General features: G+C 71.5%; 92 protein-coding genes, 1 pseudogene and 1 riboswitch (1 of these 94 running past the window's edge). Of the genes and pseudogenes, 28 read left to right on the top strand and 65 right to left on the bottom strand.

Translation table 11 applies throughout. From position 1 onward, the window contains the following. Positions 1-789: the 3' portion of a septation protein SepH gene (gene sepH / locus ACFVWY_RS12855; protein WP_389870569.1), read on the top strand. It extends 261 nt beyond the left edge of the window; 789 of the gene's 1050 nt are visible here — the last part of the coding sequence; its start codon lies off the left edge, out of view; its stop codon occupies positions 787-789. 67 nt (positions 790-856) lie between these two features. Here sepH and ACFVWY_RS12850 read toward each other — a convergent pair whose 3' ends face one another. Next, entirely contained in the window at positions 857-1684 is an 828-nt protein-coding gene (locus tag ACFVWY_RS12850) for a sulfurtransferase (RefSeq protein WP_389870566.1), read from the bottom strand. Positions 1685-1916: 232 nt separating this feature from the next. Between ACFVWY_RS12850 and ACFVWY_RS12845 the strand changes: the two genes are divergently transcribed. Further along, the gene (locus ACFVWY_RS12845; protein ID WP_389870564.1) at positions 1917-2693 is read left to right on the top strand and encodes a VOC family protein; all 777 of its coding nucleotides are present in this window, start codon (positions 1917-1919) and stop codon (positions 2691-2693) included. 18 nt (positions 2694-2711) lie between these two features. Here ACFVWY_RS12845 and ACFVWY_RS12840 read toward each other — a convergent pair whose 3' ends face one another. From ACFVWY_RS12840 to ACFVWY_RS12820, 5 genes are all read right to left on the bottom strand, one after another. Continuing rightward, complete coding sequence (locus ACFVWY_RS12840; RefSeq protein ID WP_389870923.1) at positions 2712-3578, bottom strand: PaaX family transcriptional regulator C-terminal domain-containing protein; 867 nt, start codon at positions 3576-3578, stop codon at positions 2712-2714. A gap of 48 nt (positions 3579-3626) precedes the next feature. Further along, entirely contained in the window at positions 3627-4277 is a 651-nt protein-coding gene (locus tag ACFVWY_RS12835) for a thymidine kinase (protein WP_389870562.1), read from the bottom strand. 51 nt (positions 4278-4328) lie between these two features. Then, positions 4329-5516 carry an alkaline phosphatase family protein gene (locus ACFVWY_RS12830; RefSeq protein WP_389870560.1) on the bottom strand — a complete coding sequence of 396 codons (1188 nt, stop codon included), beginning with the start codon at positions 5514-5516 and terminating at the stop codon, positions 4329-4331. Beyond that, positions 5516-6112 (bottom strand): DUF5998 family protein, encoded by a 597-nt coding sequence (locus ACFVWY_RS12825; RefSeq protein WP_352273245.1) that lies wholly within the window; start codon positions 6110-6112, stop codon positions 5516-5518. The genes ACFVWY_RS12830 and ACFVWY_RS12825 overlap by 1 nt, the downstream gene beginning before the upstream one ends. Positions 6113-6183: 71 nt before the next feature. Further along, positions 6184-9063 (bottom strand): GNAT family N-acetyltransferase, encoded by a 2880-nt coding sequence (locus ACFVWY_RS12820; RefSeq protein WP_389870557.1) that lies wholly within the window; start codon positions 9061-9063, stop codon positions 6184-6186. Between the two features lie 173 nt (positions 9064-9236). Here ACFVWY_RS12820 and ACFVWY_RS12815 point away from each other — a divergent pair, with 173 nt between their 5' ends. Continuing rightward, positions 9237-9518 carry an HPr family phosphocarrier protein gene (locus ACFVWY_RS12815; protein WP_389870555.1) on the top strand — a complete coding sequence of 94 codons (282 nt, stop codon included), beginning with the start codon at positions 9237-9239 and terminating at the stop codon, positions 9516-9518. Between the two features lie 147 nt (positions 9519-9665). On the opposite strand, the pseudogene ACFVWY_RS12810 reads toward ACFVWY_RS12815, so the two are convergent. From ACFVWY_RS12810 to ACFVWY_RS12795, 4 genes and pseudogenes are all read right to left on the bottom strand, one after another. Beyond that, positions 9666-10357: pseudogene (locus ACFVWY_RS12810) on the bottom strand (GntR family transcriptional regulator). Between the two features lie 225 nt (positions 10358-10582). After that, positions 10583-11407, bottom strand: coding sequence for a M23 family metallopeptidase (locus tag ACFVWY_RS12805; RefSeq protein WP_389870552.1), 825 nt, complete (start codon positions 11405-11407; stop codon positions 10583-10585). Positions 11408-11420: 13 nt separating this feature from the next. After that, a riboswitch (cyclic di-AMP (ydaO/yuaA leader) is annotated at positions 11421-11586 on the bottom strand. Positions 11587-11823: 237 nt separating this feature from the next. Next, positions 11824-13206 carry a M16 family metallopeptidase gene (locus tag ACFVWY_RS12800; protein WP_389870921.1) on the bottom strand — a complete coding sequence of 461 codons (1383 nt, stop codon included), beginning with the start codon at positions 13204-13206 and terminating at the stop codon, positions 11824-11826. A 23-nt stretch (positions 13207-13229) separates the two neighbouring features. Next, positions 13230-14594: a M16 family metallopeptidase gene (locus ACFVWY_RS12795; RefSeq protein WP_389870551.1), complete on the bottom strand. Its 1365-nt coding sequence runs from the start codon at positions 14592-14594 to the stop codon at positions 13230-13232. Positions 14595-14864: 270 nt separating this feature from the next. On the opposite strand from ACFVWY_RS12795, the gene ACFVWY_RS12790 reads away from it, so the two are divergent. Beyond that, entirely contained in the window at positions 14865-17315 is a 2451-nt protein-coding gene (locus ACFVWY_RS12790; RefSeq protein WP_389870549.1) for a DNA topoisomerase (ATP-hydrolyzing) subunit A, read from the top strand. A 39-nt stretch (positions 17316-17354) separates the two neighbouring features. On the opposite strand, the gene ACFVWY_RS12785 is transcribed toward ACFVWY_RS12790, so the two are convergent. Together ACFVWY_RS12785 and ACFVWY_RS12780 are read right to left on the bottom strand one after the other, a co-directional pair. Continuing rightward, positions 17355-18467 (bottom strand): CobW family GTP-binding protein, encoded by a 1113-nt coding sequence (locus tag ACFVWY_RS12785; RefSeq protein WP_389870547.1) that lies wholly within the window; start codon positions 18465-18467, stop codon positions 17355-17357. Between the two features lie 21 nt (positions 18468-18488). Further along, positions 18489-19649, bottom strand: a complete 1161-nt coding sequence (locus tag ACFVWY_RS12780; RefSeq protein WP_389870544.1) for a citrate/2-methylcitrate synthase — start codon at positions 19647-19649, stop codon at positions 18489-18491. A gap of 111 nt (positions 19650-19760) precedes the next feature. Between ACFVWY_RS12780 and ACFVWY_RS12775 the strand changes: the two genes are divergently transcribed. Continuing rightward, positions 19761-21083 carry a citrate/2-methylcitrate synthase gene (locus ACFVWY_RS12775; protein ID WP_389870542.1) on the top strand — a complete coding sequence of 441 codons (1323 nt, stop codon included), beginning with the start codon at positions 19761-19763 and terminating at the stop codon, positions 21081-21083. 54 nt (positions 21084-21137) lie between these two features. On the opposite strand, the gene ACFVWY_RS12770 is transcribed toward ACFVWY_RS12775, so the two are convergent. The 5 genes from ACFVWY_RS12770 to ACFVWY_RS12750 form a co-directional block, all read right to left on the bottom strand. Further along, entirely contained in the window at positions 21138-22730 is a 1593-nt protein-coding gene (locus tag ACFVWY_RS12770; protein ID WP_389870539.1) for a cation acetate symporter, read from the bottom strand. Continuing rightward, positions 22727-23170 carry a DUF485 domain-containing protein gene (locus ACFVWY_RS12765; RefSeq protein WP_389870919.1) on the bottom strand — a complete coding sequence of 148 codons (444 nt, stop codon included), beginning with the start codon at positions 23168-23170 and terminating at the stop codon, positions 22727-22729. The genes ACFVWY_RS12770 and ACFVWY_RS12765 overlap by 4 nt, the downstream gene beginning before the upstream one ends. Positions 23171-23301: 131 nt before the next feature. Further along, positions 23302-23979: a response regulator gene (locus ACFVWY_RS12760; RefSeq protein ID WP_389870537.1), complete on the bottom strand. Its 678-nt coding sequence runs from the start codon at positions 23977-23979 to the stop codon at positions 23302-23304. After that, positions 23976-25139, bottom strand: coding sequence for a sensor histidine kinase (locus tag ACFVWY_RS12755; RefSeq protein WP_389870535.1), 1164 nt, complete (start codon positions 25137-25139; stop codon positions 23976-23978). Before ACFVWY_RS12755 ends, ACFVWY_RS12760 begins: the two co-directional genes overlap by 4 nt. Before the next feature lie 227 nt (positions 25140-25366). Then, entirely contained in the window at positions 25367-27487 is a 2121-nt protein-coding gene (locus ACFVWY_RS12750) for a type IIA DNA topoisomerase subunit B (RefSeq protein ID WP_389870532.1), read from the bottom strand. Positions 27488-27923: 436 nt separating this feature from the next. Between ACFVWY_RS12750 and ACFVWY_RS12745 the strand changes: the two genes are divergently transcribed. Continuing rightward, a complete protein-coding gene (locus ACFVWY_RS12745) occupies positions 27924-28157 on the top strand; it encodes a hypothetical protein (RefSeq protein WP_366296780.1) in 234 nt (77 codons plus the stop codon). 103 nt (positions 28158-28260) lie between these two features. Here ACFVWY_RS12745 and ACFVWY_RS12740 read toward each other — a convergent pair whose 3' ends face one another. The 7 genes from ACFVWY_RS12740 to ACFVWY_RS12710 all read right to left on the bottom strand — a co-directional run bounded on the left by ACFVWY_RS12740 (position 28261) and on the right by ACFVWY_RS12710 (position 38505). Further along, the gene (locus ACFVWY_RS12740) at positions 28261-29091 is read right to left on the bottom strand and encodes a S1 family peptidase (protein ID WP_389870529.1); all 831 of its coding nucleotides are present in this window, start codon (positions 29089-29091) and stop codon (positions 28261-28263) included. A 132-nt stretch (positions 29092-29223) separates the two neighbouring features. Then, complete coding sequence (locus ACFVWY_RS12735) at positions 29224-30771, bottom strand: RNA polymerase sigma factor (protein ID WP_389870526.1); 1548 nt, start codon at positions 30769-30771, stop codon at positions 29224-29226. A 323-nt stretch (positions 30772-31094) separates the two neighbouring features. Continuing rightward, a complete protein-coding gene (locus tag ACFVWY_RS12730; RefSeq protein WP_389870917.1) occupies positions 31095-31961 on the bottom strand; it encodes a FadR/GntR family transcriptional regulator in 867 nt (288 codons plus the stop codon). Between the two features lie 146 nt (positions 31962-32107). Beyond that, positions 32108-33892, bottom strand: coding sequence for an ATP-binding cassette domain-containing protein (locus ACFVWY_RS12725; protein ID WP_389870523.1), 1785 nt, complete (start codon positions 33890-33892; stop codon positions 32108-32110). A 109-nt stretch (positions 33893-34001) separates the two neighbouring features. Beyond that, positions 34002-34766 carry an NUDIX domain-containing protein gene (locus ACFVWY_RS12720; protein ID WP_389870520.1) on the bottom strand — a complete coding sequence of 255 codons (765 nt, stop codon included), beginning with the start codon at positions 34764-34766 and terminating at the stop codon, positions 34002-34004. A 103-nt stretch (positions 34767-34869) separates the two neighbouring features. Beyond that, a complete protein-coding gene (locus tag ACFVWY_RS12715) occupies positions 34870-36168 on the bottom strand; it encodes a DUF4192 domain-containing protein (protein ID WP_389870518.1) in 1299 nt (432 codons plus the stop codon). Positions 36169-36345: 177 nt separating this feature from the next. Next, on the bottom strand, positions 36346-38505 hold the full coding sequence (locus ACFVWY_RS12710; RefSeq protein ID WP_389870516.1) for a RecQ family ATP-dependent DNA helicase: 2160 nt from the start codon (positions 38503-38505) through the stop codon (positions 36346-36348). A gap of 366 nt (positions 38506-38871) precedes the next feature. On the opposite strand from ACFVWY_RS12710, the gene ACFVWY_RS12705 reads away from it, so the two are divergent. Continuing rightward, a complete protein-coding gene (locus ACFVWY_RS12705) occupies positions 38872-39501 on the top strand; it encodes a hypothetical protein (protein WP_389870514.1) in 630 nt (209 codons plus the stop codon). Between the two features lie 76 nt (positions 39502-39577). Here ACFVWY_RS12705 and ACFVWY_RS12700 read toward each other — a convergent pair whose 3' ends face one another. From ACFVWY_RS12700 to ACFVWY_RS12675, 6 genes are all read right to left on the bottom strand, one after another. Further along, positions 39578-40186 (bottom strand): hypothetical protein, encoded by a 609-nt coding sequence (locus ACFVWY_RS12700; protein WP_389870511.1) that lies wholly within the window; start codon positions 40184-40186, stop codon positions 39578-39580. 60 nt (positions 40187-40246) lie between these two features. After that, on the bottom strand, positions 40247-40957 hold the full coding sequence (locus ACFVWY_RS12695; protein ID WP_389870509.1) for a ribonuclease HII: 711 nt from the start codon (positions 40955-40957) through the stop codon (positions 40247-40249). 50 nt (positions 40958-41007) lie between these two features. Then, complete coding sequence (locus ACFVWY_RS12690; protein WP_389870507.1) at positions 41008-42786, bottom strand: DUF4153 domain-containing protein; 1779 nt, start codon at positions 42784-42786, stop codon at positions 41008-41010. A gap of 207 nt (positions 42787-42993) precedes the next feature. After that, a complete protein-coding gene (locus ACFVWY_RS12685) occupies positions 42994-43896 on the bottom strand; it encodes an ADP-ribosylglycohydrolase family protein (protein WP_389870506.1) in 903 nt (300 codons plus the stop codon). 12 nt (positions 43897-43908) lie between these two features. Further along, complete coding sequence (locus tag ACFVWY_RS12680; protein ID WP_389870504.1) at positions 43909-44568, bottom strand: histidine phosphatase family protein; 660 nt, start codon at positions 44566-44568, stop codon at positions 43909-43911. A 48-nt stretch (positions 44569-44616) separates the two neighbouring features. Next, positions 44617-46227, bottom strand: coding sequence for an ABC-F family ATP-binding cassette domain-containing protein (locus ACFVWY_RS12675; protein WP_389870502.1), 1611 nt, complete (start codon positions 46225-46227; stop codon positions 44617-44619). Positions 46228-46310: 83 nt separating this feature from the next. Here ACFVWY_RS12675 and ACFVWY_RS12670 point away from each other — a divergent pair, with 83 nt between their 5' ends. Then, entirely contained in the window at positions 46311-47024 is a 714-nt protein-coding gene (locus ACFVWY_RS12670; protein WP_389870500.1) for a TetR/AcrR family transcriptional regulator, read from the top strand. Between the two features lie 61 nt (positions 47025-47085). On the opposite strand, the gene ACFVWY_RS12665 is transcribed toward ACFVWY_RS12670, so the two are convergent. Beyond that, positions 47086-47721, bottom strand: a complete 636-nt coding sequence (locus ACFVWY_RS12665; protein ID WP_389870497.1) for a YdbC family protein — start codon at positions 47719-47721, stop codon at positions 47086-47088. A 59-nt stretch (positions 47722-47780) separates the two neighbouring features. Here ACFVWY_RS12665 and ACFVWY_RS12660 point away from each other — a divergent pair, with 59 nt between their 5' ends. Then, a complete protein-coding gene (locus ACFVWY_RS12660; RefSeq protein ID WP_389870495.1) occupies positions 47781-48737 on the top strand; it encodes a DUF1152 domain-containing protein in 957 nt (318 codons plus the stop codon). A 158-nt stretch (positions 48738-48895) separates the two neighbouring features. Then, a complete protein-coding gene (locus ACFVWY_RS12655; protein ID WP_389870493.1) occupies positions 48896-49432 on the top strand; it encodes a TerD family protein in 537 nt (178 codons plus the stop codon). Positions 49433-49572: 140 nt separating this feature from the next. On the opposite strand, the gene ACFVWY_RS12650 is transcribed toward ACFVWY_RS12655, so the two are convergent. From ACFVWY_RS12650 to nrdR, 4 genes are all read right to left on the bottom strand, one after another. Continuing rightward, entirely contained in the window at positions 49573-51963 is a 2391-nt protein-coding gene (locus tag ACFVWY_RS12650; protein ID WP_389870491.1) for an ATP-binding cassette domain-containing protein, read from the bottom strand. 85 nt (positions 51964-52048) lie between these two features. Then, on the bottom strand, positions 52049-52492 hold the full coding sequence (locus ACFVWY_RS12645) for a helix-turn-helix transcriptional regulator (RefSeq protein WP_389870489.1): 444 nt from the start codon (positions 52490-52492) through the stop codon (positions 52049-52051). 146 nt (positions 52493-52638) lie between these two features. Continuing rightward, on the bottom strand, positions 52639-55533 hold the full coding sequence (locus ACFVWY_RS12640) for a vitamin B12-dependent ribonucleotide reductase (protein ID WP_389870487.1): 2895 nt from the start codon (positions 55531-55533) through the stop codon (positions 52639-52641). 159 nt (positions 55534-55692) lie between these two features. Then, the gene (nrdR, locus tag ACFVWY_RS12635; protein WP_389870486.1) at positions 55693-56199 is read right to left on the bottom strand and encodes a transcriptional regulator NrdR; all 507 of its coding nucleotides are present in this window, start codon (positions 56197-56199) and stop codon (positions 55693-55695) included. Positions 56200-56688: 489 nt separating this feature from the next. Here nrdR and lexA point away from each other — a divergent pair, with 489 nt between their 5' ends. Further along, entirely contained in the window at positions 56689-57483 is a 795-nt protein-coding gene (lexA, locus tag ACFVWY_RS12630) for a transcriptional repressor LexA (RefSeq protein WP_376685044.1), read from the top strand. A gap of 106 nt (positions 57484-57589) precedes the next feature. Here lexA and ACFVWY_RS12625 read toward each other — a convergent pair whose 3' ends face one another. Genes ACFVWY_RS12625 through ACFVWY_RS12605 form a run of 5 tightly spaced genes read right to left on the bottom strand, consistent with a single transcriptional unit; the run spans position 57590 to position 65643 of the window. After that, entirely contained in the window at positions 57590-59560 is a 1971-nt protein-coding gene (locus tag ACFVWY_RS12625; protein WP_389870483.1) for an ATP-dependent DNA helicase, read from the bottom strand. A gap of 38 nt (positions 59561-59598) precedes the next feature. Beyond that, complete coding sequence (locus tag ACFVWY_RS12620; RefSeq protein WP_389870481.1) at positions 59599-61473, bottom strand: IucA/IucC family protein; 1875 nt, start codon at positions 61471-61473, stop codon at positions 59599-59601. A 60-nt stretch (positions 61474-61533) separates the two neighbouring features. Next, complete coding sequence (locus ACFVWY_RS12615; RefSeq protein WP_389870479.1) at positions 61534-62289, bottom strand: GNAT family N-acetyltransferase; 756 nt, start codon at positions 62287-62289, stop codon at positions 61534-61536. 43 nt (positions 62290-62332) lie between these two features. Then, the gene (locus ACFVWY_RS12610; protein WP_389870476.1) at positions 62333-64234 is read right to left on the bottom strand and encodes an IucA/IucC family protein; all 1902 of its coding nucleotides are present in this window, start codon (positions 64232-64234) and stop codon (positions 62333-62335) included. A 29-nt stretch (positions 64235-64263) separates the two neighbouring features. Beyond that, positions 64264-65643: a diaminobutyrate--2-oxoglutarate transaminase family protein gene (locus tag ACFVWY_RS12605; protein ID WP_389870474.1), complete on the bottom strand. Its 1380-nt coding sequence runs from the start codon at positions 65641-65643 to the stop codon at positions 64264-64266. 329 nt (positions 65644-65972) lie between these two features. Between ACFVWY_RS12605 and ACFVWY_RS12600 the strand changes: the two genes are divergently transcribed. Beyond that, entirely contained in the window at positions 65973-67187 is a 1215-nt protein-coding gene (locus ACFVWY_RS12600) for a trypsin-like serine peptidase (RefSeq protein WP_389870472.1), read from the top strand. A 229-nt stretch (positions 67188-67416) separates the two neighbouring features. Beyond that, positions 67417-68586, top strand: a complete 1170-nt coding sequence (locus tag ACFVWY_RS12595; protein ID WP_389870469.1) for a trypsin-like serine peptidase — start codon at positions 67417-67419, stop codon at positions 68584-68586. An 81-nt stretch (positions 68587-68667) separates the two neighbouring features. Here the strand turns inward: ACFVWY_RS12595 and hflX are convergent, their stop codons facing one another. The 6 genes from hflX to miaA form a co-directional block, all read right to left on the bottom strand. Continuing rightward, positions 68668-70188 carry a GTPase HflX gene (hflX, locus tag ACFVWY_RS12590; protein ID WP_389870467.1) on the bottom strand — a complete coding sequence of 507 codons (1521 nt, stop codon included), beginning with the start codon at positions 70186-70188 and terminating at the stop codon, positions 68668-68670. 141 nt (positions 70189-70329) lie between these two features. Further along, entirely contained in the window at positions 70330-71784 is a 1455-nt protein-coding gene (locus ACFVWY_RS12585) for a M1 family metallopeptidase (protein ID WP_389870465.1), read from the bottom strand. Positions 71785-71883: 99 nt separating this feature from the next. Next, entirely contained in the window at positions 71884-74025 is a 2142-nt protein-coding gene (locus ACFVWY_RS12580) for a RelA/SpoT family protein (protein ID WP_389870463.1), read from the bottom strand. 189 nt (positions 74026-74214) lie between these two features. Continuing rightward, the gene (gene dapF / locus ACFVWY_RS12575; RefSeq protein WP_389870460.1) at positions 74215-75087 is read right to left on the bottom strand and encodes a diaminopimelate epimerase; all 873 of its coding nucleotides are present in this window, start codon (positions 75085-75087) and stop codon (positions 74215-74217) included. 76 nt (positions 75088-75163) lie between these two features. Continuing rightward, positions 75164-75601, bottom strand: a complete 438-nt coding sequence (locus ACFVWY_RS12570; protein ID WP_389870914.1) for a hypothetical protein — start codon at positions 75599-75601, stop codon at positions 75164-75166. A 107-nt stretch (positions 75602-75708) separates the two neighbouring features. Next, on the bottom strand, positions 75709-76647 hold the full coding sequence (gene miaA / locus ACFVWY_RS12565; RefSeq protein ID WP_389870457.1) for a tRNA (adenosine(37)-N6)-dimethylallyltransferase MiaA: 939 nt from the start codon (positions 76645-76647) through the stop codon (positions 75709-75711). A gap of 182 nt (positions 76648-76829) precedes the next feature. On the opposite strand from miaA, the gene ACFVWY_RS12560 reads away from it, so the two are divergent. Then, positions 76830-77066 carry an antitoxin gene (locus tag ACFVWY_RS12560; protein ID WP_389870454.1) on the top strand — a complete coding sequence of 79 codons (237 nt, stop codon included), beginning with the start codon at positions 76830-76832 and terminating at the stop codon, positions 77064-77066. 81 nt (positions 77067-77147) lie between these two features. Here the strand turns inward: ACFVWY_RS12560 and ACFVWY_RS12555 are convergent, their stop codons facing one another. Continuing rightward, positions 77148-77891, bottom strand: coding sequence for a class III extradiol dioxygenase subunit B-like domain-containing protein (locus tag ACFVWY_RS12555; RefSeq protein ID WP_389870452.1), 744 nt, complete (start codon positions 77889-77891; stop codon positions 77148-77150). 52 nt (positions 77892-77943) lie between these two features. After that, positions 77944-79437 carry a tRNA (N6-isopentenyl adenosine(37)-C2)-methylthiotransferase MiaB gene (gene miaB, locus ACFVWY_RS12550; RefSeq protein WP_389870912.1) on the bottom strand — a complete coding sequence of 498 codons (1494 nt, stop codon included), beginning with the start codon at positions 79435-79437 and terminating at the stop codon, positions 77944-77946. A gap of 130 nt (positions 79438-79567) precedes the next feature. Between miaB and ACFVWY_RS12545 the strand changes: the two genes are divergently transcribed. Next, positions 79568-80566 carry a TAXI family TRAP transporter solute-binding subunit gene (locus ACFVWY_RS12545; protein ID WP_389870909.1) on the top strand — a complete coding sequence of 333 codons (999 nt, stop codon included), beginning with the start codon at positions 79568-79570 and terminating at the stop codon, positions 80564-80566. A gap of 6 nt (positions 80567-80572) precedes the next feature. Here ACFVWY_RS12545 and ACFVWY_RS12540 read toward each other — a convergent pair whose 3' ends face one another. Then, positions 80573-81967, bottom strand: a complete 1395-nt coding sequence (locus tag ACFVWY_RS12540) for an ATP-binding protein (RefSeq protein WP_389870450.1) — start codon at positions 81965-81967, stop codon at positions 80573-80575. Positions 81968-81982: 15 nt separating this feature from the next. Next, on the bottom strand, positions 81983-82675 hold the full coding sequence (locus ACFVWY_RS12535; RefSeq protein WP_389870449.1) for a response regulator transcription factor: 693 nt from the start codon (positions 82673-82675) through the stop codon (positions 81983-81985). 359 nt (positions 82676-83034) lie between these two features. Here ACFVWY_RS12535 and ACFVWY_RS12530 point away from each other — a divergent pair, with 359 nt between their 5' ends. The 9 genes from ACFVWY_RS12530 to ACFVWY_RS12490 all read left to right on the top strand — a co-directional run bounded on the left by ACFVWY_RS12530 (position 83035) and on the right by ACFVWY_RS12490 (position 90462). Further along, on the top strand, positions 83035-83820 hold the full coding sequence (locus ACFVWY_RS12530) for an amino acid ABC transporter ATP-binding protein (RefSeq protein ID WP_376685062.1): 786 nt from the start codon (positions 83035-83037) through the stop codon (positions 83818-83820). 69 nt (positions 83821-83889) lie between these two features. After that, entirely contained in the window at positions 83890-84723 is an 834-nt protein-coding gene (locus ACFVWY_RS12525; protein WP_389870448.1) for a glutamate ABC transporter substrate-binding protein, read from the top strand. A gap of 75 nt (positions 84724-84798) precedes the next feature. Beyond that, positions 84799-85464, top strand: a complete 666-nt coding sequence (locus tag ACFVWY_RS12520; protein WP_389870446.1) for an amino acid ABC transporter permease — start codon at positions 84799-84801, stop codon at positions 85462-85464. Next, positions 85461-86360, top strand: coding sequence for an amino acid ABC transporter permease (locus tag ACFVWY_RS12515; RefSeq protein WP_389870444.1), 900 nt, complete (start codon positions 85461-85463; stop codon positions 86358-86360). Before ACFVWY_RS12520 ends, ACFVWY_RS12515 begins: the two co-directional genes overlap by 4 nt. Before the next feature lie 227 nt (positions 86361-86587). Continuing rightward, positions 86588-88201: an FAD-dependent monooxygenase gene (locus ACFVWY_RS12510; protein WP_389870442.1), complete on the top strand. Its 1614-nt coding sequence runs from the start codon at positions 86588-86590 to the stop codon at positions 88199-88201. Positions 88202-88233: 32 nt separating this feature from the next. Beyond that, the gene (locus ACFVWY_RS12505; protein ID WP_311605579.1) at positions 88234-88320 is read left to right on the top strand and encodes a putative leader peptide; all 87 of its coding nucleotides are present in this window, start codon (positions 88234-88236) and stop codon (positions 88318-88320) included. Between the two features lie 102 nt (positions 88321-88422). Then, on the top strand, positions 88423-89055 hold the full coding sequence (locus ACFVWY_RS12500; protein ID WP_389870441.1) for a cysteine dioxygenase: 633 nt from the start codon (positions 88423-88425) through the stop codon (positions 89053-89055). Then, the gene (locus ACFVWY_RS12495) at positions 89052-89465 is read left to right on the top strand and encodes a rhodanese-like domain-containing protein (RefSeq protein WP_389870439.1); all 414 of its coding nucleotides are present in this window, start codon (positions 89052-89054) and stop codon (positions 89463-89465) included. The genes ACFVWY_RS12500 and ACFVWY_RS12495 overlap by 4 nt, the downstream gene beginning before the upstream one ends. Before the next feature lie 337 nt (positions 89466-89802). Then, positions 89803-90462 (top strand): hypothetical protein, encoded by a 660-nt coding sequence (locus tag ACFVWY_RS12490; RefSeq protein ID WP_389870438.1) that lies wholly within the window; start codon positions 89803-89805, stop codon positions 90460-90462. Between the two features lie 94 nt (positions 90463-90556). Here the strand turns inward: ACFVWY_RS12490 and recX are convergent, their stop codons facing one another. The 4 genes from recX to ACFVWY_RS12470 all read right to left on the bottom strand — a co-directional run bounded on the left by recX (position 90557) and on the right by ACFVWY_RS12470 (position 94169). Next, positions 90557-91276: a recombination regulator RecX gene (gene recX / locus ACFVWY_RS12485; RefSeq protein WP_389870436.1), complete on the bottom strand. Its 720-nt coding sequence runs from the start codon at positions 91274-91276 to the stop codon at positions 90557-90559. Positions 91277-91286: 10 nt separating this feature from the next. Further along, complete coding sequence (gene recA / locus ACFVWY_RS12480; protein WP_389870434.1) at positions 91287-92408, bottom strand: recombinase RecA; 1122 nt, start codon at positions 92406-92408, stop codon at positions 91287-91289. A 198-nt stretch (positions 92409-92606) separates the two neighbouring features. Continuing rightward, positions 92607-93791, bottom strand: coding sequence for an AI-2E family transporter (locus ACFVWY_RS12475; protein ID WP_389870432.1), 1185 nt, complete (start codon positions 93789-93791; stop codon positions 92607-92609). 183 nt (positions 93792-93974) lie between these two features. Continuing rightward, the gene (locus tag ACFVWY_RS12470) at positions 93975-94169 is read right to left on the bottom strand and encodes a DUF3046 domain-containing protein (RefSeq protein WP_389870430.1); all 195 of its coding nucleotides are present in this window, start codon (positions 94167-94169) and stop codon (positions 93975-93977) included. A 79-nt stretch (positions 94170-94248) separates the two neighbouring features. Here ACFVWY_RS12470 and ACFVWY_RS12465 point away from each other — a divergent pair, with 79 nt between their 5' ends. Continuing rightward, positions 94249-95163, top strand: coding sequence for a hypothetical protein (locus ACFVWY_RS12465; protein ID WP_389870427.1), 915 nt, complete (start codon positions 94249-94251; stop codon positions 95161-95163). 40 nt (positions 95164-95203) lie between these two features. Here the strand turns inward: ACFVWY_RS12465 and ACFVWY_RS12460 are convergent, their stop codons facing one another. Beyond that, positions 95204-95515 (bottom strand): AzlD domain-containing protein, encoded by a 312-nt coding sequence (locus ACFVWY_RS12460; RefSeq protein WP_389870425.1) that lies wholly within the window; start codon positions 95513-95515, stop codon positions 95204-95206. Next, positions 95512-96315, bottom strand: a complete 804-nt coding sequence (locus tag ACFVWY_RS12455) for an AzlC family ABC transporter permease (RefSeq protein ID WP_389870422.1) — start codon at positions 96313-96315, stop codon at positions 95512-95514. Before ACFVWY_RS12455 ends, ACFVWY_RS12460 begins: the two co-directional genes overlap by 4 nt. An 86-nt stretch (positions 96316-96401) precedes the next feature. Here ACFVWY_RS12455 and ACFVWY_RS12450 point away from each other — a divergent pair, with 86 nt between their 5' ends. The 3 genes from ACFVWY_RS12450 to ACFVWY_RS12440 all read left to right on the top strand — a co-directional run bounded on the left by ACFVWY_RS12450 (position 96402) and on the right by ACFVWY_RS12440 (position 102866). After that, positions 96402-101063 carry a DEAD/DEAH box helicase gene (locus tag ACFVWY_RS12450; protein WP_389870420.1) on the top strand — a complete coding sequence of 1554 codons (4662 nt, stop codon included), beginning with the start codon at positions 96402-96404 and terminating at the stop codon, positions 101061-101063. A gap of 106 nt (positions 101064-101169) precedes the next feature. After that, positions 101170-101976, top strand: coding sequence for a DNA-formamidopyrimidine glycosylase family protein (locus tag ACFVWY_RS12445; RefSeq protein WP_389870417.1), 807 nt, complete (start codon positions 101170-101172; stop codon positions 101974-101976). Between the two features lie 11 nt (positions 101977-101987). Further along, positions 101988-102866 carry an SDR family NAD(P)-dependent oxidoreductase gene (locus ACFVWY_RS12440; RefSeq protein WP_389870414.1) on the top strand — a complete coding sequence of 293 codons (879 nt, stop codon included), beginning with the start codon at positions 101988-101990 and terminating at the stop codon, positions 102864-102866. Here the strand turns inward: ACFVWY_RS12440 and ACFVWY_RS12435 are convergent. The 9 genes from ACFVWY_RS12435 to ACFVWY_RS12395 form a co-directional block, all read right to left on the bottom strand. Next, entirely contained in the window at positions 102814-103101 is a 288-nt protein-coding gene (locus ACFVWY_RS12435; protein WP_389870411.1) for a hypothetical protein, read from the bottom strand. The two genes, ACFVWY_RS12440 and ACFVWY_RS12435, sit on opposite strands and share 53 nt — an antisense overlap. A 341-nt stretch (positions 103102-103442) precedes the next feature. Continuing rightward, positions 103443-103826, bottom strand: a complete 384-nt coding sequence (locus ACFVWY_RS12430; RefSeq protein WP_389870409.1) for a helix-turn-helix domain-containing protein — start codon at positions 103824-103826, stop codon at positions 103443-103445. A 109-nt stretch (positions 103827-103935) separates the two neighbouring features. Next, positions 103936-104445, bottom strand: coding sequence for a CinA family protein (locus ACFVWY_RS12425; protein ID WP_389870407.1), 510 nt, complete (start codon positions 104443-104445; stop codon positions 103936-103938). After that, positions 104442-105134, bottom strand: coding sequence for a CDP-diacylglycerol--glycerol-3-phosphate 3-phosphatidyltransferase (gene pgsA, locus ACFVWY_RS12420; RefSeq protein ID WP_389870404.1), 693 nt, complete (start codon positions 105132-105134; stop codon positions 104442-104444). The genes ACFVWY_RS12425 and pgsA overlap by 4 nt, the downstream gene beginning before the upstream one ends. Beyond that, positions 105131-106600 (bottom strand): 30S ribosomal protein S12 methylthiotransferase RimO, encoded by a 1470-nt coding sequence (gene rimO, locus ACFVWY_RS12415; protein WP_389870401.1) that lies wholly within the window; start codon positions 106598-106600, stop codon positions 105131-105133. Before rimO ends, pgsA begins: the two co-directional genes overlap by 4 nt. Before the next feature lie 147 nt (positions 106601-106747). Further along, positions 106748-107548 (bottom strand): helix-turn-helix domain-containing protein, encoded by an 801-nt coding sequence (locus tag ACFVWY_RS12410; protein WP_389870398.1) that lies wholly within the window; start codon positions 107546-107548, stop codon positions 106748-106750. A gap of 203 nt (positions 107549-107751) precedes the next feature. Next, the gene (locus tag ACFVWY_RS12405) at positions 107752-110523 is read right to left on the bottom strand and encodes a DNA translocase FtsK (RefSeq protein ID WP_389870395.1); all 2772 of its coding nucleotides are present in this window, start codon (positions 110521-110523) and stop codon (positions 107752-107754) included. A gap of 228 nt (positions 110524-110751) precedes the next feature. Beyond that, positions 110752-111426 (bottom strand): two-component system response regulator, encoded by a 675-nt coding sequence (locus ACFVWY_RS12400; RefSeq protein WP_389870393.1) that lies wholly within the window; start codon positions 111424-111426, stop codon positions 110752-110754. 244 nt (positions 111427-111670) lie between these two features. Next, the coding region (locus ACFVWY_RS12395) for a HAMP domain-containing protein (RefSeq protein WP_389870390.1) at positions 111671-115049 on the bottom strand (3379 nt) is incomplete at its 5' end.

Raw genomic sequence — 115049 nt, 5'->3', positions numbered from 1 at the left:
TTCGAGGGCCCCGTGCTCGCGGAGCGCGCCTTCATGGCCGAGCGGGCCCGCAAGACCCCCGTACGCCGCCCCGGCGAGAACACCGGCCCCCAGCTCGGCGAGGCCGTGCAGGAGCGGCTGCTGCTGCGCGGCGCCGACAAGGAGACCGTCCAGTGGGACTCCTGGCGCAGGGACGACGGCACCTGGGAGGTCCTCCTGGTCTACCGGGTCGCGGGCGAGCCGCACTCGGCCAGCTGGACGTACGACGCGCCGCGCCGCCTGGTGCAGGCCGTGGACGACGAGGCGCGTTCACTGATCGGCGAGACCGACGACGTCGCCGCGCCCGAGCCCAGCTTCCCGTTCGTGCCCCGGATCGCCCGGCTGCCGCGCGACCGGCCGCTGGACCGTGCCCTCGACCGCCAGATCGAACGCCCCATGGTTCCTCCGCCGGAGCCGGAGGACCACATCTCGGCCAGTGAGCGAGATTCCCTGACCAGCCTGCTGGAAGCGGTGCCGAGCTTCCGCGGCGACATGGTGGTGCCGGAGCGTCCGTCGCCGCCGGAGCCGCCCGCCCTGGAGCCCGCCGCGCAGGAGCCGGAGGCGGACGAGCCGCCCGCCGCGGCCTCCGCGGGTGCCGGTTCCGCCTACGCCGACGTGCTGATGCCGAGGGCGGTGGCCGGTCACCGCGACCGTCTGACCGGGACGACGGACCGTCAGGCCGAGGCGGACGGCGTCCGGCCCGGCCGCCGGGCCGCCGTTCCGACCTGGGACGAGATCGTCTTCGGTACCCGCCGCAAGAAGCAGGACTGAGCGGGTTCACCCCGGCATGAGGAAGGCCCGTACGCCTCTGCGCACGGGCCTTCCTGCCGGTTCGCCGTTACTGGGGCTCGGGGCCCGTGGCGACCGGGCGGGACGCGTCGCCGGACCACTCGGACCAGGAGCCCGCGTACAGCGCGGCGGGCAGGCCCGCGACGGCCAGGGCCAGCACCTCGTGGGCGCCGGAGACCCCGGAGCCGCAGTAGACGCCGATCTCTCCCGCCCGGTCGGCGCCCAGCGCCCGGAAGCGCTCCGCCAGTTCCCCGGGAGCCAGGAAGCGGCCGTCGGCCCCGGTGTTCTCGGAGGTCGGAGCCGATACGGCGCCGGGGATGTGGCCGCCCACCCGGTCGACCGGCTCCACATCACCCCGGTAGCGCTCGGCGGCCCGCGCGTCGAGCAGCAGGCCAGAACGGGCGAGCGCGGCGGCCCCGTCCGCGTCGAGCAGCGGCAGCGCTCCGGGGGCCGGGCGGAAGTCACCCCCGGCCGGGGCCGGGGTCTCCTTCTGGAGCTCGCCCGGCCAGGCGGCGAGGCCGCCGTCCAGGACCCGGACGTTCTGATGACCCGTCCAGCGCAGCAGCCACCAGGCGCGCGCCGCCGCCCAGCCCTGGCCTCCGTCGTACACGACCACCGGGGTGTCCCGGGAGACGCCCGCCCGGCGCATAACGGCCCCGAACTCCTCCGGGTCGGGCAGCGGGTGGCGGCCTCCTCGCCCGGCCGGCCCCGCGAGCTCCGCGTCCAGGTCGACGAAGACCGCGCCGGGGATGTGCCCGGCCTCGTAGTCGGGCCGGCCATGTGGGCCGCCCAGCTGCCAACGTACGTCCAGGAGCACCGGCGGACGTGGCCCCGCCGACTCGCTCACGTATTCGGATGCGGTGATGATGGGCTTCATGAGTGCCATCCTCGCGCAGGCGCCGCCCCGCCCGTGACACCTTCGAAACGGGCGCACCGCGGCAATCCGGTCTCTCTGCGTCGAGATCCGGAACAACGCGGCGCGGCCGGGACGCTTCGTGCGCCGGGGGGTGCCACCATCTGCACGGGGCGCACACATCCCGTACCGCGTGGCGGCACACCGGCCCCGTTACCCCGTACGGCCACCCTGATGGTCCGAGGAGAGAGTGACGATGACCGAGGCTGCCGCTCCGCGTACGCCCGGAAGCCCGTGCTGGGTGAGCCTGCTCGTGCACGGCATGGGCACCACCCAGAATTTCTACGCCGAGCTGTTCGGCTGGGAGTTCGTGCCGGGTCCGGAGCAACTGGGCCCGTACGTCCGTGCGCTGATCGGCGGAAAGGTGGTGGCCGGGATCGGGCAGCTGCCGCCCGACCGGCATCTGCCGGTCGCCTGGACGACCTACCTGGCCACCGATGACGCGGACCTCACCGCGGAGGCCGTGCGCTCCTGCGGGGGCACGGTGGCCGTGGGGCCGCTCGACGCCGGCGAGGCGGGCCGGATGGCCATCGCCTCCGATCCGGGCGGCGCGGTCTTCGGGATCTGGCAGGCCGCCGAGCACCTCGGCACGGCGCTCGCCGGAGCCCCGGGCACGCCGGTCTGGAACGAGCTGGTGACCCGGGAGACCTCGACGGTCTGCAAGTTCTACCAGACGGTCTTCGGCTACGAGGCCGAGGCCGAGGTCTCCGCCGACTTCGATTACCAGACGCTGCGTCTGGACGGCCGCCCGGTGGCCTCGCTGCACGGGGTCGGCCACGCCCTGCCACGCGACCGGGGCCCGCACTGGATGACCTATTTCGAGGTCGCCGACACCGACGAGGCCGCGCGGCGCGTGGTGGAGCTCGGCGGCCATGTGCTGCATCCGCCCCGGGAGGGGGCGAGCGGCCGGGTGGCGACGGTGGCGGACCCGGAGGGCGCGGCGTTCACGATCGTGCGCTCGGTGGCCGGCTGAGCCTGCCGACGGGGCCGTTCAGCGTGCCCGGACCCGTTCCACATGGCGGTGGGCGGGACCTGCCAGCCGGGCGTGCAGCTCGTCGAAGAGTTCGGAGGCATGCGTTCCGCTCCACTCGCCGGGCAGCAGCTCCCGGGCGATGCCGGGGTCGAGATAGACGAGTCTGCGCCAGTCGGTGAGGAGCCCGATGTACGTCACGAAGGCCTGGCGGTCCGTCACCGGGGCACCGCTCGCGATCCGTTCGGCCACCGGGCGGTGCGTGGCCAGGAAGTCGACGTACAGCCGTTGCAGGCGGGCGGTGTCCCACCAGGAGCGGACCTTCCCGGCGAGGTCATCGGCGTCGCCCCCGGCCGCCGAGAGGTAGTCGGCCCGGAAGAGGTCGGTGTAGGCGCGCAGTCCGTGCCTGGCCAGCATGGATTCCGCTTCGCCGTGCACATGGCCCGGGGCGATCCACACCCCGGCGGACACGGAGCCGAAGCCGAGCCGGGTGAGCTGGGTGCGCAGGGTGTGCCGTCTGGCCCGCTCGGACTCGGGCACCGAGAAGACGACCAGCACCCAGCCCTCCTCGGCAGTGGCCCGGCGGGCGGCGAAGATGCGCGGGTCGCCGTCGCGCAGGATGCGTTCGGTCTCGGGCGAGATCCGGTATCCGGCCGCCCCGGAGACCGACTGGGCTTCGAGCAGTCCGGCCCGCTTCAGCCGCGAGACGCTGGAGCGTACGGTCGGCGCCTCGACGTCGAGGTCGGCGAGCAGCTGGATCAGAGAGGCCACCGACATCCAGCCGCCGGTGTCGCGGGCGTACAGCCCGTAGACGGTCACGATCAGCTGCCGGGGCTGCACCCTGGCCAGCGGGCCCGGTCCGGACCTGGCCGCTTCTCCGCTCGCCATGTTCACGCCGCCATCCTAAGCAGCCCCACGAGACCGTGGCGGAGCGGCTCAGGCGGAGCCGACCGGCAGCACGTCCGGGGAGAGCGCGGCGGCGCGGGCGGTCACGCTGGTGGTCCGGCGCTGGTGGTGGCGTCGGCACAGCACCTCGTAACCAATCTCGCCAGCCTGCTGGTTGACGTCTCCCACGACCACCTGGGCGCCTTCGACGACCATCTCGCCGCCGACCGTCCGGGCGTTGTGCGTGGCACGGGCGCCGCACCAGCAGAGCGCCTCGACCTGGAGCGTCTCGACCCGGTCGGCGAGCTCGATCAGCCGCTGCGAACCGGGGAAGAGCTTGGTCCGGAAGTCGGTGGTGATGCCGAACGCGAAGACGTCCATGCCGAGATCGTCGACGATGCGCGCCAGCTGGTCGATCTGGACGGGGGCCAGGAACTGCGCCTCGTCCACGATCACGTAGTCCGCCCGGCCGCCCCGGCTTATCCGGTCGACGAGATGGGCGAACAGATCCATGGCCTCGTCGGCCTCGATGGCCTCGGTGACCAGTCCCAGCCGTGAGGAGAGCTTGCCCTCCCCCGCCCGGTCGTCACGGGTGAAGATCACGCCCTGCAGACCGCGTGCCGAACGGTTGTGGCCGATCTGAAGGGCCAGCGTGCTCTTTCCGCAGTCCATCGTTCCGGAGAAGAACACAAGCTCGGACATGAGAGGTCCAGCACCTTTCGGGTGGGGAGGGGACGGGTGGGAGGAAGAAGGTTACGAGCGTACTTCGAGGAGCGGGACGAGCTGCTCGACGGGGGTCATCGAACCGTGCACGCCGACCATCGCGGACTCGTTCGGCTCATGGACGGAGGCGGTGATGATCACGTCGTCGTGGGCCGCCGCGACGACATCGCCGATCCTGCCGTGGACCCGCTCGTCGATCCTCGGCCCGAACCAGCCGGCCGCGATCGCCTCCTCCCGGCTCGCCACCCAGAACTGCTCGCCGAGCACATCCCGCCAGACGGCGAGCACATCGCTCTCGGCTCCCGGGACGGCGTACACGTGGCGGGCCCGGCCCTCGCCCGCGAGGAGGGCGACCCCCGCGCGCAGCTCCCAGTCCTCGTCGAAGTCGATCCGGGACTGCTCGTCGAACGGGATGTCGATCATGCCGTGGTCGGCGGTGACGTACAGCGCCGAGCGGGGCGGGAGCTGCTCGGCCAGGCGACGGGCCAGCCCGTCCACGTACATCAGCTGGCCGCGCCAGGCGTCGGAGTCGACGCCGAAGCGGTGGCCCTTGCCGTCGACCTCGCTGTAGTAGGTGTAGACGAGGGTCCGGTCGGCGGCGGCGAGCTGTGCGGCGGCGGTGTCCATCCGCTCCTCGCCGGAGAGCCGTCCCAGGAAGGAGCCGCCGCTGAGCGCGACCTCGGTGAGCGGGGTCCGCTCGAAGTCGGGCGCGGAGACCTGGGCGGTGCGCACGCCCGCGGCGTCCGCGAGCCGGAAGACCGTGGGGTAGGGCTGCCAGGCCGCCGGGGAGACCCAGGGGCGCCAGCGGAGCTGGTTCATCAGCTCGCCGGTCTCCGGGTTGCGGGCGGAGTAGCCGGGCAGGCCGTGCTCCCCGGGCGGCAGCCCCGTCCCCACGGAGGCCAGCGAGGTGGCGGTGGTGGCGGGGAAGCCCGCGGTGATCGGGCGGCCGGTGCCGCCGCGCGAGGTGGGGAGCAGGGAGTGCAGGAAAGGCGCCTCGTCGGGGTGGGCCTTGATCTGCTCCCAGCCCAGGCCGTCGATCAGGAAGACGCAGTTCCGGTCGGCGGGGGTGAGTTCGGGGATCGCGGCGGTGAAGCCGGGTACGCCCTGTCCGGCGACGAGCGTGGGCAGCAGATCGGCGAGCGACCCGCTGCCGTACTCCGGGACCGGGGCGCTCCCCACCGTGAGCGGATCGGGCTCCTGCCAGGCCGGCTGTGCCATCAGCGGCCGGTCGCCGCGGTCGCGGCCGTGGCCTCGGAGAGCGACTGGGCGAAGGCGAGGGTCTGGCGCACGGTGTCGGGGCCGTCGCCGGCCTCGCTGACCCGCAGGCTCAGGTCATCGGCGGTGGTGTTGCCGGTGTAGCCGTGGTCGGCCTCGCAGTTGGGGTCGCCGCAGGCGGCCGGCTCCAGGTCGATCCGGGAGACCGCGCCCCAGCCGATGGTGAGGACGACCTCGCGGGGCAGCGTGCCCGGCACGTACTTCTCCGGGTTGGCCACGACACGGCTGACCACGACCGACGAGATCCGGTCGAGCTTGACCGACTCGGTGGAGGTGGTGGCGTACGGCGTCGGGGAGCTGGTGTCCGCGTTCTGCTCGTCGGTGTGGCTGACGATGAAACGGTTGTCCGTGAGGACCAGGACGGTGACGTGGCGGCGCACTTCGTTGGAGTCGAACGTGGTCTCCTGGTGCACCAGGTACGAGGCAACCGGCTCACCGCCCACGGCGGCCTCCACCGCCTCGGCCACGAGGGCCGGGTAGTAGCCACTGCGCTCGATCGCCGCGCGCAGCCCCTGGGTCGTCGTACCGGTCTTTGCCATGGGCACCATCCTACGGGGGCCCGATGACTGCCGGGGACGTTGCGCGACGGGGCGGCCGGCGGCCGCTCCGGTCAGTAGTTGGGCAGGCGGCGGGGGCCGAGATCGGTACGGGCCGGGGGCGGCGAGAGGCGGACGCTCGCGCCGAGGACGGTCAGTCCCCGGGTCGCGACCACCACGGGCTCCAGGGCGACGGAGACCACCTCGGGGTGGTCGTCGACCAGCCGGGAGACCCGGAGCAGCAGCTCTTCGAGTGCCGCGGTGTCCACCGGGGCGGCTCCGCGCCAGCCGAAGAGCACCGGCGCGGCCCGGATGGACCGGATCAGCTCCGCGGCGTCGCGGTCGGTGGCCGGGACGAGGCGGTGGGCGGTGTCGCCGAGCAGCTCGGAGGGGGCTCCGGCGAGGCCGAAGGAGAGGACGGCGCCCGCGGCCGGGTCGATCGTGGCCCGTATGACGGTGTCGACGCCGCGCGGTGCCATGGACTGGACGACGGGCTGGAGTTCGGCGGGGCCGCCCAGCAGCTCGGTCAGTTCGCCGTAGGCCCGGCGCAGCGCGTCCTCGTCCGCCAGGTCGAGCCGGACGCCGCCGAGGTCGGCGCGGTGACGCAGGTGGGGTGCGGTGGTCTTGAGCGCCACGGGATAGCCGAGCCGGGCGGCGGCGACGACGGCGGCGTCCGGGTCGGGGGCCGGGAGCGTCGGCCGTACGGTGATGCCGTAGCGGGCCAGGAGTCCACGGGCCTCGTCCGTGCCGAGCTGTCGGCCCCGGAGGTCGGGGTCGGGGCCGAGGAGGGTGTCGATGAGGTGGGCGGCGCCCGGCTCGTCGATGGTGTCGTCGAGGAATTCGGGCACCTTGCCGGGGATGGCGGCCTGCCGCCGCCACTGGGCGTACCGCACCGCTTCGGCCAGGGCGCGGACCGCCCGTTCGGCGGCGGGGTAGGCGGGGATGCGGCCGGGGGCCTCCGCTTCCGGCGGAGGTTGCGGGGCCTCGGGCGCTCGCACGGACTCCGGGGCTCGGGGGCCCTGCTGGGTCTGCGGGGTCTGCGGGCCCTGCGGGGCTTCCCCGCCCGCCGAGGGGCGGGCAACCGTGCCGGTGGCCGCGGCCAGGGCCTCCGCGAGCCCGCCGATCTCGACGTGTACGACTGCCACCGGCTTGGCCGGGCCCGCGGCGGCGGCCGAGCGCAGCGCCTCCGCGAGCACTTCGCCGTCGCCCGCTTCCGCCTGGCCGTCCTCGCCGACCCAGGGGATCGCCGTCACGATCACCGCGTCGCAGCCCTCGTCGGCCAGCGCCTTCGCCAGGGCGTCCCTGAAGTCCTGCGGGGTGGCGGCGGTGGTGAGGTCCAGCGGCAGCCGCGGGCGCAGCCCCTCGGCGAGGCAGGCGTCGTACGTGAGCAGGCCGAGCGATTCGGAGTTGCCGAGGATCATGACCCGGGGGCCCGCGGGCAGCGGCTGGTCGGCGAGGAGAAGACCCGCGTCGACCATCTCCGTGACCGTGTCCACCCGGATCACGCCCGCCTGCCGCATGAGCGCCGAGACCGTGGCGTCCGGAATGCGCCGGGTCGGCACCGCGTGGCCGGGCGGGGTGGAGCCGCTGTGCCGGGCCCCCTTCACCACGACCACCGGCTTGACGGCCGCGGTCCGGCGCGCGAGGCGGGTGAACTTGCGGGGGTTGCCGATCGACTCCAGGTACAGCAGGGCGACGTCGGTATCGGGGTCCTCGTACCAGTACTGGAGGAAGTCGTTGCCGGAGATGTCGGCGCGGTTGCCCGCGGAGATGAAGGTCGACAGGCCCGCGCCGCGCCGGTAGAGGCCGGAGAGCAGGGCGATGCCGATCGCTCCGGACTGGGTGAAGAGGCCGATCCGGCCCCGGGCGGGCGGCTCGGGGGCGAGCGAGGCGTTCAGCCGTACCGCGTCCGAGGTGTTGATGAGGCCGAAGGCGTTCGGGCCGATGATCCGCATGCCGTACGAACGGGCCTGCCGGACCAGCTCGCGCTGCCGGTCCCTGCCCTCGGCACCCCATTCGGCGTACCCGGCGGAGAGGACGACCAGGCCCTGCACCCCGTGCTCGCCGCAGTCCGCGACGGCTTCCGGAACGCGGTCGGCGGGGACGGCGACGACCGCGAGGTCGACCGGTTCGCCTATCTCACCGAGGGAGCGGCGGGCGGGGACGCCGTCGATCGTGTCCTGTCCGGCGGTGAAGGCGCTGTTGACGGCGTACGTGCGGCCGGTGAACCCGGCGCCGAGGACGTTGCGCAGGACGGTGCGGCCGACACCTCCGGGGGTCCGGCCGACGCCGATGACGGCCACGGAGCCGGGGGCCAGCAGGCGTTGCACGGAGCGGGCCTCGGCCCGGTGCTCGCGGCCGCGCTGGACGGCGAGGGACTCGGCGGTCGGTTCGAGGTCCAGGGTGAGGTGGACGGAGCCGTCCTCGAAGCTGCGCTGCTGGGTGTACCCGGCGTCCCGGAACACTTTGATCATCTTGGTGTTGGCGGGCAGCACCTCGGCGGCGAAGCGGCGGATGCCGCGCTCGCGGGCGACGGCCGCGATGTGTTCGAGGAGCGCCGAGGCCACGCCGCGGCCCTGGTGCGCGTCCTGGACCAGGAACGCGACCTCGGCCTCGTCGGCGGGCGCGGAGGCGGGCCTGCCCCGCTCGTCGATCCGGTCGTAGCGGACGGTCGCGATGAACTCGCCGCCGACCGTGACGGCGAGCCCCACCCGGTCGACGTAGTCGTGATGGGTGAAGCGGTGCACGTCCCGGTCGGACAGCCGGGGATACGGGGCGAAGAACCGGTAGTACTTCGACTCGTCGGAGACCTGCTCGTAGAAGCTGACCAGTCGCTCGGCGTCGTCGGTGGTGATGGGCCTGATGCGCGCGGTGCCGCCGTCGCGGAGGACGACGTCCGCTTCCCAGTGGTCGGGGTAGACATGATGGGGACTCTGCTCCGGGGCGGGCTCCATGGGCAAAGCCTACGGCTCTGTCAGCGGTCGCGTACGTACCGGGGCCGGGGCAGTCTGGGAGGGCCGATCAAGGGATGTCCCGCACGTCACGGACGTCCGGCGGCTCGGCCGGAACACCGCGCACCGCATGCGAGAATGGTCTAGACAACTGTTGATTCGTGAAGGGCAGAACCATGGCTGAGCGCCGCGTCAACGTCGGTTGGGCCGAGGGCCTGCACGCCCGCCCCGCTTCCATCTTCGTCCGTGCCGCCACGGCTTCCGGCGTCCCCGTGACGATCGCCAGGTCCGAGGGCACCCCGGTGAACGCCGCGTCCATGCTCGCGGTCCTCGGCCTCGGCGCACAGGGGGGCGAGGAGATCGTGCTCGCTTCCGAGGCGGACGACGCCGAAGCCGCTCTGGACCGTCTGGCGAAGCTGGTCGCCGAGGGACTCGAAGAGCTTCCGGAGACCGTCTGAAGCGTTTTCACCGAAAGAGCCGCGGCACCACCGAACAGGGCCGCGGCTTTTTCACGTTCCGGGACATTCAACCGGGAAAGAAATGCGGTACGGGAAATCCAGAAGGCCGGCCGCACGGAACCTCATCCCTTTTATACGGCGTCCTCGTTAACAACGGATGCCCGCGGTGTTTTCGGAATGTTGCGGGGGCCTCACCCGGGCATCGGCGCGGGAAGCCGGGAGCGCAGCCGGTGCCCGGCCGCCGCTCGCTCCGCGTGGTGGACGGCCAGCGCCCTGGCCCGGTCGGCGTCACCGCGCGCCACCGCGTCCACGATGGCCCCGCGCTCGGCCCAGGCGTCCGCCGGCCGGGCCGGCTGCTCGACCACGTACATCCAGGCGATCTTGTGCCGCAGCTGGCCGAGCAGGGCGATCAGGCCAGGGCTGCCGGAGGCCTGTGCCAGCGTCTCGTGGAACCAGCCGCCCAGCGCGCGCAGATCCTCGCCCTCGCCCCGCCGCACCCGGTCGTGACCGAGGCGCACGAGGCCGCACAGCACCTTGAGGTGGGCCTCGGTGCGGCGCTGCGCGGCGCGGGCGGCACCCAGCGGCTCCAGCAGCATCCGGACCTCCAGGAGGTCGGCCGCCTCCAGGTCGGTGGGCTCGGCGACACAGGCACCCGCGTGTCTGCGGGTGACCACGAAGCCCTCGGACTCCAGGGTGCGCAGCGCTTCGCGGACCGGGACGCGGGAGACCCCGTACCGCCGGGCCAGCACCTCCTCCCTGAGACGGCTGCCGCGCCCGAAGACACCGGAGACGATGTCGTCACGGATCGCCGTACTTACCGAATGCGCGGGAATGCGCATGCCCGAACCTCCGTCTCCATGCCCGCTAAAAGCGGCTGCCCGACGCCTGTTCCGTGACTCTATGGCAATGCGGCACCATTTCCGATGCCGGGTGGAAATTCATGAATACCTTCCGGCCGCGCGAAGGTCCGGCGCCGGGCGGTCGCCCGTACCGCACGGCGGGCACGCCGAAGGCCCCGGACGCGGAGCCCGGGGCCTTCGGCGGAAGCTGTGGCGGTGCGCCGGTCAGAGGGCGGCGCCATGGGCGCGCAGGTACGCGACCGGGTCCACGTCGGAGCCGTACGACGGCGTCGTCCGGGCCTCGAAGTGAAGGTGCGGCCCGGTGGAGTTCCCGGTCGAACCGGAGAGGCCGATCTGCTGGCCCGCGGCGACGCCCTGACCGACCGCGACACCGATCGAGGAGAGGTGGCCGTACTGCGTGTACGTGCCGTCCGCCATCCGGAGCACGATGTTGTTGCCGTACGCGCCGCCCCAGCCGGCCTCGACGACCGTACCGGCGCCGACGGCGACGACGGAGCTGCCGGACGCGGCGTGGAAGTCGACGCCCGAGTGACTGCCGGAGGACCAGAGCGAGCCGCCGGACTTGTAGCTGGTGGAGACGTACGAACCGGCGACCGGAAGGTGGAAGGCGCCCAGCGCGGTGCGCTCGGCGGACCGGGCGACACGGGTCGCCGTCCCGGCGCGGGACTCGGCCGCGCGCTCCGCAGCCGCCTTGGCCTCGGCCTTCTTCTTGGCCGCTGCCTTCTTCCGCGCCTCGGCCTTCGCCTTCGCCTTGGCCTCGGCCTCGGCCTTCGCCGCGGCGTCGGCCTGGTGCCGCTGCGCGTCGGCCTGGGCTCCGATCCGCTCGGCGAGGGTCTCGTCGATGGTGAGGACCTGGGTCAGGCCGGTGTCCTCGACGGCGGCGGACTCGGCGTCCGCGGCGACGGCCGGGGCGGCCAGACCGCCGATGACGCCGGTGGTGGCCAGGGCCGCGACGCCGACGGCCTTCGCGCCCTTGCGCTTCAGTCGGCCCGGGGCACGATGCTTCCCGGTGGCACGGGTGAACGCCATGGAGTGGCTGATCCTTTCCTTCCTTCTCGCCTACCGGGTTAGCTGACGGGTTCGGAGCAGGAAGGTCTCCTACGGGCGCCCCGGCCCCTTGGGGCTCAGGCGTCCGATTCACCCCAGGGACTGCGTGGGTCCCCGGCTCCCCGGGCTCGCGCCGGACGGGGACTCGGCGATGACTGTCCGGTACGTCGCGGATGCGGCATACGAGTGGCGAACAGTCGTGCCGACGCTAAACGGGGCGACTTTCATCCGCCAAACGGACAGGGCGTTTTGTAGCGCATCCCACAGGGCAGACAGGCAACCCTTGCAACAGAACGGACAAAAGGGGCGACTCTCGCGAGATCTCGCTCGCGAGGGTCGCCCCTTTGCCCCACTGCGTACCGATCGGTGCGGCCAGAGGCCGACCGATGACCAGCCGGTCAGCCGGTGACCACCGTCACCTCTCCGATGCCCAGGGTCCGGACGGGCTCCTCGATCCGGGCCGCGTCGCCGACCAGGATCGTGACCAGCCGGTCGACCGGGAAGGCGTTGACGACCGCCGCGGTCGCCTCGACCGTGCCGGTCTCCGCGAGGCGGGCGTACAGCTGCGCCTGGTAGTCGTCCGGCAGATGCTGCTCGACCTGGTCGGCGAGGGTTCCCGCGACGGAGGCCGCCGTCTCGAACTTCAGGGGCGCCACGCCCACCAGGTTCTGCACCGCCGTCTCGCGCTCCTCGTCGGTGAGGCCCCCGGCCGCCAGCGTCCGCAGGACCGTCCACAGGTCCTTCAGCGCCGGTTCGGTGGACTCCGTGTCCACCGAACCGCTGATGGCCAGCATCGAGGCACCGGTGGCGCCCGAGGCGGAGCCCGGGGCCGTCGAGCGCAGCACCTGGGCGAAGGCCCGCACGCCGTACGTGTAGCCCTTCTCCTCGCGCAGCACCCGGTCGAGGCGGGAGGTGAGCGTGCCGCCCAGGCAGTAGGTGCCGAGCACCTGGGCCGGCCACACACGGTCGTGGCGGTCGGCGCCGACCCTGCCGATCAGCAGCTGGGTCTGGACCGCGCCGGGACGGTCGACGATCACCACGCGGCCGGTGTCGTCGGCGGTGATCGGAGGCACCGGGCGGGACTCGGCGGCCTCGCCCGACCAGTCGCCCAGGGTGTCGGCGAGCAGGGCGTCCAGATCGATGCCGGTGAGGTCACCGACGACCACGGCGGTCGCGGCGGACGGCCGGACGTGGGCCTCGAAGAAGGCGCGCACGGCCGCCGCGTCGATCCGCTCCACCGTCTCCTCGGTGCCCTGGCGCGGACGCGACATGCGCGCCTGTGCCGGGAAGAGCTCCTTGGAGAGCTGCTTGGCGGCGCGCCGGGCCGGGTTGGCCTGCTCGTGCGGGATCTCGTCGAGCCGGTTGCGCACCAGCCGCTCGATCTCGCTGTCGGAGAAGGCGGGCGCCCGCAGCGCCTCGGCGACCAGTCCGAGCGCCTTGGCCAGCCGGGAGGCCGGAACCTCAAGGGAGACCCGGACGCCGGGGTGGTCCGCGTGCGCGTCGAGCGTGGCACCGCAGCGCTCCAGCTCGGCGGCGAACTCCTCCGCGGTGCGCTTGTCGGTGCCCTCGGACAGGGCCCGCGACATGATCGTGGCCACGCCGTCGAGGCCCTCGGGCTCGGCGTCCAGCGGGGCGTCGAGGAAGATCTCGACCGCCACGACCTGCTGGCCGGGGCGGTGGCAGCGGAGCACCGTGAGGCCGTTGGGCAGGGAGCCGCGCTCCGGGGCGGGGAAGGCCCAGGGACGGGCGACGCCGGGGACCGGCTGCGGGTGGTACTGCATCGAAACTCCAGTCGCGGCGTCGGTCACTTGCCCGCTCCTTCCTGCGCGTCGGTGTCGTCAGCGTCGGCGTCCGCGGACTCGGCCGCCTCGACCGGCTCGTAGACCAGCACCGCCCGGTTGTCGGGGCGCAGCCGGGCCTTGGCGACCGCCTGGACCTCCTCCGCGGTGACGTCGAGCACCCGGTGCACGGCGGTCAGGGCGAGCTGCGGGTCACCGAAGAGCACCGCGAACCGGCAGAGTTCGTCGGCGCGCCCGGCGACCGTACCGAGGCGGTCCAGCCACTCGCGTTCCAACTGGGCCTGTGCGCGCTCCATTTCCTCGGGCGTGGGGCCCTCGGCGGCGAACCTGGCGAGCTCCTCGTCGACCGCGGCCTCGATCTCCGGCACCTCCACGCCGCCGGACGTCTTCACGTCCAGCCAGCCGAGCGAGGGCGCCCCGGCCAGCCGCAGCAGCCCGAACCCGGCCGCCACCGCCGTACGGTCACGGCGGACCAGACGGTTGTGGAGCCGCGAGGACTCACCGCCGCCGAGCACGGTCAGCGCGAGGTCCGCCGCGTCACACTCGCGGGTGCCGTCGTGCGGCAGCCGGTAGGCGGCCATCAGGGCCCGCGCCGGGACCTCCTCGCGCACCTCCTCGCGCAGCTGCTCGCCGATGGTCTCCGGGAGCGCCCCGTCGCGCGGCGGCTGCTTGCCGTCGTGGGACGGGATGGAACCGAAGTACTTCTCGATCCAGGCGAGGGTCTGCTCGGGGTCGATGTCGCCGACCACCGAGAGCACCGCGTTGTTGGGCGCGTAGTAGGTGCGGAAGAAGGCGCGCGCGTCCTCCAGGGTCGCGGCGTCCAGATCGGCCATCGAGCCGATCGGGGTGTGGTGGTACGGGTGGCCCTCGGGGTAGGACAGCGCCGTCAGCTTCTCGAACGCCGTGCCGTAGGGGACGTTGTCGTAGCGCTGGCGGCGCTCGTTCTTGACGACGTCGCGCTGGTTCTCCATGGACTCTTCGTCGAGCGCGGCGAGCAGCGAGCCCATGCGGTCCGCCTCCAGCCACAGAGCCAGCTCCAGCTGATGCGTGGGCATCGTCTCGAAGTAGTTCGTGCGCTCGAAGCTGGTGGTGCCGTTGAGCGAGCCGCCGGCGCTCTGCACCAGCTCGAAGTGGCCGTTCCCCTTGACCTGGCCGGAGCCCTGGAACATCAGGTGCTCGAAGAGGTGCGCCAGGCCGGTGCGCCCCTTGACCTCGTGGCGCGAGCCGACGTCGTACCAGAGACAGACCGCGGCGACCGGGGTCAGATGGTCCTCGGAGAGCACCACGCGCAGGCCGTTGGCCAGGCGGTGCTCGGTCGCTGTCAAGCCGCCGGAGCCGGCCTGAGCGGTGGCCGTGTGACCCATGGGCATGTACGTCCCTTCGATCGCGATACTGGATTTCCTGCGAGACCTGCCACTTTAAGCAAGCGGACGGACACTTGGCGAAGTTCCCGTTCCGGGGAAGTTCGCGTGAAAGAGGGGCGCATCCCCCGCGTGCCGGGGCAGAAAACCGTCCCGGCGCGGGTCACGGACGCGCTTTGGGACGGGTCGAGGTCGGGGTTGTCAGTGCGGCGGTCCACAATGGTCCGCGTCAGAACCTGAGGTTGCCCGAACAGAATCCGTGAAGGAGTCGCAGCAGCGATGGCCCGCCGCAGCACGAAGACCCCGCCGCCGGACGACTTCGAGGAGAAGATCCTCGACATCGACGTCGTCGACGAAATGCAGGGCTCCTTCCTTGAGTACGCGTACTCCGTGATCTACTCGCGGGCCCTGCCCGACGCCCGCGACGGCATGAAGCCGGTGCACCGCCGCATCGTGTACCAGATGAACGAGATGGGCCTGCGCCCCGACCGCGGCTTCGTGAAGTGCGCCCGTGTCGTCGGCGAGGTCATGGGCAAGCTGCACCCGCACGGCGACGCGTCGATCTACGACGCGCTGGTCCGTCTCGCGCAGCCGTTCTCGATGCGGCTCCCCCTGGTCGACGGCCACGGGAACTTCGGCTCGCTCGGCAACGACGACCCGCCGGCCGCCATGCGGTACACCGAGTGCCGGATGGCCGACGCGACGTCCTTGATGACGGAGTCGATCGACGAGGACACCGTCACTTTCCAGTCGAATTACGACGGCCAGGAGAGGGAGCCCACCGTGCTCCCCGCCGCATACCCGAACCTCCTGGTCAACGGCTCGTCCGGGATCGCGGTCGGTATGGCGACCAACATGCCGCCGCACAACCTGGGCGAGGTCATCGCCGCCGCCCGTCACCTGATCAAGCACCCGGCCGCCGACCTGGACACCCTGATGCGGTTCGTGCCGGGGCCCGACCTGCCCACCGGTGGCCGGATCGTGGGTCTGGGCGGCATCAAGGACGCGTACGCCCGCGGGCGCGGCACGTTCAAGATCCGCGCCACCGTCTCCGTGGAGAACGTGACGGCCCGCCGCAAGGGCCTGGTCGTCACGGAACTGCCCTTCGCGGTCGGTCCGGAGAAGGTGATCGCCAAGATCAAGGACCTGGTCTCGGCGAAGAAGCTCCAGGGCATCGCGGACGTCAAGGACCTCACCGACCGCGAGCACGGCCTGCGCCTGGTCATCGAGGTGAAGAACGGTTTCGTGCCGGAAGCCGTCCTGGAGCAGCTCTACCGGCTCACGCCGATGGAGGAGTCCTTCGGCATCAACAACGTGGCGCTGGTCGACGGGCAGCCGCTCACGCTGGGGCTCAAGGAGCTTCTGGAGGTCTATCTCGACCACCGCTTCGACGTGGTGCGCCGGCGCAGTGAGTTCCGCCGGAGCAAGCGCCGCGACCGGCTGCATCTGGTCGAGGGGCTGCTCGTCGCGCTGATCGACATCGACGAGGTCATCCGGATCATCCGGTCCAGCGACAATTCGGCGCAGGCCAAGGAGCGGCTCGTCGCGCACTTCTCGCTGAGCGAGACGCAGACGCAGTACATCCTGGACACCCCGCTGCGCCGGCTGACCAAGTTCGACCGGATCGAGCTGGAGAGCGAGCGGGACCGGCTCAGCAGCGAGATCGACGAGCTGACCACGATCCTCGAATCGGACAACGCGCTGCGCAAGCTCGTCTCCACCGAACTGGCGGCGGTCGCCAAGAAGTTCGGCACCGAGCGGCGTACGGTGCTGCTGGAGTCGGCCGGTGCGCAGGTCGCCTCGGTTCCGCTGGAGGTCGCGGACGACCCGTGCCGGGTGCTGCTGTCCTCGACCGGCCTGCTGGCCCGTACGGCCAACGACGAGCCGGTGGTGCTCGCCGAGGACGCCAGGCGCGCCAAGCACGATGTGATCGTGTCGGCCGTACCGGCGACGGCCCGCGGGGACGTGGGCGTCGTGACGTCCGCGGGCCGGCTGCTGCGGCTCGCGGTGATCGATCTTCCCCAGCTGCCGGACACCCACGCGGCGCCCAATCTGTCGGGCGGCGCGATGGTCGCCGAGTTCCTCACGCTGGAGAGCGACGAGTCGGTCGTCTGCCTCACCACGCTCGACGAGTCTTCCCCCGGACTGGCGATCGGCACCCTTCAGGGCGTCGTCAAGCGGGTGGTGCCGGACTACCCGGCCAACAAGGACGAGCTGGAGGTCATCGGGCTCAAGGAGGGGGACCGGATCGTCGGCGCGGCCGAGCTGCGCACCGGCGAGGAGGACCTGGTCTTCATTACCTCCGACGCCCAGCTGCTGCGCTATCCGGCGGCGCAGGTGCGGCCGCAGGGCAGGCCCGCGGGAGGTATGGCGGGGGTCAAGCTCACCGCGGGCGCGGAGGTGCTCTCGTTCACCGCGGTGGACCCTGCGGTGGACGCGGTGGTGTTCACCGTCGCCGGCTCGCACGGCCTGCTGGACGACTCGATGCTGAGCTGCAAGCTCACCCCGTTCGACCAGTACCCGCGCAAGGGCCGGGCCACCGGCGGGGTGCGCTGTCAGCGGTTCCTCAAGGGCGAGGACAGTCTGGTGTTCGCCTGGGCGGGCGCCACACCGGCCCGCGCCGCGCAGCAGAACGGCGCGCCGAGCGAGCTGCCCGTGCCCGACCCCCGGCGCGACGGTTCGGGTACGCCGCTGGCCAAGCCGGTCGCGGTGGTCGCCGGACCGGTGTAGCCGTCCGGTCCCCGGCGACGGGGCGTGGCCCGCAAGGCCCTACGCGTCGTCGCCGGGCTGCCGTACGTACCGCAGGACGCCCCACATGCTTCGCTCATGCGCGGCGTCCTGCGCCGGGTCCGGGGCCGGACCGCCGCTCTCCCGGCAGTCGGCCAGCTCCTTGCCCAGGGCCTCGGCGGCGATACCGGAGCCGATCAGCACCAGCTGGGTGGCGCGCGGCTCGCCGCGCTTCCAGGGCTGCGGCTCGAACCGCAGGAACCTGCCGACCGCGTGCACGGCGTACTTGTTGGCCCGGTCACCGCTGCCGAAGTCGACGAAGCCCTTGATCCGGTAGAGGCCCCGCGGCCGTGAGTCGAGGAACCCCATCAGGCGGCGCGGGTTCATCGGCACGTCCGCGGTGAAGGACACGCTGTCGTACGCGGCGTGGAGATGGTGCGTGTGCCCGTCGCCGTCCTGCTCCTCCCGTTCCGCCAGGAGCAGGTCCTCGAAGCTGAGCTGACGCTCCTTCTCCTCGCTGTCCGGCCGTAGCGCCGGGTCGAAGAGCAGCTCGGGGTCGATCCGGCCGTACGTCGCGCAGACGACGGCCGCGGCGCCGCCCGCGCGGGCACTGGCCGCGGCGACGGTGTCCTGGAGGCGGGCCTGTTCCTCGCGCCCGACCCGGTCGGTCTTGTTGAGCACGACGAGATCGGCGACGGCCAGGTGGCGGTCGAGTTCCGGATGGCGGGCCCGGGTGGCGCCGAATTCCGCGGCGTCGACGACCTCCACCAGTCCCCCGTACACGATGTTCGGATTGTCGCTGGCCAGGAGCATCCGTACGAGTTCCTGCGGCTCGGCCAGCCCGCTGGCCTCGATGACGATCACATCGAGCCGGGCCGCGGGCCCGGTCAGCGTCTCCAGGAAGCCGTCGAGCTCGCTCGCGTCGACCGCGCAGCACAGGCAGCCGTTGCCCAGCGAGACCGTGGAACCGACCTGCCCGGAGACCGTCATGGCGTCGATGTCGATGGCGCCGAAGTCGTTGACGATCACGCCGATCCGGTTGCCGGAGCGGTTGCGGAGCAGGTGGTTGAGCAGCGTCGTCTTGCCCGATCCCAGGAACCCCGCGAGGACGACGACCGGGATCTGCTGTGCGCGGGGCGGGAACGACGGGTTCAACGGGGACCTCTCTCAGGCGCCTCAGAGTGCGGGGACCGGCTGCGGCGGACGCGTGCCGACGTAGCGGGCCGCCGGGCGGATGATCTTGGAGTCCTCCGCCTGTTCCAGGATATTGGCGCTCCAGCCGACCGCCCTCGCCACGCAGAACGTCGGGGTGAACATCTCGCGCGGCAGCCCGCAGAGCTCCATGACGACTCCGGCGTAGAACTCGACGTTGGTGTGCAGCTCCCTGCCGGGCTTGAGCTCCGCGAGGATCGTCTCGACCCGGGACTCGACCTCGACGGCGAAGTCGACGAGCGGACCGCCGAAGCCCTGGGCGATGTCCCGCAGCATGCGTGAGCGGGGGTCCTCAGTGCGGTAGACGGGATGCCCGAAGCCCATGATCCGGTCGCCCGCGAGCACGCGTTCGCGAATCCAGCCATCGATCCGGTCGGGGGTTTTGATGGCGTCCAGGGTGTCGAGCGCCCGGCTCGGCGCCCCGCCGTGCAGCGGTCCGGAGAGCGCGCCGACGGCCGCCACCAGACAGGCGGCCACATCAGCCCCGGTGGAGGCGACGACCCGGCCGGTGAACGTCGAGGCGTTGAAGCCGTGGTCGACGGTGGAGATCAGGTACTGCTCCACGGCCCTGGCGCGGTCCTCGTCCGGTACGGAACCGGTGAGCATGTACAGATAGTTGGCCGCGTGCGGCAGATCGTCGCGCGGCTCCACCGGTTCGAGGCCCCGGCCGATCCGGTACAGGGCGGTGAGCACGGTGGGTACGGCGGCGCAGAGCGCCAGCGCGTCGGCCCGGCGCTGTTCGGCGTCGATGTCGTACACGGGCCGGAATCCGGCCGAGGCGCCGAGCAGCGAGAGGGCGGTGCGCAGGCCGGCCAGCGGCCCGCTGGCGGCTCCGGCGCGCGCCAGGGCGGGCAGCATCCCGGCCACCTCGGCGGGCAGTCGGCGCAACGCGGCGGTGCGGGCGGCGAAAGCGGAGCGCGCCTCGGCGCCGGGCAGTGTGCCCTCGGACATCAGGTACCAGACGTCCTCGAAACCGCGCGTCCGCGCCAGTTCGATCGCGGAGTACTGCCGGTAGTGGTAGAAGCCCTCGCGCCCCCGGACATCCCCGAGGGCGGTCTCGGTGACGACGACCCCCGCGAGTCCACGGGGTACATCGAGCGGGCTTCCGCTGGTCGTGGTCGACATCTTTTCCTCCATGCGTGCCCCAGCAGGGCGTTTAGAGATTGATTTCGACCATCCATGATTGACTTCAATCCTGTCAATATTGATTGAATCAATGTAGATAAGGTTGATGGCATGAAGGATCAAGTGGCACCTGACGAAGGCCGGAAGGAGGCTGCCGGGCAGCGCCTCAGCACCCGGGAGGCTGCCGAGCGGCTCGGAGTCAAGCCGGAGACGCTGTACGCGTACGTCAGCCGGGGACAGCTGAGCAGCAGACGCGCTCCGGGCGGGCGCGGCAGCACGTTCGACGCCGCCGAGATCGACGCGCTGGCCCGGCGTACGAACCGCAGGCCCCCCGTCTCCCCCGCCACCGCCGAACCGGCCTTCCGCACCGGCGTCACGCTGATCGAGAACGACCACTACTACTTCCGGGGCGTCGACGCGACCGAGCTGGCCCGGCGCTACGCCTACGAAGAGGTCGCCGAGTGGCTCTGGACCGGCGAACTGCGGCCCGGCATCCGCTTCACGGCCCCGGCCGAGGCGCTGGCCGCGGCGCGCCGGGCGGTCGAGGCGCTGCCCGCGCACAGCGGTTCGACGGACCGGCTGCGGGTGGCCGTGGTCGCGGCGGCGACCACCGATCCGCTCCGCTTCGACCTCTCACAGGAATCGGTGCTCGCCGCCGCGCGAAGTCTCGTCCCGACCCTGGTCGACGTGCTGCCCGTGGTTCCGGGCGCGCCGCAGGGCAGCGAGACAGCCGGAGAACCGGCGACGGACGCGGGCGGTGCCGGGCTGGCCCGGCGGATATGGCCGAAACTCACTGCCCGGCCCGCTGACGAACCTGCGATCGCCGCACTGGACGCCGCGCTGGCTCTGCTGATCGACCACGACCTCGCAGCGTCGACGCTGGCCGCCAGGGTCGCGGCATCCGCCCATGCCCATCCGTACGCGGTGGTCTCCGCGGGCCTCGGAGTCCTTGAGGGTCCGCTGCACGGCGCGGCCAGCGGACTGGCGCACCGGATGCTGGCCGAGGTCCTGGAGCGGGGCTCGGCGGCCCCGGTGGTCGCGGACCATCTCCGTACCGGACGCCAGGTGCCCGGACTCGGCCACCGTCTCTACGCCGCCGAGGACCCGCGGGCGCGGGTGCTGTTCGCTTTGCTGGCCCGTGTTCCGCAGGCCGCCGCAGTGCTCGCGGCGGCGCGTGACGTGGTCACCACGACCGCGGGCCACACCCCCCTGCACGCCAATGTCGATCTGGCGCTCGCCGTGCTCTCGGTCTCCTGCGGCATGTCCGTGGAGGCCGGAGAGACCATATTCGCGGTGTCCCGCACGGCCGGCTGGATCGCCCACGCCCTGGAGGAGTACGGGGAACGGCCGCTGCGGATCCGCCCCAGCGGGCAGTACAACGGCCCCCGCCCTCCGCAGCCACTGCCCGCCGCGGCAGACGGGACGCCGCGCTGAGCGGCGGGTGGTGACGGACGAACGGGGGCCTTCGGGGACCGGCGGGGCGCGGGGCTACACCGCGCCCGCCCCGGTCAGCGCACGGACCTCGGTCTCCGCGTGCTTGGCTTCGTCGGGCGGATCGGCGGAGGTGACCGTTCCGGCCCAGCCCGCCAGGAAGCCCAGCGGAATGGAGACCAGCCCGGGGTTCTCCAGCGGGAAGAGCTGGAAGTCGGCTCCCGGGAAGAGCGAGGCGGGACTCCCGGACACCACGGGGGAGAACACCACGAGCACAACGGCCGGAATCAGCCCGCCGTAGACGGACCAGACCGCTCCCCGGGTGGTGAAGCTCCGCCAGAACAGGGAGTACAGCAGCACCGGAAGGTTGGCCGAGGCGGCGACGGCGAAGGCCAGACCCACCAGGAACGCCACGTTCAGATCCTGGGCGAGCAGGCCCAGGGCGATGGCGACCACCCCGATACCGGCCGCGGCCACCCGGGCCACGACGACCTCGCTGTGCTGCTTGGCGCCCGGGCGCCGGAACGAGGCGTAGAGGTCGTGGGCCACCGAGGCGGACGAGGCGAGGGTGATCCCCGCGACGACCGCGAGGATGGTCGCGAAGGCGACCGCGGCGACCACGGCGAACAGGATCGCGCCCCCGGTGGACCCCTCGCCGCCCCCGAGCTCCAGGGCCAGCAGCGGAACGGCCGTGTTGCCCGCGGCATTGGATGCCCGGACGTCGGCGGAACCCACCAGGGCAGCCGCCCCGAACCCGAGCGCGATCGTCATCAGGTAGAAGCTGCCGATGAGCCCGATCGACCAGACGACCGAGCGGCGCGCCGCACTGGCGGTGGGCACGGTGTAGAAGCGCGAGAGGATGTGCGGCAGCCCCGCCGTACCGAGCACCAGCGCCAGCCCGAGGCTGATGAAGTCGATGCGCGCGGTCCACGTGCCGCCGTACAGGAGCCCCGGCGAGAGGAACCGGCTTCCGTGCCCGCTCCGTCCGGCGGCGGATTCGAGTACGGCGTTGAAGTCGCCGTGGAAGCGGACCAGGACGAGAACGGTCAGCACGACCGCCCCCACCATCAGCAGCACAGCCTTGACGATCTGGATCCAGGTCGTGGCGCGCATGCCGCCGAAGGACACGTAGATCACCATGAGCGCGCCGACCCCGATGACGGTCCAGGAGCGGGCGACACCGCTCGTCCCGCCGAGGAGCAGCGCCACGAGACTGCCCGCGCCCACCATCTGCGCCACGAGATAGAGCACCGAGACGGTGACGGAGGACGTCCCCACCGCGATCCGGACCGGGCGCTCCGCCATCCGTGCCGCCACCACGTCGGCGAGCGTGAACCGGCCGCAGTTGCGCACGAGTTCGGCGACCAGCAGCAACACCACGAGCCAGGCGACGAAGAAGCCGACCGAGTACAGCATGCCGTCATAGCCGAAGAGCGCGATCAGACCGGAGATGCCGAGGAACGAGGCGGCCGACATGTAGTCGCCCGCGATGGCGAATCCGTTCTCCATCGGGGAGAACAGCCGTCCGCCCGCGTAGAACTCCTCCGCCGAACCGTGACGGTTGCGGCTCACCCAGGTGGTGATCCCGAGCGTCACCGCGATGAAGACGCTGAACAGGACGAGCGCCAGCGTCTGGTGATCGGCGTTCACCGTTCGGCTCCTCGCGTCATCTCCTGCGTCTGCCAGCGCAGTTCCAGTGCCGCCCGGTCCCTGCGCAGCCGCGCGTGACGCGCGTACGCCCAGGTGAGCAGGAAGGTCGTGAGGAACTGCCCGATCCCCGCAAGCATCGCGACGTTGACCGCGCCAGCCACCGGACGGTCCATCAGCCCCGGCACCGCGACAGCGGCGACGACGTAGGCGAGATACCAGAGGAAGAAGGCGAGGGTGGCCGGAACGACGAACCGCCGGTACCGGCGGCGCACTTCCTGGAACGCCTCGCTGCGCTGCACCTCCAGATAGATCTCGGCCGCGCTGAGTCCGCGGCACGGGTCCGCGGGCCCGGACGCCCCGGCAGGAGCGAGACCCCCCGTACCGTCCGGCTCACCCCATCCGGAGGCCAACGCGTCGTACCACGGGTCGTCGAGACGCATCGCTGCGGTCTCACGCCCTGCTTCCTTCTCCACGGAACAACTCCCCTAGTCCACGGACCACTTCGGCCGTGTACCCAAGAATGTGCAGATCGGGAAGGACGTGGACGCGTCATTTGCCGGACTTCACCACTTCAGGTGATAACTGACCCGGGCGGCTGTGCGAGGCCCCGAACGTACGCGTAACGAACGGCTTTCGCCCGGTCACGCACTCCGGTCTTGGCGAAGAGATTGTTGATGTGGCTCTTCACCGTGGCCTGCGAGATGCTCAGTCTGCGGGCGATCTCCGGGTTGGACAGGCCTTCCGCGATCAGTGCCAGCACTTCCGCTTCGCGCGGCGTCAGCCCGTCGGGCAGTTGCTGCTCGGGCACCGGCGGAGGCGGGAGCGGAGCCTCGGTCACTCGCTCCAGCAGGCGGCGCTGCACGCTGGGCGAGAGCCCGGCCTCACCGGACAGCACGGCCTGGACGGCCCGTACGATCTCCTCGCCGCCGGCGTCCTTGGTCAGGTAGCCACGGGCCCCGGCCCGCAACGCGGGGAAGAGCGAATCGTCGTCCTCGAAGGTGGTGAGCACCACCACCTGCGTACCCGGGTAGTCCCTGCGGATCCGCCGCGTCGCCTCCGCCCCGTCGCACCGGGGCATCCGCAGGTCCATCAGCACGACGTCCGGCGACAGCTCCGCCACGAGCGACACGGCCTCCTCCCCGTCCCTGGCCGCCCCCACCACCTCGATCCCGGGCAGCAGTCCCAGCAGCATCACGATCCCTTCGCGTACCACCGACTGATCGTCGGCGACCACGACCCGCGCGTTCACGCGGGCACCCGCAGACACACCACGAAACCCTCCTCACCCGGACCGGCCTCCAGCGTCCCGCCCATCAGCTCGGCCCGTTCCCTCATCCCCAGCAGACCGTATCCGGAGCCGCTGACGGACAGCTCGCTCTCCGGTCTCTTTCCACCCGAATCCCTGATTTCCAGGGCGACTTCACCCGGAAGGTACTCCAGCTGTATGCGCACCTCGGCCCCCGGCGCGTGCTTGCGCACATTGGTCATGGCCTCCTGCGCCACTCTCCGGACCGTCTGCGAGGTCCCGGCAGTCAGTGTCCGCCGCTCGCCCTCCACGCTGACCCGAGCCGGCTCGACGGCCACCAGCTGCCGCAGGAAGTCCTCCACCGGGGAGACCTCCCCCCGGAGCGCGGAGAGCGCCTGACGGGTCTCCGCGAGCCCCTCGCGGGCCATGGCGCGCGCGGCCACGACCCGGTCCAGCACCTGGTCCCGGAACTCCCCCGCCGGCTCCCGCTCGATCAGCAGCCGGGCCGCCTCCAGATGCACCAGCTGGGCGGAGAGGCTGTGGGCGAGCACATCGTGGATCTCCCGCGCGATCCTGGCCCGTTCGTCCAGCGCGGCTCTCCCGGCCTCCGCCTCGCGGGCCGCGCGTTCCTGCGCGAGAAGTCTCTGCGCGTTCCCCCGGGCCTCCGCGTCGAGCCGGAGCACGTAGCCCGCCAGCGAGAGCCCCGCAGTGGACATGGCGGTGGCAAGCCAGCCGTCGGTGCTCATGAGGGCGTACCCGCCGAGCGCCACAGCCATCGCCGGAAGACCCGCCGTGAGCGGCAGCCGCTCCAGCGCGGCTACGGCGCAGCCGCACCAGAGAATCAGCGCGGGCAGGTCCGCACCGGCCCGTTGCGCACCGAAGGCAGCCAGCAGCAGCAGGGCCAGCAGACCGAGCGACGGCCACAGCCGGTGCTCAAGGCTGGTACGGAAGTACGCCCACGCGACGAACGCGCATCCCGCCACGCCCACCAGCCCGAGCACCACTTCCCAGGGCCCGAACCGCCCGCCGCTGAACGTGCCCCAGAGCATGGCGGTGCCCAGCGCCGCCCGGACCGACCAGGTGATCGCCCTGCGCGGCAGGGCGTGGCTCGTCCCCGACAGGGCTTCCCGGGTCGGCCAGCCGGTCCAGGCCGCGGGCGTCACGCGCGGTCCTTCCCCGCCCGGGCAGGGCATCGCCCCGCCCGGTGAACCGGCGTACGCCGCGGCGCGGCGCCGACGAGCCCTGACATGGTGGCCTCCGAGGTGCGGGAAGGTGGGACGCCTTCGACGCTACGGAAACGGCCGGGCCGGGGCATCGGCCCACGGGTTGATCACGGGTGGAGAAGCCGTCTCCACCCGCGGGTGGAGACGGCTTCGTCCGGACGCCTGGCTCAGACGTCGATGCGCGAGCGGTCCAGGGTGGCGGCGGAGCTGGTGATGAACTCCTTGCGGGGGGCCACCTCATTGCCCATCAGCAGATCGAAGACCTGCTCGGCCGCGTCCAGGTCACCGATGTTGATCCTCCGCAGGGTGCGGTGGCGTGGGTCCATCGTGGTCTCCGCCAGCTGGTCGGCGTCCATCTCGCCCAGACCCTTGTAGCGCTGGATCGAGTCCTTGTACCGGACGTTCTTCCGCTGGAGCTCCAGCAGCCGCTGGCGCAGCTCGTTGTCCGAGTACGTGTAGATGTACTTGTCCTGGCCCTTCTTCGGCTGGACGAGCTCGATCCGGTGGAGCGGAGGCACCGCGGCGAAGACCCGCCCCGCCTCGACCATGGGCCGCATGTACCGCTGGAACAGCGTCAGCAGCAGGACCCGGATGTGCGCGCCGTCGACGTCGGCGTCCACCAGCAGGACGATCTTCCCGTACCGGGCGGCGTCGATGTCGAAGGTCCGGCCCGACCCGGCTCCTATGACCTGGATGATCGCACCGCACTCGGCGTTCTTCAGCATGTCCGAGACGGAGGCCTTCTGAACGTTGAGGATCTTGCCCCGGATCGGCAGCAGCGCCTGGAACTCACTGTTCCGGGCGAGCTTCGCCGTACCGAGCGCGGAGTCTCCCTCGACGATGAAGAGCTCGCTGCGGTCCACGTCGTCGCTGCGGCAGTCGGCGAGCTTGGCCGGCAGCGAGGAGGACTCCAGCGCGGTCTTGCGACGCTGCGCGTCCTTGTGCTGACGGGCCGCGATGCGGGTCCGCGCGGCCGCGACCGCCTTGTCCAGAACCGCCCTCGCCTGGGCCTTCGCGTCACGCTTCGTCGAGGTCAGGAACGCCTTGAGCTCCTTGGACACGACATTGGCGACGATACGGTTGGCGGCCGAGGTGCCGAGCACCTCCTTGGTCTGGCCCTCGAACTGAGGTTCGGCCAGCCGCACGGTGACCACCGCGGTGAGGCCCTCCAGCGCGTCGTCCTTGACGATGTCGTCCTCGGCGACGCGGAGCAGCTTGGCGGAGCGCAGCGCCTCGTTGACCGTCTTGGTGACAGAGCGCTCGAATCCGGTCACGTGCGTGCCACCCTTGGGAGTGGCGATGATGTTGACGAAGGACTTGACGTTGGTGTCGTACCCGGTGCCCCAGCGCAGCGCGATATCCACGGCGAGTTCGCGCGTGACCTCGGTGGCCGTCATGTGGCCGCGTTCGTCGAGCACCGGCACGGTCTCCTTGAACGTGCCCTGCCCGCTCAGCCGCAGGACGTCGCAGACCGCCTTGTCCTGGGCCAGGTACTCACAGAACTCGCTGATCCCGCCGTCGAACCGGAAGGTCTCCTCGGTCCGCCCCTCGCCGTCCAGGCCGCGTTCGTCGCGGACGATGATCGTCAGCCCGGGGACGAGGAAGGCCGTCTGCCGGGCGCGCTGGTAGAGCGTCTCCAGGCCGAGCTTGGCGTCCTTGAGGAAGATCTGCCGGTCCGCCCAGTAGCGCACCCGGGTGCCGGTGCGCGTCTTCGGCACCCGCTTGCCCTTGAGAAGGCCGTTGGCCGGGTCGAACGGGCTGTCCGGCCCCGATTCGGTGAAGATCCCCGGGACACCGCGCCGGAAGCTGATCGAGTGCGTCGCGCTGTTGCGGTCGACCTCGACATCGAGCCGGGCGGAGAGCGCGTTGACGACGGAGGCGCCGACACCGTGCAGACCGCCCGAAGCGGCGTACGAGCCACCGCCGAACTTCCCGCCGGCGTGCAGCTTGGTCATCACGACCTCGACACCGGACAGGCCCGTCTTGGGCTCGACGTCGACCGGGATGCCCCGCCCGTTGTCGCGGACCTCCACGGAACTGTCCTCGTGGAGGATGACCTCGATGCGGTCGCAGTAGCCGCCCAGGGCTTCGTCGACGGAGTTGTCGATGATCTCCCAGAGGCAGTGCATGAGACCACGGCTGTCGGTGGACCCGATGTACATCCCGGGGCGCTTGCGAACCGCTTCGAGCCCCTCGAGTACGAGCAGATGCCGCGCGGTGTAGTTGGAGCCGTCTCGGTCTGCTCCAGTCAGCAGCGCAGTGGACGGCACGGACGTATCGGCGGTCACGCGGTTCGCTCCTCGCTGAATTTCAAATGGGGCCCAGTGGGTAACGGGCTCGGCTTCGGTCGCCGCTGAGAGGGTACCGAGGCCTGGTAGAGCGGTTGTAACGCCACCCTTCATCGCCCCTCACACTAGTCCAGCCTCGCATACACGTTCGATCCCTCGCAGGAGTGACGCGAACATCACGTTCCCTTCGACGCATGAACCATTTAGGCTCCGGGCACGTCCTCATGAACGAACCGGCAAGCCAGCCGGGAGGGCACCACCAAGACAAGCAACGCGAAACCCGTAGCGCTACGCAATACGGCACATTCGCCGCCAACCGGCAACAGACAGCCATCCCGAGAAGAAGTTTCGAAGAAAAGCCACGAGCGGGAACGTTTTCGGCCTGGTTGGATGTTGACCCTGGTACGACAGCTCGTCGAGCTAGAGAAGAGGCGACGTGACTACTGTTCTGACCCCCGCGAGCCCGCTGACCGCAGCAGACCGCTGTGACCGTTGCGGCGCCCAGGCATATCTGCGCGTCGTCCTGATCAGCGGCGGTGAACTGCTCTTCTGCGCCCATCACGGTCGCAAGTTCGAGCCGGAACTCAAGAAGATCGCCGCGGAAATACAGGATGAGACGGACCGGCTCACGGCCGTGCAGGCCCAGGCCGCCGAAGAGGAACGGCACTAGACACCTCGCATCCACGACGAGCGCGGGCCAGGTCCCGGACCGGCCGACGGGCGGCACCCCCGATGGGGTGCCGCCCGTTCTCGTGCCCGCGCGAAGAAGTCGGTCAGCCGGTTTTCGGCATCCAGCCGATGGCGGCGGAGATCCGTGTGTACACCCCGGGGTAGCCCACGCGCGCGCAGCCGTTCCCCCAGGAGACCAGCCCGATGAGCCGCCCACGGGCCACCAGCGGCCCGCCGCTGTCGCCCTGGCACGCGTCGTACCCGCCCAGAAGTTCGCCCGCGCACAGCATCGAAGAGGCGTCGTACGCGCCGTTCCCGCCGCCCGGGTAGGCCTGCTCACATGTCGCGTCCGACAGCACATGCACCTTCGCGGACCGCAGCGACGACGCGTAGTCACCGTTTCCCGTCGTGTCACCCCACCCGTAGACCAGCGCGTCCGTACCCGGGGCGTACGCCGCGTCACCGGATTCGGCCATCGGGATCACACTCTTCGCGGGAAGCGCGTCGGCAAGGGTGAGCACGGCCAGGTCGCCCGCGTTCGTGGTGGGGTCGAAGCCCGGGTTCGTCCACGTCTCCCGCACCGCCGTCTCCTGCCCCCCGGTTCCGCGCAGGGCGTCGCGGCCCGAGATGACCCGCAGATCACGCACACTGCCGATGTCGACGCCGAGCGCCTCCCTGCTGAGGCAGTGCGCGGCGGTCAGCACCTTCGTCGGCGCCACCACGACACCGCCGCAGAACTGCCCGGCGCGCGTGTCACCGAAGCGGTCGCGGCTGGACAGTGCCACCGCCCACGGACTGTCCTTGACGTGCGCCGGCTGACCGCCGACGACTATGCCGTCCTCGGCAGCCCTCGCGGGCGAACCGAGGGATATCAGGACCGTGGCAGCGGCCAGGGCGAGCACCCCGGGCAGAGGACGGAAGACGGTACGAGACATGCGTACTCCTGACTCTGTGGTGAACTGTTCCCACTCAGAGTCGTCCCGCCCGGCGCCGACCGCATGCGCTGATAGGCCGAGGGCCCGGCTCCCCCATGGGGTTCCGGGCCCTCGGTCCGTAGTCTCCGCGACCTAGTCGAGGTAGTCGCGCAGCACCTGCGAACGCGACGGGTGACGCAGCTTCGACATGGTCTTCGACTCGATCTGGCGGATGCGCTCACGCGTCACCCCGTAGACCTTGCCGATCTCGTCCAGGGTCTTCGGCTGGCCATCGGTGAGACCGAAGCGCATCGAGACCACGCCCGCCTCACGCTCGGAGAGCGTGTCGAGCACCGAGTGCAGTTGCTCCTGGAGGAGCGTGAAGCTGACCGCGTCGGCCGGTACGACCGCCTCGGAGTCCTCGATCAGGTCACCGAACTCACTGTCTCCGTCCTCACCCAGCGGAGTGTGGAGGGAGATCGGCTCGCGACCGTACTTCTGGACCTCGATGACCTTCTCGGGGGTCATGTCGAGTTCCTTGGCCAGCTCCTCCGGCGTGGGCTCACGGCCCAGGTCCTGGAGCATCTGGCGCTGCACACGGGCGAGCTTGTTGATGACCTCGACCATGTGCACCGGGATACGGATGGTGCGGGCCTGGTCGGCCATGGCGCGGGTGATCGCCTGACGGATCCACCAGGTGGCGTACGTGGAGAACTTGTAGCCCTTGGTGTAGTCGAACTTCTCGACCGCGCGGATCAGACCGAGGTTGCCCTCCTGGATGAGGTCCAGGAAGAGCATGCCGCGGCCGGTGTAGCGCTTGGCCAGCGAGACCACGAGACGGAGGTTGGCCTCCAGCAGGTGGTTCTTCGCGCGGCGGCCGTCCTCGGCGATGATCTCCAGCTCGCGCTTGAGCTTCGGGGCAAGCTTGTCGCTGTTCGCCAGCTTGTCCTCGGCGAAGAGCCCCGCCTCGATGCGCTTGGCGAGCTCGACCTCCTGCTCGGCGTTGAGGAGGGGGACCTTGCCGATCTGCTTGAGGTAGTCCTTGACCGGGTCGGCGGTGGCACCGGCGACGGCGACCTGCTGCGCGGGCGCGTCATCCTCGTCGTCGTCGGAGAGGACGAAGCCCTTGTTCTCGCCCTCGCCCTCCTCTTCCTCGCCCTTGCCGGCCTTTACTTCCTCGATCGCCTCGTCGCCGTCGAGGAGCTCGTCGTCCTGCTTTCCGGACTTCTTCGCTGCTGTCTTCTTGGCCGCCGTCTTCTTCGCGGCGGTCTTCTTGGCAGCCGTCTTCTTGGCTGCCGTCTTCTTCGCAGGGCCGGTCGTGGCAGCGTCGTCCGCCACCGCGTTCACGGTCTCTGCCGACGAGGCGGCAGTAGCCGCAACAGTCCTGGTCACGGTGGTTTTGGCCGCGACAGTCTTCGTGGCGGTGCGCTTGACCGGGCTCTTCGCTGCGACGCTCTTGCGGGCACGTTTGGACGGCTCCGCGGCACTGACCATCAGCGTCACACCCTCTTCCTCGAGGATCTGATTGAGGCTGCGCAGAACATTCTTCCACTGGGTTGGCGGAATCTGGTCAGCCTCGAAGGCCCGACGCACGTCATCGCCGGCGATCTGCCCATCAGCCTTTCCCCGCTCGATGAGCGCCATCACAGACTCAGACTCGGCGATCTCCGGCGGGAGCGTACGGGATGTGCTGGCCGACACGAACAACCTCTCGGAACGATGGAAACGGCTTCCGGCCCGGCCCCGAAAAGGGCTTGAGCCGACGACCGCCGGGCTGGGAATGTACCGGCGGCGCGGGTTTGGCCTCAGAACTCCACAGCGCACTGAATGGCTGCTGTATTCCTTCCGCGGCGGTCACCTCTTAAGTCATCGCACTGCTTCGAGGAGTGTTACGCCCAATCCGCGTGGCCCGAGTCACACCTCATTTGCGACGAACGTGACCAAGGGAGCAAAGCACCACGACTGTGTCGCCGGACCGTGGCGGCCCGGCGACACTCGGCTCGCACACCCCGGCCGTGCGATGTTCAGTGCTCGCGGGGCGCGGGCACCACACGCTCCACCTCAGGGTGGACGACGAGCAGTTGACGCATGGCTGATTCGGCACCCGCGGCGTCACCGGACGTGAGCGCCTCGACGATCCTGGTGTGGTGGCCGAGGGACGCCTCACCGGGGCGGTCACAGCCCGTGACCGGGCCGCCGGACACCTGCAGCGCGGCGGCGACGATGCCGGACAGGTGCTCCAGCATGCGATTGCCCGCGGCCTGGATGAGCAGGGCATGGAACTCGGCGTCGGCCCGCGAGCAGGTGATCATGTCACCCTGTGCGACCGCGTGCCCCATGATCTCCACCATGTCGGTGAGACGCTGCCGGATGTCCTCGCAGCCGTGCTCCGCGGCGAGACGGGCGGCCAGGGGTTCGATCGTCCACCGGAGCTCGCCGAGCTCGCGCCGCTGGTCCTCGCGCTGAGGGCCGAAGGCGCGCCATTCGATGATGTCGGGGTCCAGCAGGTTCCAGTCGCTGACGGGGCGGACCCGGGTGCCCACGTTGGGCCTGGCGCTGACCAGGCCCTTGGCCTCAAGGACGCGCAGCGATTCGCGTACGACGGTGCGGGAGACCTCGAAGCGCTGGCCGATCTCCTCCGGCACGAGAGGCCGGTCGGCACCCAGGTCGCCCGAAACGATCATCTGTCCCAGCTGCTGAACGAGTTGCCCGTGGAGGCCCCGGCCCCGGCTGGCGGAGCCCCGGCGGCCCACCCGGCCGAGGTCGGCTTCGGGGCCGTCCCAGGAACGGGCGGCGGCACGCTCGCCGGCCGGCGCCTCCGCGTACGGGTAGCGGTCGAGTTCACCCGGGCCGGCGAGGCCGGAATCGGCGGAGCGGGCGGCGGTCATCATGGTGTGCGCAAGGGTACTCACGCATCCTTTGTCGGCGCAGCTCACTCGGCTCTTGAGGTCTTTGGTGAAAAGCACACGAAAGGGTGATCGCCGCGATACCCTCAATTGACGTTTTACCCGCATAAATCGGGCGCGATGATGGGCGGTTACCAAGGACGGCCAGACCCGGCAACCCTCTGGGACCGCCAACGGCCCCTTCCCTGAAGGCCGGTGAGGAGATACGCGAGAGCCAGGACCGACAACGACAACGCCAGCGCCACCCCCACCGGGTGCCCCGCCACCCCCAGGGCGGCCGCCACCCACCGGTCCGTCTCGTGCGGCCAGCGCGGCCACATCAGTTCGCGCAGTCCGGCCGGAAGCCCGGAGGCGGGGCGGGCGCCCGGCGCCATCAGCAGGTGCCGGACGAGCGGGGCGACGAGTACCGGTACGGCAAGTACCGCGGCGACACCGGCCGTTGCCACGCGGAAGACTCCGGTGGACAGCAGCCCCGCCCAGGCGCAGCCGATGACCAGGGCCACCCAACTCACGCCCAGTCCCGTCCCGTTGGGCGGAACACGCATCCACTCATGGCCATACACGAGGCGGACGGCTTCACCGGAGAGCAGCACGACCGTCACGGCCAGTACCGCGGCAGCACCCGCGGTGACCGCCAGCTTCGCCAGCAGCAGCCCCAGACGGCGCGGGACGGTGCCACGGCCCGCGGCGAGCGCGGGGTAGCGGAACTCGTCGCCGTACGAGAGGGCGCCGAGCAGTCCGGCGCCGACCGCGGCGGGCGGCAGCGGCAGCAGCGACGGCCAGGCGGCCAGCACCTTCGGCAGCGGAACGTGGCCGGTGCGGGCGAGAAGCACCGAGAGCGCGACGGAGGCGACCAGAACGGCGCCCGCGATCAGGGCCGTCGTCCTGACCCCGAACAGGCGGCGCAGCTCGTAACGGAGCGGGTACAGCGGGCCGAAGGCCGGGCCGCGGGAGCCGGTCGGTGGCTCCGGTGCCGTCGGCCGTACATCCGGCGGCATACCGCGCGGTCCTGCGCCACCGGCGGCCCCGGTGACACGCGCGGGGGCTTGCGGAGCAGCCGGATCCCGTGGTCCCGCGCCGTCGCCGGGCGCCCTGGGACCGGCGTCGCCCACTTCGTCGGCCAGCCGGTGCACCGGGAGCCCGTGCCGGAACGCGATGTCGCCGATCTCCGCGCAGCTGGAACCGTACACCGCGAGGTGCCCGCCGTCCTCGGTCACCACCTCGACCGAACGCCGGGCCGCTCGGGCCTCACGGCTGACGACCGCCGCGAGACGGGCCGCGTGCGGGCTGCGGACCGCGACCCTGGGACGGAGCCTGGTCCGGGAGAAGTCGGCGGCCCGTGCCGCTTCCCTCGGGTCCGCGGTGGTGTACAGCACGGTTGCGCCCCGTATCGCTTGGGCCCGCAGGAATCCGTGCAGCCAGCGGCCCTCGCGCGGGTCGAGGCCCTCCGCCGGATCATCGAGGAGCAGGGTGTGGGGGTCACCGAGCAACGCCGAGGCGAGGGCGAGCCGGCGGTCCATGCCGAGCGAGAGCGTACCGATGCGCCGCTCCCCGAGCCCGGTGAGGCCGACACGTTCGAGCAGTTCGTCGGCCTTGGCCGCGGGCACTCCCGCGGCGGCGGCCAGCATCCGCAGCTGCCCGCGAGCGGTACGGGCGGGGTGGCCCGGTACGTCCCCGAGCAGCACCCCCACCTCGCGCGCCGGGTGCGGGATCCGGTGCAGCGGCCTGCCCCGGAAATAGGTGACTCCCCGCCCCGGGTCGAGTTCGAGCATGAGGCGCAGAGCCGTGGTCTTGCCGGAACCGGGCGCACCCAGCAGTGCGGTGACTCGGCCCGGCCGGGCTTCGAAGGTGAGGTCGTCCACAGCGGCCGGAAGACCGCGGCGTGGGGCGCTGGTGATTCCGATGGCCTGGAGCATCGCTTCTCTCGCGGTAGGTGAGACCGCTCGGCGGCAAAGGGTACCGCAGAAAGATAACGCGACATATCCGACTTTTCGTGCAGCACGGGTACGGCGGTGTCCCGCGCGGTCAGACCTCCGGCCTCAGCATCGGAGGGTTGAGCACGGTGGCCGCACCGGCCCGGAAGAGCTGGGCCGGCCGTCCGCCCTGACGCGTGGTCGTCCCACCGGCGGGCACCAGGAAGCCGGGGGTGCCGGTGACCTTGCGGTGAAAGTTGCGCGGGTCGAGGACCACACCCCACACCGCTTCGTACACCCTCCGCAGCTCGCCGACCGTGAACTCCGGAGGGCAGAAGGCGGTGGCCAGCGAGGAGTACTCGATCTTGGAGCGGGCGCGCTCGACCCCGTCGGCGAGAATCCGCGCGTGATCGAAGGCCAGTGGGGCCTGGCCCACGTCATCGTGGCCGAAACTTCCCTCCGCCCCGAGCAGATCGTCGACCAGCGACCACCGCGCGCTGTGCGCGTCGCCGCCCGCCCGCGGAGCGGGCAGATCGGGCGCCAGGGCGAGATGGGCGACGCTGACGACCCGCATGCGCGGATCACGGCCGGGATCGCCGTAGGTGGCGAGCTGTTCGAGGTGGGCGCCGTTCCCGACCGCGGGGGCTACCGGGTCCTGGGCGCACAGGCCGGTCTCCTCGACGAGCTCGCGCGCCGCCGCGGCACCGAGATCCTCATCGGCTCTGACGAATCCGCCGGGCAGCGCCCATCGGCCCTGGAACGGTGACTCACCACGGCGCACCACGAGCGCGCAGAGCGCGTGACGGCGCACCGTGAGCACGACCAGGTCGACGGTGACAGCGAAGGGCGGGAAAGTCGACGGGTCGTAGCGCGGCATGCGGTGATCATAGTCGTCTTCCTGACGATAAGCACTCCCTTCGCCATTCTCTTCAAGGAACTCTTCGCCGACGGCACCCCGCTGGGACGGACCGGCTCGCCGGTCATCCTTCCTCGCCGGACGCGAGCGGTCCGGGGACGGCCCTTCCGGACCGGCGCCGGGCGGCCGCCGCTCCGGGACGGGCGGAGACGGACGGGTCCTTCTTCCGGCGCGCGGCCGTCGGCCTCGCCGCGCGGAACCGCGTGCCCCGCTCCGGCCGGTGTCCGCGCCGCCGCGTACGCGCCTTGCGCTCTCCGCGCAGGCAGCGGCGCAGCGTCTCCGGGTCGAGCCCCTGGTTGCACGCCTCATGCAGAAGCTGGGCGAAGGTGTACTCGGGGTCCACCCGCAGGGCGAGCCCCAACGCGACCCGTGCGGCCGGTTCGTCGCCCGTCGACCACGAGACCCAGCCGGCCAGGGTCAGCGGCGCCGCGGCATGCTCCTCGTACGGCGTCACGCAACGGCGGGACAGCGCGCGCCACAGCCGTAACGCCGCGTCGGCCTTCGGGCCCTCCATCCACTCCGCGACCCGGTCGCGGGTCTCCCGGTCCTGCAGGCCCAGGATCATGGCGGCGGCCTCGTCGGAGCTGATCAGCCGGTCGTCGTTGAGGTCAGAGAGGGAAGGCGTCGCGGCCGGGGCCCCGCCAAGGCGCTCGACGAGCCGCCGGGCAAGGTCCAGGGTGTCCCGGGCCACTCCCCCGCGCTCCTCCTCGTCGAGGAGCCTGGGCAGCAGCTCGGCTCCCGCCACGTCGAGTGCCTGCTGCTGGCCAGGCACGGCGGACGTCGTCAGCGGTGCGAACCGCGCCTCCATCTCCCGCAGCGATCCACGCACTTGGATACCCGCGTACGTCGCGGCGGCCGCCATCACCGAGGTACCGGGCATGGCCAGGTGGCTGCCCTCCGCCGGACAGCAGCGCTCGTCCGGGCAGCAGTAGGACCAGTAGCGGCCGTCGGAGATGCAGAGCGCTTCGAGCACCGGCACGTCCAGCGCGCCGCAGGCCCTGCGCAGATGCTGGGCGAGAGGCCGCAGCCGCTCCATGAGCCGACCGCCGGACTCGCCCTCGGCGGGATCCTGGCAGAGGAAGACGACGATCGCGTCCGGACGCTCCCCGCGCCGCTCGCTGCCCTTGATCAAGCACTCGGCCAGCTGCTCGGAGACGGGCTCCCACTCCTGGGGCGACCGCGGAATGCCGAGCCGGAGACGACCGCCGAAGCGGCCCCGGCCGCCGTGCAGGGCGACCATGACCACGCTGTCGTCGGGGTGGAACCCCATGAGGTAGGGAAGGGCGTCGGCAAGCTCGGCGGGGCCGCGCAGGGTGATCTGCTGCGCGGCGGCCGGGCCGGTGGATTCGTGGTGCTGGTTCATGGCACGACCGTCCCGCGTGCGGCCGAATTCCGCGACCCCTGTGGATAACTTTGTCCACAGGGGTCGCGGAGGTGTTCGCCAGGTGCCGTGCCCTTCGGGTTCCATGGGAGCGGCAGGGGTCGTCGGCACGCGCCGGGCCTCGGCCGGGAGGCCGTGCGCGCCGTTTCACGAGCGGGATCAGCCCGCCGCGGCGAGGACCAGCGGAAGAACCCGCTCGCTGCCCGCCCGCCTGAGCAGCCGGGCCGCGACGGCGAGGGTCCAGCCGGAGTCGGTGGCGTCGTCCACGAGCAGTACGGGGCCGGGGGTGCGTGCCAGGGAACCGGCCAGTTCCTGCGGGACGGCGAAGGCGTTGGAGAGCCCCTTGAGGCGTTGGGCGGAGTTGCTGCGCCGTGCCGCGTGCGCGCCGTCGGGGCCGGTGTACGCCAGGGTGCCCAGGAAGGGGAGGCGCCCGACGGTGGCGATCCCCTGCGCGAGGGAACCGACCAGTTGAGGGCGGGTCAGGGAGGGTACGGCGACCACTCCCACCGGCCGGGCGGCGGCGTCCGGGGCGCCCGGCGCCCAGCCGCCCGGGGAGCGGGCCCAGTCGGCGAGAACCGCCACCGCGGCCCGCAGGACGTCGTCCGGCACCGGCCCGTCCGGCGTGTTCTCGGCCAGCAGCGGGCGGAGCCGGTTGCCCCAGCCGATGTCGGAGAGACGCCCCAGGGCACGCCCGGAGGAACACTGCTCCTGGGCCGGGATACGGCCCTTCAGTTCGATGCCCAGCGCGGGCATCCCCGTCGGCCACATGCGGCGCGGCTCGATCTCCACCCCGGGACGGTCCAGCTCCTTCGTCGCACCGGTCAGCGCCTCGGTCGACACGGTGGTGTCGGTCCAGGCACCCGCGCAGTTGTCGCAGCGGCCGCACGGGACCGCCCCCTCGTCATCCAGCTGGCGGCGCAGATACTCCATCCGGCATCCGGACGTGTTCGCGTAGTCGCGCATGGCCTGCTGCTCGGCCGTCCGCTGCCGCGCCACCCAGGCGTAGCGCTCGGCGTCGTACACCCAGTCGGCTCCGGTGGCTGTCCAGCCGCCCTTGACGCGCTTGACCGCGCCGTCGACATCCAGCACCTTCAGCATCGACTCCAGTCGGGTGCGCCGGAGGTCCACCACGGCCTCCAGGGCCGGCACGGACAGTGGACGGCCCGCCCCGGCCAGGGCCGAAAGGGTCTGGCGGACCTGTGCCTCCGGCGGGAAGGCCGTGTCGGCGAAGTAACGCCAGATGGCCTCGTCCTCCTTGCCCGGCAGCAGCAGCACGTCGGCGTGCGCCACCCCGCGCCCGGCCCGGCCCACCTGCTGGTAGTAGGCGATCGGCGAGGACGGCGAGCCGAGGTGGACCACGAAGCCGAGGTCCGGCTTGTCGAAGCCCATGCCCAGGGCCGAGGTCGCGACCAGCGCCTTGACCCGGTTCTCCTGCAGGTCCGTCTCCGCCTGGAGCCGGTCGGCGTTCTCCGTCCTCCCGGTGTACGAAGCGACGTCGAAGCCCCGCTGCCGCAGGTAGGCGGTGGCCTCTTCGGCGGCGGCGACGGTGAGTGCGTAGATGATCCCGGAGCCCGGCAGCTCGTCCAGGTGCTCGGCGAGCCAGGCCAGCCGGTGCGGGGCATCCGGCAGCCGGACGACGCCCAGCCGCAGGCTCTCCCGGTCGAGCGGTCCCCGCAGCACCAGGGCTTCCCCGGCACCCGTGCCCAGCTGTTCGGCCACGTCTGCGGTGACCCGTGCGTTCGCGGTCGCGGTGGTGGCCAGTACCGGGACGCCGGGTGCGAGCTCGGCAAGCATCGCCCGCAGGCGACGGTAGTCGGGGCGGAAGTCGTGTCCCCAGTCGGAGATGCAGTGCGCCTCGTCCACCACCAGGAGGCCGGTGGTGGCCGCGAGCCTGGGCAGCACCTGGTCCCGGAAGTCCACGGAGTTGAGGCGCTCCGGGCTCACGAGCAGGACGTCGGTCTCACCGCGGTCGACCTCCTGGTAGATGGTGTCCCACTCCTCCGGGTTGGCCGAATTGATGGTGCGCGCCTGGATACCGGCGCGCGCCGCCGACTCGACCTGGTTGCGCATCAGCGCCAGCAGCGGCGAGACGATCACGGTGGGGCCGGAGCCGCGTCGGCGCAGCAGTGCGGTGGCGACGAAGTACACCGCCGATTTGCCCCAGCCCGTGCGCTGCACGACCAGCGCCCGGCGGCGCTCCTCCACCAGGGCCGACACCGCCTGCCACTGGTCCTCCCGCAACCGCGCCGAGCCTCCCGGGTCGCCGACGAGCTCGGCGAGGATGGCATCGGCTTCGGCGCGGAGCTCCAGGTTGTCCATGCCTCCATGCAACCCGATGGCTCGGGCAATCGGCGAATCCGCTCCGTACCGCGGGCCCGGTTCGCCCGCGCGGTCGGCGTGACGGCGGGATGCCCCGGCTGTCCGGGGCGGATGAGATGTTTCCGCTGGTCCCCGGCGTTCGGGCGGGGCACGCGGCATCGGACGGGCCTGATGTGGGCAGGGATATCAGAGTCATTCCGGCGCATTCCCGTCAGCCACGCCACTTGCTCGTTGCCGCCCGCCAGTACGCCAGGAAGAATTGGAATCGCTCCCCGCACCGTCCCTTCCGCGGCCCGGAAGGGCTGTGCCGTGGTGCGCCTCACTCGACCCGCCCCGCACCGTGGGCGCGTATGCGAAGGGAGGATCGTGACCTTCGGATTCGCTCCGTCCGCCGCCACCTCGATATCGGCGTCCGCCGCCCCGGCCAACCGCCTCGCCAGGACGCTCGAACCGGCCGAGTGGGCCGAAGCGGGCATACCGCTGCTGCGCAGACCCCGCGAGGTCGTCACCGGCCTGCACGCCCGGCACGGCCCGGACCCGGCGACCGCCGTGGTGGCCGTACTGGACCACGAGGAACGCGTTACCGCCAGTGCTTCGTTCGTCCGCCGGGCCACGGCGGCGGACGGCTGGGAGTTCCGCAACGCGCTGCTGGCGCATCTGCGCCGGGTCATCCCGCACGACCTCCGCCTCCGTGCCCCCGTCCGGACGGCGGTGCTCCTCTACTGCCGCGAGGGGGACGAGCGCTGGACGGAGGAGGACGGGGCGTGGATGTGGGGGCTGCGGGACGCCTGCACCCTGCACGGGCTGCGGTGCGGGGCGTACATCACACTGACCCGGGGCGGCTGGCAGGTGCTCGGCGAGGGCCGGGGCGGGCGACGCCCCAACGCCCTGTCCCGGCCCGCCGCCCTCGGCGACACCTCGCTCGGCCAGGAGACGGCTCCGCTGCGTACCGGCGGCGGTGCGGCGCACGCGCTGCGCCGCACCGCGGCCCGCTGACCCGTGGCCGCGCGCCCGGCCTCCCTCTCGGAGTTCCGGACCGCCACGGCCCCGGGTACCTCGCGGACCGGCGGGGTCAGACTCCGGCGCCGAGCACCGCGTTGACCCGCTGCGGATCACCGCAGACGATCAGCAGCGCTCCGGCGCGCTCCCGCGCACCGGTCAGCACATCGGCGATGTCGTCCTCGCCGTTGACCGCGACGATCACCACCGGGCGGGTCCTGAGCCGGTCCACAACCGCGGCACCGGCGAAGAACACGTCGTCACCGGCCTCGTGGTGCGCCCAGTAGGCGCCCTCTCCGAAGGAGAGTTCGTGCGTGGCCCACGGGTGCTGCTCGCCGGTGGTGAGCAGCAGGACATCGCCCGGCGCACGGCCGGAGTCGAGCAGCAGGTCCAGCGCTTCGTCGGCGGCGTCGAGCGCGCTGGCCGCCGAAGCGGGGATCAGCTGGATCTGCGGTGCGGAACGATTCTCCGGCCGGTCCGTCACAGGACGGTCGGAGGTCGTCCGCGGGCGCTGCGCCGGGGGCGCGGGCTTCGCGGGCCCGGGGCGGCCGGGACGCGGCGTGGCCGCGGAACGCGGGCCGGGTACGGGACGGGGGGTCGACGCGGTGCGGCCGGTGGCCGGGGTGGCGCGAGGACCCTGGGCGCTCTCGTGAATCTGAGGCTCCTCGGGGATGAGAGGCATGGGTAGTTGTCTGTCAGGCGCCGACGCGGCGGGCATCGGCGGCTGGGTACATGTGCGCGATCAGAAGTCGAAGCCGAGCTGGCCCCCGCTTTCCAGTGCGGCCGCCTCAGCGGAGAAGCGGACCTTCTTGAGGTGCTGCCACCTGGGCAGCGCGTCGAGATAGGACCACGAAAGCCGGTGGTGGGGTGTCGGCCCCTGCTCCTCCAGCGCGGCCCGGTGCACGGGCGACGGGTAACCGGCGTTCGCCCCGAAGGCGAAATCCGCGTACTCGCCGGACTCCGCGCCCAGTTCGGCCATCATCGTGTCCCGGTGGACCTTCGCGATCACCGAGGCGGCCGCGACCGCGATACAGGACTGATCGCCCTTGATCACGGTGCGGACCTTCCACGGCTGTCCCAGGTAGTCGTGCTTGCCGTCGAGGATCACCGCGTCCGGCCGCACCGGCAGGGCCTCCAGGGCGCGTACGGCGGCCAGCCGCAGCGCGGCGGTCATTCCGAGCTCGTCGATCTCCTGCGCGGTGGCGTCGCCGAGGCCGAACGCGGTGACCCAGCTCTCCAGCACCGGCGCCAGCTCAGCGCGGCGCTTCGGGCTGATCAGCTTGGAGTCGGTGAGTCCGGCGGGAGGTCGGCGCAGGCCGGTGACGGCCGCGCACACGGTGACCGGTCCCGCCCATGCTCCGCGTCCGACCTCATCGACACCGGCGACGGTCTTGGCACCGGTGGTGGCGCGCAGTGAGCGCTCGACGGTATGCGTAGGTGGTTCGTACGGCATGGCGCCTGTCAGCGTACGCCGACGGGGATCTGGGCGACACCCCGGGGCGGTCAGTACGGGTCGTACGGATCGCTCTCGTCGCCGCCTCGCCCGCCGCCCCCGACACCGGTGCGCGACGGATCGCAGGCCTCCGCGGTCGCGTGGGGGCTCCGCTCGCGCAGGATGTCGCGGGCCCGCGCCTCGCCCCAGCTGGTGGCGTACCAGGCGGTGTCGTTCTCGTTCAGCGACTGCTCGATGTCCCGGAGCGCGCAGGAACGCAGTGGCTCGGGCAGGGCGTCCAGGGCCGGTACGGCGTCCGCCGAGAGACCGCGGAGGTAGTCGATGTCGATCGAGTGGTCGGCGCGGTACCGCTGGACGTTCTGCTCCGCGATCAGCCCGTCGGGCGAGACCAGACCGAACGCGAGGACGCCGATGGCCGCGCTCGCGGCGACGGCGCGCGGCAGCAGACGGGCCCCGAAGAAACCGGCGGCCACGATCAGGAGGATCACCACGCCCAGCCAGAGTTCCACCGCGGCCACCGAGATCCGCAGCCGGGTCAGGCCGTAGGCATCGACGTAGAGGTCCATCCGGCGCAGCGCGGAGGCCACGACGGTCAGGGTGAGCAGGCACAGCGCGCCGAGCACGGCCCGGACGAGCGTGCGGTCACCGCTGCGCCCGCGCGGGGCCCAGCGCAGCGCGAGCGCGATCACCAGCAGGGTGAGCACGGTGGCCCAGAGGAGCTGCCAGAACCCCTGGCGGGCGTACGCGGAGTAGCTGAGGTCGGTCTCGGCCATCACCTTGTCGTATCCGCCGAGCAGCACGGTGAGCTGGACGGCCACGAAGACGGCGAACAGCAGGTTCAGCACGATGAGCGGCAGCGCCCATTCCAGCCGTCCGCGGGCCTTGCCCGGCCGGACGGTGATGCCATCCCAGCGCACCGGCGCCGCCGCGGCGTACCCGGCGGCGAGTGCGCCGATCAGGCCGGTCATGAAGAGGAGCAGCCGCCAGGGGCTGTCGCTGACCGACACGTCGGGCATCAGGCTGCCGAGCACATCGGCGAAGGCGGCATCGGCGCTCGCGAACAGCGCGCCGAACACGACGAGCAGGACGACGGCCACCCCGGCGCTGCGGACTACGCCGCCCAGTCGCTTCTGGGAGCCGTCCATCCGGGCCCGCACGCCCCGCCCGCCCCAGGCCAGCCCGTCGGCGATGGCGCAGAGCAGCCCCAGCGACCCGAGGAAGACGCCAAGCCAGCTGCGGCTTCCGTGCAGGGCGAGGGAACCGAGGGCGATGGCCGACACCACGGCAAGGAAGACCGGCCAGCCCGCGTCGCGAAGCGCCGGGACGGCGAGCAGCGCCAGTCCGCCCAGCGCCCAGAAGGCCGTCCACGGACGGAGGCGGCGCCTGGCCGTACGCGCGGCGAAGAACGCCCCGAGCGCTGCGGGGACCGCGACGATCAGCGCGTTCACGCCGAGACCGTCACCCAGGAGCAGGGCGCTGAGCACCGCCGTGGCGGCCACGCAGCAGAGCGTCGCGGCGCTGATGACGGCGGGCCCGGCCGGGCGCAGCTTCGACAGTGCGGAGGGCTGGGGCCGCGGGCCGGGCCGCTGCCAGGGGTCGGCCGGGTACTGCGGCCCGCCCGCCTGGGCGTACGCCGGGATCTTCGGCGGCCCGGCGATGGCGCCGGGCCGCGCGGTGCCGGTGCCGGTGCCGGGTGACGCGGCACTGGTGCCGGCGGATCCGGACGGTGCCTTCGCCAGCATGTCCCGCTCGGGTGCTCCGCCGCGTTCCGGCGGGCCGGACGGCTCGGGGCCGTCGGACGCCCCGGGTGGTGGTGTGTGATCGGACATGGAACCCCTCCCCTACCGGGAGGTCCGCGCACATCGTCCGCAGGGCAGCGGCTCGGGCACCCCGGCGTATCTCTTCGGCACGCGCCCGCCTGGATGATCATCGGCGGCGGCGTGGCCGAAAGATTAGCCTCCCCCCGCCGCTCCGGACCGGGCGAGGGGGAGCTGTGGCCGTACCGTGACAGTCCCCGGCAGGCTGGTGATCACGCGCTACCGCGGGAGCCAGTCGGGCAGTTCCTCGGTCCGTGCCGTCCACTCGGCGGGGGGTGCGCCCGCCTTGCCCGCCGCGACGATCCCGCCGACGATCGCGCAGGTCGTGTCGACGTCTCCGCCGGCCTGCGCGGTCGTCCAGAAGGCCCGCTCGAAGTCACCGAGGCTCCGTGCCGCCGACCAGAGGGCGAACGGAACGGTGTCGTGCGCGCTGGTACGCCGGCCGTTGCCGAGCACCGCCGCCACCGTCCCGGTGTCGTCGTAGTCGAGCATGTCGCGGGCGCGGCGCAGCCCGGCGCCGACGGCGCTGCGCGGTACGAGCGCGATGACGCCGTCGAGCAGCTCCCCGGGGGCGGGTGGTCCGGCCGGTGAGGCGGCCAGTGAGGCCGCCGCGGCCACGGCCATCGCTCCCACCACCGCTTCGCGGTGCTGGTGCGTGGGGTACGAGGAGATCTCGGCCTGGTGCGTGGCCTGCTCGGGGTCGTCGGCGTACCAGGCGCCGAGGGGGGCGATACGCATCGCCGAGCCGTTGCCCCAGGAGCCCTGGCCGTTGAACAGCGCGGATGCCAGTTCCCGCCAGTCGTCGCCCTCCCGCACCAGTCTGAGCAGGCGGTTCACGGCCGGGCCGTATCCGCGGTCGAAGTCGTGGTGGCCGGCGAAGGAGCGGGCGAGCGCGTCCTGGTCGATCCGCTCGTGCCGCACCAGCACGGCCAGCACCGAGCACGCCATCTCGGTGTCGTCCGTCCACGGCCAGGGAGCGGGCGGCAGGGCGCGCTGCTTGAGCAGCGGATAGTTGGCGGGCACGAAGAACTGGGAGCCCAGGGCGTCTCCCACGGAGAGCCCGCGCAGACTGGCAAGGGCCCGTTCGAAACGTAGGCCGGAGGCCGATTCAGCGGTTGTCATCGCCCTTCCACTCTATCCGGTGATGCCGTACGGCTCAGGGGTTCTCCAGCGCTCGAACGGCCGGTCCAGGGTGTAGCGCCCGTCGGCGCCGAGGGTCAGCGTGCGGATCTCCCCGTTGCCCGGATTGGACAGCGATTCGAACTCGGCGACCGACCAGTGGAACCAGCGCATGCAGAACAGACGCATGGTCAGCCCGTGTGTGACCAGCAGGACGTTCTGCGGGTGGTCGGGGTCCTCGAAGCTCCGGTACAGGCTTTCCAGGAAGGCCCCGACCCGGTCGTACACATCGGCCCCGGACTCTCCCTGGGCGAAGCGGTAGAAGAAGTGGCCGTACGCGTCGCGGTAGGCCTTCTGCAGGCGTACGTCGTCGCGGTCCTGCCAGTTGCCCCAGTCCTGCTCGCGCAGGCGCGGCTCCTCACGCACCCGTACCCGCCCCAGGTCCAGATCGAGGGCCCGGAAGGTCTCGTGGGTGCGGCGGTAGGGCGAGACGTAGACACTGACCCGCTCGCCGGCGAACAGCTCGCGCAGTCCGGCGCCCGCCTCCCTGGCCTGCCTGCGCCCGGTCGGCGTGAGCCTCAGCGCATGGTCGGGCTCGCGCTCGTACACCGTGTCGTCGGCGTTGCCCTCGGACTCCCCGTGCCGGACGAGGACAATGCGTTGCGGTCGTGCCATGTACCCGACCCTAGGGGGTGCCGCCCCCGGCGGACGGGCGGGGACGGTTCATCCGAGCAGCCGCCCGGCGTCCATCTGGCGGATGTCCCCGGTGAAGCGGCGGCGCAGCTGCCGGTCGTGCGAGACCACGACGAGCGCGCCCGGCCAGCGGGCGAGGGCCTCCTCCAGTTCCTCCACGAGCGCGAGGGCCAGGTGGTTCGCCGGTTCGTCGAGCAGCAGCAGATCCGCGGGCCGGGCCAGGAGACGGGCGAGGGCCAGTCGTCTGCGCTGGCCCGCCGAAAGCGAGCCGACCGGCACCCGGAGGTCGCGGGAGCGGAACAGCCCGTACGAGAGGAGCAGGTCCGCCCGCTCGTCCCCGGCGAGCGGCAGACCCCGGCCGAACGCCGTGAGCACGGACTCCGCCGGCTGGTGCACCGGTATCTCCTGGGCGAGGTAGCCGATCGCGCCCCGACGGGTCACTCGGCCCGCGTCCGGTCGGAGCACCCCTGCCATGATCCGCAGCAGCGTGGACTTTCCCGCGCCGTTACCGCCGTGGATCAGGATCCGGTCGCTCGCTGTCACGGAGAGCTGGTCGACCGCGAGCCTGCCGCCCACCCGGACGTCCGTCAGGGAGACCAGCTCGCCTCCGGCCGCACCGGCCACGGGCAGGGCGGCGAAGCGCAGGGGTTCGGGCGGCCTGGGGACCGGGTGCGCCCTCAGCCGTTCCAGTCTCTTGTGCGCGTTGCGGACCCGGCCGGAGACCGAGGCCTGGACCCGGCCCGCGGCGCGGTCGTACGCCATTTTGTTGTTGTCCCTGATGACGCGGCCCGCGGCGACGGCGCGGGCGGTCGTCGCCGTGTACTCCTCCAGCTGCCCGGTCTCCTCGCACCACTGGGCGTAGGACTGCTCCCAGCGCTGCCGCGCGGCCCGCTGCCCGGCGCGGAATCCCGCGTAGCCGCCGCCGTAGCGCACGACCGTCCGCCGGTCGGCGTCGACCTCCAGCACCGAGGTCGCGACCCGCTCCAGGAAGATCCGGTCGTGGGACACGGCGACCACCGTGCCGGGGTGGGCGCACAGCTCGCCCTCCAGCCAGTCGAGCGCGGATTCGTCCAGGTGGTTGGTGGGTTCGTCGAGCAGCATCAGCTCGGGGCGGGCGGCGATCAGACAGGCCAGGCCCAGCCGCGCCTGCTCGCCGCCGGAGAGGCTGCCGAGCTCCCTGGAAGGTGTGATGTGCGCGAGGCCCAGGCCGTGCATCGCCTTGTCGACGCGGGCGTCGGCCTCGTATCCCCCGCGCAGCTCGAACGCGGTGAGCAGGTCCCCGTACGCGGCGAGCGCGGTGTCGTCGGCCGTACCGAGCGCCGCCTCCGCGGCCCTCAGCTCCCTTTCCAACGTGCGCAGTTCCGCGAGCGCGTCATCGACGGCGTCGCGCACCGTGCACCTGGGCGGCAGCCGCGGGGTCTGGGACAGCAGGCCGACACCGCGGTCAGCGGCCGTGAACACGGTCCCGGAAGCAGGGGGTTCGAGCCCCGCCAGAAGCCGGAGCAGGGTCGTCTTCCCCGCGCCGTTCTCCCCCACGACGCCGATCCGCTCCCCCGGGCGCACGACCAACGACACATCGTCGAGCAGCAGCCTGTCACCGCGGGACACGGTCACCCCGCGCAGAACGATCTGGCTGGACAAGACCCCCTCCGATCTCATGCAATCGTTGTTGCATTAAGGCGAGTGTGGCACACTGGAAGCGACTAACGCAACAGGAGTAGCAATTGACTCGGCGACGCACCACACCGGAGACCGAACCGCCCGCGACCGGAGCCGAGCCGTCCGGCCCAGGGGCCGAGCCGCCCGCGCCCTCACCCGCCGACGGCGCCGCGCCCGGCACCCGCCGCCCCGGCGGCAGGACCGCCCGTACCCGGACGGCGGTGCGCGACGCCGTCCTCACCGGCCTGGCGGAGCACGGCTATCCGGGCCTCACCGTCGAGTACGTCGCGGAGCGTTCCGGCGTCCACAAGACGACCCTCTACCGCCGCTGGGGAAACCTCGAAGGGCTCGTCGCGGACGCCCTGGACCTGGCAGGCGAGGACAGCTGGATCCCACCCGACACCGGAAGCCTGGCAGGAGACCTGCGGGCCCTGGCGCGGACGACGGCCGCCTCCTTCACGGACCCGGCCGCGGCGGCCGCGCCCACCGCGTTCATCGCCGCGGCCTTCCAGTCCGAGCGCGCCGCCGAGGCGCTGCACGCCTTCTACGCCGAGCGGTTCACCCGCTGCGAGGCGGTCGTCGCGCGCGCCGTCGCCCGGCAGGAGCTGGACCGGCACACGGACGCGGGGGCACTGGTCAGAGCCGTGGTCTCGCCCCTGTTCCTCGGGCTGTTCATCACCCGTGAGCCGGTCGGGAGCGAGCTGGCCGACCGGTCAGCGGCGGCGGCACTGGCGGCAGCCCACGCCGGAGTCTTCAACTCCCCGGCGGAATCCGCCTGATGGGGCCTGCGGCGACCCGTCCCGCCTCATCGGCCGCGGCCGGCCACCGCCGCCGGGCCGGTCACACCGTCCATGACGGTTCCAGCCGCACGACGTCGCCCGTCAGCTCCATCACGTCGTCCTCGGTCTGCGCCCGCTGTGCCAGCCGGTCGACACTCCCGGCCCGGTACTTGCCGCGTTCGGCGCTCGACTGCCACATCGACAGCACGAGGAACTCCTGCCCCGGCGCTTCTCCGAAGACCCCGCGCAGCATGCCCGGCGATCCGGCCATCGCTGGATTCCACACCCGCTCCTGCATCAGAGCGAAGTGCTCCACCCGGTCCTCACGCACCCTGCTGTGCGCCACCCGGACCACGTCCGCGTCGGTGAACCGCGGTTCGAACCCGGTCTTCACATCGAAGCGGTACTGGAAGAGCTTGACCTGAGCGGTGCTGTACGTACCGGACTGCTCGGCGGCCAGGGCGTCGTGCGCGCGCGCCATGAACGAGTCGTAGAAGACACGGTTGTCCCAGAAGGCGAAGACATGGGCCACGTCCGGGTGGCGTCGGCTCCAACCGCCGCCCTGCCCCCGGAATCCGGGCTCGCCGAGCAGCCCCGCCCACTTCTGCTGCCCCCGCTCGAAGCCTCGACGGTCCACCACGGTGCAACGCATCCACTTCACCAGCACCGCGCCATCGTACGGGGCCGGGCGTGTCATGGGTCACGCCCGGACGCGGAAGCCCCGAACCGGCCTTCGCGGGCCGCAGAATGACCGCCATGGTCCCGCTGCACACCCACCCGCTGTTCCACCGGCTCGAATCCGCGGAGCGCGTCCTCGTCGCGGGGGCGGGCGGCGGCTTCGACATCTACGCGGGGCTGCCCCTCGCGCTCTCCCTGCTTCACCAGGGCAAGCACGTACAACTCGCCAATCTGTCGTTCAGCGCGCTCGAAGGGCTCCCCACCGACTCCTGGCTCGCCCCCGACGTCGCCGCCATCACCCCCGAAACATCCCCGCACCAGGCGTACTTCCCCGAGCGGACGCTCGCCCAATGGCTGAGACTGCATGGCTATCCCTGCACGGTCCACGCCCTCTCCCGGGTCGGCGTGCAACCACTGCGCGCCGCCTACCGGGCGCTGATCGAGCGGTACGGCATCGACGCGGTCGTCCTGGTCGACGGCGGTACGGACATCCTGATGCGCGGCGACGAATCCGGACTCGGCACCCCCGAGGAGGATCTGGCCAGCGTCGCCGCGCTCGCCGCGATCGACGTGCCGGAGCGCCTCGTGGTGTCCATAGGCTTCGGCATCGACGCGTACCACGGGGTGAGCCACGGGCTCGTTCTGGAGAACATCGCCGCACTCGAACGGGACGGCGCCTTCCTCGGCGCGTTCTCCGTCTCCCGTACGACACGCGAGGGCGCGCTCTTCCTCGATGCCGTGGCCCACGCCCAGCACCACACGCCCGACCACCCCAGCATCGTGAACGGTTCGATCGCCGCCGCCGTCCAAGGCTCTTTCGGAAACGTCCAGTTCACCTCACGCACCCGCGGCAGCGAGCTGTTCATCAATCCGCTGATGACACTCTGCTTCGCCTTCGAGCTGGAGGGGGTGGCCCGCAACTGCCGCTATCTCGACCGGATCGAGCACACCCATCTGATCCGTCAGGTCAGCAGCGCCATCGAGGCGTTCCGCGACGAGGTCGCGCAGCGGCCGCCGCGCCGCATCCCGCACTGACCTCACCGGCCACGACCGGGCCCACCGCGGTGGCGCCGGGCCGGTGGCCCGATTCGGTCCTCCTGCGCCGATTCGGTTGGCTCCACGGCCGGTTGGGGACATGATCGGGTGATGTCAGCGGCCCGACGGCCCAGCGGAAAGCCAGGGAGGCAAGTCCGATGAGCACCCCCAATAAGGACCTCGACAAGGTCGACGTCAGGATCAAATGGGATCCCAGTCCCTCGGGAGCCCCGGCCCACGACCTCGACATCATCGCCGCGACCTACCTCGCCGAAGCGCCGTACGGCAGCCCGGCGTACCTCGTGCACTTCGACAGCCGCTCGCCGGACGGCACCATCACCCTCAACCGCGACAGCCGGACCGGCCAGGGCCTCGGCTTCGACGAGGAGATGACGCTGGAGCTGGACCGCCTGTCGAGCGCGTACTCCCGGGTGCTCGTCGGCGTCGCCATCCAGCAGCGCGACGGTCGCCTGACGTTCGCCGGGATAGCGAACACAGGTGTCCAGGTACGGGAGGGCTACTCGGTCCTGGCGGAGGACGACTTCTCCTCGGTCGGCACGGCCACCGCGGCCGTCGTGGCCGAATTCGCCCGCAGCGCCTCCGGGGCCTGGGAGTTCCACCGCGGCGTCCGGGGCTTCGACGGCGACCCGGACTCGTTCACCACGACCATGGGAAACCGTACGTCCGGGGCGTGAGGCGGCAGGGCCGCGCCCGCGCGGAGTGCCGGCACGTCCGGCGGAGGCACCGCCGGGTCCGGTTGCCGCGTCCGCGCGGTGCCGACGGAGCCCTGACCGGGGCGCGAGGTCCCGGACAGGGCTCCGCGCCCGGTCGGGCGTCAGGCTCCGACGTACTGCGCCAGGTGCTCACCCGTGAGGGTGGAGCGGGCGGCCACGAGCTCGGCCGGGGTGCCCTCGAAGACGATCCTGCCGCCGTCGTGACCGGCACCGGGCCCCAGATCGATGATCCAGTCCGCGTGTGCCATCACCGCCTGGTGGTGCTCGACCACGATGACCGACTTCCCCGAGTCGACGAGCCGGTCCAGCAGGCCGAGCAGCTGTTCCACGTCGGCGAGGTGGAGACCGGTGGTCGGCTCGTCGAGGACGTACACACCGCCCTTGTCCGCCATGTGCGTCGCCAGCCTGAGCCGCTGCCGCTCGCCGCCGGAGAGCGTGGTGAGCGGCTGGCCGAGGCTGAGATAGCCGAGTCCGACGTCCGTGAGCCGCCGCAGGATGCGGTGCGCGGCCGGGTTGCGCGCCTCCCCGGCTCCGAAGAACTCCTCGGCCTGGGCCACCGGCATCGCGAGTACCTCGCTGATGTCGCGGCCGCCGAAGAGGTGGTCGAGCACCGAGGACTGGAACCGCTTCCCCTCGCACTCCTCGCAGGGTGTGGCGACCCCCGCCATCATCGCCAGGTCGGTGTAGATCACGCCCGCCCCGTTGCAGGCCGGGCAGGCGCCCTCGGAGTTGGGGCTGAACAGCGCCGGCTTCACACCGTTGGCCTTCGCGAACGCCTTGCGGATCGGGTCGAGCAGTCCGGTGTACGTCGCCGGGTTACTCCGCCGCGAGCCGCGGATGGCGCTCTGGTCGACCGACACCACCTCCGTGCCCACGGGCATCGACCCGTGCACGAGCGAGCTCTTGCCGGACCCCGCGACGCCGGTGACGACGGTGAGCACGCCGAGCGGGATGTCGACATCGACGCCCTGGAGGTTGTGCGTGCTCGCGCCCCGGACCTTCAGCGCCCCGGTGGGCTCGCGCACCGTGCCCTTGAGCGCCGCACGGTCGTCGAGATGGCGGCCGGTGACCGTGTCGCCGGACCGCAGCTCCTCGACGGTGCCCTCGAAGCAGACCGTGCCGCCCGCCGGACCGGCGCCGGGACCGAGGTCCACGACATGATCGGCGACGGCGATCGTCTGCGGCTTGTGCTCCACGACGAGCACCGTGTTGCCCTTGTCCCGCAGCCTCAGCAGCAGGCCGTTCATCCGCTGGATGTCGTGCGGGTGCAGGCCGATGGTGGGCTCGTCGAAGACGTAGGTGACATCGGTGAGCGAGGAGCCGAGATGGCGGATCATCTTGACGCGCTGCGCCTCGCCGCCGGACAGGGTGCCCGAGGGCCGGTCGAGCGAGAGGTAGCCGAGCCCGATCTCCACGAACGAGTCCAGGGTCTGCCCCAGCGCGGCGAGCAACGGGGCCACCGAGGCGTCGTCGAGGCCGCGCACCCACCCGGCCAGGTCGCTGATCTGCATCGCGCAGGCGTCGGCGATGCCCAGCTTCCCGATCTTCGAGGAGCGGGCCTCCTCGCTGAGACGGCTGCCCTCGCACGCGGGGCAGGTGGTGAAGGCGACCGCCCGCTCCACGAACTCCCGGATGTGCGGCTGCAACGCTTCCTTGTCCTTGGAGAGGAAGGACTTCTGGATCTTGGGGATCAGGCCCTCGTAGGTGAGGTTGACGCCCTCGACCTTCACCTTGGTCGGCTCCCGGTAGAGGAAGTCCTGCATCTCCCTCCTGCTGAACTCCCGGATCGGCTTGTCCGGGTCGAGGAGGCCGGACTCGGCGTAGACCCGTACGGTCCAGAAACTGTCCGACTTCCAGCCGGGGATGGTGAACGCGCCCTCGGAGAGCGACTTGGTGTCGTCGTACAGCTGGCTCAGGTCGATGTCCGAGACCCTGCCCCGGCCTTCGCAGTGGGTGCACATGCCGCCGGTGCGGGTGAAGGTCCGCTTGACGGTCTTGGTGCGGTCCGCGCCCCGGTCGACCTTGAACGCGCCGCTGGCCTGGACCGACGCGACGTTGAAGGAGAAGGCCTGGGGCGAGCCGATGTACGGCTTGCCCAGCCGGCTGAAGAGGATGCGCAGCATCGCGTTGGCGTCGGTGGCGGTGCCGACCGTGGAGCGCGGGTCGGCGCCGAGTCGCTGCTGGTCGACCGTGATCACGGTCGTCAGCCCGTCGAGCACATCGACCTCGGGCCGCGCCAGGCTCGGCATGAAGCCCTGCACGAAGGCGCTGTACGTCTCGTTGATCAGTCGCTGCGACTCGGCGGCGATGGTGCCGAACACCAGCGAGCTCTTGCCCGAACCGGAGACTCCGGTGAAGACCGTCAGACGGCGCTTCGGGATCTCGATGCTGACGTCCTTGAGGTTGTTCACGCGCGCGCCGTACACGCGGATCATGTCGTGGCTGTCGGCAGCGTGCCGCTCGGGCGACGACGTGTCCGTCCTCTTGGCCATGCTTGTCGTGTCTCCATCTGTCGGGCGGGGCCTCCCGTGTGCGGCGGGAAGCTCACGTGCGTCGTGGATGCCCATGCACGGCACGCTAGTCGCGGCCCTGTGACCGCGCTTCTCGATTCCTGATCGGTCGGGTGACCTGCTTCGCCACACACGAGGGCATCCCCTCCGTGGCACGCGCGGCCTCCCGCCGGTACGTACTGGGCGGCATGCCCACCAGCTCGGTGAAACGCGTACTGAAGGTGCCCAGCGACGAGCAGCCGACCATGAAGCAGACCTCGGTGACGCTGAGGTCACCGCGCCGCAGCAGTGCCATCGCCCGCTCGATGCGCCGCGTCATCAGATACCCGTACGGAGACTCCCCGTACGCCTGCCGGAACGCGCGGCTCAGATGCCCGGCCGACATGTGGGCGCCGCGGGCCAGGGCCTCGACGTCCAGTGGCTGCGCGAAATCCCGGTCGATCCGGTCACGGACACGGCGCAGCCGCGCGAGATCACGCAGCCGTTGTGTCTCATCGGGTCTGCTGGTCATCTGCGAGATCGTGCCACACCGCTCGGACAGCCGCCCCCGCGAGCGGCACCGGCCCGGTACGCCGGAGGGCGCCGACCACTGGCCGGCGCCCTCCTCACCCGATGACCGGGATGCGTGTCACCCGGTGACCGGGATGCGCGGAATTATCAGCTGCAACCGCTGGTCGAGCCGCAGCCCTCGCAGATGTAGCAGGAACCGGCACGCTGCATCTTGGTGCCGCAGGAGAAGCAGAGCGGCGCGTCCGCGCTGATCCCGAGCTGCATCTCGACGAGCTCCGCCGAGGTGTGCGCGGTCCGGGGGGCGGGCTTCTCCGCCTCCTGCACCACGGCCACCGCCTTCAGCGGCTCCGTCCGCACCGGGGCGGACTGGGCCAGGCTCTCGATGTCCATCTCCTCGTCGTCGAGCGAGGGCTCGTACGAACCGGTGTCGAGGTGGCGCTGGCGCTCCTCGGCCGAGTGGATGCCGAGCGCGGAGCGGGTCTCGAAGGGCAGGAAGTCCAGCGCGAGGCGGCGGAAGATGTAGTCGACGATCGACTGCGCCATCCGCACGTCCGGGTCGTCCGTCATTCCGGCCGGCTCGAAGCGCATGTTGGTGAACTTCGAGACGTAGGTCTCCAGCGGAACGCCGTACTGCAGGCCGACCGAGACGGCGATGGAGAAGGCGTCCATCATGCCCGCGAGGGTGGAGCCCTGCTTGGACATCTTCAGGAAGACCTCGCCGAGACCGTCGTCGGGGTAGGAGTTGGCGGTCATGTAGCCCTCGGCGCCGCCCACCGTGAAGGAGGTGGTGATGCCGGGACGGCCCTTGGGCAGGCGCTTGCGGACCGGGCGGTACTCGACGACCTTCTCGACCGCGGTACGGATGGTCTCCTCGGCCTTGGCCGTGACCTCCGCCTTCTCCTTCTCCTTGGTCTTCGCGGAGAGGGGCTGGCCGACCTTGCAGTTGTCGCGGTAGATGGCGAGCGCCTTGACGCCCATCTTCCACGCCTCGAAGTAGACCTCCTCGACGTCCTCGACGGTGGCCGTCTCCGGCAGGTTCACCGTCTTGGACAGCGCGCCGGAGATCCAGGGCTGGATCGCGGCCATCATGCGGACGTGGCCCATCGCGGAGATGGAGCGCTCGCCCATCGCGCAGTCGAAGACCTCGTAGTGCTCGGTCTTCAGACCGGGGGCGTCGATCACGTTGCCGTGCTCGGCGATGTGCTCGACGATCGCCTCGATCTGCTCCTCCGGGTAGCCCAGGCGGCGCAGGGCCTGCGGGACGGTGCCGTTGACGATCTGCATCGAGCCGCCGCCGACCAGCTTCTTGAACTTGACCAGGGCGAGGTCGGGCTCCAGGCCGGTGGTGTCGCAGGACATCGCGAGACCGATGGTGCCGGTCGGCGCGATGACCGAGGCCTGCGCGTTGCGGAAACCGTTCTTCGCGCCGAGGCGGAGCACGTCCTGCCAGGCCTCCGTCGCGGCGGCCCAGATCGGGTTGTCCAGGTCGTCCATGTGGACGGCGGCCGAGTTGGCGTCGGCGTGCTGCTTCATGACGCGCTGGTGCGGCTCGGCGTTGCGGGCGTAGCCGTCGTACGGGCCGACGACCGCGGCGAGCTCGGCGGAGCGCTTGTACGACGTACCCGTCATCAGCGAGGTGATGGCGCCGGCGAGGGCGCGGCCCCCCTCGCTGTCGTAGGCGTGGCCGGTCGCCATCAGCAGGGCGCCGAGGTTGGCGTAGCCGATGCCGAGCTGGCGGAAGGCCCGGGTGTTCTCACCGATCTTCTCGGTCGGGAAGTCGGCGAAGCAGATGGAGATGTCCATCGCGGTGATGACCAGCTCGACGACCTTGGCGAAGCGCTCGACGTCGAAGGACTGGTTGCCCTCGCCGTCGTCCTTGAGGAACTTCATCAGGTTCAGCGAGGCGAGGTTGCACGAGGTGTTGTCCAGGTGCATGTACTCGGAGCAGGGGTTCGAGCCGTTGATCCGGCCGGACTCCGGGCAGGTGTGCCAGTGGTTGATGGTGTCGTCGTACTGGATGCCGGGGTCGGCGCAGGCCCAGGCGGCCTCGGCCATCTTGCGGAAGAGCGACTTGGCGTCGACCTCCTCGATGACCTCACCGGTCATGCGGGCGCGCAGCCCGAACGCGCCGCCGGACTCGACGGCCTTCATGAACTCGTCGTTGACCCGGACCGAGTTGTTGGCGTTCTGGTACTGGACGGACGTGATGTCGTCGCCGCCCAGGTCCATGTCGAAGCCCGCGTCGCGCAGGGCGCGGATCTTCTCCTCCTCCTTCACCTTGGTCTCGATGAAGTTCTCGATGTCGGGGTGGTCGACGTCGAGGATGACCATCTTGGCCGCGCGCCGGGTGGCGCCGCCGGACTTGATGGTTCCGGCGGAGGCGTCGGCGCCGCGCATGAAGGAGACCGGGCCGGAGGCGTTGCCGCCGGAGGACAGCAGCTCCTTGGAGGAGCGGATGCGGGAGAGGTTCAGGCCGGCACCGGAGCCGCCCTTGAAGATCATGCCCTCTTCCTTGTACCAGTCGAGGATCGACTCCATGGAGTCGTCGACGGACAGGATGAAGCAGGCCGAGACCTGCTGCGGCTGGGGCGTCCCGACGTTGAACCACACCGGGGAGTTGAAGCTGAAGATCTGGTGCAGGAGGGCGTACGCCAGCTCGTGCTCGAAGATCTCGGCGTCCGCGGGGGAGGCGAAGTAGCTGTAGTCCTCGCCGGCCTTGCGGTACGTCTTCACGATCCGGTCGATCAGCTGCCGCAGACCGGTCTCGCGCTGCGGGGTGCCGACGGCCCCGCGGAAGTACTTGCTGGTGACGATGTTGACCGCGTTCACCGACCAGAAGTCGGGGAACTCGACGCCACGCTGCTCGAAGTTGATCGAGCCGTCGCGCCAGTTGGTCATGACGACGTCACGACGCTCCCACGCCACCTCGTCGTACGGATGCACGCCGGGAGTGGTGTGGATGCGCTCGATACGCAGCCCCTTGCTCGACTTGGCTCCCTTGGTGCGGGAACCTCGTGCCGGGCCGCTCGCCGTCTCTGTCATGCCGCCTCCCATATGTGGGCAAAAACACCCTGAAGTGCCCAGAACTTCCCGGGGCACCGTCTGTCTCTGATACCTCGGACGCCACCCAGAGCGCCGAAGCAGGTCTATGAAGCCGCCCTGCGGCCGGTCCCGCCCCATGACGGCGGCGGCCGGTGCCGATCAGTCGGCGGCAGCGGCGGGAACGGGAACCTCCACGGCCCCGCCGTTCCCTTCCGCAGAAGGCCGCCGCTCACGGAGCTCCGCGATGGCGGCCTCGAAGTCTTCGAGTGTGTCGAACGCCCGGTACACGGACGCGAAACGCAGGTACGCGACGAGGTCGAGTTCCCGCAGGGGGCCGAGGATGGCCAGGCCCACGTCGTGCGTGGTCAGCTCGGCGCTGCCGGTCGCCCGCACCGCCTCCTCGACCCGCTGGCCGAGCTTGGCGAGGGCGTCCTCGGTGACCGGCCGCCCCTGGCACGCCTTGCGCACTCCGGAGATGACCTTCGTCCGGCTGAAGGGCTCGGTCACACCGCTGCGCTTCACCACCATCAGCGAACAGGTCTCCACCGTCGTGAAACGGCGGGAGCAGTCGGGGCACTGGCGACGGCGTCGGATCGACGTGCCGTCATCGGTGGTGCGACTGTCGACGACCCGGCTGTCGGGGTGCCTGCAGAAGGGGCAGTGCATGGCTCCCAACCCTCCTTCACAGCACGACTGAATAGCCTCATCGGGGCCCGCCGGGGCCCCTCGAAGCTGTCACAAGCATAGGCGATGGCCACACCCTCGATTCACCGAGGACCACAACTTCTGGGTGGCCGGAGCAATCCAACCACTAGATCTTGGGTTTGCTCCCGCACTCGGCCCTACCGCGTGTCGCTCATCGCGAGCCGTCGGCAGGCAGCGTAGCGGCCGCGTTAGAGGGTACGGGAACGACGCGGCGGCCGACGTCGCGGGGCCCGCCCGTCACACCCGGGCAAGCCCCCCGCGGCGATCGGCGCGCCCGTCCCGCCAGGGGGCGACCCGCAGGGGAATCCTGGCGCACATCCTTTGCGCATACACCTGCCGGAGAACACGCGACAGACTTTTATACCTTTTTCACTCGAACGTGTGTTTGGCGCAACCTTTCGAAAGCCACTACCGTTGTCCAGCCAGGGAGACCATTCGAGAGGGGCCGACGTGACCACCACCGCAGACAGTGCCACCATCACCGCCCAGGACCGCTCCCAGGGCCGATTCGAGCCGGTGCATGCCATGAATGACTCAGTCACGAACATGGAGGGACCGGAGTCCGCGCGTCCAGCGCGCTCCCTGCCCGGTCGACCTCCCGGAATCCGGGCGGACAGCTCGGGGCTCACGGACCGGCAGCGGCGCGTCATCGAGGTGATCCGGGACTCCGTGCAGCGGCGTGGTTATCCCCCCTCCATGCGCGAGATCGGCCAGGCGGTGGGCCTCTCCAGCACGTCGTCCGTGGCGCATCAGCTGATGGCCCTGGAGCGGAAGGGTTTCCTGCGTCGCGACCCCCACCGGCCCCGGGCCTACGAGGTACGCGGTTCGGACCAGCCCAGCTCGCAGCCCACGGACACGACCGGCAAGCCCGCGGCCTCGTACGTGCCGCTGGTCGGCCGGATCGCGGCAGGCGGCCCCATCCTCGCCGAGGAGTCGGTCGAGGACGTCTTCCCCCTCCCCCGCCAGCTCGTCGGTGACGGCGAGCTGTTCGTCCTCAAGGTCGTCGGCGATTCGATGATCGAGGCGGCCATCTGCGACGGCGACTGGGTCACCGTCCGCCGCCAGCCCGTCGCGGAGAACGGCGACATCGTGGCCGCCATGCTGGACGGCGAGGCCACCGTCAAGCGCTTCAAGCGGGAGGACGGCCATGTCTGGCTGCTCCCGCACAATGCCGCGTACCAGCCGATTCCGGGTGACGAAGCGACGATCCTCGGCAAGGTGGTGGCGGTGCTGCGGCGGGTGTGAGGCCCGCCCTCTCCGACCGGGCCCCGGGATCCACTGCGCCGATCCCGGGGCCCGCTCATGTCCGCTCGGGCCCTCCGCCGGACTCCCGGCCGGAGCCCGGTGCGGCCTACCGGCCGTCCGCCGTGGCCGCCGCGTCGATCGCCGCGAGCGAGCGACGCGCCTGGTTGCGATCGGTGGTGTACCAGAAATCGGGCAGCGAGGCGCGGAGATAGCTCCCATAGCGGGCGTTGGCCAGGCGCGGGTCGAGCACGGCGACCACACCCTTGTCCCCCGTCGCCCGGACGAGCCGACCCGCTCCCTGGGCCATCAGCAGCGCCGCGTGCGTGGCCGCGACGGCCATGAAGCCATTGCCGCCCGCCTCCTCGACCGCCTTCTGGCGCGCGCTCATCAGCGGATCGTCGGGGCGCGGGAAGGGGATGCGGTCCATGACTACGAGCTGGCAGCTGGCCCCCGGCACATCGACGCCCTGCCAGAGCGAGAGCGTGCCGAAGAGGCAGGTCTCCGGGTCGGCCGCGAAATTCTTGATCAGCTCGCCCAGCGTCTCCTCGCCCTGGAGCAGGATCGGCTTGTCCAGCCGGCCCCGCAGCTCCTCGGCCGCGGCCTGGGCCGCCCGCATCGAGGAGAACAGCCCGAGGGTGCGCCCGCCCGCCGCCTCGACCAGCTCGGCGAGCTCGTCCAGCATGTCGGTGCGGGAGCCCTCCCGCCCCGGCGTGGCCAGGTGCCGGGCGACGTAGAGAATGCCCTGCTTGGGGTAGTCGAACGGCGAGCCGACGTCCAGCCCCTTCCACTGCGGAAGGTCCTCGCCACCGGTGCCCTCGGGCGCCAGCCCCAGCGAGGCGCCCACCCCGTTGAAATCCCCGCCGAGCTTCAGCGTGGCCGAGGTCAGCACGACGGACCGCTCGGTGAAGAGCTTCTCGCGCAGCAGTCCCGAGACGGAGAGCGGGGCCACCCGCAGGGAGGCACCGAAGCGGTCGTGGCGCTCGAACCAGACGACGTCGTACTCCGAGCCGTGGGTGATCCGCTCGGCGACGCCATGGATCGACTCCACCGAGGCCAGGGCCTGCTTGCGCACGGCGTCCTCGTCCTGGACGGACTTGTCGCGGGTCGCGCCCAGGGCGGAGATCACCGTGCGCGCGGCGTCGCGCAGTGCCAGCAGCGCGTAGTTCAGATCCTCGGGAACCTCTTCCAGGCGGCCGGGCAGCGCCAGCTCCATCACCCGCTCGAAGCCCTCCGAGGCCGTCTGCAGCGCGTCGGCCGCCTTCTCGTTGACCAGCTTCGCCGCGCGGCGGACCGCCCGGTTGACCTGGCCGGGGGTGAGCTCTCCGGTGGCCACGCCGGTCACCCGGGAGACCAGCTCATGGGCCTCGTCGACGATCAGCACCTCGTGCTGCGGAAGCACCGGGGCGCCCTCGATGGCGTCGATGGCCAGGAGAGCGTGATTGGTGACGACGACCTCGGCGAGCTTGGCCCGCTCCCGGGCCGCCTCCGCGAAGCACTCGGCCCCGTACGCGCACTTCGAGGCACCCAGGCACTCGCGCGAGGAGACGGAGACCTGAGCCCAGGCGCGATCGGAGACCCCTGGGGTGAGGTCGTCACGATCGCCGCTCTCCGTCTCGTCCGACCAGTCCCGCAGCCGGATCAGATCCTGGCCCAGCTTGCTCGACGGGGCGGCGGCCTCGAACGGGTCGAACAGGCCCTCCTCCTCGTCCTGCGGCACCCCTTCGTGGAGCCGGTGCAGACACAGGTAGTTCGACCGGCCCTTGAGCATGGCGAACTGGGGGCGGCGGCGCAGCAGCGGATGCAGCGCGTCGACCGTACGGGGAAGGTCACGCTCCACCAGCTGGCGCTGGAGTGCCAGGGTCGCCGTGGCGACCACGACCCGCTCCCCGTGCGCGAGCGCGGGCACCAGATAGCCGAGGGACTTTCCGGTGCCGGTGCCGGCCTGGACGAGCAGATGGGATTGGTCGTCCACGGCCTCGGCGACGGCCTCGGCCATGGCGGCCTGACCAGGGCGCTCCGTACCGCCGACGGCGGTCACGGCGGCGTGCAGGAGCTCGGGAAGGGATGGCTTCGTCATAGCCCGACCAGCGTACGGGTCGCCACTGACAACAGCGGTCACTCCCGGACTCCGGCGTCGGGGTGGAGCGGGTTGGGCACGGACCCGTGGATGGCGGCGTGCGGGCGCTGCGGACGGTCGCGGTAGCCGTCGACGTGCAGCCGGTTGCGGTTCAGACAGAGGCGTTCGATGTCGGGGGTGAGCAGGTCGAACATCTCGAACCGGTCCTTGAGCTCCGGAAAGCGGGCGTGGTGGCGCAGGATCTCGGCCCGGACGAGTGACCAGAATTCGTCCTCCGGAACGCCCAGCTGCTCCTCGCACAGCGCCGACAGGAAGCGGAACACGCCGACGAAGAGCCCGGCGTGGATGAACTGGGTGAGGAAGTCGGGTTCCTCGGTGAGCAGGATGCGGCGTACGTCCTCGGGCATCGTGTCGTGCTCCGGCAGCCACTGGGCGCTGACGTTCACGTCGTCGACGAAGTCCTTGATCGCCAGGCGTGCCGGTACGTCCCGCTCGTCGAAGACCACGATGGCGTTCTCGCCGTGCGGGGAGAAGACCGTGCCGTATCGGTAGAGGAAGTGGAGCAGCGGCGGGAGCAGGGCGGAGAAGAGACAGGTCAGCCAGGCGGTGGGGGTGAGTCCGGAGCGGGCGACGAGCTCGGCGGTGAAGGCCCGGCCGCCCGGGTCGGTGTGGAGCAGCGAGGCGAGGGTCCGGGCCCGCTCACCGGGGGCGAGCCGGGGCTGGAGGGGTTCACGCCAGATCGCGCCGAGGATCTCCTTGAACTGGTACGGGGCCTCGGGAAGGCGGTCGTAGAGCGGGTGCTCCACGGTCACGGAGGCGACCTCGCCGAGCAGGATGACCCGGCAGGTGTCGCGGAGGAAGGCGTCCTGGTCACGCAGGCCGTGGACCCAGGTGGTGACGGCGGGGGCGGCGAGGGTCCGTTCGGTCGGCAGCCCGCGCCAGACCAGGGTGTTGAGGATCGACAGCGGCAGCTTGACGGAGTGCCGGTCGGGGCGGGCCACATTGCTGAAGGTCCGGATGGACTGCTGGGGCAGCCTGAGGTCCGCGTCGGCGTGGAGCGGCACGATCTCCCCGGCGGCGAGGGCGGGCGCGAAGAGCGGAACGATCCATTCGTCCCACTGCCAGGGGTGTACGGGGAGGAAGAGGTAGCCGCCCGGGTCGAGGCCGCGGGCGCGGAGCACGGCCTCGAAGGAGGCGCGGACCGCGGGGTCCAGCTCGTGGGCGTACAGCTGTTCCGGAACGGTCAGTCCGGCGGCTCCGCGATAGGCGGCGATCGAGGTGGAGACCGCGATCCACGGCAGGGTGAGTGGGGTGCGGGCCTCGGGGGTGTAGCGCGCGGCGTCGGCGGCGGAGAGACCGAGGCGGCCCTTGTTCGCGACCAGCCAGGGGTGGCCGGTCTGGTGCCCCTCCAGCTCGGCGTAGTCGAGGTCGGCCAGCTCGGCGGCGGTGAGCGCGGTGTGGTCGAGGCGGGCGTCGGCGGTGAGGGTGGTGGTGATCTCACGGATGAGGTGTCCGAGGGTGGCGCCGTCGATGCCGAGGAGGCGGCGGGCGCGGACCAGGAGGCGGAGCGGGTCGCGGAAGGGTGTAGCGCCGGTGGCCGGGCGGTCGCCGTCCGGTGTCCCCGGGGTGCTCACGGGGGTCTCCAGGATGGAGTCCGGGGCGATGTGCCAGCTGCCGTACACGCCCCGGCGGGCGCGGAAGGAGAGGCGTCGGCCGTCGTCGAGGGCGAGGGCGTAGGCATCGCTCCCGCTGGCCTGCCGGACCGGCTCGACGACTTCCTCGTAGGCGAACTGTTCGAGCATCTTGGCGAGCATCCGGGCGGCGGCCCGGTCCCACACCGTGCGGTTCAGTTCGGGTGTGCGGAGCAGTGCGGGGGACTCCGCTGAATCATGGCTCTCGGGATATGTAGGCACGGGGACTCCTCGGGGTGGAACCCATGGGGTTCGAGCGGTGTGAGTAGGGCAAGGGTTCGTTCACAGCTGGGCACGATGGATTCGGTCGCGGACCATCAGGGCGGCTTGCTTGTCGGGGAGTTCCAGCTCCGCGGAGAAGCGGAAGCCTGCGCTCAGGAAGGCGGAGACGGACGGGGTGTTCCGCAGGTCGGGCTCGGCGACCACGCGCGCGCACCGGGGGCGTTGATCGAGCACGAGATCGGCGACGGCCCGCAGCAGGGTGGTGCCGATGCCATGGCCGCGGTCGTTCACAGCGCCGATGAGCAGGTGGATTCCGGTGTCGTGCGGGCGGGCCGGATAGTGGCGGGCCAGCGGGTCGAGATCCGCGCGGTAGATCTCCCAGTAGCTCATGGGGACGCCCCCGAGCACGCCGAGGCAGGGCACGCTGCGCCCGTCGCCGTCGAGCTGGGGGCGCAGATGGGCGGCCGTGACGGCCTCGGGCCCGGCGAGCCCCCAGAAGGCCGCGACCGCGGGGTCGTTCATCCAGCGGCTGAGTACGGCCAGATCGCGCTCCAGGCGTACGGGGACGAGCTGGAACACCCCGGCCGACGTGGCGACGGGGCGCCAGTCGGCCGGGCGGTCGAGCAGGTCGGAGCGGGCCGCCACCGGCTCCGGGCCGGTCCCCCGGTCCCGGTCGTTCGCGGTGTCCGGCGCGTCGTCGCCGAGCAGGGCGAGGAGTTCCCCGGGGAGTTCCAGGTCCAGGGTGTCGTCGGCGCCGGTGCCGGCCGGTGGTGCGGGGCCGGTTCCGGCGTCGGCAGACGCGTCGGCGGGAGCCACGGGGGCGTTCTCCTCTCGCGGTCGGACGGTGGTCGGCTGTCCCTCAGGCGTGCAGGGGGTTGGCCATGGTGATGTAGACGGACTGGGTGTCGACGGGGCCGACCAGCTCGTCCAGGCCGTGCATCCGGGTCAGCAGATTGGCCTTGCACCTCAGCTGGGGCTTTTCCAGCAGATGCGCGGGGAGCGGGGAGCCCAGGTCGGCGGCGGAGGCGAGGAACCGGCGGAAGGCCGCGAGCAGTACGCGCTCGTCGGCGAGCCGCTGGGCGCCGAACGCCCCGATCAGGCCGAACACATGGTTGATACCGAGGTAGTAGGCGAACCGCTCGTCGGTGACCGCGTCGGAGACGAAGGTGTCGCTCAGCGCCCCGATGCCGGGAAGGCGGTCCTCCAGAGCCGCGCGGTGGGACTCGCGGAAGTAGTAGCCCTGGTTGTCGCGGTACCGGCCGCCCACCGGCCACCCCTCGCGGTCCAGGATCACCAGGGTGTTCTGCTGGTGCGCTTCGAGGGCCACCCCGGCCCGGCCGTCGAGCCAGAGCACCGGGCGCACGACGCGGTCCAGGTAGCGCAGGAACCACTCGGCGGCCACCGCGCCGGTGCTCCGGCCGGTGGCGGCGGCCAGCCCGTGCACGGTCGCGGCGAGGCGTGTGTACACGCCCGTCCGGCCCGGCCAGGGGCGCGGCGCGGTCAGGGCCGCGATGCAGACGGCGTCGTCCAGCGGCCCGAACGGGTTGTGCCGGAGGATCACGTCGAGGCCCCGGACGGGGGCGCCGTCCGGGGCGTCGACGGCGAGCCATGCGGGGTCGCGGACGATGTCGAAGTCCGGGTGGGCGGCGTGCCACTCGGTGGCGAGCCCGCTGCGCAGCAGCCGGTGGACCTCGACGCCGCGATGGAGTTCCTTGCGGAGGTTCTCCCGGCGGGAGTTGGTGATGCGGACGCCCAGGGAGAGCTTGAGCATGACCTCGGCGCCGGGGCGGTGCACGGTGCGGACCGAGGAGGTGGGGTGCCAGCGCTCGCCGTACGGTCCCAGGTCGTGCAGCAGCCCGGCGTCGAGCAGGGCGGCAACCTCGGGACGGTGGCCCAGCTCGCGGGCCTGCCAGGGGTGGAGGGGCAGCGGTGCGGTGCCGTTCGGAAGTCGTAGCCCTTCGGCGTGGGCGGCGACCAGTTCCTCTGCGGGCAGCGGGCGTCCCTTGTCGGTCCAGGCGGAGTCGGTGGCCAGCAGGGACCGGTCGACGGCCATCCAGTGGAGCGGGAAGGAGCCGTGCGACTCGGGTGAGTAGAGCCGGGATTCGGCCTCGGAGAGTCCTTCGCGGCTCTTGGGGGTGGGGTGAAGGGGGTGGCCGAGCAGCAGGGACTGCTCGGCGGTGAGGAAGAGGTCGCCGCCAGCCGGGGCGCGCGGGTCGCGGCGCTGCTCGGCGACGAAGCCCGCGGTGCGCCGCACGGAGTCGGCCACCCGGGCCACCAGATCGGCGCCGTGGTCGCGGTCGGCCTCACGGCCCAGCAGGGCGGCGACGGTGACGGCGTCGGCGGGCGGTGCCCCTTCGGGCGCGCCTTCCAGGGAGGGCGGGCCGAAGCGGTGCCAGCCGGTGGCCGACCAGTGGTGGACGGGGGCGAGCAGGGCGGTTCCGCTGGCGGGGAGGGGGATGCGGAGCGTGCGCCCGTCCGGGCCGGACAGGCCGGTCTCCCGGACCCAGCACCGCAGCAGGTTCTCCGTGCCCGCCGTGTCGGCGGCCCGGTACGGGTCCGGGTGGTCGAGCGGGTCGGCCGGTGCCTCGCCGGGGAACGCGGCTCCGGTGGCGTGGCGCTCCTCGGGCGGGGCCGTCATCTGGCGCGGCACGACGGACTGTTCGAGGAAGAGCGGCCCGGCGGCCTTGGCCTGTCCTCGCGGCGGAGTGGGGGGAGCTCCGTCGGCGTGGGGGGTGGGGGTAGGGGTGGGGGTGGGGTTCACGGTGGTCTTTCTCGTGAGGGCGTCCGGGGTCAGCGGACCGACCCGGTCGTGATCCGGTGGTGCGGCGACCGCTCGGCGGCCGCCAGGGCGTCGGCGAGGCGGTCCACGACCGCCGTCGCCTGTTCGTCGGTGAGCGTCAGGGGCGGGAGGAGGCGTACGACGGCGGAGTGGCGTCCGCCGATCTCGACGATGAGCCCGCGGCGCAGGCACTCCTGCTGGACAGCGGCGGCGAGGGCGGGGGCGGGCGGGGGCTCGGGACCGTCGCCGGACGCGGCGGCGTCCGGGTCGACCAGCTCGATGCCGATCATCAGGCCGCGTCCGCGTACGTCGCCGATGGTGGGGTGGTCGGCGGCCAGCGCCCGGAGGCGGGCGAGCATGCGGGCGCCGAGGGTGGCGGCGCGCTCGGCGAGACGGTTCTCCCGTACGTAGGCGAGGGTGGCCGTACCGGCGGCCATCGCGAGCTGGTTGCCCCGGAAGGTGCCCGCGTGGGCACCGGGCCGCCAGGTGTCGAGTTCGGCCCGGTAGACGATCACGGCGAGCGGGAGGGAGCCGCCGATCGCCTTGGAGAGCACCATCACGTCGGGCACGATCCCGCTGTGCTCGACCGCCCAGAAGGCGCCGGTGCGGCCGACTCCGGTCTGGACCTCGTCGGCGATCAGCGGGACGGAGCGGGCCTCGGTGATCTCGCGCATCCGGCGCATCCACCCGTCCGGGGCCGGGTTCACCCCGCCCTCGCCCTGTACGGGTTCGAGGATCATCCCGGCTGGCAGCGGGGTGCCGGACTTGGGGTCGTCCAGGAGGTTCTCGGTCCACCGGGCGGCGATCTCGGCGCCGCGCTCCTTGCCGACGCCGAAGGGGCAGCGGTAGTCGAGCGGGAACGGCAGCCGTGTCACCGCCACGTTCTCGGCACCGCCGGACGCGGCGAGCGCCCCCGCCGTCATCCCGTGGTAGGCGCCGGTGAAGGCGAACAGGCCACTGCGCCCGGTAGCGCCGCGGACCAGCTTGAAGGCCGCCTCGACCGCGTCGGTGCCCGCAGGTCCGCAGAACTGGATCCGGGCGTTCTCCGCGAACCGCCGGGGCAGGGTGGCGAACAGCTCCGTGGTGAAGGCGTCCTTGACCGGGGTGGCGAGATCGAGCACGTGCAGCGGGGCGCCCGAGTCGATCACCTTCTTGATCGCCTCCAGGACGACCGGGTGGTTGTGCCCGAGCGCCAGGGTGCCCGCGCCGGACAGGCAGTCGAGGTACCGCTTCCCGTCCGCGCCCTCGATGGTCAGTCCGCGGGCCCGTACCGGCACGATCGGCAAAGAGCGGGCGTAGGTACGGGCCGCGGATTCTCGCAGGGACTGGCGGCGCAGAATCCCTTCGTGCACCGACGGCGCTGCCACCGGGGCTGATTCGGTCACGGCCACGGCTTTCGGTCCTCCTGCTGTAACGGTTGTGTTGCACATCGGCCCGTCGACGCGCGGACGAGGTGCGGGGATGAACACGGTTCCCGGCTCTCCCGCACGTACCAACGACGCCGAACGCGGCGGATCACGGGTAAATCGGAAGATCCTTGCGGCGGCGGAACCGCGGACCTGCCGGTCACCGTCCCCATCGGCACCGGCATAGTGGGGGCCGCACAGGAATCCGGACACGCATCCGGCCGTCCACGGGGTGTTCGGAGCGGTCGGCTCGGAGCTCCGCCGAAGTGCTGTACCGAAGTGTTGAGTTACGGAAGTCCCAGGGGGATCACCACATGCGACTCGTTCGACCGGATCTCGCCGTACGCCAGGGGAGGGCGCGCCGCCGCCCGGTGCTCGCCGTGGCCGCCGTGGCCGCGGTCCTCGCGCTGACCGCCACCGCCTGCGGGCCCGAGGAGGAGGCCGCGAGCAACGCGCCGGGCGCGTCCGCCGGTCAGTCCCAGGACGGCGAGATCAAGATTCCCGACGACCTGAAGAACCGTCTCAAGGAACACGGGATCGATCTCGACCAGTGGAAGAACGGCGAGTGGAAGAACTGGGACAAGGAGACCTGGCTGCGTGAGGCCAAGGACTTCGTCAACCCGATCATCGAGGACCTCTGGAACCCGGACCGTATGCGGGACGCGGACAAGTCCCCCGAGAAGCCGGTCGACAACGACATCTCCGGCGATGTGGGTGTGACGGACCCGACGCCGGTGCCGGTCCGTGCCACGAACGTCGCGACGCCTTACCACGACAGCGCCCCCGCCTCCGGGAAGCTGCTCTTCGACAGCCCCGAGGGCACCATGGTCTGCTCCGCGACCGTGGTCACGGACCCGGCGCACCCCGGGAAGTCCAACCTGGTGTGGACCGCCGGGCACTGCGTGCACGCGGGCAAGAAGGGCGGCTGGTACCGCAACATCGCCTTCGTTCCGTCCTACAACAACCAGGGCCTGTCGGCGGCCGGCCTGGAGAAGGCGACCAAGGAACAGATCGCCCCCTACGGCGTGTGGTGGGGCACCTGGGCGCAGACGTCCGACCAGTGGATCTCGCAGGGCTCCTCGATGGGCGGGCAGGGCGCGCCGTACGACTTCGCGGTGCTGCACGTGACGCCGGAGAAGGGCGCCACGGGCAAGTCCCTGGAGGAGACGGTCGGTTCGGCACTGCCCGTCGATTTCAACGCCCCGGCCGTGCCGAAGATCGCCGGCATGACGGCGACCGGCTTCCCGGCGGCCCCGCCGTACGACGGCCAGAAGGCGTTCCAGTGCAAGGACAGGCCGGGGCGGCTCTCGCTGACCGCGCAGGACCCGACGATGTACCGGATCGGCTGCACCATGACCGGTGGTTCGTCCGGCGGCGGCTGGGTCGCCGCGGGCCAGGACGGCAAGCCCGCACTGGTCTCGAACACCTCCATCGGCCCGGTGACCGCAGGCTGGCTGGCCGGTCCGCGCCTCGGCGACGTGGCCAAGGGCGTCTACGAATCGGTGAGCAAGAAGTACGCGGGACAGTGACGCGGCACCGCCGTCCCCGCCCTCCCGGACGGATGTGACGGTACGCCAGGCCCCCGGCGCGCGGAAGTCGCGCCGGGGGCCTTCCGTTTGGCACGCGCGCCGTCGCGGCGCGGAGCATGCCCCGGGCCGTCGTAGGGTGGGCCCCTGCGTCGTCGGCGGCCACCCGTCCGGCCGTCGATCCGCATGACAAGTTCATGGCAATTCAGGTTATTCAGGGGGAATCCGTTCCATGCGATCCATACGTCCACTGCTCGCCGCGACCGGCCTCGTCGCCGCGCTCGCGCTGACGGCGACGGCCTGTGGCCCCGAGGAGGACGACGCGGCCGGCAAGCCCGCGGCCGACGCCTCGGCCGGTCACGACACCGCCGGTTCGCTGCCCGACGGGCTGGCCGAGACGTTGAAGAAGCACGGCGTCGACCCGGAGAAGTGGAAGAACGGCGCGTGGAAGAAGTGGGACAAGGAGACCTGGCTGCGTGAGGCCAAGGACTTCGTCAACCCGGTCATCGAAGGGCTGTGGGAGCCCGAGCGGATGAAGTCGGCCAAGGACCCGGCGAAGACGATGGCGGCCGGTGACGTCACCGGCGGCCAGGGCGTCTCCGACCCGGAGCCCGAACCGGTGCGGGCGGAGCGCGAGAAGACGCCGTACCACAACTACGCGGCCCCGGTCGGCAAGGTGTTCTTCGACTCCCCCGAGGGCTCGATGGTCTGCTCGGGCACAGTCGTCAAGGACCCGGAGAACCCGGGGAAGTCCAACCTCGTGTGGACCGCCGGGCACTGCGTGCACGCCGGTTCGAAGGGCGGCTGGTACCGCAACATCGTCTTCGTGCCCGCGTACAACGACAAGGGCAAGTCCGCCGCCGCCCTGCAGAACGCACAGCCGCAGGAGGTCGCCCCGTACGGTGCGTACTGGGCGGACTGGGCGACCACGTCCGGGGAGTGGATCAACGACGGCGGCCCCACCGGCGGCGAGGGCGCTCCCTACGACTACGCGGTGCTGCACGTGAAGCCGGAGCGGGGCACCAAGTCGCTGGAGGAGACCGTGGGCAACGCCCTGGAGGTCGAGTTCAACGCCCCCCAGGCCACGCGGATCAGCGCCATGGGGGCCTGGGGCTACCCGGCCGCTCCCCCGTACGACGGACTGATCATGCACAAGTGCGTCGACCGTCCCGGGCGGCTCTCGGTCAGCCCGGACACCCCGGCGATGTACCGCATCGGCTGCACCATGACCGGCGGTTCGTCCGGCGGCGGCTGGTTCATCGCGGGTGGCGACGGCAAGTCCGTGCTGGTCTCCAACACCTCGATCGGCCCGGTGACCTCGGGCTGGCTCGCCGGGCCCCAGCTGGGCCCGGGGGCGAAGGCCGCCTTCGACGCCACGATCAAGCGGTTCGCCGGCCGGTAGAACGCGCGCCGCACAGCCCGAAGGCCCGCCCCCGGCCGGGGGCGGGCCTTCGGTCCGCTCTCGCGTCGCCGCGGCAGGCGGTCAGTGCGCCACGGCGACGAACGAGGAGAGCTCGGCCGCCAGCTCCTCGTGCACCCGCGCCCTGATCAAGGTGCCCTCCGAGGTGTGCTCCTCGGAGACCATCTCGCCCTCGGCGTGCACCCGGGAGATCAGTCCTCCCTGGATGTACGGCACGAGCGCCTCGATCTCGACCGACGGCCTCGGCAGCTCCGTGTCGATGAGCTGGAGCAGCTCGTCGATCCCGGCACCGGTGCGCGCCGAGACGGCGATGGCGTGCTTCTCGATGCGCAGCAGCTGCTGGAGCACCAGCGGATCAGCCGCGTCCGCCTTGTTGATCACCACGATCTCGGGCACGTCCACCGCGCCGACCTCGCGGATCACCTCGCGCACCGCGGCGAGCTGCTCCTCCGGCGCCGGATGGGAGCCATCCACCACGTGCAGGATCAGGTCGGAGTCGCCGACCTCCTCCATCGTGGAGCGGAACGCCTCGACGATGTGGTGCGGCAGATGCCGTACGAACCCGACGGTGTCGGCCAGGGTGTAGAGCCGTCCGCTCGGCGTCTCGGCCCGGCGCACGGTCGGGTCGAGGGTGGCGAACAGCGCGTTCTCCACCAGGACGCCCGCCCCGGTCAGCCGGTTGAGCAAGGAGGACTTGCCCGCGTTGGTGTATCCGGCGATGGCGACCGACGGCACCTTGTTGCGCCTGCGCTCCTGGCGCTTGATCTCGCGGCTGGTCTTCAGCTCCGCGATCTCCCGGCGCATCTTCGCCATCTTCTCGCGGATCCGGCGCCGGTCCGTCTCGATCTTGGTCTCTCCGGGACCACGGGTGGCCATGCCCCCGCCGCCGCTGGAACCGCCGCCGCCCATCTGACGGGAGAGCGACTGACCCCAGCCGCGCAGCCGCGGCAGCATGTACTGCATCTGGGCCAGCGAGACCTGTGCCTTGCCCTCGCGGGACTTGGCGTGCTGGGCGAAGATGTCGAGGATCAGGGCGGTCCGGTCGACCACCTTGACCTTGACGACGTCTTCCAGGTGGATCAGCTGGCCGGGGCTGAGCTCACCGTCGCAGACGACGGTGTCGGCCCCGGATTCAAGGACGATGTCACGCAGCTCCAGCGCCTTGCCCGAGCCGATGTAGGTGGCCGGGTCGGGCTTGTCGCGGCGCTGGAAGACGGCGTCGAGCACCTGGGCGCCCGCCGTCTCCGCCAGTGCGGCCAGCTCCGCGAGGGAGTTCTCCGCGTCACGCACGGTCCCCGAGGTCCAGACACCGACCAGCACCACGCGCTCCAGGCGCAGCTGCCGGTACTCGACTTCGGTGACGTCCTCGAGCTCGGTGGAGAGCCCGGCCACACGCCGCAGCGCGGCGCGCTCGGAGCGGTCGAGCTGCTCGCCGTCCCGCTCTCCGTCGATCTCGTGGCTCCAGGCGACGTCCTCTTCCATCAGGGCGTCGGCCCGAAGGCTCTCGGTGAGGCTCTCGGTCATGTTCTCCGTAGCGCTCTGCGCGTCCTGCGCGTCCTGGGGAAGGGAAGAAGAGGAGGTCATTGGATCCTTACGTCGTTGGAAATCCGCTACATCAGTCACAACGCGTGACCCCTTCCAAAGATTCCCGACGGGGTTCTCCGGTCCGGCCGCCGCGGCGACCCGTCGATAGTGACACGCGCCACCGTCGCCAGTCATCCGGGTTTACTGCTGCCCCGCGGGGGCGGCGCTGCGCCAGTCCGGGTGTCCCGGCATAGGCGGCGTCTTCGTCCCGTACAGCCAGGCGTCGAGGAACGTGGTCAGGTCGCGGCCCGCCGCCCGCGACGCCAGGCGGACGAAGTCCGCGGTGCCGGCGTCGCCGTCCCGGTGCCTGCGCACCCAGCTCCGCTCCAGCCGGCCGAAGGCGCGCTCGCCGATCTCCTGGCGCAGTGCGTAGAGCACCAGCGCGCTGCCGTCGTACACCACCGGCCGGAACAGGCTGATCTTGTCCCCGGGGGCCGGGGCGTCGGGGCGGGCCGGGGGGCCGCCCGCGGCGCGCCAGCCGTCGGACAGGGTGTAGGCCGTGCGCATCCGGCTCTGCAGGGTCGGGCCGCCGTGCTCCTCGGCGTAGCGGGCCTCGTACCAGGTGGCGTGTCCCTCGTTCTGCCACACGTCGGACCAGCGCCGGGGCGCCACGCTGTCGCCGAACCACTGGTGGGCCAGCTCGTGCACCATGATCGAGTCGAGGTACCAGTCGGGGTAGCCGCTTTCGAGGAAGAGGGCCCGCTCGAACAGCGAGAGTGTCTGGGTCTCCAGCTCGAAGCCGGTACGGGTGTCCGCGACGAGCAGCCCGTACGTCTCGAAGGGGTAGCGGCCGACCTGTTCCTCCATCCATTCCAGCTGGGCGGGGGTTCTGCTCAGCCGGGGTTCGAGGCGCTCGCGGTCGGCGGCGGGCACCACGTCGCGTACCGGCAGTCCGTGCGGGCCGGTCCGGCGCAGGACGGCGGAGCGCCCGATGGAGACCTGGGCCAGTTCGGTGGCCATGGGGTGGGCGGTGCGGTAGGTCCAGGTGGTGTCGGTGCCGTGCCGGACCTCCCGGGTGGGAAACCCGTTGGCCACCACGGTGAGGTCGCGCGGGGCGGTGACCCGGAAGGTGAAGTACGCCTTGTCGGAGGGATGGTCGTTGCTGGGGAAGACCCGGTGCGCGGCGTCGGCCTGATTGGCCATCGCCAGCCCGTCGGCGGTGCGCACCCAGCCGCCGCTGTCCGCGGGGCCGGTCGGGTCGCTGGTGTGGTGGACGGTGATCCGCACCGGCACTCCGGCGGGGAGTCTGCTCGGCGGCTGGATGACCAGGTCCTCGTTCGTGACGGCGTATTCGGCGCGCAGGCCGTTGACGTCGACGGAGCGGACGGTGCCCCGGGTGAAGTCGAGGTTGATCCGGTCCAGCGGCTCGGTGGTCCGCGCGTCGATCCTGGTGACGGCGTCCAGTGGCTTGTTGTTGTCGCCGTGGTAGACGAACGCGATGTCGTAGGCGCGGACGTCGTAGCCGGGGTTGCCGAGCTCGGGGAAGAGCGGATCGCCGATGCCGAGCGGCACGGGCGAGGGGAGGGTGGCTGCGACCAGGGTGGCGGATGCGGCGGCCAGCAGAGCGGCCCGCAGGCGGCGGGAGATGAACGGCATGGACTACCGCTATCAGCGACATCCCGCCGGACGGACGCGGCGCGCGCGCCGCGCCACCCGAATGAGAGCGCTGGGACGGACGGCGCCGGGCCGGCGGGGTCAGACAGGGCGGTGGGCGCGGCTCACGTCGTACACCCCGGGCACCTCGCGCATGGCGCGCATCAGGGCGGGCAGTCCGGCCGCGTCAGGCAGCTGCAGGGTGTAGGTGTGGCGGACCCGCTGCTGGCTGGGGGGCTCCACGGTGGCGGAGATGATCGCGGCTTCCGCGGTGGCGATCGCTTCGGTGAGGTCGGCGAGGAGCCGGGGGCGTCCGAAGGACTCGGCGACCAGGGTCACCCGGCACTCGGTGGCCTCGCCCCAGCTCACCGCGACCGGTGTCCGTCCGGCGGACCGCATCCGGGTGACGGTGGAGCACGCCGGGCGGTGCACGGTGACCGTGCCGCCGTGCACGACGAATCCGGTGATGGCGTCGGGGGGCACGGGGGTGCAGCAGCCCGCCAGTCGTACGGGAGCGTCCGGCCGCCCGGTCACGGTGGGCGCGGTACCGGCGGGTTCGGCGGAGGCGGTCCTGGCGTGGCTGTGCGGCGGCTGTCCGGTCCCGGTCCGTGCGGGACGGCCGCCGTGCGGGCTCCGGGTGTCCTCGGGGTGGGTGTCCAGCCAGCCGCTGATGGCGATGCGGGCGGCGGGAGTGCGGGCATGGTCGAGCCAGTCGGGCGAGGGGCCGGACGCGGCGTCCTCGGCGAGCAGCGGCTGGACGGTGTCGCCGTCGTGGAGCACGGTGCCGAGGGTGGCCAGACGGCCGTTGACCCGGGCGCCGATGCAGTGGTGGGCCGCGTCACCGTGCTGCGCGTAGGCGGCGTCGACACAGCTGGCTCCGGCGGGCAGCCCGAGCGTGCCGCCGTCGGTCCGGAAGACCGTGATCTCACGGTCCTGGGCGAGGTCGGCGCGGAGCGTGGTCCAGAAGGTGTCGGGGTCCGGGGCGGACTGCTGCCATTCGAGGAGCCGCGAGAGCCAGCCGGGGCGGGTGGGGTCGGCGCGCTCCCCGTCGGCGGGTTCGGTGGCCTGGGGTGCGGGGGTGCCGTCGGAGGCGTACGGATTGCCGAGGGCGATGACCCCGGCCTCGGCGACCTTGTGCATGCGGTGGGTGCGGATGAGGATCTCGGCGACCGCCCCGTCCGCGCCGACGACAGCGGTGTGCAGGGACTGGTACAGGTTGAACTTGGGGGCGGCGATGAAGTCCTTGAACTCGGAGATCACCGGCGTGAAACAGGTGTGCAGCTCGCCGAGCACGGCGTAGCAGTCGGCGTCCTCGCCGACGAGCACCAGCAGTCGGCCGAAGTCGGTGCCGCGCAGTTCGCCGCGCTTGACGCCGACGCGGTGCACGGAGACGAAGTGGCGCGGCCGGATGAGGACGTCGGCCGTGATTCCGGCCTCCCGCAGCACCGCCGTGACATGTCCGGTGATGGCGGTGAGCGGGTCCTGACGGGCCGTCGCGGACCCGTCCTGACGGGCCGTCGCGGCGGCGATCAGCGCGCGCGTCCGCTCGTACTCCTCGGGGTGGAGGATGGCGAAGACCAGGTCCTCCAGCTCGGTCTTGAGTGCCTGCACGCCGAGCCGTTCGGCCAGCGGGATCAGTACGTCGCGGGTGACCTTGGCGATCCTGGCCTGTTTCTCGGGGCGCATCACGCCGAGGGTGCGCATGTTGTGCAGCCGGTCGGCGAGTTTGATCGACATGACCCGGACGTCGTCGCCGGTGGCGACCAGCATCTTGCGGAAGGTCTCCGGTTCGGCGGCCGCCCCGTAGTCGACCTTCTCCAGCTTGGTGACGCCGTCGACGAGATAGCGGACCTCGTCCCCGAACTGCTCCTGGACCTGATCGAGGGTCACATCGGTGTCCTCGACGGTGTCGTGGAGGAGCGAGGCGGTGAGCGTCGTCGTCTCGGCGCCGAGCTGGGCGAGGATCAGTGTGACCGCGAGCGGGTGCGTGATGTACGGCTCGCCGCTCTTGCGCATCTGGCCGCGGTGCGAGGACTCGGCGAGTACGTACGCCCGGTGCAGGATCGAGAGGTCGGCGTCCGGGTGGTGGGCCCGGTGGGTCTCGGCCACATGGCCGATGGCGTCGGGAAGGCGGTCGCGGGAGGCGGGGCCGCGCAGGGCGACGCGGCCGAGCCTGCGCAGGTCGATCCGGGGACGAGCCCGTCTGCGGATGGGAGCACCTGGGCTGGCGGCCTCTGCACTCATGGGTGGGCACCTCCGGCGACGTCGACCGGCGGTGGGAGGGCGCGGTCGCGCCTCCGGGCCGGTGCTTGATGCTATCGAGCCCACCACGTGGCGGAGTGCCGCTCTCGCCCAGCGTGAAACGGATCACCCATTCGAGCGAAGCTTCACGGGCCGTCGTGTGGTCCGGACCGGGCCCGCGCGCGCCGTCTGCTAGCTGGTCAGCGTCTCGGACCAGGCGGGGTCGAGACGGCCCTCGGCAACGATCTCGGCCGGGCCGGTCATCTCGATCTCGCCGTCGGGCCGCTCGGTGATCACGAGCGTGCCGCCGGGCAGGTCGACGGTGTACGTGACGGGGGTACCGGTCAGCGCGGGGTCGGCGCCGTCCCGCCGGGCCGCGGCGACGGCCACGGCGCAGGCGCCCGTGCCGCAGGAGCGGGTCTCGCCGGAGCCGCGCTCGTGCACCCGCATGGCGACGTGGCGCGGCCCGCGGTCCACCACGAATTCGATGTTCACGCCCTCGGGGTAGACCGCCGCGGGGCTGAAGGGCGGCACGGAGAGCAGGTCCCCGGCGTGCGCCAGGTCCTCGACGAAGGCGACCGCGTGGGGGTTGCCCATGTTCACGTTGCGGGCGGCCCAGCTGCGGCCGTCGAGGCTGACCGTGACCCCGTCCTCGGACAGCAGCGCGCGCCCCATGGAGACCGTGATGGCGCCGTCCTTGGCGATGTGGACCCGCTTCACACCGCCCCGGGTCGCCACGGCGAGGTCGCCCGCCCCGGCGTGTCCGGCGCGCTGGAGGTAGCCGGCGAAGACTCGCACGCCGTTGCCGCACATCTCGGCGATCGAACCGTCGGCGTTGCGGTAGTCCATGAACCACTCGGCCTCGTCCGCCATGCCCCGCGCCTCCGGGTGAGCGGCGGACCGCACGACGCGCAGCAGGCCGTCGCCGCCGATACCGGCGCGGCGGTCGCAGAGCCGGGCGACCGCGGACGCGGGCAGGTCGAGGGCGTTGTCCGGGTCGGGGATGATCACGAAGTCGTTCTCGGTGCCGTGACCCTTGAGGAAGGCGATCTGCGAGGTGCTCACAGAGCAACTGTACGAAACGGAGGCGGCCTGTGCCCGGGCCGGGCCGCCGGATCCCCGGTGGGGGCCGTGGCGCCGGTCAGCGCAGCCGGGCCACGCGCCAGATCGCCAGCGCGACCAGCGTGCCGCAGGCGACCACGTACAGGGCGATCACCCGCCAGTCGGACCGCTCGCCTGATCCCCGCTGCGGCAGACCCGGCCAGGTGTAGCCCACCCGGCGGGCGGCCATCATGCCCCAGCCCGCGGCGCAGCAGCTGATCAGGAGGCCCAGCATGGCCACGACCGCGCCGCCGTCGCCGAACTCGAAGGCGAGCGGGAAGGCGAACATCAGCGAGCCCACCGCGGCGAGCATGACGATCGGGGCGAGCTGCCAGATGCGCAGCCGCCGCGCGGGCCGCAGCTCGACCTCGACCTCAGGGGTCACTTCGAGCTCGTCCGGCCCGTCGGGGCTCAGACGATCCGCTCCGTGCAACGCGTCCGGCGCGTCCTGCTCTGTGTCGCGAGGGCCGGCCTCCATCGCCACGCGCCCTCCCAACTCGGACTCCACTGGTCGATCGATGCTCGATGATGGCACGCTCCGGGGCACCGAAATGACGGGCAGAGCTTCCCGATGCCATCACGTGATCAGGCTGTAACCGCTCGTTCGACCAACGCCAGCGCCTGGCCCGGGAGTTCCCCGCGGTCCTCGGCGGCGCCGCTCAGCCAGTGGACCCGCGGGTCGCGGCGGAACCACGAGTCCTGGCGGCGGGCGAACCGCTTGGTGGCGCGGACGGTCTTGGCCCGTGCCTCCTCCTCGGTGCACTCCCCGGCCAGCGCGTCGAGCACCTGCTGGTAGCCCAGGGCCCTGGAGGCGGTCCGCCCCTCGCGCAGGCCCCGCGCCTCCAGCGCCCTGACCTCGTCCACGAGTCCGGCGGCCCACATGCGGTCGACCCGCAGGGTGATCCGCTCGTCGAGCTCGGGGCGGGCCACGTCGACGCCGATCTGCACGGTGTCGTAGACCGGCTCGTCGCCGGGGAGGTTCGCGGTGAAGGGTTTACCGGTGATCTCGATGACTTCGAGGGCCCGGACGATGCGGCGGCCGTTGCCCGGCAGAATGGCGCGGCCCGCTTCGGGGTCGGCGGCGACGAGGCGGGCGTGCAGGGCACCGGAGCCGTGTTCGGCCAGTTCCGCCTCCAGCGCGGCCCGGACCCGCGGGTCCGTACCGGGGAACTCCAGGGCGTCGATGGCGCCCTTCACGTAGAGGCCGGAGCCGCCGACCAGAACGGGAGTGCGGCCCGCGGCGAGCAGCCGGTCGATCTCGGCACGGGCCAGCCGCTGGTACTCGGCGACACTGGCGGCCTGGGTGACGTCCCAGACGTCCAGCAGGTGATGCGGGACGGAGCCGCGCTCGGCCAGGGTCAGCTTCGCGGTGCCGATGTCCATGCCGCGGTAGAGCTGCATGGAGTCGGCGTTGACCACCTCGCCGTCGAGCTGCTGGGCGAGGAAGACCCCCAGATCGGACTTGCCGGCCGCCGTGGGGCCGACGACGGTGATGACCCGCGGGGCGGGAGCTGAGCTTCTCACCGCCACAGTCTCGCAAACCTTCGGGCCGCTTCCCGAACGAGTGAGCTTCCTCCGCTCCCTCCCAGAACTTCCGGATGGCGCGTTCACCTGCGCACACCAGTAGAATCCAAAGTGCATACGGGTGTTTTCTCACAGTTCCGGAGAAGCACTCGACCGTGGTCCCCCAGCAGAGAAGGTGCCCGATGGGCTTCCTGGACACGTTGAAGGCGAAGCTGGGCCCCGCCAGGGAAAAGGTCGGCGAACTCGCGCATCAGCACAGCGACAAGATCGACCAGGGGCTCGACAAGGCCGCACGGACGGCCGACGAAAAGACCAAGGGCAAGTACAGCGGAAAGATCGAGTCCGGCGCGCGGAAGGCCAAGGACGCGGTCGAGCGCCTGGCCCACAAGAACGAGGGCGGTACGCCGCCCGCCTCCTGACCGCGAGCCGCACGGGACCGGAGGACGGCCCGGCGGCGTTCACCCCCGCCGTCCGCCGGGGCGTTCCCCGGCCCCATGGACTCAGGACCAGGCCGCGACCAGGTAGTTCACTCCGTACGGTGCCTCTTCGCGCAGCAGCCGCCCCGTCAGGGCGGTCCCCCGCGCCGCGCCCGCGAGCACCTGCCAGGGCGCCCGGCCCGCCGCCTTGAGTTCGTACGCCAGCACCGCGTCCAGCGCGATCAGCGCCTCGGGATCCGCCTCGCCCAGCGCACGGGCTGCGGCCGAGTCGAACGCCTCGGCGCGCTCGTCCAGATAGCCGGGGGCCTTCAGCGTGCGGCAGGCACTGCCGTCGCCCATCACGAGCAGCGCGACCCGGTCCGCACGGACGGCCAGGTTCCGCCCCGCGTCCACGCAGCGGCCGGTCTCCAGCTGCTCCCCCACGCCCAGGGCCTCGACCGGCGCGTCCGTCCACCCCGCGCGGGACAGCAGCCAGGCACCGACCGCGAGGGACGGCGGCAGCGCGTCGCCCGCCTCCGGGCTCTTCTCCGCAGAGTCCCCCGCCGCCGGGCCGGTGGCGCGCCCGAGCCGTACGCCTAGGTCGACGCCGAAGCCCCGGAAGCTGCCGGTGGCCCCTTCCGCGTGCGGACCGCGTCCCGGCGGATCCGCGGGCCCGACCACGACCAGCAGCTCGGGCCGGGCGGCGGCCAGCACACCGAGGGCCTCGGCGCAGGCGTCCCGCACGGCGTCGAGCTCGGGCGCGGCACCGGCGGCGACCTCGGGTACCAGCAGGGGCGGGCAGGGGCAGACTGCGGCGGCGACAAGCATGGAGGGCAGCGTACTGCGTGGCCCCGAAGCTCCGCCGCCGCGTCCGGCGAGGTCAGTCGCAGCCGCAGCCGGGCGCCGCGGCCGCGGGCAGCGGCGCGGGTGCACCGATGCCCGGCAGGCCGAGCATCACACCGGCCGGCCTGGCCGCCTCGGCGGCGTTGCGCTTCTCCCAGGCGTCCCCGGCACGGGTCCGCCGCACGGCGGCCGGCACGCCCTCGGCGAGCAGGTGGTGGGGGGCGGCGTAGGTGATCTCGACGGTCACCACGTCGCCGGGCCGCACCTCCGTCTCCGGCTTGGTGAAGTGGACCAGACGGTTGTCGGGGGCGCGGCCGGAGAGACGGTGGGTGGCGCCGTCCTTGCGGCCCTCGCCCTCCGCGACCATGATCTCCAGCGTCCGGCCGACCTGCTTCTTGTTCTCCTCCCAGGAGATCTCCTCCTGAAGAGCCGACAGGCGCATGTAGCGCTCCTGCACGACCTCCTTGGGGATCTGTCCCTCCATCTCGGCGGCGGGCGTCCCGGGGCGCTTGGAGTACTGGAAGGTGAAGGCGTTGGCGAACCGCGCCTCGCGGACCGTGTGCATGGTCTGCTCGAAGTCCTCCTCGGTCTCGCCGGGGAAGCCCACGATGATGTCGGTGGAGATGGCGGCGTCCGGCATCGCGGCGCGCACCTTCTCGATGATGCCCAGGAAGCGTTCCTGCCGGTAGGAGCGGCGCATCGCCCGCAGGACGGTGTCGGAGCCCGACTGCAGCGGCATGTGGAGCTGCGGCATCACGTTGGGGGTCTCGGCCATCGCGGCGATCACGTCGTCCGTGAAGTCGCGGGGGTGCGGCGAGGTGAAGCGGACCCGCTCCAGTCCCTCGATCTTCCCGCAGGCGCGGAGCAGCTTGGAGAACGCCTCGCGGTCGCCGATGTCGGAACCGTACGCGTTGACGTTCTGGCCGAGCAGGGTGATCTCCGAGACGCCCTCGGCGACCAGGGCCTCGATCTCGGCGAGGATGTCGCCGGTGCGGCGGTCCTTCTCCTTGCCGCGCAGCGCGGGGACGATGCAGAAGGTGCAGGTGTTGTTGCAGCCGACGGAGATCGAGACCCACGCCGCGTAGGCGGATTCGCGCCGGGTGGGGAGCGTGGAGGGGAACGCCTCCAGGGACTCGGCGATCTCGATCTGCGCCTCCTCCTGGACGCGGGCGCGCTCCAGCAGGACGGGCAGCTTGCCGATGTTGTGCGTGCCGAAGACGACGTCGACCCAGGGGGCGCGCTGGACGATGGTGTCGCGGTCCTTCTGCGCCAGGCAGCCGCCGACGGCGATCTGCATGCCGGGACGCCTGGTCTTCATCGGGGCGAGCCGTCCGAGGTTGCCGTAGAGCTTGTTGTCGGCGTTCTCCCGGACCGCGCAGGTGTTGAAGACGACGACGTCGGCGTCGCCGTCGGAGCCCTCGGCGGCGCGTACGTAACCGGCGCCCTCCAGCAGCCCCGACAGCCGCTCGGAGTCGTGGACGTTCATCTGGCACCCGTAGGTGCGCACCTCGTACGTTCTCAAACCGTCCACTACTCCACCAGCCACGTCGTTGCCGCTCACCCGTCCAGGGTAAGGGCTGCGCCGGGAGCCCCGTGTGGGATACCCGACCGCCGGGGCGGCAGCCCTGGTCATCGCGGTGGCGGACTGGCAGGATCGCGCCATGCTCCAGGCCCTCTCCCGCGTCGGCGGACGACGTGTTCTCCAGGTGTGCGCCGCCGTCGCCGTGGTGTCCGGGTTGCTGCTGTGGTGGGTGTCGCCGTTCGGGACGCCCGCGCCGACCGGCACGCTGACCTTCAGCACCGGCGTACGCAGCGGCGTCTACCAGCGCTACGGCGAGCGCCTCATGGGGGACCTCGCCAGGGACCTGCCCAAGGTGTCGATACGCCTGCAGACCAGCGAGGGCTCACAGCAGAACATCGCGCGGGTGGCGACCGGCAAGGCCGATTTCACCATCGCCACCGCCGACGCCCTCGCCACCTACCTGCGCGGCGACAAGCCCGGCGCCGACCGGCTGCGGGGCTGTGTGCGGCTGTACGACGACTACATACAGCTGGTCGTGCCACGCGACTCCGGCGTGCGCAAGGTCGCCGACCTGCGCGGCAAGCGGGTCGGGGTGGGGCAGCGCGGTTCGGGGGTCCGGCTGGTCGCCGACCGGCTGATGACGGCGGCGGGGCTCGATCCCGCGCACGACGTGACCCCGGTCCCCTCGGGCATCGACACCATGCCCGCGGAGCTGGAGAGCGGGCGGCTGGAGGCCTTCTTCTGGTCCGGCGGACTGCCCACCACCGCCGTGCAGGAACTGTCGAACCGGTTCGCGATCCGGCTGGTGCCGCTGGAGGCCGCGCTGGTCGAGGAGCTCCAGGCGGCGGGCGGCTCCGCGCGCTACTACCGTTCGGCCACCATGCCCGCCGACGCGTACCGGACGGTGCAGCAGGGCCAGGCGGTGCCGACGGTGGCGGTGGCCAACGTACTGGTGACCACGGAACGGTCGGATCCGGCGCTGACCGAGGCGTTCACCCGGACCGTGATCGACAGCCGCGACCGGATCGGGCGCGAGGTGCACGCGGCGCAGCTGGTGGACCTGCGCACGGCGATCTACACCGATCCGCTGCCGCTGCACGAGGGCGCCAGCCGCTACTACCGCTCCGTCAAGCCCTGATCCGGCTCAGCCCCGCGGGCCGTTGCGGGGCGCCGTGACCGTCACGCGCAGCCCGTGCGGCTCGTGGGCCTCGTAGCCGACGGAACCGCCGCCCGCCGTCAGGAGCGCCTGGGCGATGGAGAGCCCGAGGCCGGATCCCTGGATGTTCTGGTGGCGGGCGCTGCGCCAGAAGCGGTCGCCGATGCGTTCCATCTCCTGTGCGGTGAGGCCGGGGCCGCGGTCGGCCACGACGACCATGACGTCGTCGGGACTGGAGGAGACCGTGACGACGACCTCCTCCTTCGCGGGGGTGAACTTCAGGGCGTTGTCGATGATCGCGTCCAGGGCGCTGGACAGCGCGATGGGGTCCGTCCAGGCGGTCACCGCGGACGAACCGTCCGCCCGCAGCCGCACACCCCTCTCCTCGGCGAGCGGCCGCCAGGACGCGACGCGCTCCGCGGTGAGCGCGCCGATGTCCGTGAGCTGGAGATCGGCCGCCGCGTGCTCGGCCAGCGCCAGATCGAGCAGGTCGTCCAGGACCTGGGCCAGGCGCTTGCCCTCGGTGCGTACCGAGGCGATCTCCTCGTTGTCCTCGGGCAGTTCGAGCGCGAGGAGCTCGATCCGCAGCAGCAGCGCGGCGAGGGGGTTGCGCAGCTGGTGCGAGGCGTCGGCCACGAAGGCGCGCTGCTGCTCCAGCACGTCCTCGACGTTGTCCGCCATCTCGTTGAACGACCGGGCCAGCCGTCTGAGCTCCGGCGGCCCGCCGGAGGACACCACCCGCGAGCGCATCCGCCCGCTGGCGATGTCGTGGGTGGCCGCGTCCAGGGTCCGCACCGGCAGCAGCACCCAGCCGGTGAGCCGTATCGCGGCACCCACCGCCACCAGCATCGCGACCGCCTCGCCCACCGCGATCACCAGCCAGCCGCGCAGGGTGTGGGCGCGCAGTTCGCCGGTGGGCGAGTCGAGGACCACGACGGCGACGACATCGCCGTCCCGTACGACGGGTGAGGCGACCACGACCCGGCCGTCCTGCCACGGCCAGACCTGCGGCGGATCGTGGCTGCGCCGCCCGAGCAGGGCCTCCTTGAACGCCTCGCGTCCCTCCCCCTCGATCGGGAGCTGCCAGTCGGCGGGTGCCTTGGCCATGGCGGAGTCGTCGCGGTAGAAGACCCCGGCGCGAATGCCGTAGACCGCGGCGTAGGTGTCGAGTTCGTTGCGCAGGGTACGGCGGCGTTCGTCGTACCCGGCCCCGCGTTCGGTGATGAACTGCGCGAGCGCGGCGAAGCGCGCCGTGTCGTCGATGCGGTCGATGACGACGCTCTGCTGCTGGGACACCGCCACACTTCCGGCCAGCGGGAAGCCGAGGGCGAGCAGCACGCTCGCCATGAGCACGATGAGCAGGGGAAGGAGCCGGGTGCGCACCTGGGCCGTACGCCTCTACGCGGGCGGGGCGACGAGCCGGTAGCCGACCCCGCGCACCGTCTCGATCAGTGCGGGCAGCCGCAGCTTGGAGCGCAGGGAGGCGACGTGCACTTCCAGCGTGCGCCCGGTGCCCTCCCAGCTCGTACGCCAGACCTCGCTGATGATCTGCTCCCGGCGGAACACCACGCCGGGGCGCTGGGCGAGCAGCGCGAGCAGATCGAACTCCTTGCGGGTGAGCTGGACTTCGACCCCGTCGACGCTGACCCGGCGGGTCGGCAGCTCGATCTGCACAGGGCCCAGGCGCAGTGCGGCGACCGGTGTCGAGGCGGTGTCCTCGCCGCTCGCCTTGCGCCGGCTGACGGCGTGGATGCGGGCGAGGAGCTCGCCGGTGTCGTACGGCTTGACCACGTAGTCGTCGGCGCCGAGGTTGAGGCCGTGGATGCGCGAGCGCACGTCGGAGCGGGCGGTCACCATGATGACCGGGGTGGTGGTGCGCTTGCGGATCTTCCCGCACACCTCGTAGCCGTCCTGGTCGGGCAGGCCGAGGTCGAGGAGCACCACACCGAACGGCTCCGTCTCGGCGGGCAGCAGCGCCTGGAGCGCCTCCTCGCCGCTGCGCGCGTGCACGACCCGGAAGCCGTGCCGGGCCAGGATGGCGGAGAGGGCCGCCGCGACGTGGTTGTCGTCCTCGACGAGCAGCAGTCTCATGGCCTCCTCCTCCAGGTATGCCGGTGCACGGGGTGCTGACGGGCGTCGGCGGATGATCGGTGCGGTCCCGGTACGTTCCTCGTCACTTCCCCGTACCGGGGTGTTTCACGGCAGGACGTACCAGGGCATCCACGCTGATGGAGGGCCGCCCAGTCAAGAGCCGCCCACCGCTTCCGGCCATCTGTTATCCAGCCGGTACGCCCGGGGCGCCGCCGCGGGCCGCTCCTTCACGCCGCGTGGCCGCCCGCCCCCGGATCGTTATCCTCATTGTTATCCTCAATTTCCGCTCAGATGTAATGACGGTGGTAGCACTGCCTCCCTATGGTCCTTCCAACCGAGGAGGACGGAGCAAGAAGCCGATGAGCGGAGTTTCAGTCACGAAGGGCGCCGAGGACGCCGCGCCCGCGGCGGACGACCTGGTCGTACTGAGCAACATCAACAAGCACTTCGGCGCGCTGCATGTGCTCCAGGACATCGATCTGACTATCGCCCGTGGCGAGGTCGTGGTCGTCATCGGACCCTCCGGGTCCGGGAAGTCCACACTGTGCCGCACGATCAACCGCTTGGAGACGATCGACTCGGGCGCCATCACGATCGACGGCAAGCCGCTGCCCCAGGAGGGCAGGGAGCTGGCGAAGCTGCGTGCCGATGTCGGCATGGTCTTCCAGTCGTTCAATCTCTTCGCGCACAAGACGGTGCTCGAGAACGTGATGCTGGGCCAGATCAAGGTCCGCAAGACGGACAAGAAGGCCGCCGAGGAGAAGGCCCGTTCGCTGCTTGAGCGGGTGGGGGTGGCCACACAGGCCGACAAGTACCCCGCCCAGCTCTCCGGCGGCCAGCAGCAACGTGTGGCCATCGCACGGGCGTTGGCGATGGACCCGAAGGTGATCCTCTTCGACGAGCCGACGTCGGCACTCGACCCGGAGATGATCAACGAGGTGCTGGAGGTCATGCAGCAGCTCGCGCGGGACGGCATGACGATGGTCGTCGTCACCCATGAGATGGGCTTCGCGCGTTCGGCCGCGAACCGGGTCGTCTTCATGGCCGACGGAAAGATCGTCGAAGAGGCCACGCCCGACCAGTTCTTCAGCAACCCGCGCAGTGACCGGGCCAAGGACTTCCTCTCGAAGATCCTGCACCACTGATCGCTCCCGCGCCCACCGGGCCCGCACCGGCTGATCACCCACATCGCGTCAACCCTAGGGAAATCCACCATGCAGCTTCGTAAGGTCACCGCCGCCTCGGCCGCCGTGCTCGCCCTCGCCGTCACCGCCACCGCCTGTGGCTCCGACAAGGAGGGAGGCTCGGGCGACAGCAAGAAGATCACGATCGGCATCAAGATCGACCAGCCCGGCATCGGCCTGAAGACCCCCGACGGCAAGTACGTCGGCTTCGACGTCGACGTCGCCACGTACGTCGCCAAGGAACTCGGCTACGACGCCAAGGACATCGTCTTCAAGGAGACCAAGAGCGCCGACCGCGAGACCGCGATCGACCGCGGTGACGTGAAGTTCATCGCCGCCTCCTACTCGATCAACGACGAGCGTCTGCAGAAGGTCGACTTCGCGGGCCCGTACCTCCTCGCCCACCAGGACATCCTCGTCCGCGCCGACGACTCCTCGATCAAGTCCCCGGCCGACCTGAACAACAAGAAGCTGTGCTCGGTCGCCGGCTCGACCTCGGCCCAGAACGTCAAGGACAAGCTGGCCCCGAAGGCCGACCTCCAGACGTACGGCGGCTACTCGGAGTGCCTGACCGGCCTGGAGAACAAGGTCATCGACGCCCTGACGACCGATGACAGCATCCTGGCGGGCTACGCCTCGCAGAAGGAGTTCCAGGGCAAGTTCAAGCTGGCCGGCTTCAAGATGACCAACGAGAACTACGGCATCGGCCTGAAGAAGGGCGACGCCGACCTCAAGAAGAAGATCAACGACGCGCTCACCAAGATGGTCTCGGACGGTGCGTGGGACAAGGCCGTGAAGGACAACTTCGGCCCGGCGAACTACAAGAACGAGCCCGCCCCGAAGATCGGCAACGTCGTCAAGTGATGCAGGGCTGACCGGGCGCGCCGCCCCTGAGCGGCGGCGCGCCGTGCCCTCCGACACGCGGAAGCGCGGGAGATCGTGTTCGACTTTCTTGAAGGTTATGACCTGCTGGGGGCCTTCTGGGTGACGGTGCAACTCACCGTGCTCTCCGCCCTCGGCGCCCTGATATGGGGAACGCTGCTGGCCGGAATGAAGGTCAGCCCGGTCCCCCTGATGCGCGGCTTCGCCACCGCGTACGTGAACGTGGTCCGGAACGTTCCGCTGACCGTGATCATCGTGTTCTCGTCGCTCGGCCTGTACCAGACGCTGGGCGTCGCGCTCGGCGGCGACGACACCGACACCATCAACTTCCGGCTGGCCGTGCTCGCCATGGTCGCCTACACCGCCGCCTTCGTCTGCGAGGCGCTGCGCTCCGGCATCAACACGGTGCCGGTCGGCCAGGCCGAGGCGGCGCGCGCACTCGGGCTGAGCTTCACCCAGGTACTGCGGCTGATCATTCTTCCCCAGGCGTTCCGTGCGGTGGTCAACCCGTTGTCCAACGTGCTGATCGCGCTGACGAAGAACACCACCGTCGCCTCCGCGATCGGGGTCGCCGAGGCCTCGTACCTGATGAAGGACATGATCGAGAACGAGGCCCAGCTGATCCTGATCTCGCTGGTCTTCGCGCTGGGCTTCGTCGTCCTGACCCTCCCGACCGGCCTGATCCTCGGCTGGGTGAGCAAGAAGGTGGCGGTGAAGCGATGAGTTCCGTCCTCTACGACGCCCAGGGGCCGCGCGCCAAGCAGCGCAACATCCTCTACACCGCGCTGTTCGTGCTGGGCGCCGCCGCCCTGCTGTGGTGGGTGTACACCAGTCTGGACGAGAAGCACCAGCTCGACTGGATCAAGTGGAAGCCCTTCTTCACCAGCATCCAGCCGTGGGAGACGTACATCTGGCCGGGGCTGCAGAACACGCTCAAGGCGGCGTTCTTCGCTCTGCTCATCGCACTGCCGCTGGGTGCCCTGTTCGGTGTCGGCCGGCTGTCGGACCATCGCTGGGTGAGGGTTCCGGCCGGATTCGTCGTGGAGCTCTTCCGCGCCGTCCCGGTGCTCATCCTGATGATCGTCGCGAACGCGGTGTACGCGGAGTACACCACCATCGACACCGATGTGCGTCCGCTGTACGCCGTGGTGACCGGCCTGGTGCTGTACAACTTCTCGGTGCTCGCCGAGATCGTGCGGGCCGGGATCGAAACCCTGCCGAAGGGCCAGGCGGAGGCCGCCAAGGCGCTCGGCATGCGCAAGAGCCAGATCATGATGTCCGTGCTGCTGCCGCAGGCGGTGACGGCGATGCTGCCGGCGATCGTCAGCCAGCTCGTCGTCATCATGAAGGACACCGCGCTCGGCGGCGCCATGATGACCTTCAGCGAGCTGCTGGCGTCGGTCCGCCCGATGAGCGCGAACTACGGTGCCAACACCATCGCGTGCTTCACGATCGTCGCGGTGATCTTCGTGCTGCTGAACTTCGCGCTCACCTCCTTCGCGAGTTGGCTGGAGCGGTGGCTCCGGCGCGCGAAGAAGAGCAGGGGCACCGCGCCGGGGGGCGCATCCCCGACGGTCGGTGAGCCCTCGCTCATCGTCCAGGACGGACAGTCCGCCTGACGTTACGTCGCATGCTGTGCCCGAGGGGCGGTGGCCGGTCGGCCGCCGCCCCTCTGCGCTGCCCGGTGTCGCTTGACGCGGGCACCGGCAGTAGGTTGCATACGTTCTGTGATCGCGCCCCCCGCCCCCGCCGCCACGCTTCCGCCGCCGCCCACCGGTCCTTCAGGCCCCGCGCCACTTCCGCCCGCGCCCCCGGCGCCGTCCGTACGGATCCGAGGAGCCGCCCCGTGGACCCGGTGATTGTCGTCGGCGCCGGGCCGGTCGGCCTCGCGCTGTCGCTGGCGCTCGCGGCGCAGGGGGTGCGCTGTGTGCTGCTCGACGAGGACCCGGGCAAGGACGAGACCCGGCCCGCCCGCACCATCGTGCTGCGCGAGGACACCGCGGCGCTGGTGGAACGGCTGGGCGGCAAGGCGCTGGGGCAGGAGGGCGCGCGCTGGTCGGGGTGGCGGTCCATGCGCCGCAAGCAGGTGGTACGTGAGCTGGCGCTCGGCGAGGACGCCCCCGAGGGCGACCGGCTCCCGGCCCCCGTCCACCTGCCGCAGCACGTCCTGACGCGCGGACTGCGGGACGCGGTCACCGCGCAGGAGCTGGTCCAGGTGGCGCCCTACGGCCGGATCGACAAGCTGGAGCAGGACGCGACCGGGGTCACGGTCCACACCAGGGAGCCCGGCGCGACCTGGTGGCGCGGGAGCTACCTGGTGGGCTGCGACGGCGCCCGGTCCACCGTGCGCAAGCTCCTCGACATCCGGTTCCCGGGACGTACGGCGGTGGAGCGGCACGCCGTCGCGGCGCTGCGCACCGAGCTCCCCTGGCCGGGACAGGCCGTACTGCACCGGTTGCCCCCGTGGCGGGGCGGCGGTGCCGAGGTGACGGCGCGACCGCTGCCGGACGGCCTCTGGCGGCTGGACTGGCTGCTTCCGCCGCGCGGGGAACTGGTCACGCCGGACGCCCTGATCACCCGGGTCCGGGACACTCTGGCGGGCTGGTGCGGCGAGACACCGCCGTACGAGCTGCTGGACACGGGCGTGTACACGCTGCACCACCGGCTCGCCCTGCGCTGGCGGGCCGACCGGGCCTTTCTCGCCGGGGACGCCGCGCATCTGCTGGGAGCGCTGGGCACCCAGGGGCTCGACGAAGGGCTGCGGGACGTCGAGAACCTGGCCTGGAAACTGGCCCAGGCCTGGCACCACGGCGCCTCCGACGTACTGCTCGACAGCTATCAGGCCGAGCGCCGTGCCGCGGTCGCCGCCCGGCTGCGCGCCGCGGACCAGTCGCTGCCGGTACTGCGCGGCGGCAAAGGGCTGCGGACCCTGGTCCCGGGGAGCTCGCGGGGTCACGACTCGCTGCTGACGGACGGACATCTGGGGTGCGGTCCTCTCGGTGCGGCCCCTTCGTACTCCCACTCGCCGCTCGCGCCCGCGCGCACGGAGGCGCACGTCTCTGTGAGTACGCCCCCTGGTGCGCCGGTGACCGATGTACGGGTCACGGCTCCCGACGGCACGACGGCGCGGCTGAGGGAACGGCTGGGGCGGGGGCGGCTGCTGGTGGTGCTGGTGGCGCCCGGCACCGGAGTGTGGGACCGGCGCCACTGGATGACGGCCGGTGTCATGCCCCGCCTGGTCGAGGCGGTCGACGCGCTGCCGATGAAGGGGGAGCTGCTGGTGACCGAGAGTTACCCGGGGGCATCGGCCCACACGGTTCTGCTGGTGCGGCCGGACGGCCACCTCGTGGCGTCGTTCGGCGGGGTACAACCCCGGGAGCTCGCCGCGGTGGCGGAGGCGGTACGGGGCGGGGAGGCGGCCGGTTCCGTCCGTTCTGACCGGACCGCGAACGTCAATTGACCGCCGCGGACGCACATGGTGTACTCCGGAACGTGACCGACACCGATGTGCGCCTGTGGCGGAGGGTCCATATGGACCTGGTCCGCTATGCGGGCTGCGTGTGTCGTCCGTCCTGCTGAATCGCCTTTCCCGCTCCGCCGTACGCGCTGCCGTACGGGCGGGCGTCCTCGCGAACCCTCAGGACGGTTTCTGTGTCTGCCTCTGTGTCACCTTCCGTAGCCATGCCCGCGTCCGCCTCCGCGGTCGCCTCAGCCTCCGCCTCCGGGCCTGTCTCTGCCCCCGCACCTGCCTCCGCCCCTGCGACCGATGTGGCCGACGCCGGTTCTCGTGCCGAGGCCGGTTCTCATGCCGACGCCGGTGCCGGGCCGACGGCTGCGGAGCTGCTCGGCTTCGTCCGCCGCGTCGCCGCCGACCCCGCGCTCGTGGCCTCGCTCCCCCTCGACCCCGAGGGCCGCACCTGGGTGCAGCTCGACGGCCCCGGCGGCAGCGAGGCCTGGCTGATCGGCTGGCCTCCGGGCACCGGCACCGGCTGGCACGACCACGCCGACTCGATCGGCGCCTTCACCACCGCGGCGGGCACCCTCAGGGAACGGTCACTGGCGGCCCGGCTGCCCACAGATGGCTGGAAGACCCTGGAACTGACCGAAGGCATCGACCGCTCACGGGAGTTGGCCACCGGCCAGGGGCGCGCATTCGGCCGCCATCACGTCCATGAGGTGCTGAACGAGTCCGCCGCGGAGCACGCCGTGTCCGTCCACGCCTACTATCCGCCGCTGCCACGGATCCGGCGCTACAGCCGCACAGGCGACCTGCTCCGGCTGGAGCGGATCGAGCAGCCGGAGGACTGGCGATGAACGACGACGGCCGACAGGACGGCACGAAGCCCATCGGGATCGACGAGCTGCTGGAACAGGTCCGGTCCGGGTTCGTCAGGGTTGGCGCGCGGGAGGCGGCGGCCGCCGCCGCGGACGGTGCGCTGCTCGTGGACATCCGGTACGCGGAGCTGAGGGAACGGGACGGGCTGATCCCGGGCGCCCTGGTCGTCGAGCGCAACGAGCTGGAGTGGCGGCTCGATCCGCAGGGCAGCCACCGGGCCCGGCAGGCGGTGAGCCACGATCTCCCGATCGTGATCATCTGCAACGAGGGGTACGCGTCGAGCCTCGCCGTCGCCTCCTTGCACCGGCTGGGCCTGCACCGGGCGACGGACCTGACCGGCGGCTTCCAGGCCTGGCGCGCGGCAGGACTGCCCGTCGCCGAGGCGTGAGGCCGCGGTGCGCGAGCGCCGACGCGTCAGACCGAACGTGAAGACCGGCGGGCAGGAACCGGTGCGTGAGGACCGGTGAGCAGGAGCCGTGAACACCGGTACGCAGGAGCTGGTGCGTGAGCACCGGTAGGCGGCCGGACGGGCCGGGCCCCTGAGGCCCGGCCCGTCCCCACGCCCGGCCCGCCCGCTTGGGTCACGTCCTACCCCCATTTGCCGTCGGCGGTTCCCCCTGATCCGCGCCGACACACCCGAACGCCTCGCTGCGGTGGAGTGGTCCCCGCCCCCGGCCGACATTCACCTCAACACCAAGGACCGACATGACGGAGACCACGCACCCATGCCGACCCCCGCCCCCACTCCCGTCCTTCCCCTCACCCCCGGCCAGCTGGACGCCCACGCCGCCCGCCTCCATGACACCGAGGCCTGGCAGCAGATCGTCAGCGGCTGGGACATCACGGCGCCCGAACCCAAGCACCCGTTCTCCCCCGGTCCGGCGCAGCCGCTCGTGCCGCACCACCGCCCTGCCGACTGGCGCGACCTGCTGTCCGTCCCGGTCGACCAGCTCATCGCCGACTCCGTCCGCGCCCTGCCCTCGGCCGCGCAGCGCGAACGACCGCTGCCCGGCCGCCTGGGCGCGATGCTCCCCGACCGGCTCCACTCCTGGCGACGCATCGGCCAGCCCGACGTGCGGCCCTCCGTCCATCTCGCCCACGCACGGCAGATCCTGACCGAGTGGGGCTGGCAGAACACCCCGTACCGGCTCCGCAACGCCCGTGGCGCACGGTGTGTCTGCGGCGCCCTCCTCACCGCACACCGTCTGGGCTACGGCTCCCTCGACACCGTGGACCGGGCCGGTGCCTGGCTCATCACGGAACTCCGCGCCCAGGGCTGGACCGGGCTGATCGGCCCCTGGAACCGCTGCCCCGGCCGCACCGCCGCGGACGCGCTCGCCCTGATCGACGCCACCGTCGCCCGTGCCGCCCGCGCCGGGCAATGATCACCGCCGCTCCCCCTCAACGCTCCTCCTGCGCCCCCGGCCCTCCGTCCCCCGCACCACCCGCGTCCCCCTCACGGCCGGGCGGCGCATCTGGTCAGAAGGGCTCGTCCAGCCCTTCCGTATCCTCGCCCTCCTCCTCAAGCGCCTGCCGCACCACGCGCAGGGCCATACCCTCCCCGTATCCCTTGCGCGCGAGCATGCCCGCCAGTCGACGCAACCGCTTGTCACGGTCCAGGCCACGGGTGGACCGCAGCTTGCGCACGACCAGCTCCCGGGCGGTCGCCTCCTCCTGCTCGGAGTCCAGCTGCCCGACCGCCTCGTCGATGACCGTGGCGTCCACCCCCTTGGTGCGCAGTTCCCGGACGAGAGCCCGGCGGGCCAGGCCCCGGCCGTGGTGCCGGGACTCCACCCAGGCGTCCGCGAACGCCGCGTCGTCGATCAGCCCGACGTCCTCGAAGCGCGAGAGGACTTCCTCGGCCGCCTCGTCCGGGATCTCCCGCTTGCGCAGGGCGTCCGCGAGCTGCTTGCGGGTGCGGGGCGTTCCGGTGAGCAGCCGCAGGCAGATGTTCCGCGCCTGCTCGACCGGGTCTCGCGGCTCCCCTTTCCCGGCCCTCGACGAGGAAGGGGAGCCGCTGCTTCTGGTGCGGGAGCGGGCTTCACGGTCCGCCCCCTCGCCGCACCCGGCCTCCGGCTCGTACGCGCCCTTCGGCTCGTACGCGCCGTCGGGCTCGGCCGTGTGCCCGGTGGGAAGGCCGGGACCGGGACCGGTGGGACGGCCACCGGCGCCGACCAGCCACTCCGTACGACGTGTCACGGCGCAGGCCCTAGCTCTTGGCCGCCGCGGTCTTGGCCGGCTTGGTCTTGCCGGCCGGAGCGGTCGCCGTCTTCGCGCTGTCGGCCGGAGCCGCCGCACCGGCCGCCGCGTCCGCACCGGACTCGGCGTCCTCGGGCCTGACGCCGATGCCCAGCTTCACCAGGATCTTCTTCTCGATCTCGTTGGCGAGATCGGGGTTGTCCTTGAGGAAGTTACGGGCGTTCTCCTTGCCCTGGCCGAGCTGGTCACCCTCGTAGGTGTACCAAGCTCCCGCCTTGCGGACGAAGCCGTGCTCCACACCCATGTCGATCAGGCCGCCCTCACGGCTGATGCCCTGGCCGTAGAGGATGTCGAACTCGGCCTGCTTGAAGGGCGGCGCGACCTTGTTCTTGACGATCTTGACGCGGGTGCGGTTGCCGACGGCGTCGGTGCCGTCCTTCAGCGTCTCGATCCGGCGGATGTCGAGGCGCACCGAGGCGTAGAACTTGAGCGCCCGGCCACCGGTCGTGGTCTCCGGCGAGCCGAACATCACACCGATCTTCTCGCGCAGCTGGTTGATGAAGATCGCGGTGGTCTTGGACTGGTTGAGCGCGCTGGTGATCTTGCGGAGCGCCTGGCTCATCAGACGGGCCTGCAGACCCACGTGCGAGTCACCCATCTCGCCCTCGATCTCCGCACGCGGCACAAGCGCGGCGACGGAGTCGATGACGATCAGGTCGAGGGCACCGGAGCGGACCAGCATGTCCACGATCTCCAGGGCCTGCTCGCCGTTGTCCGGCTGGGACAGGATGAGGTTGTCGATGTCGACGCCGAGCTTCTTCGCGTACTCGGGGTCGAGGGCGTGCTCCGCGTCGATGAAGGCGACCGAGCCGCCCAGCTTCTGCGCGTTCGCCACCGCGTGGAGCGTCAGCGTCGTCTTGCCGGAGGACTCCGGCCCGTACACCTCCACCACGCGGCCGCGCGGCAGGCCGCCGACGCCGAGAGCCACGTCCAGGGCGGTCGACCCGGTGGGGATCACTTCGATGGGCTCGTTCGGCCGCTCGCCGAGGCGCATCACCGCGCCCTTGCCGAATTGCCGTTCAATCTGTGCGAGTGCGGCGTCCAGCGCCTTCTCGCGGTCGGTTCCTGCCATGGGTTCCACCCGATTTGCTTGAGTCGATCGCTTCACGTCAAAGACGCTAACCCCTGCCACTGACAATGGGCCTCGACGTCCTCCCGGCCTGTGGATAACTCCGCGGTCGGGCCCGGGAACACCCGGCCCGGAATCCCATGAGAATGGATGTTCGATTTTAGTGTCAAGCGCACCACGCCGCCCCGCCGGGCTCTCCGGTCAGGCGCTCTCCGGGACCTCCCGGCCCCTGGCTGCGCCCTCACCGTGCGCGGCCTCTGCGCTCTCCTCGCTCCCCGGAGCCCGCCACGAACGGCGCAGCCGTGTGAGCAACGGCTCACCACGACGCCTGCTGCCCCTGCCGTGCATCCGCGGGTCGTCCGTGACGTCGTAACGCTTCACGTACGCGCCGAGGAAGGCCTGGAGCGTAGCGACGGCCGGAATCGCGATCAGCGCGCCCACGGCACCCATCAGCGCCGTGCCCGCGATGACCGACCCGAAGGCGACCGCGGGATGGATGTCGACGGTCCTGGAGGTGAGCTTGGGCTGCAGGGCGTAGTTCTCGAACTGCTGGTAGACCACGACGAAGCCGAGCACCCACAGCGCGTACCAGGGGTCGACGGTGAACGCGATCAGCATGGGCAGGGCGCCCGCCAGGTACGTACCGATCGTCGGGATGAACTGGGAGACGAGCCCGACCCAGACGGCCAGCGCGGGCGCGTAGGGCACCCCGAGGATCACCAGCAGGATGTAGTGCGCGATCCCGGAGATGAGGGCCATCAGGCCGCGCGAGTAGAGGTAGCCGCCTGTCTTGTCGACCGCGATCTCCCAGGCCCGCAGGACCTCGGCCTGGCGGGCGGGCGGCAGCACGGAGCACAGGCCCCGCCGCAGCCTGGGGCCGTCGGCCGCGAAGTAGAAGGAGAACAGGGAGATCGTCAGCAGCCGGAACAGCCCGCCCAGCACAGTGGTGGAGATGTCGAGCACCCCGGTCGCACTGTTCTGGACGTACTTCTGCAGCCAGTCGGAGTGGATCAGGCTGTCCTGGACCTCAACCCGGGAGAGGTCGGTACGGAAGGTCTGGTTGACCCAGTTGATCACCGAGTCCAGATACTTCGGGAACTCCTCGACCATGTCGACGATCTGGCCCGCGAGCATCGAGCCGAGCAGCACGACGAAGCCCACCCCGGCGATCATCACCCCGAGGAAGACCAGGAAGGTGGCGAGGCCGCGGCGCATGCCTCGCGCCGCCATCCGGCTCACCGCGGGCTCGATGGCGAGCGCCAGGAAGAACGCGATCAGGACGTTGATCAGCAGGCCGATGAGCTGGTCGAACGCCCAGCTGCCGAGCCGGTAGCAGGCGTAGAGCGCCAGGGCGAGCACCATGGCGCGCGGCAGCCACACGGGCATGCGCGCCGACCCGCCGCCGGTCGGCCCGCCGGAAGGTCCGGCGGGCGGGACGGGTGGGGTGGAAGTCGGCCGGGTCTGTGCTGTCTCGTCTGTCGGTGCCACGCGTCCAGTCTCACCCACCGCGATGACGAACAGCCGCCCGCCCCGGGCAACGGCACAGGCCCGGCCGCGGAACAGCCGGGGTCAGCGCTGGTCGGCGGGGATGCCGACCGCGGCGCAGACACCGCGCCAGACGTCCTTGGTCTCCCATCCCGAGGCCAGCGCCTGGTGCACGGTCTGCCCGCCGAGCTCGGCCATCACATGATCGCGTGCGAAGGAGTCGGCGTACGCCTCGCCGAAGTGGTCCGCCATCCGATCCCAGAAAATCGTCAACCGCATGACCTCAGTATCCCGCTCCTGAGAGTGCAGCCCGGCCGCTCCGTCTTGCCGAGAGCGCTTACCGCCCTACGGTCGGTCCATGGCTGGAACCGGAACAAGTCCCCTCAATCGTGCCGAGCAGTTCATCTGGCTCACGGCCCGTGTCCTGGAGCAGCGGCGGTTCGCTCATCACTTCCTGGAAGGCGGCGCGGACGCCGTGGAGACCGCACTGGCGGCCTATCTGAACGAGGACGGCGGTTACGGGCACGGGCTCGAACCCGATCTGCGCGGCCCCGTCAGTCAGCCGCTGCACACCGCGCACGCGCTGAATGTGCTGGATTCGATCGGGCGCTGCGACGGACTGCGGGTGGAACGGATCTGCCGCTTCCTCACCGAGGTGTCGACCAAGGAGGGCGCGCTTCCGGCGCTGCTGCCGACGCAGCGCGGCTATCCCGCCGCCCCCTTCATCCCGATCGTCGACCACCCTCCCGCGGAGCTGCTGACCACCGGCCCCGTCGTCGGGCTGCTGCACCGCAACGCGGTCTGGCACGCCTGGCTCTTCCGGGCCACCGACTTCTGCTGGGCCGCGGTGGAGGCGCTGGAGCGCTCTCATCCGTACGAGATCGAGGCGGCGCTCGCCTTCCTGGACGGCGCCCCGGACCGGGCGCGGGCGGAGGTGGCGGCAGACCGGCTCGGGCGGCTGGTGCGGGACCAGCGGCTCGTGGTGCTGGACCCGCAACGGCGGGCGGAGTACCCGGTGGCTGCCGGTTACGCGCCGGGGGAGCAGCACTTTCCGTACGACTACGTCCGTACGCCCGACTCCCTCGCCCGGCGCTGGTTCACCGACGAGGAGCTGTCCCTCTCGCTCGACCACCTCGCGGCCGAGCAGCAGGCGGACGGCGGCTGGCCGGTCACCTGGCGGCAGTGGGCCCCGGGCACCGCGCTGGAAGGACGGCCCCTCGTGACCCTCCGGGCCCTTCTGACGCTGCGCGCCCACGGGCGGAGCCTCGGCTGAGCCCGCCGCCGGTCCCGTCCGCCGGCGACGCCCGCGGTCACTACGCCTGGCCGAGGGCGCGTACCCCGGCGGTGACGATCACCGCGGCGCCCACGATCACCAGGAACGGGGCGCGCAGGACCAGGGCGACCGCCGCCGCCGCGAGCCCGGCCGCCCTGGCGTCCAGCGCCAGATGCTGGCCGTCGCCGAAGGTCTGCTGCGCGGTGAGGGCGGCGAGCAGGGCTACGGGCAGGAGCGCCGCGAGCCGCTGGGTGAGCGGGCGTTCCAGCAGACCGGCGGGGACCAGCAGACCGATCAGTTTGGCCAGGTAGCAGCCCACGGCCGTCAGCACGATGGCGATCCAGACGTTCACCGGTCCTCCTTCTCGGTGGCCTGCCCCCGGGCGGTGCGCGCACGGCGTCCGCTCAGGAAGAGGACGGCGGGTGCGGCGAGCGCGGACAGCAGGACGGGGACACCGGCGGGCAGAACGGGCAGCAGGCCGAGCGCGAGCAGCACCGCGATCCCCGCGGTGACGCGTTCGGTGGTGCTCTTCAGCATCGGCGCGAGCAGGGCGAGGAAGACCGCGGGCGATGCCGCGTCCAGCCCCCAGGCGTCGGTGTCGCCGAGCGCCTCGGCTCCGAGGGCTCCCAGCAGCGTCGTCAGGTTCCACAGGACGTACAGGGTCAGTCCGGTGACGGCGAAGCCGATGCGGGCCGCCCGCCGGGTCGGCTGCGCGAGCGTCACGGCGGTCGTCTCGTCGATGACCCACTGGGCGGCGAAGGGGCGGAGCGCCTTCGGGAGCGCCAGCAGCTGCGAGAGCCGCAGTCCGTAGAACGAGTTGCGCACGCCGAGGAAGAACGCACCGGCGGCCGCGGTGTACGGGTTGCCGCCTGCGGCAAGGGCGCCGACCAGCGCGAACTGCGAGGCCCCGGTGAAGACCGCGAGGCTGAGCGCGCAGGTCTGCCACAGGGTCAGTCCGGCTCCGGCCGAGGTCACGCCGAAGGCGAAGCCGGAGAGCCCGACGGCTATGCCGACGCCGAGTGCGTCACGGACGACTGCCGCGTCCGGCTTCGCCGCGCCCGGGTCCGGCCCGGGTCCGGGGCCGGGGGTGCCGGGCTCCGGTACAGCGGCCGACGCTCCGCCCCGGCCTGGAAATATTGTCTGATCTGCCACCCCTCGAACGTTACGCGGGCGGCGCGCCGACGGGTCGCCCAGGACGGTCGGGGCCGTTGTCAGTGGCGGGGTGCACGATGGGGGACATGGCCCCTTCCGCACTCGATTCGTTCTCCCCCGCGACCCGCAGCTGGTTCACGGGGGCCTTCAGCGCGCCCACCGCCGCGCAGGAGGGTGCCTGGCGGGCGATCGCCGAGGGGTCGGATGTGCTGGTCGTCGCGCCGACCGGTTCCGGCAAGACCCTCGCCGCGTTCCTCGCCTCGCTGGACGCGCTGGCGTCCGTGCCACCGCCCGCCGAAGCGAGGAAGCGCTGCCGCGTCCTGTACGTCTCGCCCCTCAAGGCGCTCGCGGTCGACGTCGAGCGCAACCTCCGTTCGCCGCTGACCGGTATCCGCCAGGAGTCGGTGCGCCTCGGGCTGTCCGAGCCGGAGGTACGGGTGGGCATCCGCTCCGGGGACACCCCGTCCGCCGAGCGCCGCTCGATGGCGGCCCGCCCGCCGGACATCCTGATCACCACGCCCGAATCGCTGTTCCTGATGCTGACCTCCTCGGCCCGGGAGGCGCTGTCCGGTGTCGAGACGGTGATCCTCGACGAGGTGCACGCCGTGGCGGGTACGAAGCGCGGCGCCCACCTCGCCGTCTCGCTGGAGCGCCTCGACGAGCTGCTGCCCCGTCCCGCACGGCGGATCGGCCTGTCGGCCACGGTCCGTCCGGTCGACGAGGTGGCGCGCTTCCTCTCGCCCAGGCGCCGGGTGGAGGTCGTCCAGCCGCCGTCCACCAAGCGGTTCGACCTGTCGGTGGTCGTGCCGGTCGAGGATCTGGGGGAGCTCGGCGGCTCCCCCGCCAGCGGCCCGGACCAGGCGGCGCAGGCGGACAAGCCGTCGATCTGGCCCCATGTCGAGGAGCGGATCGTCGATCTCGTCCAGAAGCACCGCTCCACCATCGTCTTCGCCAATTCCCGGCGCCTGGCCGAGCGGCTGTGCAACCGCCTCAACGAGATCGCGTACGAGCGGCTGACCGGCGAGCCGTTGGCCGAGTCCCACTCCCCCGCCGAGCTCATGGCCGAGTCCGGTGCGGCGAAGGGCGCCCCCGCGCTGCTCGCCCGCGCCCACCACGGCTCGGTCTCCAAGGAACAGCGCGCCCAGGTCGAGGAGGACCTGAAGGCGGGCAGGCTGCCCGCCGTCGTCGCCACCTCCAGCCTGGAGCTGGGCATCGACATGGGGGCGGTCGATCTCGTGATCCAGGTGGAGTCCCCGCCGTCGGTCGCCTCCGGCCTGCAACGGGTCGGCCGGGCCGGGCATCAGGTCGGCGCGGTCTCCACCGGCGTGGTCTTCCCGAAGTACCGGGGCGATCTGGTGCAGTCGGCCGTGGTCACCGAACGGATGCGCGAGGGATCCATCGAGGCGCTCCGCGTCCCCGCCAACCCCCTGGACGTGCTGGCCCAGCAGCTGGTCGCCATGGTCGCCCTGGACGTCTGGCAGGTGGACGAGCTGCTGGAGACGGTCCGCCGCGCCGCGCCCTTCGCCTCACTGCCCGATTCCGCGTTCACCGCCGTGCTGGACATGCTCGCGGGCCGCTATCCCTCCGACGCCTTCGCCGAGCTCCGCCCGCGCGTGGTCTGGGACCGGGTGGCCGGTACGGTCACGGGGCGGCCGGGCGCTCAGCGGCTCGCCGTCACCTCCGGAGGGACGATTCCCGACCGCGGTCTCTTCGGGGTCTTCCTCGCCGGAGCCGACCCCAAGAAGGGCGGCGGCCGGGTCGGCGAGCTCGACGAGGAGATGGTGTACGAGTCCCGCGTCGGCGACGTCTTCACGCTCGGCACCACGTCCTGGCGGATCGAGGACATCACCCGCGACCGGGTCCTGGTCTCGCCCGCTCCCGGCGTTCCCGGACGGCTGCCGTTCTGGAAGGGCGACCAGCTGGGCCGTCCGCTGGAGCTGGGACGTGCCCTGGGGGCGTTCCTCCGCGAGATCGGCGGGCTGGCGCCCGAGGACGCCCGTGCGCGGCTGCTCGCCGCCGGTCTCGACACCTGGGCCGCCGACAACACCCTTGCGTATCTCGACGAACAGCGCCGCGCCTGCGGCCATGTGCCGGACGACCGGACGATTCTCGTCGAGCGTTTCCGCGACGAGCTGGGGGACTGGCGGGTCGTGGTCCACTCCCCGTTCGGCGCGCAGGTCCACGCCCCGTGGGCGCTCGCGCTCGGTGCCCGCCTCGCCGAGCGCTACGGTATGGACGCTCAGGTGATGCATGCCGACGACGGCATCGTGCTCCGGCTGCCCGACGCCGATCTGATGGGCCTGGACCTCCTGGATTTCGATCCCCAGGACCCGGACCGGGGGGCGTCCACGGCCCCGGCCCCACCACCGGCCTTCTCCTTCGACAGCGAGCAACCGCCCGTAGGCGCGGCAGACGTGACGTTCGACCAGGGGGACATCGAACAGATCGTCACCGACCAGGTCGGCGGCTCGGCCCTGTTCGCCTCCCGGTTCCGCGAATGCGCGGCCCGCGCCCTGCTGCTGCCGCGCCGCAGCCCCGGAAAGCGCACCCCGCTGTGGCAGCAGCGCCAGCGCGCCGCTCAGCTGCTCCAGGTCGCCTCGGAGTTCGGCTCCTTCCCGATCGTCCTGGAGGCGGTCCGCGAATGCCTCCAGGACGTCTTCGACGTCCCCGGGCTCACGGAGCTCATGGGCGACCTCGAAGCGCGGCGCGTCCGGCTCGTCGAGGTGACCACCCCGGAGCCCTCCCCCTTCGCCCGCTCGCTCCTGTTCGGGTACGTGGCCCAGTTCCTGTACGAGGGCGACTCGCCGCTGGCCGAACGGAGGGCCGCCGCCCTCTCCCTGGACTCCCGTCTCCTGGCGGAGCTCCTGGGCCGGGCGGAGCTGCGCGAGCTGCTCGACGCGGAGGTGCTGACCGAGCTGGAGCGGGAGCTCCAGTGGCTGACCGAGGACCGCCGGATCAAGGACGCCGAAGGCGTCGCCGACCTCCTCCGGGTCCTCGGCCCGCTCACCGACGAGGAGCTGGCCGAGCGCGGCGCCCGCCCGTCATGGGCCCCGGAGCTGGCCGCGGCCCGCCGGGCCATCCGGGTCCGGATCGGCGGGGCGGACCACTGGGCCGCGATCGAGGACGCGGGCCGCCTGCGGGACGCCCTGGGCACCGCCCTCCCGGTCGGCGTCCCCGAGGCGTTCACCGAGCCGGTGAAGGACCCGCTGGGTGACCTCCTGTCCCGCTACGCCCGCACGCACGGCCCGTTCACGTCCCACGGCGCCGCCGCCCGCTTCGGCCTCGGCACCGCGGTCACCGACGGGGCGCTGCAACGGCTCGCCGGGACCGGCCGGGTCGTCCAGGGCGAGTTCCACCCCGCCGGGATCGGCCAGGAATGGTGCGACGCGGACGTGCTGCGCCGACTGCGCCGCCGTTCGCTCGCCGCGCTCCGGCACGAGCTGGAGCCGGTCCCGCCCGCCGCCCTCGCCGGGTTCCTCCCGCAGTGGCAGCACCTCGGCGGCAACAGCCTGCGCGGCATAGACGGGCTGGCCCGTGCCGTCGAGCAGTTGCAGGGCGCGCCGGTCCCGGCGTCAGCTCTGGAGAAGCTGATCCTGCCGGGCCGGGTCACGGACTACACCCCCGCGCTGCTCGACGAGCTGACCACGACCGGCGAGGTCATCTGGGCCGGTGCGGGCGCCCTCCCCGGCAAGGACGGCTGGCTCTCGCTCTACCTGGCCGACAGTGCTCCGCTGCTCCTGCCGCCCCCGCATCCGCTGGAGCCCGGCGCGTTGCACGCGTCCGTCCTGACCGCCCTGAGCGGCGGGTACGGCCTGTTCTTCCGGCAGATCGCCGATCAGGTCCGCGCCACCACCCATCCGGACTGCACCGATCCGCAACTGGCCGACGCCCTCTGGGAGCTGGCCTGGTCGGGCAGGCTCACCAATGACACGCTCGCCCCCCTGCGGTCCCTGCTGGGCTCCGGCCGTACGGCGGGGGCGACGGCGCACCGGGCCAGACGCAGCGTGCCGCGCGGCCGGTACGGCTCGCCCGCCTCCGCCCGGCCCGCCTCCCGCACCGGGCCGCCGACCGTCTCGGGCCGCTGGTCGCTGCTGCCCGCCACCGAGCCCGAGCCCACGCACCGCGCCCACGCCCTGGCCCGTACGCTTCTCGACCGCCATGGTGTGGTGACCCGCGGTGCGGTCCAGGCCGAGGGGGTCGAAGGCGGCTTCTCCGCGACGTACCGCGTTCTGTCCGCCTTCGAGGACAACGGGCAGGCCCGCCGGGGCTATGTGGTCGAAGGGCTGGGGGCGGCACAGTTCGCGATGGACGGCGCGGTGGACCGGCTGCGTGCCGCGTCCACCGCCCGTGACCGCCGGGAGCCGGGCGCCGCACCGCAGGTCCTGGTCCTCGCCGCCGCCGACCCCGCCAACGCGTACGGGGCTGCCCTGCCCTGGCCCGAGCCGCCGGACGGCGCCGCCCACAAGCCCGGCCGCAAGGCGGGCTCCCTGGTGGTGCTGGCCGACGGCGAGCTGACGATGTACATGGAGCGCGGCGGCAAGACGCTGCTCGCCTGGTCCACCGGCCCGGACGACCCCATGCTCCTCGCCGCCGCCGCGGCGCTGGCGGCGGCCGCCCGCTCGGGGGCCCTCGGCACGGTCACGGTGGAACGCACCAACGGTGTGCCCTCGCTGACCTCCCCGCTCGGCCGCACCCTGGAGGCTGCCGGTTTCCTGGCCACGCCGAGAGGACTGCGCCTGCGCGCCTGAGCCCGTAGGGGGACGCGGCGCCGCCCACCCCGCGGCCGGGAGCGGACGCGCCCCGGCCCTCCAGGGGTTCTGGGCCCGCGCCCCTTCCCGCCCGCATCATGGAGACATGCCCGAAGGAGACACCGTCCTGCAGACGGCCGGACGTCTGCACACCGCGCTCGCCGACCGGACGCTCACCCGCTGTGACCTGCGCGTACCCCGGTTCGCCACCGCCGACCTCACCGGCCGGAAGGTGCTGGGCGCGGTAGCGCGCGGCAAGCATCTCCTCACCCGCGTCGAGGGCGGTCTCACCCTGCACAGCCATCTCCGGATGGACGGTGCCTGGCGCGTCTACGCCACCGGCGAGCGGTGGCGCGGCGGCCCCGCCCACCAGATCCGCGCCGTCCTCGGCAACACGGAGCACACGGCGGTCGGCTACCGGCTGCCCGTCCTCGAACTTCTCCGCACCCGGGACGAGGAGAAGGCGGTCGGCCATCTCGGCCCCGATCTGCTCGGCCCTGACTGGGACGCCGCCACCGCCCTGCGCAATCTGCTCGCCGACCCCGGCCGCCCGCTCGGCGAGGCGCTGCTGGACCAGCGCAATCTCGCCGGAATCGGCAACGTCTACCAGGCCGAGCTCTGTTTCCTGGCCCGCGCCACCCCTTGGCTCCCCATCGGCGGCCTGCCCGCCCCCACCGCCGCGCGGCTGGTCACCACGGCCAGACAGCTCCTCGAAGCCAACCGCGACCGCCCCGTACGCACCACCACCGCCCCGGCCCACCGCGCCCCCGGCAGCGCCCCGAAGGAACGGCTCTGGGTGTACGGCAGGACCGGCCGCCCCTGTCTGCGCTGCGGCACCCCCGTCCGCACCGCGGACCAGAACGGCCGCCCCGCCTACTGGTGTCCGCGCTGCCAGTCGGGCCCCACCCCGTAACCAGCGAACCGTTGACGACCCGTCAGATCCGGTCGTACCGTCCCGTCATGTCCCTCACCGCGCGCCCTCCCAAGGACCCGTCCGCGCACCCTCCCACGGACCGGGCCGCTCATGCGTCCACGGTTCCCTCCGCGTACGACCTCACCGGCCGTTCCGCGTTCGTCACCGGCGCGGCGGGCGGCATCGGCCGGGCCTGCGCCGTCCTGCTCGGATCCGCGGGTGCCACCGTGCACTGCGCGGACGTCGACGAGAAGGGCCTGCGGGAGACACTGCGGCTGGTCGGCGCGGCGGGCGGCGCCGCCCCGGCCCGCATCCATGTCCTCGATGTCACCGACCGCGCTCAGGTCCGGGCCGCGGTGGTGGCGGCGGGCGAGCTCGACATTCTGGCGGCCGTCGCCGGGATCATGCACACGAGCAGCGTCCTGGAGACCTCGGACCAGGACCTCGACCGCGTCCTCGCGGTCAACTTCAAGGGCGTGCTGTACGCCTGCCAGGAAGTGGCCCGCGGCATGATCGAGCGAGGCTCCCCCGGCTCACTGGTCACCATGGCCTCGGGAGCCGTCGACTCCGCCGGTCCCGGCCTGCTCTGCTACAGCGTGGCCAAGGCGGCGGTCGTCCAGCTGACGAAGACGCTGGCGACCGAACTGGGGCCGCACGCGATCCGGGTCAACGCCGTCGCCCCGGGCTGGATCCGTACGCCCATGACCGCCCGCCACGAAGCGGACCGGCAGCAACGGGTGGAGGCGACCATGGCGCGGCTCTCGCCGCTCGGGCGAGTGGGTGAGCCGGAGGACGTGGCCCACACGGTGCTCCACCTCGCGTCGGACGCCTCGGCCTTCATGACCGGCCAGATCCTCCGCCCGAACGGTGGCGTAGCCATGCCCTGGTAGCCCGCAGGGCCCGCTCCGCCCCCCGCAGCGCCCCAGCACCCCACCGGCCGCCCGTCCCTGCCCCCGGGGGCCCCGCGGCCGCGGCCGCGTGCACCGGCAGCAGGCTCAGCCCCCATCCGCCCGCCGCGACCGCCCCCTCGACGAGCCCCGCGTCGGCCGGGACCAGCACGAGCCGCAGCACGGCCCACCACCACAGCCCGCCGAGCACGAGCGGCGGCACCCATCGCCGTACCATGGCTGCCTCCTCCTGCCGGGCCCACGACCGGTCGTCGTGCTGTCGCCCGCCGGGCGACGCCAGACCCTAGTGCGGCACGCCCGCCCGGCGGGAGGGCGCATCGGCGCACCACCGGCGTGATCCGCGTGGCCCCGGGCCGCCCGCGCGCTTGCCGGGGATTCCGGCGCACCGGCCGGACCGCGGCCCGGCCGGTGTCCGCTCCCCGCAGTCTCGCCCGGCAGCCCCCGTACCGCATCCAGAGCGGGCCGTACACCGTGGGCGCGGACAGGGACCGGGCGCACGAAAGCCCCGGCCGTCCTCGGGGGACGACCGGGGCTTCGCTGGCCACCAGACCGAAGAGGTCAGGCGGCGACGACATCCACCGCTTCCGCGGGCGCCTTGATGGTCACCCGACCCGACGGCACACCGGCCACCGAGGTCACGGAGACGGAATTGAGCATGGGCCGCACCGGCGCGGGGACCGGATCGCTGGCTGCTGCCGACTCGGCCAGTTCGGCCAGCGACAGCTCATCGCTCACTTCACGCATGAGCTCGGACATCCGTACGTCAAGCGCGTCGCAAATGGCGGAGAGCAGTTCGGAGGATGCCTCCTTCTGCCCCCGCTCCACCTCGGAGAGATAGCCGAGCGAGACTCGGGCGGACGAGGAGACTTCGCGCAGAGTACGGCCTTGGCGCTGGCGCTGCCGACGCAGCACGTCACCAAGCAGGCGACGGAGCAGAATCATCGGTGGCTCCCTCCTCGGACCGCGTAGCCGCATCCTTCACGCCCCACCGTACCGCCTCGCGCGGCGGCCGTGCGGGGAGCGATGTCGTGTTCACTCAGGGCTGCAAACATCAATTCCCCCCGTTCTGTTCCGTATCCTGTGCCCTTGCGTTCTTGCCGAGTTCCGCCGAAAGCAGCGTGAGCGCACTTCGTACGCTCTCTCTACGAATGTCCGTCCGTCCGCCGTTCAACCTCAGCTCGGCCACATTCTCCGAGCCGTCCGGTCCGGACACCGCAACGTACACCGTGCCCACGGCCTTGCCGTCCTGCTTATCGGGGCCCGCGACCCCCGTCGTCGCCACGCCCCAGTCCGCGCCGAGAACGCGCCGCACCCCTGCCGCCATCTGCCGCGCCACCTCCGGGTCGACCGCGCCGCGCGCCGCGAGCAGATCTCCGTCCACCCCCAGGACGTCCCGCTTCAGCGGCGTCGCGTACACCGTCACGGAGCCCCGGAAGGACCGTGAGGCACCCGGCACGGAGGTGAGCTCCGCCGCGACCAGGCCGCCGGTCAGCGACTCGGCGACGGCGAGGCTCTCGCCCCGCTCCCCGAGCAGCGCCAGTACCCCGGCGGCGGATGTCACCGCCCGGCCTCCGCCGAACCGCGGCTCCCGGCTCCCGCGGCAGCCCGCTCCGCGGCCAGACCCCTGCGGCGCAGCACGACCGCCTGGCGCACGTAGTCCAGACCGGTGATCACCGTCAGCAGGACGGCCACCGCCATCACCCAGAAGCGCAGTGTGGCGAGCGGACCGGTCAGCGCCAGAACGTACATCCCGACGGCGGTCCCCTGCGCCAGCGTCTTCATCTTGCCGCCACGGCTGGCCGGAATCACCCCGTGCCTGATCACCCAGAAACGCATCAGCGTGATGCCGAGCTCACGGAAGAGGATCACGCCCGTGACCCACCACGGCAGATCGCCGAGATACGACAGGCAGACCAGCGCCGCGCCCATGATCGCCTTGTCGGCGATCGGGTCGGCGATCTTGCCGAAGTCGGTGACCAGGTTGTACGTACGTGCCAGATGACCGTCGAACAGATCGGTGATCATCGCGACGGCGAAGGCCGCCCAGGCGAAGGACCGCCAGACCGGGTCGTACCCGCCGTTGTGGAGCAGCAGCAGGACGAAGCCGGGCACCAGCACCAGCCGCAGCATGGTCAGCAGATTGGCGATGTTCCAGAGACTGGCCTGATTGACGGCCGCCGTACCCAGCTTGCCGCCGCGGACCGGCTTCGCGCCGGAGCCGCCTGCCGCGGATGCCGGGGCTCCCGTCATCTGGCTGCCTCCACGTGTCCAGAACACTCGGCCACCAGGTCCACTCCCTCGGTGCCGACGACCTTCGCCTCGACCATAAGGCCGGGCACCAGGCCCTCGCGTGCCGTGAAGAGCACCTGGCCGTCCGTCTCGGGCGCCTGGTGCGCCGCACGGCCCACCGCGCCGTCCTCGTCGTCCACGGACTCCACGAGCACCTGGAGCGTTTCGCCGATCCGCTCCTCGGCGCGCTGCGAGGTCAGCTCCTCGGCCAGCTGCGAGATGTGCGCCAGCCGCTCGGCGATCACGTCCTCGTCCAGCTTGTTCTCGTAGCCGGCCGCCTCGGTGCCTTCCTCGTCGGAGTAGCCGAAGACGCCGATGGCATCGAGCCGGGCGCCGGTGAGGAAGCGTTCCAGCTCCGCCACGTCGGCCTCGGTCTCACCGGGGAAGCCCACGATGAAGTTGGAGCGCGCACCGGCCTCGGGGGCCTTGCTCCGGATGGTGTCCAGCAGCTCCAGGAAGCGGTCGGTGTCGCCGAAGCGGCGCATCGCGCGCAGCACACCGGGGGCGGAGTGCTGGAAGGACAGGTCGAAGTAGGGCGCGACCTTGGGCGTCGAGGTCAGCACGTCGATCAGGCCGGGCCGCATCTCGGCCGGCTGGAGGTAGCTGACCCTGATCCGCTCGATGCCCTCGACGTCGGCGAGCTCCGGCAGCAGCGTCTCCAGCAGCCGGATGTCGCCGAGGTCCTTGCCGTACGAGGTGTTGTTCTCGGAGACCAGCATGACCTCCTTGACCCCCTGCTCGGCCAGCCAGCGGGTCTCCTGGAGCACGTCGGAGGGGCGCCGCGAGATGAAGGAGCCGCGGAAGGAGGGGATGGCGCAGAAGGAGCAGCGGCGGTCGCAGCCGGAGGCGAGCTTCACCGAGGCGACAGGGCTGGTGCCCAGCCGTCGGCGCAGCGGCGCCCGCGGTCCGGAGACCGGGGCCACACCCTCGGGGAGGTCCTCGGGAGCCGGTGCGGCCTCCTGGGCGTGACCGGGCAGGGCCACGGCGGCGTCCTGCCGCTCGGCCGGGCTGACCGGCAGCAGCTTGCGGCGGTCGCGTGGGGTGTGCGCGGCGTGGATGCCGCCGCTGAGGATGGTCTGGAGGCGGTCGGAGATGTCGGCGTAGTCGTCGAATCCGAGGACGCCGTCCGCCTCGGGCAGGGCCTCGGCGAGGTCCTTGCCGTAGCGCTCGGCCATGCAGCCGACGGCGACCACGGCCTGGGTCCTGCCGTGGTCCTTCAGATCATTGGCTTCGAGGAGGGCGTCGACGGAGTCCTTCTTGGCGGCCTCGACGAATCCGCAGGTGTTGACGACGGCGACATCCGCGTCGGCGGCGTCCTGGACGAGCTCCCAGCCGTCCGCTGCCAAGCGGCCTGCGAGCTCCTCCGAGTCCACCTCGTTACGGGCGCAGCCAAGAGTGACAAGGGCGACGGTACGGCGTTCGGGCATGGACTCAAGACTACTTTGTCCCGGCACTCGTCCTGCCGCGCAGGGTTCCTCCGTTACACCGAGTAACAAACGCGGCGAGCGCCCGGCGGGGTTGCCGGGCGCTCGCCGCGTCGTCGATGCCGTGCGGGGAAACGCTGCGTGTACGTTTCAGCCGACCGCCGGGTCGCCCTTGGTGTAGGAGAGCCGCTCGACCTGGCCCGGCCGGAACGTGTCCTCGACCTTCTTGCCGTTCACGAAGAGATCGATCGAACCGGCGTCGCCGAGGACGAGATCGACCCGCTCCTGGTCCTGGAAGGTCTTGGTCTGCCCCTGGAGCAGCAGTCCGTCGAAGAGCAGCCGCCCGTTGTGGTCCTTGGCGGAGATCCAGCTCTTGCCCTGACTGGCGTCGAGCCGGACCGTCACCTTGTCCCTGGGAGCGGCGGCGATGGCGCTGTCGGAGGGAGCGGGCTTGGGGTCGACGGGCTTGTGGGTCTTCGGCGCGGGCGTCTTCGTGTCGGCCGTCGAGCCCTCCGCGAGCTGCGTGGACCCGGACGTGTCGTCACCGCCCTTCAGAGCGGTGAAGCCGACGAACCCGACGACGGCGACGATCGCCGCGACCATGGCCGCCGTCCAGTTCGGCCGACGGGGTTCGGAACGGATGCGTTCGGCCTCGAACAGCGGGGCCGCGGGCGTGGGCGCGGGACGGCCGCCGTGTTCCGCGTCGTACTGCGCGACCAGCTGGTCCGCGTCGAGGCCGACGGCACGCGCGAGGATTCGGACATGGCCGCGGGCGTACACGTCGCCGCCGCAGCGGGAGAAGTCGTCCTCCTCGATCGCGTGCACGATGGGGATGCGCACCCGGGTGGACGAACTGATCTCTTCGACCGTGAGACCTGCGGCGATACGAGCCTGCTGGAGCGCTCGACCGATCGAAGGCCGGTCGTCTTCGGGGGAGTTGCCGATGGACACGGGGGCGCCTTTCGAGCGTGAGCCACCTGCTGGGTGTTCAGTCTAGGGGGGTGACGAAAGGGTGGGGCAACCGGGAGGAGGGGCTTTGTCCTCCATCGGACTCGAACACCGTCCGATTCCCCGGACCGTCCCGGGATGACAATTCTGCCGTCCCTCCCCTCAAGTTGACGTACGACCCGACGAAAGGGTTGCCCGTACTTCACCTAGGGGGCGGATTCCCCGCGGATGACGGCCAACACCCCGTCCAGCTCGTCAGGTTTCACGAGGACGTCCCGGGCCTTCGACCCCTCGCTCGGCCCGACGATGTTCCGTGACTCCATCAGGTCCATCAGCCGGCCGGCCTTGGCGAAGCCGACCCGGAGCTTGCGCTGGAGCATCGAGGTGGATCCGAACTGCGTGGAGACGACCAGTTCGGCGGCCTGGCAGAGCAGGTCCAGGTCGTCGCCGATCTCCTCGTCGATCTCCTTCTTCCTGGCGGTACCGACCACCACGTCCTCACGGAAGACCGGCGCCATCTGGTCCTTGCAGTGCTGGACGATGGCCGCGACCTCCTCCTCGGTGACGAAGGCGCCCTGCATTCGGGTGGGCTTGTTCGCTCCCATCGGCAGGAAGAGGCCGTCGCCCTTGCCGATGAGCTTCTCGGCGCCGGGCTGGTCGAGGATGACGCGGCTGTCGGCCAGCGAAGAGGTCGCGAAGGCCAGCCGGGAGGGTACGTTCGCCTTGATCAGACCGGTCACGACGTCGACCGAGGGCCGCTGTGTGGCGAGGACCAGATGGATACCGGCGGCGCGGGCCAGCTGGGTGATCCGCACAATGGCGTCCTCCACGTCGCGCGGCGCCACCATCATCAGGTCGGCGAGCTCGTCGACGATCACCAGCAGGTACGGGTACGGGGAGAGTTCCCGCTCGCTGCCCTCCGGCGGCTTGACCTTGCCCTTGCGGACGGCCTGGTTGAAGTCGTCGATGTGCCGGTACCCGAACGCGGCGAGGTCGTCGTAGCGCAGGTCCATCTCGCGCACGACCCACTGGAGCGCTTCGGCGGCGCGCTTCGGGTTGGTGATGATCGGTGTGATCAGGTGCGGGATGCCCTCGTACGCGGTCAGCTCGACGCGCTTCGGGTCGACCAGCACCATCCGGACGTCCTCGGGGGTCGCCCGCACCATGACCGAGGTGATCAGGCAGTTGATGCAGGACGACTTGCCGGAGCCGGTCGCACCGGCCACCAGCACGTGCGGCATCTTCGCCAGGTTGGCCATGACGTAGCCGCCCTCGACGTCCTTGCCGAGCGCGACCAGCATCGGATGGTCGTCCTCCGCCGCGTCCGCGAGGCGCAGTACGTCGCCGAGGTTGACCATCTCGCGGTCCGTGTTGGGGATCTCGATGCCGACCGCGGACTTCCCGGGGATCGGGGAGATGATCCGTACGTCGGGGCTGGCGACGGCGTAGGCGATGTTCTTGGCGAGCGCGGTGATCCGCTCGACCTTCACCGCGGGGCCGAGCTCCACCTCGTACCGCGTGACCGTCGGCCCGCGGGTGAAGCCGGTGACGGCGGCGTCGACCTTGAACTCGGTGAAGACGTTGGTCAGCGCGGCGACGATGGTGTCGTTGGCGGCGCTGCGGGTCTTTCCGGGGCCGCCGCGCTCCAGCAGGTCGAGCGAGGGCAGCGCGTAGGTGATGTCACCGGAGAGCTGGAGCTGCTCGGCGCGGGCGGGCAGCGGCTGGGACTGCGAGTCCGGCACGGTCTTGGTCAGGTCGGGCACGCTGCCCGAGGACACCGCCGGCTTCTCCGCCCGGCCGCCCTTGCCCGCGCCGGAGCCGCGCTCGGCCTCCCTGGCCCCCGGTACCGGCGTGCCCCGGCGCTCGCGCTCGACGGCGACGCCCTGCGTGAGGTCGGCGACGACCGGCGAGGGCGGCATGCCGTTGAGCACCGCCCCGTCGAGGGCGGCGGCCGCGGCGGCCGCCACGTCCACCGCGTCCATGGTGCGGTTCATCGCGGGCTGCGCAGAGGGCCTGCGCGGGCGCCGGCGCTTGGAGAGCGCCTCGGCCTCGGCCTGTTCGGGGTCGTACGTGCCGGGGGCCTCGGAGCGGCGCGCCGGGGAGCGGCGGGAGCGGGCGGGCAGCGCCTCGCGCCACTGCTCCTCGTAGCGCTCGTCGTCGCTCTCCTCGTCCGCCCCGGGGTCGTGCTCCGGGTGGAGGAGGCCCAGCTTCGTGCCGAGCAGACGCAGTCGCTGCGGGATCGCGTTGACCGGTGTCGCGGTGACGACGAGCAGACCGAAGACGGTCAGCAGCAGCAGCAGCGGTACGGCGAGGACCTCGCCCATCGTGTGGACGAGCGGCTTGGAGGCCGCCCAGCCGATGAGCCCGCCCGCGTTCTGCATCGCCGTGGTGCCGTCCTCCCGGCCGGGCGATCCGCACGCGATGTGGACCTGGCCGAGCACCCCCACGACCAGCGCGGAGAGCCCGATCACGATGCGGCCGTTGGCCTCGGGCTTCTGCGGGTAGCGGATCAGCCGGACGGCGATGGCGCCGAGCAGTATCGGTACGAGGAGGTCGAGGCGGCCGAAGGCCCCGGTGACGAGCATCTCCACGAGGTCGCCCACGGGCCCGCGCAGATTCGACCAGGTGCCCGCGGCGACGATCAGCGCGAGCCCCAGGAGCAGCAGCGCGAGGCCGTCCTTGCGGTGCGCCGGGTCGAGCCCCTTGGCGCCACGCCCCACGCCGCGGAACATCGCGCCGACGGCGTGAGCCGTGCCGAGCCAGACGGCGCGCGCCACGCGGTACACACCGCTGGTGGGCGACGGGGCGGGTTGGGGCGGGGGCGCCTTCTTGGCGGGAGCCTTCTTCGCGGGCGCGGACTTCTTCGCGGCGGACTTCTTGGCGGGCGCGGCTTTCTTCGCCGGCCCCGCGCTACGGCCGGCGCTCTTCGCGGTGCCCGCCGTGCCCTGGGAACCCTTGCCGGACGTACGTGAGGCCATGGTGCCGAGGTTACCGGTGTTGATGGCCGTGAACACGTGCGACTACCGCTTCACCCGTCCGTGTCGCTGTGCGGAGGACGCGAACTGACGCCCGTTCACCGCCGGGCGCTGGCCTCGTGACGCGTCGAGCGGCGGCGGGAAGCCGGGAGTTGGCCCGTACCCCGGACAACCGCCCGTCCCCGGCCGGGAATCGCGCCGCGCTTAAGATCCCGGTGCCGCGACGACGGCCTACGAGGGCATCGCGGCCGCGTTGCTGCCGGTGCCGGGCTCCAGGGCGTCGAGGGCCCGGCGCAGCCCGGTCAGCTTGCGCTCCAGGTGGGCGGCGGTCGCCACGGCGGCGGCGTCCGCCGACTCGTCGTCGAGCTGCTTGGAGAGCGCCTCGGCCTGCTCCTCGACGGCCGCGAGCCGCGCCGAGAGCTCGGCGAGCAGTCCCGCGGGCTCCGCCTCGCGGTCGGGGTCGTCCGCGTCACCCTCCAGCTGGAGCCGGAGCAGTGCCGCCTGCTCGCGCAGCTTGCAGTTCTTCATGTACAGCTCGACGAAGACCGAGACCTTGGCCCGCAGCACCCACGGGTCGAACGGCTTCGAGATGTAGTCCACCGCACCGGCCGCGTAACCCCGGAAGGTGTGGTGCGGGCCGTGGTTGATCGCAGTGAGGAAAATGATCGGGATGTCCCGTGTCCGCTCCCGCCGCTTGATGTGCGCGGCGGTCTCGAAACCGTCCATGCCTGGCATCTGGACGTCCAGCAGAATGACCGCGAAATCGTCCGTGAGCAGCGCTTTGAGCGCTTCCTCCCCTGACGATGCCCGTACCAGGGTCTGATCGAGCGCAGAGAGGATGGCCTCCAGCGCCAGCAGATTCTCCGGCCGGTCATCGACCAGGAGGATCTTGGCCTTCTGTACCATGGCCCGTCCTCCTCGCCCCGGAAATGCACCGGGCGCCGCCCCAGGGGACGACTCCCTTACGCCGTCCGTCCTTGTGCCGGTCATGGTAGCCGCACCCCGCCCGTCACCACACCCTGTCACCGCGATGTCACTGTGCACACAGCGGAAACGCGGTGGGGGACCAGAAGGTTCCCCGTACAGCGCCTTCTCACACCCCTGTGGGCACAGTCGATCAGCAACTCATCGCGATTCGCTCCCTGAATGATCACTTCCCATGCATCCACTGCTCCATTACGGAAAGAAGATGATCAGGGTCGACGGGCTTGGTGACGTAGTCGGAAGCACCGGATTCGATCGCCTTCTCCCGGTCCCCCTTCATCGCCTTCGCCGTCAACGCGACGATCGGCAGCCCGGCGAACTGCGGCATCCGGCGGATAGCCGTCGTCGTGGCGTAACCGTCCATCTCCGGCATCATGATGTCCATCAGGACGACCGCCACATCGTCGTGCTGTTCCAGGACCTCGATCCCGACCCGGCCGTTCTCCGCGTACAGCACCGTGAGCCCGTGCTGCTCCAGCACGCTGGTGAGGGCGAAGACATTGCGGATGTCGTCGTCGACGATGAGGACCTTCTCACCGCGGAACCGGAACGTCCGGCGGACCTCGGGCTCCTCCTGCGCGGCAAGCGCCCACGGCTCCTGCGGCGCCGACGGCGTGCTGCTGCTGCTGCTGCTGCGCGACGGCAGCGCTGGCCGCCGCTCCGCGCCCTCCAGGCTCTTGCGGCGGCGCCGCATCAGCCCGGAGACACCTGCCGAACCCTGTGCCGAGGCCACCGGCTCCACGGCCGGGCCGGGCTCCGCCAGCAGCCCCTCCTCGATCCCGGTGCCGGACACCTCACCGGCCTGCGGGTAGCCCTGCGGCGGCAACTCCCGCGGGTGCAACGGCAGATACAGCGTGAACGTCGAGCCGCGGCCCGGCTCGCTCGCCGCGTGGATCTCGCCGCCCAGCAGCCGGGCGATCTCCCGGCTGATGGACAGCCCGAGCCCCGTGCCGCCGTACTTGCGGCTGGTCGTGCCGTCCGCCTGCTTGAACGCCTCGAAGATCACCAGCATCTTGCTGGACGCGATCCCGATGCCGGTGTCGGTGACCGAGAACGCGATCAGATCGGCGCTCGCGTCACGCAGCGAACCGGCCTCCAGGAGCTGCTCGCGGATGGCGTGCGGCACGTCCTCGTTCGCGAGCCGGATGACCAGCTCCACCGCCCCGCTGTCGGTGAATTTCACCGCGTTGGACAACAGGTTCCGCAGCACCTGCAACAGCCGCTGTTCATCCGTACGCAGCGTCGCGGGCAGTTCCGGAGATACCCGTACGGAGAAATCGAGCCCCTTCTCCGCCGTGAGCGGCCGGAAGGTCGCCTCCACGTAATCCACCAGCTGGACCAGCGCGATCCGGGTCAGACTGACATCCATCTTGCCCGCCTCGACCTTTGTCAGATCGAGAATGTCGTTGATCAGCTGAAGCAGATCGGAACCGGCGCCGTGGATCGTCTCGGCGAATTCCACCTGCTTCGGCGAGAGATTGCCCTCGGCGTTGTCCGCGAGCAGCTTCGCCAGGATGAGCAGCGAGTTCAGCGGCGTACGCAACTCGTGCGACATATTGGCCAGGAACTCGGACTTGTAGCGCATCGAGACCGCGAGCTGCTCGGCACGCTCCTCCAGAACCTGCCGGGCCTCTTCGATCTCGGTGTTCTTGACCTCGATGTCGCGGTTCTGCTGGGCCAGCAGTTCGGCCTTCTCCTCCAGTTCCGCGTTGGAGGCCTGCAGCGCCTTCTGCCGGTTCTCCAACTCCTGGGAACGGTCGCGCAATTGCACGGCCAGCTCCTGGGACTGTTCGAGAAGCTTCTCCGTCTTCGTATTGACGCTGATCGTGTTGACGCTCGTCGCGATCATTTCGGCGAGCTGGTTGAGGAAGTCGCGCTGGATGTGGGTGAACGGCTGGAACGACGCGAGCTCGATCACGCCGAGGACCTTCCCCTCGAAGAGCACCGGCAGCACGATCACATGCGCGGGCGGCGCCTCCCCGAGGCCGGACGAGATCTTCAGGTACCCCGGCGGCACGTTGTCCACCTGAATGGTCCGCTTCTCCTCGGCGGCCGTGCCGATGAGCGTCTCGCCCGGCCGGAAGGACGTCGGCATCGAGCCTGCCGAATAGCCGTAGCTGCCGCGCATGCAGAGCTCGTACGAGCCCTCCGCGTCGCTGTCCGCGCCCACCCCGGTGTCGCCGGTCGGCATGGCCAGGAAGAACGCGCCGTGCTGCGCGGAGACGACCGGGGTCAGCTCGCTCATGATCAGCGAGGCCACGTCGTCCAGGTCACGGCGGCCCTGCATCAGGCCGGAGATCCGGGCGAGGTTGCCCTTGAGCCAGTCCTGCTCCTTGTTGGTCGCCGTGGTGTCGCGCAGGTTGGCGATCATGGTGTTGATGTTGTCCTGGAGAGCCTGGATCTCGCCGGCCGAGTCCACGTCGATCTTCAGGTTGAGATCACCGCGGGTCACCGCGGTGGCGACGGCCGCGATGGCCCGCACCTGACGGGTGAGGTTCCCGGCCATCTCGTTCACCGACTCGGTGAGGTCACGCCAGGTGCCGTCGACGTCCCTGACCCGCGCCTGGCCGCCCAGCTGCCCCTCCGTGCCCACCTCGCGGGCCACCCGGGTCACCTGCTCGGCGAAGCTCGACAGCTGGTCGACCATCGTGTTGATGGTGTTCTTCAGCTCCAGGATCTCGCCCCGGGCATCGATGTCGATCTTCTTGGTGAGGTCGCCCTTGGCGATGGCGGTGGTGACCGCGGCGATCTGGCGCACCTGACCAGTCAGGTTGGACGCCATCGAGTTCACCGACTCGGTCAGGTCCTTCCACGTACCGGAGACCCCGGGCACCCGCGCCTGGCCGCCCAGCTCACCTTCCGTGCCCACCTCACGGGCGACCCGCGTCACCTCGTCGGCGAACGACGACAGCGTCGTCACCATGGTGTTGACGGTGTCCGCGAGCTCGGCGACCTCGCCGCGTGCCTCGACCGTGACCTTCTTGCGCAGATCGCCGTTGGCGACCGCCGAGGAGACCCGGGAGATGTTCCGCACCTGGCTGGTCAGGTTGTTGGCCATCAGGTTGACGTTGTCGCTCAGGTCCTTCCAGATGCCCGTCGCACCCGGCACCCGTGCCTGGCCGCCGAGGATGCCCTCGGTGCCCACCTCACGGGCGACCCGCGTCACCTCGTCGGCGAAGTTGAGCAGCTGGTCGACCATGGTGTTGACGGTCGTGACCAGTTCGAGGATCTCGCCCCGCGCGTCGACGGTGATCTTCTTGGAGAGGTCTCCGTTGGCGACCGCGGTGGTGACCTCGGCGATGTTGCGGACCTGCATGGTCAGGTTGTTCGCCATGCGGTTGACGGACTGGGTCAGGTCCTTCCACGTGCCGGAGACTCCCTGCACCTCGGCCTGGCCGCCGAGGATGCCCTCCGTACCCACCTCACGGGCGACCCGCGTCACCTGCTCGGCGAAGTTCGACAGCTGGTCGACCATCGTGTTGATGGTGTTCTTCAGCTCCAGGATCTCGCCCCGCGCGTCCACGTCGATCTTCTGCGACAGGTCG

The sequence above is a fragment of the Streptomyces sp. NPDC058195 genome (genome assembly GCF_042883525.1).
GTDB lineage: Bacteria > Actinomycetota > Actinomycetes > Streptomycetales > Streptomycetaceae > Streptomyces.
This window is presented reverse-complemented; position numbering and strand designations above follow the sequence as displayed.

Bases quoted from the DNA above. Each gene is read 5' to 3' on its own strand.
- ACFVWY_RS12820 (WP_389870557.1), bottom strand. From the start codon at position 9,063: ATGGAGCCCGCCCCGGAGCAGAGTCCCCATCATGTCTACCCCGACCAC.
- ACFVWY_RS12695 (WP_389870509.1), bottom strand. From the start codon at position 40,957: ATGCCGTACGAACCACCTACGCATACCGTCGAGCGCTCACTGCGCGCC.
- hflX (WP_389870467.1), bottom strand. From the start codon at position 70,188: ATGACCTCCTCTTCTTCCCTTCCCCAGGACGCGCAGGACGCGCAGAGC.
- ACFVWY_RS12625 (WP_389870483.1), bottom strand. From the start codon at position 59,560: ATGACGAAGCCATCCCTTCCCGAGCTCCTGCACGCCGCCGTGACCGCC.
- ACFVWY_RS12545 (WP_389870909.1), top strand. From the start codon at position 79,568: ATGCTCCAGGCCCTCTCCCGCGTCGGCGGACGACGTGTTCTCCAGGTG.
- ACFVWY_RS12780 (WP_389870544.1), bottom strand. From the start codon at position 19,649: ATGTCGACCACGACCAGCGGAAGCCCGCTCGATGTACCCCGTGGACTC.
- ACFVWY_RS12815 (WP_389870555.1), top strand. From the start codon at position 9,237: ATGGCTGAGCGCCGCGTCAACGTCGGTTGGGCCGAGGGCCTGCACGCC.
- ACFVWY_RS12795 (WP_389870551.1), bottom strand. From the start codon at position 14,594: ATGCCCATGGGTCACACGGCCACCGCTCAGGCCGGCTCCGGCGGCTTG.
- ACFVWY_RS12800 (WP_389870921.1), bottom strand. From the start codon at position 13,206: ATGCAGTACCACCCGCAGCCGGTCCCCGGCGTCGCCCGTCCCTGGGCC.
- ACFVWY_RS12555 (WP_389870452.1), bottom strand. From the start codon at position 77,891: ATGCTTGTCGCCGCCGCAGTCTGCCCCTGCCCGCCCCTGCTGGTACCC.
- ACFVWY_RS12665 (WP_389870497.1), bottom strand. From the start codon at position 47,721: ATGACACGCCCGGCCCCGTACGATGGCGCGGTGCTGGTGAAGTGGATG.
- rimO (WP_389870401.1), bottom strand. From the start codon at position 106,600: ATGCCCGAACGCCGTACCGTCGCCCTTGTCACTCTTGGCTGCGCCCGT.
- ACFVWY_RS12470 (WP_389870430.1), bottom strand. From the start codon at position 94,169: ATGCGGTTGACGATTTTCTGGGATCGGATGGCGGACCACTTCGGCGAG.
- ACFVWY_RS12570 (WP_389870914.1), bottom strand. From the start codon at position 75,601: ATGGAGGCCGGCCCTCGCGACACAGAGCAGGACGCGCCGGACGCGTTG.
- ACFVWY_RS12500 (WP_389870441.1), top strand. From the start codon at position 88,423: ATGCCCGCGTCCGCCTCCGCGGTCGCCTCAGCCTCCGCCTCCGGGCCT.
- ACFVWY_RS12830 (WP_389870560.1), bottom strand. From the start codon at position 5,516: ATGGCACAGCCGGCCTGGCAGGAGCCCGATCCGCTCACGGTGGGGAGC.
- ACFVWY_RS12740 (WP_389870529.1), bottom strand. From the start codon at position 29,091: ATGTCTCGTACCGTCTTCCGTCCTCTGCCCGGGGTGCTCGCCCTGGCC.
- ACFVWY_RS12655 (WP_389870493.1), top strand. From the start codon at position 48,896: ATGAGCACCCCCAATAAGGACCTCGACAAGGTCGACGTCAGGATCAAA.
- ACFVWY_RS12640 (WP_389870487.1), bottom strand. From the start codon at position 55,533: ATGACAGAGACGGCGAGCGGCCCGGCACGAGGTTCCCGCACCAAGGGA.
- pgsA (WP_389870404.1), bottom strand. From the start codon at position 105,134: ATGACGGGAGCCCCGGCATCCGCGGCAGGCGGCTCCGGCGCGAAGCCG.
- ACFVWY_RS12645 (WP_389870489.1), bottom strand. From the start codon at position 52,492: ATGACCAGCAGACCCGATGAGACACAACGGCTGCGTGATCTCGCGCGG.
- ACFVWY_RS12585 (WP_389870465.1), bottom strand. From the start codon at position 71,784: ATGCCGTTCATCTCCCGCCGCCTGCGGGCCGCTCTGCTGGCCGCCGCA.
- ACFVWY_RS12495 (WP_389870439.1), top strand. From the start codon at position 89,052: ATGAACGACGACGGCCGACAGGACGGCACGAAGCCCATCGGGATCGAC.
- ACFVWY_RS12600 (WP_389870472.1), top strand. From the start codon at position 65,973: ATGCGACTCGTTCGACCGGATCTCGCCGTACGCCAGGGGAGGGCGCGC.
- ACFVWY_RS12580 (WP_389870463.1), bottom strand. From the start codon at position 74,025: ATGAGTGCAGAGGCCGCCAGCCCAGGTGCTCCCATCCGCAGACGGGCT.
- ACFVWY_RS12650 (WP_389870491.1), bottom strand. From the start codon at position 51,963: ATGGCCAAGAGGACGGACACGTCGTCGCCCGAGCGGCACGCTGCCGAC.
- ACFVWY_RS12805 (WP_389870552.1), bottom strand. From the start codon at position 11,407: ATGGCGTTCACCCGTGCCACCGGGAAGCATCGTGCCCCGGGCCGACTG.
- ACFVWY_RS12765 (WP_389870919.1), bottom strand. From the start codon at position 23,170: ATGCGTCTCGACGACCCGTGGTACGACGCGTTGGCCTCCGGATGGGGT.
- ACFVWY_RS12700 (WP_389870511.1), bottom strand. From the start codon at position 40,186: ATGCCTCTCATCCCCGAGGAGCCTCAGATTCACGAGAGCGCCCAGGGT.
- ACFVWY_RS12435 (WP_389870411.1), bottom strand. From the start codon at position 103,101: ATGGTACGGCGATGGGTGCCGCCGCTCGTGCTCGGCGGGCTGTGGTGG.
- ACFVWY_RS12775 (WP_389870542.1), top strand. From the start codon at position 19,761: ATGAAGGATCAAGTGGCACCTGACGAAGGCCGGAAGGAGGCTGCCGGG.
- ACFVWY_RS12790 (WP_389870549.1), top strand. From the start codon at position 14,865: ATGGCCCGCCGCAGCACGAAGACCCCGCCGCCGGACGACTTCGAGGAG.
- ACFVWY_RS12465 (WP_389870427.1), top strand. From the start codon at position 94,249: ATGGCTGGAACCGGAACAAGTCCCCTCAATCGTGCCGAGCAGTTCATC.
- ACFVWY_RS12845 (WP_389870564.1), top strand. From the start codon at position 1,917: ATGACCGAGGCTGCCGCTCCGCGTACGCCCGGAAGCCCGTGCTGGGTG.
- ACFVWY_RS12825 (WP_352273245.1), bottom strand. From the start codon at position 6,112: ATGGCAAAGACCGGTACGACGACCCAGGGGCTGCGCGCGGCGATCGAG.
- ACFVWY_RS12400 (WP_389870393.1), bottom strand. From the start codon at position 111,426: ATGGTACAGAAGGCCAAGATCCTCCTGGTCGATGACCGGCCGGAGAAT.
- ACFVWY_RS12535 (WP_389870449.1), bottom strand. From the start codon at position 82,675: ATGAGACTGCTGCTCGTCGAGGACGACAACCACGTCGCGGCGGCCCTC.
- ACFVWY_RS12490 (WP_389870438.1), top strand. From the start codon at position 89,803: ATGCCGACCCCCGCCCCCACTCCCGTCCTTCCCCTCACCCCCGGCCAG.
- ACFVWY_RS12835 (WP_389870562.1), bottom strand. From the start codon at position 4,277: ATGTCCGAGCTTGTGTTCTTCTCCGGAACGATGGACTGCGGAAAGAGC.
- ACFVWY_RS12660 (WP_389870495.1), top strand. From the start codon at position 47,781: ATGGTCCCGCTGCACACCCACCCGCTGTTCCACCGGCTCGAATCCGCG.
- ACFVWY_RS12475 (WP_389870432.1), bottom strand. From the start codon at position 93,791: ATGCCCGTGTGGCTGCCGCGCGCCATGGTGCTCGCCCTGGCGCTCTAC.
- ACFVWY_RS12430 (WP_389870409.1), bottom strand. From the start codon at position 103,826: ATGATTCTGCTCCGTCGCCTGCTTGGTGACGTGCTGCGTCGGCAGCGC.
- ACFVWY_RS12685 (WP_389870506.1), bottom strand. From the start codon at position 43,896: ATGACAACCGCTGAATCGGCCTCCGGCCTACGTTTCGAACGGGCCCTT.
- ACFVWY_RS12725 (WP_389870523.1), bottom strand. From the start codon at position 33,892: ATGCTCCAGGCCATCGGAATCACCAGCGCCCCACGCCGCGGTCTTCCG.
- nrdR (WP_389870486.1), bottom strand. From the start codon at position 56,199: ATGCACTGCCCCTTCTGCAGGCACCCCGACAGCCGGGTCGTCGACAGT.
- ACFVWY_RS12720 (WP_389870520.1), bottom strand. From the start codon at position 34,766: ATGCCGCGCTACGACCCGTCGACTTTCCCGCCCTTCGCTGTCACCGTC.
- ACFVWY_RS12850 (WP_389870566.1), bottom strand. From the start codon at position 1,684: ATGAAGCCCATCATCACCGCATCCGAATACGTGAGCGAGTCGGCGGGG.
- ACFVWY_RS12595 (WP_389870469.1), top strand. From the start codon at position 67,417: ATGCGATCCATACGTCCACTGCTCGCCGCGACCGGCCTCGTCGCCGCG.
- ACFVWY_RS12515 (WP_389870444.1), top strand. From the start codon at position 85,461: ATGAGTTCCGTCCTCTACGACGCCCAGGGGCCGCGCGCCAAGCAGCGC.
- ACFVWY_RS12560 (WP_389870454.1), top strand. From the start codon at position 76,830: ATGGGCTTCCTGGACACGTTGAAGGCGAAGCTGGGCCCCGCCAGGGAA.
- ACFVWY_RS12530 (WP_376685062.1), top strand. From the start codon at position 83,035: ATGAGCGGAGTTTCAGTCACGAAGGGCGCCGAGGACGCCGCGCCCGCG.
- ACFVWY_RS12445 (WP_389870417.1), top strand. From the start codon at position 101,170: ATGCCCGAAGGAGACACCGTCCTGCAGACGGCCGGACGTCTGCACACC.
- ACFVWY_RS12730 (WP_389870917.1), bottom strand. From the start codon at position 31,961: ATGATGACCGCCGCCCGCTCCGCCGATTCCGGCCTCGCCGGCCCGGGT.
- ACFVWY_RS12450 (WP_389870420.1), top strand. From the start codon at position 96,402: ATGGCCCCTTCCGCACTCGATTCGTTCTCCCCCGCGACCCGCAGCTGG.
- ACFVWY_RS12710 (WP_389870516.1), bottom strand. From the start codon at position 38,505: ATGGACAACCTGGAGCTCCGCGCCGAAGCCGATGCCATCCTCGCCGAG.
- ACFVWY_RS12715 (WP_389870518.1), bottom strand. From the start codon at position 36,168: ATGAACCAGCACCACGAATCCACCGGCCCGGCCGCCGCGCAGCAGATC.
- ACFVWY_RS12680 (WP_389870504.1), bottom strand. From the start codon at position 44,568: ATGGCACGACCGCAACGCATTGTCCTCGTCCGGCACGGGGAGTCCGAG.
- ACFVWY_RS12525 (WP_389870448.1), top strand. From the start codon at position 83,890: ATGCAGCTTCGTAAGGTCACCGCCGCCTCGGCCGCCGTGCTCGCCCTC.
- ACFVWY_RS12840 (WP_389870923.1), bottom strand. From the start codon at position 3,578: ATGGCGAGCGGAGAAGCGGCCAGGTCCGGACCGGGCCCGCTGGCCAGG.
- ACFVWY_RS12690 (WP_389870507.1), bottom strand. From the start codon at position 42,786: ATGTCCGATCACACACCACCACCCGGGGCGTCCGACGGCCCCGAGCCG.
- ACFVWY_RS12405 (WP_389870395.1), bottom strand. From the start codon at position 110,523: ATGGCCTCACGTACGTCCGGCAAGGGTTCCCAGGGCACGGCGGGCACC.
- recA (WP_389870434.1), bottom strand. From the start codon at position 92,408: ATGGCAGGAACCGACCGCGAGAAGGCGCTGGACGCCGCACTCGCACAG.